At 64.4% G+C, this 113,372-nt stretch carries 107 protein-coding genes, 1 tRNA gene and 4 riboswitches (1 of these 112 running past the window's edge); of the genes, 34 read left to right on the forward strand and 74 right to left on the reverse strand.

Annotated elements, in window-relative coordinates; genetic code table 11:
- Positions 1-28 precede the first annotated feature (28 nt).
- The gene (locus ACSVHC_RS06060; protein ID WP_437772627.1) at positions 29-1,039 is read right to left on the reverse strand and encodes a LacI family DNA-binding transcriptional regulator; all 1,011 of its coding nucleotides are present in this window, start codon (positions 1,037-1,039) and stop codon (positions 29-31) included.
- Positions 1,040-1,197: 158 nt separating this feature from the next.
- Here ACSVHC_RS06060 and ACSVHC_RS06065 point away from each other — a divergent pair, with 158 nt between their 5' ends.
- The 5 genes from ACSVHC_RS06065 to ACSVHC_RS06085 all read left to right on the forward strand — a co-directional run bounded on the left by ACSVHC_RS06065 (position 1,198) and on the right by ACSVHC_RS06085 (position 6,043).
- Positions 1,198-2,376, forward strand: a complete 1,179-nt coding sequence (locus ACSVHC_RS06065) for a Gfo/Idh/MocA family protein (protein WP_437772626.1) — start codon at positions 1,198-1,200, stop codon at positions 2,374-2,376.
- Positions 2,373-3,392: a sugar phosphate isomerase/epimerase family protein gene (locus tag ACSVHC_RS06070; RefSeq protein ID WP_437772625.1), complete on the forward strand. Its 1,020-nt coding sequence runs from the start codon at positions 2,373-2,375 to the stop codon at positions 3,390-3,392. The genes ACSVHC_RS06065 and ACSVHC_RS06070 overlap by 4 nt, the downstream gene beginning before the upstream one ends.
- Positions 3,393-3,549: 157 nt before the next feature.
- Positions 3,550-3,930 (forward strand): ArsR/SmtB family transcription factor, encoded by a 381-nt coding sequence (locus tag ACSVHC_RS06075; protein ID WP_437772624.1) that lies wholly within the window; start codon positions 3,550-3,552, stop codon positions 3,928-3,930.
- Positions 3,927-5,636, forward strand: coding sequence for a SulP family inorganic anion transporter (locus tag ACSVHC_RS06080; RefSeq protein ID WP_437772623.1), 1,710 nt, complete (start codon positions 3,927-3,929; stop codon positions 5,634-5,636). The genes ACSVHC_RS06075 and ACSVHC_RS06080 overlap by 4 nt, the downstream gene beginning before the upstream one ends.
- A complete protein-coding gene (locus tag ACSVHC_RS06085) occupies positions 5,636-6,043 on the forward strand; it encodes a hypothetical protein (RefSeq protein WP_437772622.1) in 408 nt (135 codons plus the stop codon). Before ACSVHC_RS06080 ends, ACSVHC_RS06085 begins: the two co-directional genes overlap by 1 nt.
- Before the next feature lie 60 nt (positions 6,044-6,103).
- Here ACSVHC_RS06085 and ACSVHC_RS06090 read toward each other — a convergent pair whose 3' ends face one another.
- From ACSVHC_RS06090 to pcrA, 11 genes are all read right to left on the reverse strand, one after another.
- Positions 6,104-6,976 (reverse strand): sugar phosphate isomerase/epimerase family protein, encoded by an 873-nt coding sequence (locus tag ACSVHC_RS06090; RefSeq protein WP_437772621.1) that lies wholly within the window; start codon positions 6,974-6,976, stop codon positions 6,104-6,106.
- 8 nt (positions 6,977-6,984) lie between these two features.
- Complete coding sequence (locus ACSVHC_RS06095) at positions 6,985-7,998, reverse strand: Gfo/Idh/MocA family protein (RefSeq protein ID WP_437772620.1); 1,014 nt, start codon at positions 7,996-7,998, stop codon at positions 6,985-6,987.
- 32 nt (positions 7,999-8,030) lie between these two features.
- Positions 8,031-8,942 carry a sugar phosphate isomerase/epimerase family protein gene (locus ACSVHC_RS06100; RefSeq protein ID WP_437772619.1) on the reverse strand — a complete coding sequence of 304 codons (912 nt, stop codon included), beginning with the start codon at positions 8,940-8,942 and terminating at the stop codon, positions 8,031-8,033.
- A 109-nt stretch (positions 8,943-9,051) separates the two neighbouring features.
- A complete protein-coding gene (locus ACSVHC_RS06105; RefSeq protein ID WP_437772618.1) occupies positions 9,052-10,563 on the reverse strand; it encodes a CoA-acylating methylmalonate-semialdehyde dehydrogenase in 1,512 nt (503 codons plus the stop codon).
- A gap of 60 nt (positions 10,564-10,623) precedes the next feature.
- A complete protein-coding gene (gene iolD / locus ACSVHC_RS06110; protein ID WP_437773963.1) occupies positions 10,624-12,552 on the reverse strand; it encodes a 3D-(3,5/4)-trihydroxycyclohexane-1,2-dione acylhydrolase (decyclizing) in 1,929 nt (642 codons plus the stop codon).
- 20 nt (positions 12,553-12,572) lie between these two features.
- Positions 12,573-13,502: a Cgl0159 family (beta/alpha)8-fold protein gene (locus ACSVHC_RS06115; protein WP_345452331.1), complete on the reverse strand. Its 930-nt coding sequence runs from the start codon at positions 13,500-13,502 to the stop codon at positions 12,573-12,575.
- Positions 13,499-14,530 carry a 5-dehydro-2-deoxygluconokinase gene (iolC, locus tag ACSVHC_RS06120; protein ID WP_437772617.1) on the reverse strand — a complete coding sequence of 344 codons (1,032 nt, stop codon included), beginning with the start codon at positions 14,528-14,530 and terminating at the stop codon, positions 13,499-13,501. Before iolC ends, ACSVHC_RS06115 begins: the two co-directional genes overlap by 4 nt.
- Before the next feature lie 210 nt (positions 14,531-14,740).
- Positions 14,741-15,145 carry a tautomerase family protein gene (locus tag ACSVHC_RS06125; RefSeq protein WP_437772616.1) on the reverse strand — a complete coding sequence of 135 codons (405 nt, stop codon included), beginning with the start codon at positions 15,143-15,145 and terminating at the stop codon, positions 14,741-14,743.
- Between the two features lie 310 nt (positions 15,146-15,455).
- A complete protein-coding gene (gene sucD / locus ACSVHC_RS06130) occupies positions 15,456-16,358 on the reverse strand; it encodes a succinate--CoA ligase subunit alpha (protein WP_241708187.1) in 903 nt (300 codons plus the stop codon).
- Between the two features lie 12 nt (positions 16,359-16,370).
- A complete protein-coding gene (sucC, locus tag ACSVHC_RS06135) occupies positions 16,371-17,540 on the reverse strand; it encodes an ADP-forming succinate--CoA ligase subunit beta (protein ID WP_437772615.1) in 1,170 nt (389 codons plus the stop codon).
- Positions 17,541-17,824: 284 nt separating this feature from the next.
- Positions 17,825-20,386, reverse strand: coding sequence for a DNA helicase PcrA (pcrA, locus tag ACSVHC_RS06140; RefSeq protein WP_437772614.1), 2,562 nt, complete (start codon positions 20,384-20,386; stop codon positions 17,825-17,827).
- A gap of 173 nt (positions 20,387-20,559) precedes the next feature.
- Here pcrA and ACSVHC_RS06145 point away from each other — a divergent pair, with 173 nt between their 5' ends.
- Genes ACSVHC_RS06145 through ACSVHC_RS06155 form a run of 3 tightly spaced genes read left to right on the forward strand, consistent with a single transcriptional unit; the run spans position 20,560 to position 23,542 of the window.
- Positions 20,560-21,741, forward strand: a complete 1,182-nt coding sequence (locus ACSVHC_RS06145; protein ID WP_437772613.1) for a sensor histidine kinase — start codon at positions 20,560-20,562, stop codon at positions 21,739-21,741.
- Positions 21,742-21,752: 11 nt separating this feature from the next.
- A complete protein-coding gene (locus ACSVHC_RS06150; protein ID WP_437772612.1) occupies positions 21,753-22,898 on the forward strand; it encodes a hypothetical protein in 1,146 nt (381 codons plus the stop codon).
- Complete coding sequence (locus ACSVHC_RS06155; RefSeq protein ID WP_437772611.1) at positions 22,886-23,542, forward strand: hypothetical protein; 657 nt, start codon at positions 22,886-22,888, stop codon at positions 23,540-23,542. Before ACSVHC_RS06150 ends, ACSVHC_RS06155 begins: the two co-directional genes overlap by 13 nt.
- On the opposite strand, the gene wsfD is transcribed toward ACSVHC_RS06155, so the two are convergent.
- From wsfD to ACSVHC_RS06195, 8 genes are all read right to left on the reverse strand, one after another.
- Positions 23,539-25,176, reverse strand: coding sequence for a glycan biosynthesis hexose transferase WsfD (gene wsfD, locus ACSVHC_RS06160; protein WP_439180663.1), 1,638 nt, complete (start codon positions 25,174-25,176; stop codon positions 23,539-23,541). The genes ACSVHC_RS06155 and wsfD overlap by 4 nt on opposite strands.
- Positions 25,169-25,897 carry a septum formation family protein gene (locus tag ACSVHC_RS06165; RefSeq protein ID WP_439180664.1) on the reverse strand — a complete coding sequence of 243 codons (729 nt, stop codon included), beginning with the start codon at positions 25,895-25,897 and terminating at the stop codon, positions 25,169-25,171. Before ACSVHC_RS06165 ends, wsfD begins: the two co-directional genes overlap by 8 nt.
- 122 nt (positions 25,898-26,019) lie before the next feature.
- Positions 26,020-26,586, reverse strand: coding sequence for an exosortase S (gene xrtS, locus ACSVHC_RS06170; RefSeq protein WP_437772608.1), 567 nt, complete (start codon positions 26,584-26,586; stop codon positions 26,020-26,022).
- Positions 26,586-27,947, reverse strand: coding sequence for a glycosyltransferase family 2 protein (locus ACSVHC_RS06175; RefSeq protein WP_439180665.1), 1,362 nt, complete (start codon positions 27,945-27,947; stop codon positions 26,586-26,588). The genes xrtS and ACSVHC_RS06175 overlap by 1 nt, the downstream gene beginning before the upstream one ends.
- Before the next feature lie 96 nt (positions 27,948-28,043).
- Positions 28,044-28,229, reverse strand: coding sequence for a hypothetical protein (locus ACSVHC_RS06180; protein WP_437772606.1), 186 nt, complete (start codon positions 28,227-28,229; stop codon positions 28,044-28,046).
- Between the two features lie 46 nt (positions 28,230-28,275).
- Complete coding sequence (locus ACSVHC_RS06185) at positions 28,276-29,562, reverse strand: PVV-CTERM domain-containing choice-of-anchor G protein (RefSeq protein ID WP_437772605.1); 1,287 nt, start codon at positions 29,560-29,562, stop codon at positions 28,276-28,278.
- A gap of 129 nt (positions 29,563-29,691) precedes the next feature.
- Positions 29,692-30,840, reverse strand: coding sequence for a non-hydrolyzing UDP-N-acetylglucosamine 2-epimerase (wecB, locus tag ACSVHC_RS06190; protein WP_439180666.1), 1,149 nt, complete (start codon positions 30,838-30,840; stop codon positions 29,692-29,694).
- A 166-nt stretch (positions 30,841-31,006) separates the two neighbouring features.
- The gene (locus ACSVHC_RS06195) at positions 31,007-31,849 is read right to left on the reverse strand and encodes an inositol monophosphatase family protein (RefSeq protein ID WP_437772604.1); all 843 of its coding nucleotides are present in this window, start codon (positions 31,847-31,849) and stop codon (positions 31,007-31,009) included.
- 33 nt (positions 31,850-31,882) lie between these two features.
- On the opposite strand from ACSVHC_RS06195, the gene ACSVHC_RS06200 reads away from it, so the two are divergent.
- Positions 31,883-32,509 (forward strand): hypothetical protein, encoded by a 627-nt coding sequence (locus tag ACSVHC_RS06200; RefSeq protein ID WP_437772603.1) that lies wholly within the window; start codon positions 31,883-31,885, stop codon positions 32,507-32,509.
- Positions 32,510-32,547: 38 nt separating this feature from the next.
- Here the strand turns inward: ACSVHC_RS06200 and ACSVHC_RS06205 are convergent, their stop codons facing one another.
- On the reverse strand, positions 32,548-33,585 hold the full coding sequence (locus tag ACSVHC_RS06205) for a hypothetical protein (RefSeq protein ID WP_437772602.1): 1,038 nt from the start codon (positions 33,583-33,585) through the stop codon (positions 32,548-32,550).
- Between the two features lie 171 nt (positions 33,586-33,756).
- On the opposite strand from ACSVHC_RS06205, the gene ACSVHC_RS06210 reads away from it, so the two are divergent.
- Positions 33,757-34,041 (forward strand): hypothetical protein, encoded by a 285-nt coding sequence (locus ACSVHC_RS06210; protein ID WP_437772601.1) that lies wholly within the window; start codon positions 33,757-33,759, stop codon positions 34,039-34,041.
- A gap of 76 nt (positions 34,042-34,117) precedes the next feature.
- On the opposite strand, the gene ACSVHC_RS06215 is transcribed toward ACSVHC_RS06210, so the two are convergent.
- From ACSVHC_RS06215 to ACSVHC_RS06225, 3 genes are all read right to left on the reverse strand, one after another.
- The gene (locus ACSVHC_RS06215) at positions 34,118-35,638 is read right to left on the reverse strand and encodes a putative bifunctional diguanylate cyclase/phosphodiesterase (protein ID WP_437772600.1); all 1,521 of its coding nucleotides are present in this window, start codon (positions 35,636-35,638) and stop codon (positions 34,118-34,120) included.
- On the reverse strand, positions 35,628-36,074 hold the full coding sequence (locus ACSVHC_RS06220) for a DUF7793 family protein (RefSeq protein WP_437772599.1): 447 nt from the start codon (positions 36,072-36,074) through the stop codon (positions 35,628-35,630). Before ACSVHC_RS06220 ends, ACSVHC_RS06215 begins: the two co-directional genes overlap by 11 nt.
- Positions 36,075-36,351: 277 nt before the next feature.
- Positions 36,352-37,116 (reverse strand): DUF998 domain-containing protein, encoded by a 765-nt coding sequence (locus tag ACSVHC_RS06225; protein WP_437772598.1) that lies wholly within the window; start codon positions 37,114-37,116, stop codon positions 36,352-36,354.
- A gap of 158 nt (positions 37,117-37,274) precedes the next feature.
- Between ACSVHC_RS06225 and ACSVHC_RS06230 the strand changes: the two genes are divergently transcribed.
- The 5 genes from ACSVHC_RS06230 to ACSVHC_RS06250 all read left to right on the forward strand — a co-directional run bounded on the left by ACSVHC_RS06230 (position 37,275) and on the right by ACSVHC_RS06250 (position 42,652).
- Positions 37,275-37,347 (forward strand) — tRNA-Arg (locus ACSVHC_RS06230).
- A 1-nt stretch (position 37,348) separates the two neighbouring features.
- Positions 37,349-37,804, forward strand: a complete 456-nt coding sequence (locus ACSVHC_RS06235) for a DUF6314 family protein (protein WP_437772597.1) — start codon at positions 37,349-37,351, stop codon at positions 37,802-37,804.
- The gene (locus ACSVHC_RS06240) at positions 37,801-38,217 is read left to right on the forward strand and encodes an NUDIX hydrolase (RefSeq protein WP_437772596.1); all 417 of its coding nucleotides are present in this window, start codon (positions 37,801-37,803) and stop codon (positions 38,215-38,217) included. The genes ACSVHC_RS06235 and ACSVHC_RS06240 overlap by 4 nt, the downstream gene beginning before the upstream one ends.
- 149 nt (positions 38,218-38,366) lie before the next feature.
- On the forward strand, positions 38,367-41,723 hold the full coding sequence (locus ACSVHC_RS06245) for a response regulator (RefSeq protein WP_437772595.1): 3,357 nt from the start codon (positions 38,367-38,369) through the stop codon (positions 41,721-41,723).
- On the forward strand, positions 41,720-42,652 hold the full coding sequence (locus ACSVHC_RS06250; protein ID WP_437772594.1) for a GGDEF domain-containing response regulator: 933 nt from the start codon (positions 41,720-41,722) through the stop codon (positions 42,650-42,652). Before ACSVHC_RS06245 ends, ACSVHC_RS06250 begins: the two co-directional genes overlap by 4 nt.
- Before the next feature lie 15 nt (positions 42,653-42,667).
- Here ACSVHC_RS06250 and ACSVHC_RS06255 read toward each other — a convergent pair whose 3' ends face one another.
- Positions 42,668-44,581 carry an ABC transporter ATP-binding protein gene (locus tag ACSVHC_RS06255; protein ID WP_437772593.1) on the reverse strand — a complete coding sequence of 638 codons (1,914 nt, stop codon included), beginning with the start codon at positions 44,579-44,581 and terminating at the stop codon, positions 42,668-42,670.
- Positions 44,578-46,248 (reverse strand): ABC-F family ATP-binding cassette domain-containing protein, encoded by a 1,671-nt coding sequence (locus tag ACSVHC_RS06260; protein ID WP_437772592.1) that lies wholly within the window; start codon positions 46,246-46,248, stop codon positions 44,578-44,580. Before ACSVHC_RS06260 ends, ACSVHC_RS06255 begins: the two co-directional genes overlap by 4 nt.
- Before the next feature lie 224 nt (positions 46,249-46,472).
- On the opposite strand from ACSVHC_RS06260, the gene ACSVHC_RS06265 reads away from it, so the two are divergent.
- The 5 genes from ACSVHC_RS06265 to ACSVHC_RS06285 all read left to right on the forward strand — a co-directional run bounded on the left by ACSVHC_RS06265 (position 46,473) and on the right by ACSVHC_RS06285 (position 50,461).
- Positions 46,473-47,198 (forward strand): hypothetical protein, encoded by a 726-nt coding sequence (locus ACSVHC_RS06265; protein ID WP_437772591.1) that lies wholly within the window; start codon positions 46,473-46,475, stop codon positions 47,196-47,198.
- Complete coding sequence (locus ACSVHC_RS06270) at positions 47,195-47,902, forward strand: hypothetical protein (RefSeq protein ID WP_437772590.1); 708 nt, start codon at positions 47,195-47,197, stop codon at positions 47,900-47,902. The genes ACSVHC_RS06265 and ACSVHC_RS06270 overlap by 4 nt, the downstream gene beginning before the upstream one ends.
- Positions 47,903-48,147: 245 nt before the next feature.
- The gene (locus ACSVHC_RS06275; protein WP_437772589.1) at positions 48,148-48,966 is read left to right on the forward strand and encodes an amino acid ABC transporter substrate-binding protein; all 819 of its coding nucleotides are present in this window, start codon (positions 48,148-48,150) and stop codon (positions 48,964-48,966) included.
- A gap of 15 nt (positions 48,967-48,981) precedes the next feature.
- Positions 48,982-49,647, forward strand: coding sequence for an amino acid ABC transporter permease (locus ACSVHC_RS06280; protein ID WP_437772588.1), 666 nt, complete (start codon positions 48,982-48,984; stop codon positions 49,645-49,647).
- Positions 49,634-50,461 carry an amino acid ABC transporter ATP-binding protein gene (locus tag ACSVHC_RS06285; protein WP_437772587.1) on the forward strand — a complete coding sequence of 276 codons (828 nt, stop codon included), beginning with the start codon at positions 49,634-49,636 and terminating at the stop codon, positions 50,459-50,461. Before ACSVHC_RS06280 ends, ACSVHC_RS06285 begins: the two co-directional genes overlap by 14 nt.
- Before the next feature lie 88 nt (positions 50,462-50,549).
- Here the strand turns inward: ACSVHC_RS06285 and ACSVHC_RS06290 are convergent, their stop codons facing one another.
- The 10 genes from ACSVHC_RS06290 to ACSVHC_RS06335 all read right to left on the reverse strand — a co-directional run bounded on the left by ACSVHC_RS06290 (position 50,550) and on the right by ACSVHC_RS06335 (position 63,099).
- Positions 50,550-53,576, reverse strand: coding sequence for an alpha-mannosidase (locus ACSVHC_RS06290; protein ID WP_437772586.1), 3,027 nt, complete (start codon positions 53,574-53,576; stop codon positions 50,550-50,552).
- 154 nt (positions 53,577-53,730) lie between these two features.
- Entirely contained in the window at positions 53,731-54,603 is an 873-nt protein-coding gene (fdhD, locus tag ACSVHC_RS06295; protein WP_437772585.1) for a formate dehydrogenase accessory sulfurtransferase FdhD, read from the reverse strand.
- Position 54,604: 1 nt separating this feature from the next.
- Positions 54,605-56,941: an FdhF/YdeP family oxidoreductase gene (locus ACSVHC_RS06300; protein WP_437772584.1), complete on the reverse strand. Its 2,337-nt coding sequence runs from the start codon at positions 56,939-56,941 to the stop codon at positions 54,605-54,607.
- 62 nt (positions 56,942-57,003) lie between these two features.
- Complete coding sequence (locus tag ACSVHC_RS06305; protein WP_439180667.1) at positions 57,004-58,329, reverse strand: molybdopterin molybdotransferase MoeA; 1,326 nt, start codon at positions 58,327-58,329, stop codon at positions 57,004-57,006.
- Positions 58,326-58,613: a DUF6457 domain-containing protein gene (locus tag ACSVHC_RS06310; protein WP_437772582.1), complete on the reverse strand. Its 288-nt coding sequence runs from the start codon at positions 58,611-58,613 to the stop codon at positions 58,326-58,328. Before ACSVHC_RS06310 ends, ACSVHC_RS06305 begins: the two co-directional genes overlap by 4 nt.
- Positions 58,614-58,644: 31 nt before the next feature.
- Entirely contained in the window at positions 58,645-59,304 is a 660-nt protein-coding gene (gene mobA, locus ACSVHC_RS06315; RefSeq protein WP_437772581.1) for a molybdenum cofactor guanylyltransferase, read from the reverse strand.
- A 37-nt stretch (positions 59,305-59,341) separates the two neighbouring features.
- Complete coding sequence (locus ACSVHC_RS06320) at positions 59,342-59,842, reverse strand: HNH endonuclease (protein WP_028266173.1); 501 nt, start codon at positions 59,840-59,842, stop codon at positions 59,342-59,344.
- Positions 59,843-60,162: 320 nt separating this feature from the next.
- Positions 60,163-60,930, reverse strand: coding sequence for an NlpC/P60 family protein (locus ACSVHC_RS06325; protein WP_437772580.1), 768 nt, complete (start codon positions 60,928-60,930; stop codon positions 60,163-60,165).
- A gap of 5 nt (positions 60,931-60,935) precedes the next feature.
- Positions 60,936-61,103: riboswitch (cyclic di-AMP (ydaO/yuaA leader) on the reverse strand.
- A gap of 145 nt (positions 61,104-61,248) precedes the next feature.
- Complete coding sequence (locus ACSVHC_RS06330; protein ID WP_437772579.1) at positions 61,249-62,067, reverse strand: M23 family metallopeptidase; 819 nt, start codon at positions 62,065-62,067, stop codon at positions 61,249-61,251.
- A gap of 2 nt (positions 62,068-62,069) precedes the next feature.
- Positions 62,070-62,277: riboswitch (cyclic di-AMP (ydaO/yuaA leader) on the reverse strand.
- 126 nt (positions 62,278-62,403) lie between these two features.
- On the reverse strand, positions 62,404-63,099 hold the full coding sequence (locus ACSVHC_RS06335) for a metal-dependent transcriptional regulator (protein WP_345452396.1): 696 nt from the start codon (positions 63,097-63,099) through the stop codon (positions 62,404-62,406).
- A 248-nt stretch (positions 63,100-63,347) separates the two neighbouring features.
- On the opposite strand from ACSVHC_RS06335, the gene serC reads away from it, so the two are divergent.
- Positions 63,348-64,478 (forward strand): phosphoserine transaminase, encoded by a 1,131-nt coding sequence (gene serC / locus ACSVHC_RS06340; protein ID WP_437772578.1) that lies wholly within the window; start codon positions 63,348-63,350, stop codon positions 64,476-64,478.
- A gap of 22 nt (positions 64,479-64,500) precedes the next feature.
- Here the strand turns inward: serC and ACSVHC_RS06345 are convergent, their stop codons facing one another.
- Genes ACSVHC_RS06345 through ACSVHC_RS06355 form a run of 3 tightly spaced genes read right to left on the reverse strand, consistent with a single transcriptional unit; the run spans position 64,501 to position 66,774 of the window.
- A complete protein-coding gene (locus tag ACSVHC_RS06345; protein ID WP_437772577.1) occupies positions 64,501-65,847 on the reverse strand; it encodes an MFS transporter in 1,347 nt (448 codons plus the stop codon).
- A 44-nt stretch (positions 65,848-65,891) separates the two neighbouring features.
- A complete protein-coding gene (locus ACSVHC_RS06350; protein WP_437772576.1) occupies positions 65,892-66,383 on the reverse strand; it encodes a DUF3027 domain-containing protein in 492 nt (163 codons plus the stop codon).
- Positions 66,384-66,390: 7 nt separating this feature from the next.
- The gene (locus ACSVHC_RS06355) at positions 66,391-66,774 is read right to left on the reverse strand and encodes a cold-shock protein (RefSeq protein WP_059388199.1); all 384 of its coding nucleotides are present in this window, start codon (positions 66,772-66,774) and stop codon (positions 66,391-66,393) included.
- Between the two features lie 244 nt (positions 66,775-67,018).
- On the opposite strand from ACSVHC_RS06355, the gene ACSVHC_RS06360 reads away from it, so the two are divergent.
- The 3 genes from ACSVHC_RS06360 to ACSVHC_RS06370 are packed head-to-tail and all read left to right on the forward strand — an operon-like array spanning position 67,019 to position 71,400.
- Positions 67,019-67,234: a hypothetical protein gene (locus ACSVHC_RS06360; RefSeq protein WP_437772575.1), complete on the forward strand. Its 216-nt coding sequence runs from the start codon at positions 67,019-67,021 to the stop codon at positions 67,232-67,234.
- Positions 67,235-67,283: 49 nt separating this feature from the next.
- A complete protein-coding gene (locus ACSVHC_RS06365) occupies positions 67,284-69,746 on the forward strand; it encodes a helicase-associated domain-containing protein (RefSeq protein ID WP_439180668.1) in 2,463 nt (820 codons plus the stop codon).
- Positions 69,747-69,756: 10 nt separating this feature from the next.
- Positions 69,757-71,400, forward strand: coding sequence for a DNA repair helicase XPB (locus tag ACSVHC_RS06370; protein WP_437772573.1), 1,644 nt, complete (start codon positions 69,757-69,759; stop codon positions 71,398-71,400).
- A gap of 34 nt (positions 71,401-71,434) precedes the next feature.
- On the opposite strand, the gene ACSVHC_RS06375 is transcribed toward ACSVHC_RS06370, so the two are convergent.
- Positions 71,435-71,662, reverse strand: a complete 228-nt coding sequence (locus ACSVHC_RS06375) for a hypothetical protein (protein WP_437772572.1) — start codon at positions 71,660-71,662, stop codon at positions 71,435-71,437.
- 91 nt (positions 71,663-71,753) lie between these two features.
- Positions 71,754-72,662, reverse strand: coding sequence for a LysR family transcriptional regulator ArgP (locus ACSVHC_RS06380; protein WP_437772571.1), 909 nt, complete (start codon positions 72,660-72,662; stop codon positions 71,754-71,756).
- 69 nt (positions 72,663-72,731) lie between these two features.
- Between ACSVHC_RS06380 and ACSVHC_RS06385 the strand changes: the two genes are divergently transcribed.
- From ACSVHC_RS06385 to ACSVHC_RS06400, 4 genes are all read left to right on the forward strand, one after another.
- Positions 72,732-73,367 (forward strand): LysE/ArgO family amino acid transporter, encoded by a 636-nt coding sequence (locus ACSVHC_RS06385; protein WP_437772570.1) that lies wholly within the window; start codon positions 72,732-72,734, stop codon positions 73,365-73,367.
- Between the two features lie 84 nt (positions 73,368-73,451).
- Positions 73,452-74,162, forward strand: a complete 711-nt coding sequence (locus ACSVHC_RS06390) for a response regulator transcription factor (protein WP_059388206.1) — start codon at positions 73,452-73,454, stop codon at positions 74,160-74,162.
- A gap of 2 nt (positions 74,163-74,164) precedes the next feature.
- Positions 74,165-75,646, forward strand: a complete 1,482-nt coding sequence (locus tag ACSVHC_RS06395) for a sensor histidine kinase (RefSeq protein ID WP_437772569.1) — start codon at positions 74,165-74,167, stop codon at positions 75,644-75,646.
- 149 nt (positions 75,647-75,795) lie between these two features.
- On the forward strand, positions 75,796-76,086 hold the full coding sequence (locus tag ACSVHC_RS06400; protein ID WP_059388207.1) for a WXG100 family type VII secretion target: 291 nt from the start codon (positions 75,796-75,798) through the stop codon (positions 76,084-76,086).
- 68 nt (positions 76,087-76,154) lie between these two features.
- On the opposite strand, the gene ACSVHC_RS06405 is transcribed toward ACSVHC_RS06400, so the two are convergent.
- The 6 genes from ACSVHC_RS06405 to ACSVHC_RS06430 form a co-directional block, all read right to left on the reverse strand.
- Positions 76,155-77,231, reverse strand: coding sequence for an RNase H family protein (locus tag ACSVHC_RS06405; protein ID WP_437772568.1), 1,077 nt, complete (start codon positions 77,229-77,231; stop codon positions 76,155-76,157).
- A gap of 200 nt (positions 77,232-77,431) precedes the next feature.
- The gene (gene groL / locus ACSVHC_RS06410) at positions 77,432-79,060 is read right to left on the reverse strand and encodes a chaperonin GroEL (protein ID WP_269998773.1); all 1,629 of its coding nucleotides are present in this window, start codon (positions 79,058-79,060) and stop codon (positions 77,432-77,434) included.
- A 296-nt stretch (positions 79,061-79,356) separates the two neighbouring features.
- On the reverse strand, positions 79,357-80,592 hold the full coding sequence (locus ACSVHC_RS06415) for an ABC transporter substrate-binding protein (RefSeq protein ID WP_437772567.1): 1,236 nt from the start codon (positions 80,590-80,592) through the stop codon (positions 79,357-79,359).
- A gap of 116 nt (positions 80,593-80,708) precedes the next feature.
- Entirely contained in the window at positions 80,709-80,912 is a 204-nt protein-coding gene (locus ACSVHC_RS06420) for a cold-shock protein (RefSeq protein ID WP_059388209.1), read from the reverse strand.
- A gap of 139 nt (positions 80,913-81,051) precedes the next feature.
- Entirely contained in the window at positions 81,052-81,663 is a 612-nt protein-coding gene (locus ACSVHC_RS06425; RefSeq protein ID WP_437772566.1) for a LytR C-terminal domain-containing protein, read from the reverse strand.
- A 49-nt stretch (positions 81,664-81,712) separates the two neighbouring features.
- Entirely contained in the window at positions 81,713-82,048 is a 336-nt protein-coding gene (locus ACSVHC_RS06430; protein WP_028266152.1) for a DUF3263 domain-containing protein, read from the reverse strand.
- A 134-nt stretch (positions 82,049-82,182) separates the two neighbouring features.
- Between ACSVHC_RS06430 and ACSVHC_RS06435 the strand changes: the two genes are divergently transcribed.
- Together ACSVHC_RS06435 and ACSVHC_RS06440 are read left to right on the forward strand one after the other, a co-directional pair.
- Positions 82,183-82,950 carry a uracil-DNA glycosylase gene (locus ACSVHC_RS06435; RefSeq protein ID WP_437772565.1) on the forward strand — a complete coding sequence of 256 codons (768 nt, stop codon included), beginning with the start codon at positions 82,183-82,185 and terminating at the stop codon, positions 82,948-82,950.
- 15 nt (positions 82,951-82,965) lie between these two features.
- Complete coding sequence (locus ACSVHC_RS06440; RefSeq protein ID WP_437772564.1) at positions 82,966-83,805, forward strand: siderophore-interacting protein; 840 nt, start codon at positions 82,966-82,968, stop codon at positions 83,803-83,805.
- A gap of 38 nt (positions 83,806-83,843) precedes the next feature.
- Here ACSVHC_RS06440 and ACSVHC_RS06445 read toward each other — a convergent pair whose 3' ends face one another.
- Together ACSVHC_RS06445 and ACSVHC_RS06450 are read right to left on the reverse strand one after the other, a co-directional pair.
- Positions 83,844-85,322, reverse strand: coding sequence for a threonine/serine exporter family protein (locus ACSVHC_RS06445; protein ID WP_437772563.1), 1,479 nt, complete (start codon positions 85,320-85,322; stop codon positions 83,844-83,846).
- 78 nt (positions 85,323-85,400) lie between these two features.
- Positions 85,401-86,474, reverse strand: coding sequence for a lipid II:glycine glycyltransferase FemX (locus ACSVHC_RS06450; RefSeq protein ID WP_437772562.1), 1,074 nt, complete (start codon positions 86,472-86,474; stop codon positions 85,401-85,403).
- 231 nt (positions 86,475-86,705) lie between these two features.
- On the opposite strand from ACSVHC_RS06450, the gene ACSVHC_RS06455 reads away from it, so the two are divergent.
- Positions 86,706-86,870 carry a hypothetical protein gene (locus tag ACSVHC_RS06455; protein WP_437772561.1) on the forward strand — a complete coding sequence of 55 codons (165 nt, stop codon included), beginning with the start codon at positions 86,706-86,708 and terminating at the stop codon, positions 86,868-86,870.
- On the opposite strand, the gene ACSVHC_RS06460 is transcribed toward ACSVHC_RS06455, so the two are convergent.
- The 6 genes from ACSVHC_RS06460 to ACSVHC_RS06485 all read right to left on the reverse strand — a co-directional run bounded on the left by ACSVHC_RS06460 (position 86,851) and on the right by ACSVHC_RS06485 (position 95,826).
- Positions 86,851-88,281 carry an L-serine ammonia-lyase gene (locus ACSVHC_RS06460; protein WP_437772560.1) on the reverse strand — a complete coding sequence of 477 codons (1,431 nt, stop codon included), beginning with the start codon at positions 88,279-88,281 and terminating at the stop codon, positions 86,851-86,853. The two genes, ACSVHC_RS06455 and ACSVHC_RS06460, sit on opposite strands and share 20 nt — an antisense overlap.
- 207 nt (positions 88,282-88,488) lie before the next feature.
- Positions 88,489-89,826, reverse strand: coding sequence for a serine hydroxymethyltransferase (glyA, locus tag ACSVHC_RS06465; protein WP_437771857.1), 1,338 nt, complete (start codon positions 89,824-89,826; stop codon positions 88,489-88,491).
- Positions 89,823-90,206: a glycine cleavage system protein GcvH gene (gene gcvH, locus ACSVHC_RS06470; protein ID WP_437771858.1), complete on the reverse strand. Its 384-nt coding sequence runs from the start codon at positions 90,204-90,206 to the stop codon at positions 89,823-89,825. Before gcvH ends, glyA begins: the two co-directional genes overlap by 4 nt.
- Before the next feature lie 535 nt (positions 90,207-90,741).
- Positions 90,742-91,875: a glycine cleavage system aminomethyltransferase GcvT gene (gcvT, locus tag ACSVHC_RS06475; protein ID WP_439180669.1), complete on the reverse strand. Its 1,134-nt coding sequence runs from the start codon at positions 91,873-91,875 to the stop codon at positions 90,742-90,744.
- A gap of 13 nt (positions 91,876-91,888) precedes the next feature.
- Positions 91,889-94,771 (reverse strand): aminomethyl-transferring glycine dehydrogenase, encoded by a 2,883-nt coding sequence (gcvP, locus tag ACSVHC_RS06480; protein WP_439180670.1) that lies wholly within the window; start codon positions 94,769-94,771, stop codon positions 91,889-91,891.
- A 52-nt stretch (positions 94,772-94,823) separates the two neighbouring features.
- Positions 94,824-94,931, reverse strand: a riboswitch (glycine riboswitch).
- Between the two features lies 1 nt (position 94,932).
- Positions 94,933-95,030: riboswitch (glycine riboswitch) on the reverse strand.
- A 247-nt stretch (positions 95,031-95,277) separates the two neighbouring features.
- The gene (locus tag ACSVHC_RS06485; RefSeq protein ID WP_404497112.1) at positions 95,278-95,826 is read right to left on the reverse strand and encodes a TetR/AcrR family transcriptional regulator; all 549 of its coding nucleotides are present in this window, start codon (positions 95,824-95,826) and stop codon (positions 95,278-95,280) included.
- 82 nt (positions 95,827-95,908) lie between these two features.
- Here ACSVHC_RS06485 and ACSVHC_RS06490 point away from each other — a divergent pair, with 82 nt between their 5' ends.
- On the forward strand, positions 95,909-97,450 hold the full coding sequence (locus ACSVHC_RS06490; protein ID WP_439180671.1) for an MFS transporter: 1,542 nt from the start codon (positions 95,909-95,911) through the stop codon (positions 97,448-97,450).
- A gap of 7 nt (positions 97,451-97,457) precedes the next feature.
- Here the strand turns inward: ACSVHC_RS06490 and ACSVHC_RS06495 are convergent, their stop codons facing one another.
- Positions 97,458-98,291 carry a sigma-70 family RNA polymerase sigma factor gene (locus ACSVHC_RS06495; RefSeq protein WP_439180672.1) on the reverse strand — a complete coding sequence of 278 codons (834 nt, stop codon included), beginning with the start codon at positions 98,289-98,291 and terminating at the stop codon, positions 97,458-97,460.
- Between the two features lie 174 nt (positions 98,292-98,465).
- Between ACSVHC_RS06495 and ACSVHC_RS06500 the strand changes: the two genes are divergently transcribed.
- Positions 98,466-99,065: a hypothetical protein gene (locus tag ACSVHC_RS06500; RefSeq protein ID WP_437772556.1), complete on the forward strand. Its 600-nt coding sequence runs from the start codon at positions 98,466-98,468 to the stop codon at positions 99,063-99,065.
- Positions 99,066-99,074: 9 nt separating this feature from the next.
- Here ACSVHC_RS06500 and ACSVHC_RS06505 read toward each other — a convergent pair whose 3' ends face one another.
- The 10 genes from ACSVHC_RS06505 to ACSVHC_RS06550 are packed head-to-tail and all read right to left on the reverse strand — an operon-like array spanning position 99,075 to position 107,561.
- Positions 99,075-99,323 (reverse strand): carbon storage regulator, encoded by a 249-nt coding sequence (locus tag ACSVHC_RS06505; protein WP_437772555.1) that lies wholly within the window; start codon positions 99,321-99,323, stop codon positions 99,075-99,077.
- 4 nt (positions 99,324-99,327) lie between these two features.
- A complete protein-coding gene (locus ACSVHC_RS06510; protein WP_437772554.1) occupies positions 99,328-100,353 on the reverse strand; it encodes a hypothetical protein in 1,026 nt (341 codons plus the stop codon).
- Positions 100,331-102,376, reverse strand: coding sequence for a flagellar biosynthesis protein FlhA (locus ACSVHC_RS06515; RefSeq protein ID WP_437772553.1), 2,046 nt, complete (start codon positions 102,374-102,376; stop codon positions 100,331-100,333). The genes ACSVHC_RS06510 and ACSVHC_RS06515 overlap by 23 nt, the downstream gene beginning before the upstream one ends.
- A gap of 58 nt (positions 102,377-102,434) precedes the next feature.
- Positions 102,435-103,538 (reverse strand): EscU/YscU/HrcU family type III secretion system export apparatus switch protein, encoded by a 1,104-nt coding sequence (locus ACSVHC_RS06520; protein ID WP_439180673.1) that lies wholly within the window; start codon positions 103,536-103,538, stop codon positions 102,435-102,437.
- The gene (locus ACSVHC_RS06525) at positions 103,538-104,296 is read right to left on the reverse strand and encodes a flagellar biosynthetic protein FliR (protein ID WP_437772551.1); all 759 of its coding nucleotides are present in this window, start codon (positions 104,294-104,296) and stop codon (positions 103,538-103,540) included. The genes ACSVHC_RS06520 and ACSVHC_RS06525 overlap by 1 nt, the downstream gene beginning before the upstream one ends.
- A 1-nt stretch (position 104,297) precedes the next feature.
- The gene (fliQ, locus tag ACSVHC_RS06530) at positions 104,298-104,573 is read right to left on the reverse strand and encodes a flagellar biosynthesis protein FliQ (RefSeq protein ID WP_268024885.1); all 276 of its coding nucleotides are present in this window, start codon (positions 104,571-104,573) and stop codon (positions 104,298-104,300) included.
- A complete protein-coding gene (fliP, locus tag ACSVHC_RS06535; protein WP_437773961.1) occupies positions 104,573-105,424 on the reverse strand; it encodes a flagellar type III secretion system pore protein FliP in 852 nt (283 codons plus the stop codon). Before fliP ends, fliQ begins: the two co-directional genes overlap by 1 nt.
- On the reverse strand, positions 105,424-105,921 hold the full coding sequence (gene fliO, locus ACSVHC_RS06540) for a flagellar biosynthetic protein FliO (protein WP_437772550.1): 498 nt from the start codon (positions 105,919-105,921) through the stop codon (positions 105,424-105,426). Before fliO ends, fliP begins: the two co-directional genes overlap by 1 nt.
- Positions 105,922-106,668 (reverse strand): flagellar motor switch protein FliN, encoded by a 747-nt coding sequence (fliN, locus tag ACSVHC_RS06545; RefSeq protein ID WP_437772549.1) that lies wholly within the window; start codon positions 106,666-106,668, stop codon positions 105,922-105,924.
- The gene (locus tag ACSVHC_RS06550; protein WP_437772548.1) at positions 106,665-107,561 is read right to left on the reverse strand and encodes a flagellar motor switch protein FliM; all 897 of its coding nucleotides are present in this window, start codon (positions 107,559-107,561) and stop codon (positions 106,665-106,667) included. Before ACSVHC_RS06550 ends, fliN begins: the two co-directional genes overlap by 4 nt.
- 90 nt (positions 107,562-107,651) lie before the next feature.
- On the opposite strand from ACSVHC_RS06550, the gene ACSVHC_RS06555 reads away from it, so the two are divergent.
- Complete coding sequence (locus tag ACSVHC_RS06555) at positions 107,652-108,002, forward strand: hypothetical protein (RefSeq protein WP_439180674.1); 351 nt, start codon at positions 107,652-107,654, stop codon at positions 108,000-108,002.
- 37 nt (positions 108,003-108,039) lie between these two features.
- On the opposite strand, the gene ACSVHC_RS06560 is transcribed toward ACSVHC_RS06555, so the two are convergent.
- From ACSVHC_RS06560 to ACSVHC_RS06595, 8 genes are all read right to left on the reverse strand, one after another.
- The gene (locus ACSVHC_RS06560) at positions 108,040-108,753 is read right to left on the reverse strand and encodes a GAF and ANTAR domain-containing protein (protein WP_437772546.1); all 714 of its coding nucleotides are present in this window, start codon (positions 108,751-108,753) and stop codon (positions 108,040-108,042) included.
- Positions 108,754-108,762: 9 nt separating this feature from the next.
- On the reverse strand, positions 108,763-109,389 hold the full coding sequence (locus ACSVHC_RS06565) for a GAF and ANTAR domain-containing protein (protein WP_437772545.1): 627 nt from the start codon (positions 109,387-109,389) through the stop codon (positions 108,763-108,765).
- A 247-nt stretch (positions 109,390-109,636) separates the two neighbouring features.
- Positions 109,637-110,047, reverse strand: coding sequence for a VOC family protein (locus ACSVHC_RS06570; RefSeq protein ID WP_437772544.1), 411 nt, complete (start codon positions 110,045-110,047; stop codon positions 109,637-109,639).
- A 65-nt stretch (positions 110,048-110,112) separates the two neighbouring features.
- Complete coding sequence (gene modA, locus ACSVHC_RS06575) at positions 110,113-110,925, reverse strand: molybdate ABC transporter substrate-binding protein (RefSeq protein WP_437772543.1); 813 nt, start codon at positions 110,923-110,925, stop codon at positions 110,113-110,115.
- A complete protein-coding gene (locus ACSVHC_RS06580; protein WP_437772542.1) occupies positions 110,922-111,332 on the reverse strand; it encodes a TOBE domain-containing protein in 411 nt (136 codons plus the stop codon). Before ACSVHC_RS06580 ends, modA begins: the two co-directional genes overlap by 4 nt.
- A 169-nt stretch (positions 111,333-111,501) precedes the next feature.
- Positions 111,502-111,942: a helix-turn-helix transcriptional regulator gene (locus ACSVHC_RS06585; RefSeq protein ID WP_437772541.1), complete on the reverse strand. Its 441-nt coding sequence runs from the start codon at positions 111,940-111,942 to the stop codon at positions 111,502-111,504.
- 81 nt (positions 111,943-112,023) lie between these two features.
- On the reverse strand, positions 112,024-112,821 hold the full coding sequence (locus ACSVHC_RS06590) for an OmpA/MotB family protein (protein ID WP_345452476.1): 798 nt from the start codon (positions 112,819-112,821) through the stop codon (positions 112,024-112,026).
- Positions 112,818-113,372, reverse strand: the 3' portion of a protein-coding gene (locus tag ACSVHC_RS06595; RefSeq protein ID WP_437772540.1) for a motility protein A. It continues 273 nt past the right edge of the window; the window shows 555 of its 828 coding nt (coding positions 274-828); its start codon lies beyond the right edge, outside the window — the gene reads right to left on this strand; the stop codon is at positions 112,818-112,820. Before ACSVHC_RS06595 ends, ACSVHC_RS06590 begins: the two co-directional genes overlap by 4 nt.

Consider the following 113,372-nt stretch of genomic DNA (forward strand, 5'->3'; position numbering starts at 1 on the left):
CTCCCGGGGAACACCGTTCAGATCGGGGCTACGGGACGGGCCGAGACGTGGTGCTTCGCACCACCAGGACGGGATCGATCAAGGTCTGCTGGGGCTTGAGGGCCGGATCCTGAATCCTGGCGAGCAGCCTGTGCGCAACATCAACCCCGACAAGGTCGCTTCGGTTGTCGACGGAAGTGATGTCCAAGTACCTCGACTTTGCCAGCGGGGAATTGTCGTAGCCGATCACAGAAATGTCGTTGGGCACGCGAAGGCCCCTGGCCTTGAGGACGGCAAAGGCGCCCACGGCCATGGTGTCGTTGGCCGCGAAGATCGCCGTCGCGTCCGGGTAGTGTTCAAGCAGCCAGGAAGCCGCGGCGTAGCCATCTTCCTCCGAAGTGCCTTTGGACTCGGCAATCAGGAGTTCGACGCCGGCGGCCTGGATCTGCCGCCGGAAACCGGCACGCCGATGGGCTGACGCGCCGTCGGACCCTGAGAGATGGCCGATGCGGGTATGACCCAGCCCCAGCAAATGGCTGGCGGCCATGCCGCCGCCGCCGTCGTCGTCGTTGGTGATGAGGTCGGCGCCGCCCGGCACTCCCTTGCGCCACCCGGCCACCACCGTGGGCACCCACGTCCGGTCCAGCATGGACTCACTCGGCTCTGCCGCGATCACCAGCCCGTCGACATGCATGGCAAGCAGCCCGTCGGCGGCTTCCTTGATGCGGTTTTCGCCGGGCCTGGAGTCGGCCAACATGACGTGGTAGCCGAGGTCCGAAAGAACCGACTCCATGCCCCTGAGGAGATCGACGAACCAAAGGTTCCTGTAGTCGTCAATCAGCAGGCCGATACTCTTGGTCCGATTGCTCGCTAGCGTGGTCGCGGCCCTGCTGGGACGGTAGCCGAGCTCAGACATTGCCGACTGGACAGCTTGGCGGCGCTTGTCGCTGACCCTTTCCGGCGACTGGAGGACCAAGGACACCAACGACGGCGAGACGCCGGCATGTTTGGCAACGTCATAGATGGTTGGGCGGCGGGTTTTAGGACTTGTCGCACTCACGATTCGGGGAACCTTCCTACTCTGCTGTCAAGGGTATTCGTGGAACATTGACAGGACATACTCACATGATTAGGCTTTGTGTCCAGTGCTAAATTGTAGCGCTCCAAAATGCCGCAAGGGGTGTTCGGCACCCAGGCTTAATTTCGAAGGAGAAATCAATGGCTGAGAGCCTAGGGGTCGCCGTCATCGGCGCAGGTATGGCCGGCAAGGCACACGCGGCGGCCTACCGCACGGCGTCCGCCCTTTACAGCCCCGTGCTTCCGCCGGTGCGCCTCGTGTCCATCGGCGATGTGAACGCAGAGTTCGGGTCACTCGCCGCCCGACGTTTTGGCTACGAACGCAATGACACCTCATGGCAGGCCATCGCGGAAGCCGACGACATCGACGTCGTGAGCGTCGTCATCGCGAATTCCCTCCACCGCGAGGTGGTCGAGGGACTCCTGGCCGCAGGCAAGCACGTCCTCTGCGAGAAGCCGCTGAGCGACTCGATCGAGGACGCCCGGGCTATGGCCGAGGCCGCCCGCAACGCCTCGAGCATCGCGCGGATCGGCTTCACGTTCCGCCGCACGCCCGGCATTGCCTACATCCGCGATTTGATCCGGACCGGTGTCCTCGGCAAGGTGCTGCACTTCAGCGGCCGCTACTGGACCGACTACGGCTTCAGCCCGTCGGCTCCCATGAGCTGGCGCTACAAGGGCGGCCCCGGTTCCGGCGCACTGGCCGACGTCGGAAGCCACTTGGCCTACGTCTCCGAGTTCCTGTGCGGCGACATCAAGTCCATCAGCGGCGGGCGCCTGAGCACCGTCATCGACAAGCGCCCCGTGCCCCTTGGCGCCGTGATGGGCCACGATCACGCCGCCGTCAGCGACACCTTCGAGGCCGTGGAGAACGACGACTATGCCGCCTTCAACGCAGAGTTCGGGAACGGCGCCGGCAGCTTCGAAGTCTCCCGCGTTGCCGCCGGCCACGCCAACAGCCTCAACTTCGAAGTGTTCTGCGAGAACGGCGCGGCCAAGTTCGACCAGCGCCGCCCCTCCGAAATCCAGCTCTTTCTCAACGATGGTTCCGGCAACGAGAACGGGTACCGCCAGGTCATCCTCGGCCCGGGCCACCCCTACATCGCCGGCGGCCTCGCCATGGACGCCCCCGAGGTTGGCTTCGGCCAAAACGACGCTTTCGGATACCAGGCCCGCGCATTCCTCGAGGAGGTTGCAGGTTTGCCTGAATCCGAGTCCCTCCCCCGCTGCGCCACGTTCGACGAAGGCGTGCGCAACATGGAACTGCTCGGCGCTGTCACGGAATCGGCACTCAACAACGGAAAGACCATCACGCTATGAAACTCGGCGTCTACAACGCGATCCTGCACGACAGGCCGCTTCCCGAAGCCCTCAAAGTCATCGCTGATTTGGGCCTCACGGGAATCGAGATCAACACCGGCGGGTTCCTGCCCGCGGTCCACGTCCCCACTTTCGCCGACATTCTTGTCTCGGATGCCGCCCGCGACGACTACCTCGCGATCTTCGAGGGGACCGGCGTCGCGATCGCAGGACTGAACTGCAACGGCAACCCCTTGCACCCGAAGCGCGAGATCGGAGAGAAGCATGCCGAGGACATCCGCCGCTCCATTCGGCTCGCGGAGCGCCTCGGCCAGAACCGGGTAGTGACTATGTCCGGCCTGCCCGGCGGTGAGCCCGGCGCGACCGTGACGAACTGGATCGTCAACGCCTGGAACTCGGCGGCTTTGGATGTGCTGGATTACCAATGGGACGTCGCGGCGAAGTTCTGGCGCGAGACCGACCGCCTGGCTGCAGACCACGGCGTCAAGGTGGCCCTCGAACTGCACCCGCAGAACATCGTGTTCAACACCGCCGATGTCCGCAAGCTCATCGAGCTCACGGGAGCTACCCATGTGGGCGTTGAACTGGATGCTTCGCACCTGTTCTGGCAGCAGATGGATCCGGTAGCCGTGGTCCGCGAACTCGGCCCGCTGGTTTTCCAGGCAGCCGCGAAGGACGTCCGCGTCAATACCGGGAACGCCGCACTCTACGGCGTCCTCGACAACAGCTTCCGTCGCCTCTCGCCGGACGAAAACCGCACGAACCTCGGCGGTGACGAATGGGCCAACGAGTGGCCCAAGAACTCCGCGTGGGACTTCGTTGCCCTCGGCCGCGGGCATGACACCCCCTACTGGACCGAGTTCCTGCGTGCCCTGCATGAAGTGGACCCGAACGTGCTCGTCAACATCGAGCACGAAGACACCTCGCTCGGAAGGATCGAAGGACTCGAGGTCGCAGCCAAGGTCCTGCGGGACGCCGACGCAGCGCTCACAGCGTCGCTGAACGTGACGGCATAGCGGGTTCCTCGAACTGCACAAGAGGGCTTCATCCGATTTCGGATGAAGCCCTCTTGTGTTGGCACGCAGGGCTCTCCGTTCCCGCCCTTGCTACACTGGATGATGAATCCATCAAATAGTCAAGCAAAGGCTTGTACTGGCGGGCAAGGAGGCAGTCATGGAAGAGTTCGCGGATTTCCGGGCACCGCTGTACGAGGTGAAGGCCAATCTGTTCAAGGGGCTGGCCCACCCGGTCAGGATCCGGGTTCTGGAGCTCCTGTCGGCGGCGCCCGAAGTGTCAGTGACAGAGCTTCTGGCCGCAACAGGCCTGGAGGCTTCGCACCTGTCCCAGCATCTGTCGGTGCTGCGCCGATATCAGCTCGTCAAGGGAGAACGACGGGCGCTGCAGATGTTCTACACCTTGGCGTACCCACAGGTCGCGGAACTCCTCTCCGTTGCGAGACTGCTGCTCAACGACATGCTGCACACCACCCGGGCGCAGCTTGAGTCCTCAGAAGCGACTGCACCCGCGTCAGCCGCAGCGGCCAGCACCCGATGAAGATCCTGGTCGCCGCCCGGGCCTTCCTGCCCGCGCGCCAGGATTACGCGCTGTTGCCGCGTACCTGGAAAGGAGACCTGGTTGCCGGGGTCACCGTCGGCATCGTCGCGCTGCCGCTGGCCCTCGCGTTCGGTGTCAGCTCTGGCGCGGGTGCGGCCAGCGGACTGATCACCGCCGTAATCGCAGGCGTGATCGCGGCCGTTTTCGGTGGTTCCAATATCCAGGTCTCCGGACCTACCGGCGCAATGGTCGTGGTCCTGGGCCCGGTCATCGCCGCCCATGGGCTCGGTGCACTGGCCGCTGTCTCGGTCCTTGCCGGGGTGATAGTGGTTGCCGCCGGGCTACTCAAACTCGGGCGGGTCGTGACTCTCCTGCCTTGGCCTGTGATCGAGGGCTTCACCGTCGGAATCGCGGTAATCATTTTCCTGCAGCAGGTCCCTGCCGCGTTCGGCGGCAAGCCCGGGCCTAGCAGCAACGCCGTCATCTCGGCGATCCAGGCCATCGGCACTGTGTCCCCAGCCTCGGTTCTTGCCCCGGTTGCCGTGGTAGCTCTGGTCGCGGTGATCATGGTTGCCTCACCGCGGATCCATCCCCGGATCCCGGGCTCGCTCATCGCGATCATCATCGCCACTGTGGCCGCGCAGTTCCTCGATCTGCCCGTGACCCGGATCGGTGCCCTGCCCGATTCCCTGCCGGCCCCGACGATGCCTTCGCTGGACCTGGCGACGATCACCGCGCTGGCCGGGTCCGCGGCCACAATCGCGGCCCTGGCCGCGATCGAGTCGCTGCTCTCGGCACGGGTCGGAGCGTCGATCTCCGATACCGGCCCCTACGACGCGGACCGTGAGCTCCTGGGCCAGGGCCTGGCGTCCGTCGCGTCCGGATTCTTCGGCGGCATGCCGGCCACGGGTGCCATCGCCCGCACCGCCGTGAACATTCGCTCGGGCGGCCGGACACGCCTCGCCGCCATCACCCATGCGTTGGTCCTGCTGGCCGTGGTGTACTTGGCCACCGGCCCGGTTTCCCGCATCCCCCTTGCCGCGTTGGCTGGGGTGCTGATGGTCACCGCGACACGCATGGTCTCCCTCAAAACGTTGCGCAGCGTGATCGGATCAACCCGCGCCGACACGGTCGTGTTCTTCGTCACCGCACTGATCACCGTGTCCTTCGACCTGATCGAGGCCGTGGAAATCGGGATCGCTGTCGCCGCCTTCTTCGCCCTGCGTGCCTTGGTCCGGTCCAGCGGAGTGCACCGGGAAGAAATCCCCGGCCCGGTCCACGAAGGGGACGAGCACATCGCCGTGTTCCGGCTCGACGGGGCGTTGTTCTTCGCCGCCGCCGAACGCGTCCTGGAGCGGGTCAGCGCCATCCGGAACGTCGACGTCGTGATCATCCGCATGTCACAACTGCAGATCCTGGACGCAACCGGGGCCAGAACAATCACCGACATGGTCCAGGCTCTAGAACGCCGCGGAATCACGGTGCTGATCAAAGGGATCCAGGAGCGCCACCTTCGGCTCGTCACCCAGGTGGGGGTCCTGGACTCCCTCCGCCACCACAAACACCTCTTCACCGAACTAGCCCCAGCCGTCGAACACGCCCGAAGCCACGTCGCCCGCGCCGCCAGCGCACGCAACCCCGGCAAGAACCCGCAACCGGTCCAGCCGCAGGCGACCCTACAGGCGCCAACCCTGAAAGAAGACTAATGCCTTCACTGAACGAAGCAAGCGCCCACATCCGGGCCGCCCACCTGCTCGTGCGGTCCACCGAGGAATGGGACTCACTCTCCGAAGATTTGCTTCGGAGCTACGATCTCAATGACATCGACAAGATCGAAATGCTCCGCGAATCCTACGTTGCGGCTTGGAGATCGGTCGTCCGCAATCTCCTCCCCGACACGCTGAACGCCATCGACATTACGGTCACACCGGCCGTTCATCCTTGGGGCATCGCCACCCTGAATGCCGCCGGGCGCACCTGCGAACCGCTGCTGTGTTCCCCGGAAGAACTCCCCGCATTTCCCAAGACCGCGGTTCATGGCAGGCCGCGACTGCTTAGTTTCGAGGAAGTCATGGCCGGATACAACACCTGCCTGGCATCCCTGCTTCGGTAGCCAGGACAACAAAGGGAGGGAGGCAGCGAGAAACCCGCCGCCTCCCTTTGTTGTCTGCCCTTACTGGACCTTCGCGATGTACTTGCCCATGGTTTCCAGCTGGTAGCGGGACACCTCGTTGGCGTTGTCGTCCTCGGCGAAGACGCTGGACACCATGACAGTGTTGTCCTTGTCCAGGAAGCCGATTTCCTTGAGCCCGCCGAAGAACTCGTCCCAGTTGACGTCGCCGTCGCCGATCTTGAGGTGCTGGTGCACGCGCACGGCGTTGCCCGGCGGGTTGGTGATGTAGCGCAGCCCGTGGGAGGCGTGGTGGTCCATGGTGTCGGACACGTGGACCAGGCGCAGCTTGTCCCCAGCGGCCCGCATGATGTCGAGCGGCTTGTTGCCCATGTGGAACGTGTGGGAGGCAACGTAGACCATACCGATGTTGGGCGAGTTCACGCCTCGGATGACGCGCAGGGCGGCGAGTCCGTCCTCCACGAAGTCGTCCGGGTGCGGGTCGATGAGGACGTCCAGGCCTTCGCGCTCGATAATCGGAAGCAACTCCTCCATCGAGCGGTAGAACGCCCTTTCGGACTCCTCTGCCTTTTCCGGGCGGCCGCTGAATTCGGTGTTCATGGTCTGCACGCCGAGATCGACCGTGATCTGGATGGCACGCTTCCAATAACGGACAGCGGCCTCGCGGGCGTCTTCGTCCGGCCCGGACCAGCGCAGCACGGGAAGCACCGAGGCGATCTCGACGTCGGCATCCTTGCAGGCCTTCTTCAGCTTGCCCACCAGTTCGTCGTCAGCCTTGGGGTGGTTGAAGAACGGGATGAAGTCAGCGTGCGGGGTCAGCTGGAGGTATTTATAGCCGAGATCGGCGGCCAGTCGGGGAAACTCCAGCAGGCTGTGGCTGTGGTGGAACGGTGTGGGGTCGAGCGCAATCTTCATGGTCACTCCTACTTGTACAGCTCAGGCTTGGTGTTGAGCTGTACCGCGACCTTTTCGCCCGACTTCTGGGCTTCGACTCCCGCTTCGCAGCAAGCAGCGGTGGCGTAGCCATCCCAGGCGGTGGGGCCGCCGATTTCGCCGCGGCGGGCGGCGTCAACCCAAGCCTGGACCTCGACGTCATACGCGGCACCGAAGCGCTCCTCGAAACCAGGGGTGACCTTGCCGCCCCAGCGGCCGGCGCTGCGGACGTAAGGACCGCCGTCGCCACCGATGCTCACGATGCCGTCCTCGAAGGACGCCTGGGTGGCGACTTCGTAGCCGAACTTGGCGTTCACGTAGATTTCGACGTCGGCCAGGACACCGGACTCGGTCTCGATCAGGACGTGCTGGGGATCGTGCTGGCCGTTCGGGGCGTTGCGCGTCGCCTTGCCGAGGCGGACCTGCACGGAGGTGATTTCCTCGCCGGTGAAGAAACGGATGGCATCGAATTCGTGGACCACGGAGTCGTTGATGAGCATCGCGTTGGTGAAGCCCTGGGGCGTGTCCGGGTTGCGGTGCTGGTGGTGCAGCATGAGCAGCTCGCCGAGTTCACGGTCGCGGATCACGGAACCCAGGGCGGCGTATTCGGCGTCGAAGCGGCGCATGAAGCCCACCTGGATGCGCTTGTGGCCGAGCGCCGTTTCGGCCTGGACAACTTTCCAAGCGCTCTCGGCATCCGGAGTCAGCGGCTTTTCGCAGAGGATGGGGAAGTCCTTCTCCAGTGCCTTGTACAAGATTTCCTCGTGCAGGAAACCGGGGGTGGCGATCAGCACGGCGTTGACGTCGCCGTTGTTGAGGGCCTCTTCGGCGCTAGCGAGGGCGACGGCGCCGTCGATCCCTGCGATGGCGGCCTGCGCGCGGGCGAGGTCGACGTCGACGACGGCGGCCACTTCGGCGCCGTGGATGCGCGTGCTGAGCCGCTTGATGTGGTCGGCGCCCATGCGGCCTGCGCCGATGACGGCCACGCGGAGAATGTCAGTCATTGTTTCTGTCCTTAGGTGTCTGGGCTGCTGTGCTACTGCACGGCAGTGCGGGAGCCGCACGAAAGCAGGTAGTTGCGGGTGCGCTTGGCGATGGGCATGGGGACGTCGAAGGCCACGGGGTACATGTCCTGTTCCACAATGCCAAAGATCGGCCGGTTGAGTCCTTCAACGGCCTCGATGACTGCACGAAGATCCGGCAGGCCGTTCGGCGGTTCGGTCATGACGCCGGCCAGGTTGGCTGCCGCCCAGGTCATGTTTTCCTCGTTGACCTTCCTGAGGACATCCGGGTTGATCTGCTTCAGGTGCAGGTAGCCGATGCGGTCGGGGTAGTTCTTGATCAGTTCCAGGCTGGAGGCTCCGCAGTATTCCGCGTGTCCGGTGTCCAGGCACAGGTTCAGGTACTGGGGATCGGTGGACGCCAGGAGCGTTTCGATGTCCGCCTGCGCCCCGACATGTGAATCGGCGTGGGAGTGGAACTGCTGCTTGAGGCCGTAGTCTTCCAGCAGGGTTTTGCCCAGACGGTTGTGGCCGGTGAACAGGTCGCTCCACGCTTTCTCGGTGAGCTCCCCGCTTTCCACTGCTTCCCCGGTGACGTCGTCGCGCCACATGGCCGGGATGACCACGATGTGCTCGCCGCCCATGGCGGCCGTGAGCTCGGCTACCTTACGGGCAGGTTCCCAGGCGGTCTCCCACTGGTCCAGGCCGCGGTGGAAGGCAGTGAAGACCGTTCCTGCCGTGACCTTGAGGTCGCGCTGCTTGAGTTCCTCCGCGAGGCGCGTGGGTTCGTTCGGCAGATAGCCGTAAGGGCCCAGTTCGATCCACTTGTAGCCGGACTCGGCCACTTCGTCCAGAAAGCGTTCCCACGGGGTCTGCTTGGGGTCATCCGCGAACCAGACACCCCAAGAGTCCGGGGCCGTGCCGATGATGAGTTTGTTCTCTGTCATTGCTCAATCCTTGTTCAATCGGCGCCCTGCCGGCCCAACTAACTCGCATTTATTGTCGTTATGAGGGCTCATAACGACAACTACTGCGAGTCAGTTGGGTGGGAGGGGACTAGTTGGAGGGGAAGTTGTAGGAGGCGCCGGAGGCGTGGGTGGGTTCGGGCCAGCGGGAGGTGACGACCTTGCCGCGGGTGTAGAAGGAGACGCCTTCGGGTCCGTAGATGTGCTTGTCGCCGAAGAGCGAGGCTTTCCAGCCGCCGAAGGAGTGGTAGGCCACGGGCACCGGCAAGGGGACATTGATGCCGACCATGCCCACGGTGACGGAGCGCTGGAACTTGCGGGCGTTCGCGCCGGAGGAGGTGAAGATCGCGGTGCCGTTGCCGTAGGGGTTGGAGTTGATGAGCTTGATGCCTTCGTCCAGGTCCTCGACGCGGACGACGACGAGGACGGGTCCGAAGATTTCCTCGGTGTAGGCGGTCATTTCAGTCTTGACGTGGTCGATCACGGTGGGGCCGACCCAGAAGCCTTCTTCGTGGCCGGGGACCACCAGGTCGCGGCCGTCCACGACCATCGCCGCTCCCGCGGCTTCGGCTTCGGTGACGATCCGCACGATGCGTTCTTTGGAGGCCGGGGTGATGACCGGGCCCATTTCGGCGTCGGGCTCGGTGCCGTTCTTGACCTTCACGGCAAGGGCGCGTTCCTCGACTTTCTTGACCAGCAGCTCGGCGGCGTCCCCGACGGCGACCGCGACGGAGATGGCCATGCACCGCTCGCCCGCGGAACCGAACGCGGCGGCGGCCAGGTGGTCGGCGGCGTTGTCGAGGTCGGCGTCGGGCATGATGATCGCATGGTTCTTCGCCCCGCCCAGGGCCTGGACCCGCTTGCCGTGCTTGGTGGCGGTTTCGTGGACGTACTTCGCGATCGGGGTGGAGCCGACAAAGGAGATGCCGTCGACGTCCGGGTGGGTCAGGAGCCCGTCGACGGTTTCCTTGTCGCCGTGCAGGACCTGGAACACGCCGTCGGGAAGGCCGGCCTGCTTCCAGAGCTTCGCGAGCAGCATCGAGGCGGAGGGGTCGCGTTCGGAGGGCTTGAGGATGAAGGCGTTGCCCGTGGCGATCGCCATGGGTGCCATCCAGAGCGGAACCATGACGGGGAAGTTGAACGGGGTGATGCCGGCGACGACGCCGAGGGGCTCCCGGAAGGAGAACACGTCGATGCCGGTGGAGACCTGGTCCGAGTAGTCGCCCTTGAGCAGTTGCGGGATGCCGCAGGCGAACTCGATCACTTCCAGGCCGCGGCCGATCTCGCCCTTGGCATCGGAAATGACCTTGCCGTGCTCGGCGGTGATCAGGGCCGCGAGTTCGTCCACGTGGGAGGCGACCAGTTCGCGGAACTTGAACAGGACAGCGGTGCGCTTGGCGAGGGAGAAATCGCCCCACTTTTCGCTCGCGGCCTTCGCGGCGGCAACGGTGGCGTCAAGATCGGCACGGTTCGCGAGGCGCAACGTTGCGGAGACGGCGCCGGTGGCCGGGTTGTAGACCGGCTGGCTGCGATCGCCGGCGCCGGCGGTTTCAACACCGTTGATGAAATGCTTGATGGTGGTCATGGTGGTCGTCGTCGACATGTGCGGACTTCCTTGTCTGTTGCTTGAAGAGGTCTGTGGCTTGAAGCGAGCTTGAGGGGGCTAGCCGAGCAGCTTGCGCTGGCGGTTCTTGTGGTCGGTGTACGTCTGGTAGGCCTGCTGGGTGGATTCGAGTTCGGAGACCTGCGAGACGGGAACGTCCCACCAGGATTCGGAGCTCGGCGCGTCAAGCAAGGGATCGGATTCGACGTGGATGACGATCGGTCCGGTTTCTTCCGGTGCTGCTTTCGCGTCGCGGATGGCTTGTTCCAGTTCGGCGATGACTTTCTCGCCGGGTTCGATCCGGATCACCTTCGCGCCGAGGGACTCGGCGTTGAGGGCCAGGTCGATGGGCAGGTTCTCGCCGGCATCGAAAGAGTGCTGTTCCTTGTCCAGGACCCGGTACTGCGTGCCGAAGCGCTGCGAGCCCAGGGATTCGGAGAGCGAACCGATCGAGGCGTAGCCGTGGTTCTGGATGAGGACCACGATCAGTTTGATGCGTTCGGCGACGGCGGTGACAAGTTCTGTGTGCATCATCAGGTAGGAGCCGTCCCCCACCATGACCACGACGTCGCGATCCTTGCCGCCCGCCGCGGCCTCGGCCAGAGCGGCACGCTTGACACCCAGGCCGCCGGGGATTTCGTAACCCATGCAGGAGTAGGCATATTCCACGTGGTAGCCGAAGGGGTCCCGGACGCGCCACATCTTGTGCAGGTCACCGGGCAGGGAACCGGCGGCGCAGATGACAACGTCCTGCTCGTCCATGGCCCGGTTGGTGGCGCCGATGATCTCGTTCTGGGCCGGGAGCGGCGTGTGGCGGGTGTCGAAGGCTTCGTCCACGATGCCGTTCCAGCGCTTCTTCTCGGCCGCGATCTTCTGCTCGAGGTCCGCGCCGACACGATAGCCGCCGAGCGCCTGGTTCAGCTTGACCAGGGCCTTGCGGGCATCGGCGACGATCGGCAGCACGGTGCCGTGCTTGTACGCGTCGATCGCGGCCACGTTGATGTTGACGAACTTCACGTCGGGGTTCTGGAACGCAGTGCGCGACGCCGTCGTGAAGTCTTCGTAACGGGTACCGATGCCGATGATCAAGTCAGCCTCGGCCGCGATGGCGTTCGCCGCCGTCGTGCCCGTGGAGCCGATGGCTCCAAGCGAGAACTTGTGGTCCCACGGAAGGACGCCGACGCCCGCCTGGGTGTTACCTACCGGGATGCCGGTGAGCTCGGCGAACGTGGCGAGTTCCTCGTTGGCGAAGGCGTAGAGGACGCCGCCGCCGGCGATGATCAAGGGCCGTTTCGCGGCGCGGATGGCCTCGGCGGCGCGGCGGATGTCGTCGTCGTCGGCTTCGGGGCGGCGGATCCGCCATTCACGCTCGGCGAGGAACTCTTCCGGGACATCCAAGGCTTCGGCCTGGACGTCCTGCGGCAGCGAAATGGTCACGGCACCGGTCTCGGCCGGGTCTGTCAGGACGCGCAGGCCGTGGTGGAACGCGGAGAACAGCTGCTCGGGCCGGGACACCCGGTCGAAGAACTTGGACAGCGGACGGAAGGCGTCGTTGACCGTGATGTCGTAGGCGTAGGGCAGCTCGAGTTGCTGCAGCACCGGATCCGCGGCCCGGGTGGCGAAGGTATCGCTCGGCAACAAGAGCACCGGCAGCCGGTTGGTGGTGGCCAGCGCCGCGCCGGTCAGCAGGTTCGAGGAACCCGGGCCAATCGAGGTGCTGATCGCGAAGGTCTGGCGACGGCGGGTGTGCCGAGCGTAGCCGACAGCCTGGTGCGCCTGGGCCTGCTCGTTGCGGCCCTGGTAGTACGGCATGATACTCGGGTCGAGTTGCTGGTACTGCTTGAGGGCCTGGCCGACGCCGGCGACGTTGCCGTGTCCGAAGATCCCGAAGGTGCCCGGGATCAGGCGCTCCCGGTACTCGCTCCCGCCGACTGTGTCCACGGTGTACTGCTTGGACAGGAACTCGACAACCGCCTGGGCGACCGTCATTCTGCGCGTTGACATTACTCTTACTCCGATACTTTCGCAGGTGTCTTCAGCAGCGCTGGCGTTTTCAAGAGCGAGGCGGCGGTGGCCACGGCCCCGGCCACGTCCCCGTCGGCCGGATACAAAAGGGTCCGTCCCACAGTCAATCCCTGGACTCCCGGCAGGGCAAGCGCTGCCTGCCAGCTGGCGAAGACCTCGTCCTGGCCCGCGTCCGGATCCCCGCCCAACAGGACCGTGGGCAGTGTGGTGGCGGCCATGACGCGTTCCATCTCGGCCACGACCGGGAGTTTCATCCAGGTGTAGGCGCTTGTGGAACCCAGGCCCTGCGCAATCGCCACCGACTTGATGACCGCGTCCGGGGAAAGGTCGTTGCGGACCTTGCCGTTCGCCTCGCGGACGGACAGGAACGGTTCCACCATGGCGATGAGCTTGCGCGCTGCGAGGGAGTCCACCGCCTTGGCCGTCGCTTCCAGGATCGACGCCGTGTCCGGGTCACCGAGGCAGATCCGGGTCAGCATCTTCCCGCCGTCGGCGCCGAGGGCGTCCAGGGCGGCTGCGGTGTGGCCCGTGAAACGGTCGTCGATTTCGTTGACCAGCCCCGCGAGGCCGCCGCGGTTCATCGAGCCGAAGACAAGCTTGCCCTCAAGCGCCCCGAGCAGGAGCAGGTCATCCATGATGTCCGGCGAGGCCAGGACACCGTCGACGGCGGGATTCGCCAAAGCGATCTGCAGCCGGTCCAAAAGTTCCCGGCGGTCGGCCATGGCCACCGGGTCGGCGCCGACGCTCAGCGCGCCGCGGGCCGGGTGGTCGGCCGCGACGATGAAGTTCTGGGAGCCGTACTTCAGGCCCGGGTGGCGGCGACGTGCGGCAGCGGCGCGGGCAACGGCGTCGGGATCTTCAAGCCGGATGGCACTGAGGTGCTCGTAACGGCGGGGGTCGTCATTGAAGCTCAACGTGTTGCTCCTTCGGAAACTGCTGGATGGGAAGCTGCGTCGGTGCCTGCTGTGCCGTCCGGGGTCAGGCGGCCACGTTCGGCGAGCAAGGAGGTGACTTCTTCCGGCGTCGGCATTGCGTCGGCGCACGAGAGGCGGGAGGCGACGAGCGCGCCTGCCGCGTTCGCATAGTCCAGGATCCGGGCCAAAGGCCAGCCGGACAACAGTCCGTGGCAGAAAGCACCGCCGAAGGAGTCGCCCGCGCCCAGGCCGTTGACGGTCTCCACGGGAACGGGAGCGGAGACAACGCGTTCGGTGCGGGTCTTGGCCATGACGCCTTCGGGGCCGAGCTTGACCACGGCGATCTCGACGCCGGCGGCCAGGAGGCGGTCGGCCTGCTCGTCCGGGGTTCCTTCACCCACGGCGACGGCGCATTCCTTGTCATTGCCGATGGCGACCGTGACGTGCGGCAGGATCTTGGCGACCTCGGCCCGGGCCTCGTCTTCGGAAGCCCAGAACATAGGCCGATAATCCAGGTCCAGGATGGTGTACTGGCCCTCGTTCAGGCCTGTGCGCGGCCTGGCTTCATGTGCTGCGAGGTGGGCCGAGCGGCTGGGCTCCTGGCAAAGGCCGGTCACGGTGGACCAGAAGATGCCGGCGTCCTTGATGGCTTCGAGGTCGAGTTCCTCGGCCTTGATCTGGAGGTCCGGTGCCGTCGGGAAACGGCCGTAGAAGTACAGCGGGAAGTCGTGCGGAGGCTGGATCGCGCAGAACGTGGCCGGGGTCTGAAGGCCGGGTACCGGGGTGACGAACGCGTCGTCGACCTTGAACTTGCGCAGCTCGCGGTGCAGGTAGATGCCGAACGGGTCATCGCCGGTGCGCGTAATCACGCCGGAGCGGCGGCCGTGGCGGGCGGCGGCGACGGCCACGTTGGACGGCGAGCCGCCAAGGTACTTGCCGAAGGACTGCACATCCTCCAGTCCCACACCGATGTCGTTCGGGTAGATATCAACGCTGATGCGCCCGATGGTGAGCAGTTCGTGGGTCACGGTGATCGCGGACCTTTCTGTAGTGAACTCTTCTTGCGGGACGGTGAGAGCTCCGGTGCTTTTGCCGGCCCGCAGTGAGCGGGGCCACAACCACTACTTTGCACCAGAATTCATGTCCTGTCAAAGGTTTGTACTGACATATTTACAACGAAACGTAATGGCATAAATTACGCGGCGACTTGGGCTTGAATCCGCCCCAAAACGCCTCAGTTACCGCGCAGGAACAGCAAGCTCGCCAGTGACATACTGGGCGCGGCCAAAGCCGAAGGACCAGTCATCGGCACTGTTTTCGACGTACCCAAGGAAGACATCCTCGCCGGCGACGCCAATCTCGCCGAGCCCGGCGGCGATGGCGGCGAACAGGGACTGCTTGGCTTCGCGACTCCGCCCGCCCTGGGTGAATATCTGGATCATGACCACGCCGGACGTTCGTTCGAAACCGAGGCCGGCATCCTGCGCAACAATCTGGCCTGCGGGATGCTCGGTGATGATGTGGAAGTAGTCGCGCTCCGGGATGCCATACTCGGCGAGGATAGCGTCGTGGATCCGCCTGCTCAGGTCGTCGAGCTGCTCTGGTGTGCGGCCTTCGTTGACATCAATGCGGACGAGGGGCATCTGCTCTCCTTTAATAGTTTGTCCTGACATGCTAACAAACTATCGAAGCGCCCCACAAGCTCTTCCCACCGTGACGCCCCCTGCAACGCCCGCTCACATATCCGGCCTTAACCGCCGACGCCCGCTCACATCATGTGAGCGAGCGTCGGTCGAAAAGCCTTCAGATGTGAGCGAGCGTCGGCCCAAAAGCCTTCAGATGTGAGCGAGCGTCGGTGACGGGCCGCCCGGGCATTCAACAGTTAAACAACGACGGCGCCCGTCACCTTCACGTGGAAGGTGACGGGCGCCGTCGTGGGCCCTGCTTTGGGTGCTAGAGGGTTGCGAAGACCTCGCGGAGCAGCTTGGCGGTCTCGGACGGCGTCTTGCCGACCTTCACGCCTGCAGCTTCGAGAGCTTCCTTCTTGGCCTGAGCCGTACCCGCGGAGCCGGAGACGATGGCGCCAGCGTGGCCCATGGTCTTGCCCTCGGGGGCGGTGAAGCCTGCAACGTAGCCGACAACCGGCTTGGTGACGTTGGCCTTGATGAAGTCGGCTGCGCGCTCTTCTGCGTCGCCACCGATTTCGCCGATCATGACGATTGCCTTGGTCTCCGGGTCCGCCTCGAACGCAGCCAGGGCGTCGATGTGGGTGGTGCCGATGACGGGGTCGCCACCGATGCCGATGGCCGTGGAGAAGCCAAGGTCGCGAAGTTCGTACATCATCTGGTAGGTCAAGGTACCAGACTTGGAGACCAAGCCGATGGGGCCCTTGCCCGTGATGTTCGCCGGGGTGATACCAACGAGGGCTTCGCCCGGGGTGATGATGCCGGGGCAGTTCGGCCCGATGATGCGGGTGATCTGCTTGCCGTCAGCGTCCACCGTGGCCTGGGCGAGTGCCCAGAACTCGGCGGAATCCTGAACCGGCACGCCTTCGGTGATGACAACGACCAGGCCGATGCCTGCTTCGATGGCTTCAACCACGGCGGCTTTGGTGAATGCCGGCGGAACGAAGACGATCGAGACGTCGGCGCCGGTCTCGGCTATGGCTTCCTTGACGGTGCCGAAGACGGTGATTTCCTTGTCGCCGTGCAGCACCGTGGTGCCAGCCTTGCGGGCGTTGACGCCACCGACGATGTTGGTGCCGGCCTTGAGCATCAGGGCGGTGTGCTTGGTGCCTTCGCCGCCGGTGATGCCCTGGACGATGACCTTGGAGTCCTTGTTCAGATAAATAGACATTGTGAGGTCCCTTTACTTCGCTGCGTTGGCGAGCTCGGCGGCCTTGTCGGCGCCCTCGTCCATGGTGGCTGCCAGGGTAACCAGCGGGTGGTTGGCCTCGGCCAGGATGCGGCGGCCCTCTTCGACGTTGTTGCCGTCGAGGCGGACAACCAGCGGCTTGTTGGCATGGACACCAAGCTCGGCCAGTGCACCGACGATGCCCTTTGCCACAGCGTCACACGCAGTGATGCCACCGAAGACGTTCACGAAAACGCTCTTGACCTGCTCGTCACCGAGGATGACGTCCAAGCCAGCGGCCATGACCTCAGCGGAGGCTCCACCGCCGATGTCCAGGAAGTTGGCCGGCTTGACGTTGCCGTGGTTTTCGCCTGCGTAAGCAACGACGTCGAGGGTGGACATCACAAGACCGGCGCCGTTGCCGATGATGCCAACCGAGCCGTCAAGCTTCACGTAGTTGAGGTCCTGCGCCTTGGCCTTGGCCTCGAGCGGGTCAGCTGCGTCCTTGTCCTCAAGGTGTGCGTGCTTGGGGTGGCGGAAGCCGGCGTTCTCGTCCAGCGAGACCTTGCCGTCAAGGGCAACGATGTCGCCGGCGCCGGTCTTGACCAACGGGTTGACCTCAACAAGGGTTGCGTCTTCCTTCTTGAAGACGTCCCAGAGCTTCAGGATGACGGAAGCAACCTTGCCGCGCAGTTCCTCGGAGAAACCAGCAGCGGCAACGATTTCGTCGGCCTTGGCCTGGTCGATTCCGACGGCGGGATCGATGGCGACCTTGGCGAGTGCCTCGGGGCGCTCAACGGCAAGCTGCTCGATTTCCATGCCGCCTTCAACCGAGCACATGGCCAGGTAGTTGCGGTTGGCCCGGTCCAGCAGGACGGAGAAGTAGTATTCCTCAGCAATGTCGGCGCCCTGGGCGATCATGACCTTGTTGACGGTGTGGCCCTTGATGTCCATGCCAAGGATGTTGGTGGCGTGCTCAAGCGCTTCGTCAGCGGACTTTGCGACCTTGACACCGCCGGCCTTGCCACGGCCACCGACCTTTACCTGCGCCTTGACGACGGTCACGCCGCCGATGTTCTCGGCAGCAGCCTTTGCTTCTTCAGGAGTGTGCGCCACGATGCCGGCGAGCACGGGTACACCGTGCGCTTCGAACATATCGCGCGCCTGATATTCAAACAGGTCCACGGTTTAGTGTCCTTCTACGTCGAAGTAGTTTCTGTACAGCCGGAAACCACGGTGACCGCGAAAACCGGCTGCGGATAGGTGCGCATCGAACGGCCATCTAGCAGCCGGTCACATTGCGCAAGTTCCTCTCGAACTTTAGCCCCCCGGGGAGGCCAGCCGGTTCTACAGTACCTGTTAAGTGAGTAAGCACACACTTCTATCGACCGTAGAAAAACCGCTATATGACGCGGTTTTCCGGCGCGTCCAGCCACCATAATGCCAGGACGGCAGGACGACGGGAGCCGCTAGGAATCCAGTTTGGTCAGCGGCGCGTAACGCAGCAGCAGCCGTTTCTCGCCGACGTCGAACTTCACCTTTGCCACGGTCTTGTCACCGGCGCCTTCGATGCCGATCACGGTGCCGTTGCCGAAGCTCGTGTGGTTCACTTTGTCCCCCACGACGACGGCGACCACTTCCTTTTGCGGCTGGACACGGTTGCGTACGACGGCGGCCGGCACGTCGGCGTTGAAGCCCGCCGTGCCGCTGGCGGCAGCGCCGCGCGACGTTCCGGCGCCCCAGAAGGAGCCGCCGTAACGCCCGGAGCCGATGGGCGCGTTACCCCAGCCGCTTACTTGGCGGGAGGTCCCTTCGCGCTTCCACTCCACGAGACCGGTGGGGATCTCCTCCAGGAATTGGCTGGCGGGGTTGTATTGGCTCTGGCCCCACATGCTGCGGACCTCCGAACGGGTCACGTAAAGGCGCTTCCGTGCACGGGTGAGGCCCACATAGGCCAGGCGACGCTCCTCCGCCAGTTCCTTCGGATCCGTTGCGGACCGCTGGTGCGGGAACAGCCCGTGTTCCATGCCGGTGAGGAAGACGACGGGGAATTCCAGGCCCTTGGCCGTGTGGAGGGTCATGAGCGTGACCACTCCCATCCGCTTGGCCTCGGCCACGGCCGCGGCCGCATCCTCGGAAGATCCCTCCGGAGCGTCCGGGATCTGGTCGGCGTCGGCTACGAGGGAGACTTGCTCGAGGAATTCGCCCAGCGAGCCTTCTGGGTTGTCGCGCTCGTATTCCCGGACCACCGCCACCAATTCGGCGAGGTTTTCCACGCGGGATTCGTCTTGCGGATCGGTGCTGGCGCGGAGCCCGGCCAGGTAACCGGTCTGTTCCAGGACAGCTTCCAAAGCTGCCGCGGCCCCGGAACCCGAGGCCACTTCGGCCAGGTCATCCAGAAGTTTCACGAAGCCCAGGACCGCGTTCACGGAGCGGGTGGCCATGCCGGGAGCCTGGTCCGCCTTGCGTGCCGCGGTCATGAACGACGTGCGTTCGCGTTCGGCGAGCGCCGCCACGGCACCTTCGGCACGATCGCCGATTCCACGCTTGGGTTCGTTGAGGACGCGACGCAAATTGACGTCGTCGTCGGGGTTCACCAGGACGCGAAGGTACGCGAGGGCGTCCTTGATTTCCTTGCGTTCGTAGAACCGGGTACCGCCCACCACTTTGTACGGCAGGCCAACCCGGACGAGGACGTCTTCAATGGAGCGTGACTGGGCGTTGGTGCGGTAGAAAATGGCGACGTCGCCAGGACGCAAGCCCTCCTCGTCCTGGAGCCGGTCGATCTCCTTGGCGATGAACTGGGCTTCGTCGTGCTCGTTCTCCCCCACATAGCCGATGATCTTCTCGCCGTCGCCTTCGGCCGTCCAGAGTTTCTTGTCCGGGCGGTTGGGGTTGCGCGAAATAACGGAGTTCGCCGCGCTCAGGATGTTCTGGGTGGAGCGGTAGTTCTGCTCCAACTTGATGGTGCGGGCTTCCGGGTAGTCCTTCTCGAATTCGACGATGTTGCGGATGTCCGCACCGCGGAAGGCGTAGATGGATTGGTCGGAGTCGCCGACGACGGTCAGCTCGCTCGCCTGCGGACCCTCGCCGACGATTTCGCGGACCAATGCGTACTGGGCGTGGTTGGTGTCCTGGTATTCGTCCACGAGTACATGGCGGAACCGACGTCTGTACGACTCCGCGAGGGCAGGGAAGGCCCGGAACATGTAAACGGTCTGCGCGATGAGGTCGTCGAAGTCCATGGCATTGGCCTGGCGCAAGCGCTGCGTGTAGCCCTTGAAGACCTCGGCCACGGCCTGTTCGAAGGGTTCGTTGTAATTGGCACTGGAGGCGAACGCGTCGTCGTCGATGAGCTCGTTCTTGAGGGCCGAGATCTTGTGCTGAATGGCCTTGGGGGCGAACTTCTTGGGGTCAAGGTCCAGGTTCTTCGCTACGAGGGTGATGAGCCGCAGGGAGTCCGCGGAGTCGTAGATGGAGAAGTTGGAGTTCAGTCCCACGTTGGCGGCTTCGCGGCGCAGGATGCGCACACAGGAGGAGTGGAACGTGGAGATCCACATCGACTTGGCGCGGGCACCCACCAGCGCTTCGATGCGCTCCCGCATTTCCGCGGCCGCCTTGTTGGTGAAGGTAATGGCGAGGATCTCGCCGTGGTGCGCCCGCCTGGTGGCTATCAGGTACGCAATGCGGTTCGACAGCACGCGGGTCTTGCCTGACCCTGCACCGGCGACGATCAGCAAAGGGCTGCCGGCATGTTTGACGGCTTCCTCCTGCTGGGGGTTCAACCCTTCGAGCAATGCCTCCGCAGACGGCAAGCCCGCGTGGCCCCCGTCGTGCCCACCGCCGGGCGCGCCACCCCAAGACACACCGCCACCGGACGCAGAGTCCCTAGGCGCAGAGCCGCCCGGCGCACTTCCACTCTGTGCAGGGCCGCTTCCGGCGCGTGAAAGCATGGCCGGAGCGGCCTTGGTGGCAGCTCGGCTTGCAGCTTTGAAGGGGCCATCCGCGTACGGGTCAAACAACATATCCATGGTGTTTACCAGTCTAGGCGGTGGCTCTGACCCCGGAGGACCCGCATGATCTTCCTCGATGTCCGTCAAATACCGGCTCAGTCGGGAAATACCGAGGCTCCGAAGTGCTCTCCCAATTATGCTTCTTAGGAGCTACAAGTTCGCTGGCTCTGGGACACATCCAAAGGAACGGCATGCGGGGAAAACGAGGGGTTTGGACTACGCGCCGCCCCGGTGTGGTGTCGAAATACGGAACCCTTCTGGGGTCGGGCATCACCATTGCCTCAAGCCTGTTCCTGGCTGCCGCCAAGCCGCTCCAACCGTGGGAATTCGTCGGCGCGTACCTTGTCCTTGCGGCGGTCCTCGCCTGTTTCGCACTGATGCTCCACTCGGATGCATGGCCCCACCGCCTGGCGGTTCTGTTCGGGCTCATCCTGCTCGCGGAATTGTTGGGCTCCGAACAACGCGACGAGTTCAATCCCGCTTTCCTCCCCTACACACTGGTCCTCTCGGCAAGTTCCGTCCTCGTCCTCTCGATGCGCAAAACCTGGCGCTCAAGGCTGTTCACATTCACGGCGTTCCTTCTCGTCCTGGGGTACACGGTGATCTCCGCTTCGGCGGTGGGCGTCCATCCGGCGAGCGCTTTCATACTCGCGGCGACCTGGATCATCACCTTGGCGATGCGGCTTGGCGGACCACGGGCTTTGGCCCTGTATTGGGGAGATTTCGCCGTGCGCCAGGAATCCGTGGCAGCCCACATCGTGGCACAGAACCGGCGTAGCTACGTGGCCTGGAACACGAGGCATTTGCACGACACCACCTTGCGCACCCTCACCGTGATCGGCCGCCAAGGCGCCGGTCTCTCCTCGAAGCAACTAGGAGAAATGCTCGACGCCGTCACCTCCTCGGGGGCGGTGGCCCGGCCGGGACCACCGCCGCCAGGAGCGACCGACGTCGGCCTTGGCGCTTCGACGCCGTCCGAGACCCCGGAACCCGGCGAGCTCGCGGTTCGGTTGCGGCGAATCGCCGAGATACGGGCACGGGACGGCTTCAGCGTCGAGATCCACGGGACGACCGGAGCGCTGGCTGCTCCTGTCCAGGCTGCCTTGCTGGCGGCAGTGGATGAATGCATCCTGAACGCCGACAGGCACGCCGGCGCAGGACATGTGGATGTCCTGTTATCCCGGATCTCGGGCCAAGTTTCAGTGGTCGTCAGCGATTCCGGTTGTGGATTTGACCCTTCGACGCTCCCGACCGACAGGCTGGGCGTGAAGGAATCCGTCCTCGCCCGGATGCGTGACGCCGGGGGACGTGCGCGGGTCTTTTCCACGCCTGGACAAGGAACCACGATCCTGCTCGAAGCCGTGGCCGCATGACCATGCCGGCTATGTCGCGGACGAGCGTGGAGGGACCCCTCTTCGTGTCGCGTGGAATTCTGGCGACAGCCTGCTTCGTGCTGTGGATCCTCAATTTCTATCTCGCTTTTGAAGCCGGCAACAATGCGGGCGCTGCCCCCTGGCACGTCCTGGCTACAGGCCTCGACTTGTTGGAGGTCGTCGTTGCCCTCCAGGCCTCCGACGCCGCTACTCCACGGGGCCGGCTGGCCAATCTGCGGGCCACGTGGCTGGTCCTGGCCGTTGCTTCGGCTTGCTGCGCCGCATTGGCTATCGAGCAGGAAACGGGGCTCGCCCTGATCGGAGCGAATGCACTGCTCTCCGCAGTCGCAGTCCTCCTGGTGTCCCACCTTTGGAACCTTCGTGGATTCGTCACCCTCACGCTCGCCATTGCGGCAGTCAACACCGCCCTCTACGCCGTCACCCCGGGAGCCGACCCCCGGACGACGTCGAACGTCCTGTTCCTTTCGCTCCTTCCCGGTGCGGTTGGAACTTTGAGCGTGCTACTGCGCAGGGACGCCCTCCAGCGGAAGGGCGCGAGCGGACTGAGCGGGCGGCTCGACGCCCTGACGCAGGCAATCCACGCCAAAACGTCCGTACGGGAACTCGAACTGGCGGTCACCAAGACCCAGATCGATAAATTGTTTGCCAAGGTGGCGCATGCCCCCTCGCTGCCTCTGGACCCAGCGACGGCCCGCGAAGCGAGGGAGCTTGCGGGTCATTTGCGCCAGTTGCTACTGGAGGAATGGTCCGACAATTGGCTTGCTGAGGCCCTGGAGCTCGAGGGCCTTGGCCACAATGTCATTGTTGCCCAGCCCACTGACTTGGTGGAAGAGTTGCCGGAGAGCTCACGCCCGGCCATCCTGGCTGCCACCATGCTGATGGCAATGGGCGCAACGCTGCGTGGCGCACACCGGGGCGACGCCACTCCGCGGCCAAGGGCTGCCCACCGGATCCACTTCTTTGCCGAGAAGTCCGGCCAGGACGGTACACGCCTGACATGGCGCATTGGCGGAGTCCGCAAGAACCATCTCTCACCTCTTTTGTGGACCGAGCTGGATTCGCTGGGCCGGGGCAAAGCGCACAATGACCGGGAAGGCTGCAGCATCGTGGTTGAGACAGCCGGGTGGCGACGTTGACCCGCGTTCTGCTCATCGACAACCACCGGCTTTTGGTCGACTCCTTGTCGCAGTGGCTTCTCGTGTACGCTCCGGAAATCCGCGTCCTGGCCGGGGCCTCTTCCTGGCCTCTGGAAGGCCGCGTGCCCCAAGGTGACGGGGCCGCCAAGGCGGATGTCGCCGTCGTCGGTGAACTGCAAAGGCGAGAAGCCCCTCATCTTGCCGGTATTGTCTCCTCGCTCAGGGCGTCGGGGATGCAGGTGGTCCTGCTGGCGGACCAGCAGCCTGCAATGGCCATCAGCTCAGCCCTCGACGCCGGCGCACTGGCCATTGTGCCCAAGTCCGCCGACCCGGGCCACACCGCGGCCGCGATCCGCGCGGCGGCATCCGGCCGGCGATACCTTCATCCGGATATCAAGGGCATGCTTGAGTCAACAGCCAGTACGAGAGTCGAGTTGTCCGTCAGGGAACGGCGGCTTGTGGAGCTGTACCTTGGACCCACGCCTCGAAGCATCAGGGAGGTGGCGGATCTTTTGGCGATCAGCGAGCAGACGGTCAAGTCCCACCTGCACCGGGTCCGGCAGCGCTATGCAGCCGCAGGCTTCACCGTGGGAAACATCATCAGCCTCCAGGAACAGCTTCGAAAAGACGGCTGGTTGAGCTAGACGACGGCCGGCTGCGAGCCTGGCTTCGTCGATTTCGACCCAAGAATGCTCACCAGGGCCACCAAGAGCGGAACGCACAATGCCGACATGAACCCGGCAACAATCATCCGGCCGTGGATCTCCGCCTGCCCCTCCAAAATCAGGACGACCCAGAACTGCGACCAGCAGCCGAGGACCATCACCACGGCAAGGCGTCCTATTGCCGACTCCCGTCGAGCGGCAACGGCGAAGCCCAAGAGCATGGTCAACAGGTGGAGGCCAAGTAACGCAACCGGCGCTGCTTTCATCGCCGTGTACAGGCCCAGGACAACGGGCACCCGGCGTTCTTTGACGCCGGGACCTTGGCCCGAAGCCGCCATGTAGGATCCCCCATCACTGAGCTCGGGCGTGAGCAGGGCGCTGATTCCCCGCTCCCCGAGGCCGATCAGCCGTTCCGGGTGGGTGGCAAAGAACGCGACGATCTTGCCACGATTGATCTGTTCCCCGAACTGCGGGTAATTCGGGTTGTACACCGCTGAATTGACGGAGTCCATCGTGCTGCCCGCGGCCGTCATGAAACTCCGGTCCAGCCCCAGCCACTTCAAATCCGCGACGGGATCCGGGCTGTTGGGCAGGATCGACGCGAAGACGGTGTTGTAGAGATTCAGTTCGGTAGCACGCTTGGGTTCGACTGAGACGAACGCTACGGTAACCCCCGCAATGGCAACCACGGCCGCCGAGGGCATCACGAATGCCTGCCACCGACGATGCGCGGGAGTTGCCGGCCGTCGAGTGCGCGCGGCAGGCAACCACAGGAGCGCCAAGGCAACCACGGGCAACCACGAGACCATTTGCGGCATGGCCGAGACCGTGAATGCGGCTGCGAGGACCACCATGAGCACCGATGCCCACCGCGGCCTTCCGCCGTTCCAGTAGCGCAGCAGCGCCACCGCCAAGGCAAGCGTGCCCAGGAACGCAGCGGGTTCGCTGTAGGGCGACACGAAGAAATCCGCGAAGACTCCGTCCACCGTCACCAGCGTGACGAGCGCAGCGACCAGCAACCGGAACGGCATCCGCCCCGGCAACGCCGCCACGAGTCCGGCGATGAGGGCGCCGAAGGCAACACAGCACACAATCCCCACCGCGCGCGTATCGAGGCCGGATCCCCAAGCAAACACCGGCGTGAGCCACTTACCGAGCCACAAAAGCAGCAATTGCGAGGAATAGACGGGCTCTCCGGATCCAGTGAAGCCGCAAGCCTCACCGTAGTACTGATGCGGCACCCAGCTCGGTTGGATGAAATTCGTGAAGTCGGCATAGCCCCAGGGTCTGAGGTTCCGGACGCCCAGAGAGCAAAGCAGTTGTTGACCGGTCCCTTGGTCGGCCATGCCAACGGTTTGGGGCATGAACAAGCGGAGGATCATGACGAGCGAGGCAAGCGTGCCGGACAACCCGGCAACAGCGCGCAAGCGGAGCGACCCCGGCGCGCCTTGCCTCACCTCACGCAGCCCCACCTCACCCGGGCCGAACGTCCTGGCCAGGTAACCGGCCCCGGAGCGCAGCGGGCCGGCGGCCCCGCTCCTCCGGCGGAGCGGTTCCGGGCCGAACCTCGTGGACGGCTCGGATTTCTCGGCATCCGGCCTTGCGTCAACCATGCTTCGGCCCTCCCGCCGGCGCGAGCGTGCCGGTAATGGTGCCTGGACTGGACTGCAAATTGGACTGCAGGGGCGCGACCGCGCACCGCACTGTGTACGCGCCGTTCACCGTCCGGATGATCGGACGCAGCAGGATTCCGGCCGGGAGCGCGTCAACGCCGAGGAACTGCAAGGCATAAGGCAGGCACCGCGCGTTTCGCGCGGCAGGGGTGGCCACACTGCCGTCCAGATTGAACCAGGCACTGATGTCCTCTGCGGTGTGGGGTTCGATACATGGAATATCGACGCCGTCGTCGCTCAATTGGCCTTCCGCGAGTTCCTGTCGATAGCAGAGCCGCAGGGCGGCCGACTCGGGGCCCGCCAGCATGCCCTTGAAATCCGCGGTGGTGGTCCGGGGAGTGCCGTCGTTCGCGGCCAGGAGCACGTCGCAACGCACGGCCCGGGCGCCACGTTCCCAGTCGTCACGGCTCGGGGCGTACGCGGCGATGGCTAGGCCTGTTGTGCCATCACGTTCACGGGCTCCAAGATACGTCCGCAGTGAGGCAACGTCGCACAAGCGCTGGGTGAGTACCTTGAGTTCCTGCCGTCCCGGCCTTGTTTCCTGACCCTGACAAGGGAGCCGGAACCTGCGTGACCTTGTAGGTCTGGGCGGTGTGCGCCTCCGTACAGGAGACCGGTGGGCTTGGTTCGCTGACGGCGTCGAATTGTTCCGGCGACACAATCAGGTGGCACTCGCCCACTGCCGGGTTGCCGGTGGGCGCCCCGGGAAGTGTCTGGTTGCATCCATTCAGGAGCCCTGCAATCAGCAATGCTGCAGCCCCCGGCGTCGCCCGTTTCGCCAAGCTACGCGGCACGCCGCCCCCGTCTGGTCTTGCCTGCGCGGACCAGGACAATGATGGCCGCGACAAAACCGGCGATCACCACGAAAGAACCGAGGAAATGGTGCATGATACTGAACCCCTGCTCTCCCCAGGCCTGCTGTGCGCCCGCGATCATGAAGAACCTCAAGCCGTTGCTGACAATGACAATCAGCAATGCCAAGGCGGCGGCGCGGGCCAATCGTGGCACCGCGATACGGCCCATGAGGAACAAACCACCGGTCAAGGCCAGGACGGGGGCGATCAGTACCGTGCTGGAGCACAATCCGGTCACCATCAGGCCGAAGGGTTGCCCACCGCCGATGTTGTGGAAGATGATGTCGCGGACGCTGTACGACGAGCCTCCCAGGACCCGATCGAACACCCAGGCCATGCTCAAGGCCTCGAGACTGCGGATGCTCTCCTGCTGCAGCATGGCCAAGGCTGCCGCCGCCAGGCATACCAGGCCGGGGAGAATACCGCCCTGGCTCGAGCGGAGCGTTGCGACCCGTTGGCCTTGTGGGCCTCTGGAGTATTGGACACTCGTGGACACTAGGCTTCCTTCGCTAACAGCTGGGCGTCGTCCTCATTGTTGCGCCGGGTTTTCGCCCAGCCCTGGCGTCCCGTGACCAAGCGGTAAGTTGCCCTCAACACGGAAACGTAGTTCTGGTACATGTAGAGCCAGTAGCCAACTCCCCACAGGACTCCCGCCCACCAGCTCTTGTCCGGGACTGCCTGCTTGCGATAGACGGGACCCCACAAGGCGAAAGGGGCGATGCCCGTGACAATGATGAGCGGGATGATGAACCAGGACGCCGCCAGCCACGCTTGGAAGCCACCCATCGTGAGGGAGCCCTGGGCCACCATCGTGATGAACAGCGCGGGCCACAAGACCAGGCCCAGGATCTGGATGAACGGCTGGACCAGGAAATAGCTGCATTCGATAGCCCCGATGTTGCTGAAGTGCGGAGACTCGAAAATTCTCCCCAGGTAGCTGCTGCACTGCATTCCGCCGTGGCACCAGCGGGTTCTCTGGGTCAGCAGTCGGCGAAGCCCCGGAAGTGCCTCCTGCGACACATGGGCGTCATGCATGTAGAGGGTCTTGTAGCCGCTCAGCATCACGTGGATCGCGAGCTCGTAATCCTCCAGGAGGGCTCCATGCCAAGGCTCCCCGGAGGTCCTGGCGATAGCGTCGAGGGCGGAAAGCCGGGTGAACTGCCCGTTGCCGCCCAAACCAACGGTCAAGGTGTGGCGTCGGAGCGACTGCATGGCGGCAATGGTGGTGCGGAACTCCATGTCCTGCATAAGGATGAGGTACCGGGCGAAGCCTTGCTTCACGCGTCCGAATCCTACGGCCGTCTTCAACGCCCGGTCATCCACGTTGGACATCCACACAGCGGTCTGGGCGGCTCCCACCTCGGGATCGCCGAAGGCAAGCGGTCCGGCGGCCTGGCGGAACGCATTTTCGGACATGAGCCCATCGGCGTCGAGCACCATGACGATCACCGTTTCGCGGTCGGCCCCGGAAACCAGCCAGTCATCCAGGGCCCGGTACGCCGCGTTCAGGGCGTCGCCCTTGCCCGAACGGGCGTCCGGGAGAAAGCGGCGCACTAGGTGAACCAAGGGGTCGGCCACCGATGCGCTCTGCACAATGTGGGCCGTGGCGTCTTCACTGGCATCGTCCACAACCCAAACGTGGGCCTCGGGGAATTGTCTCCGCAGCTTCGCCAGGGTATTTCCAATCACCGTTTCCTCGTCGCGGCACGGGATGAACACGTGCCAAGTGAAGCCTCCCGGTGTTCCCTCCGGATCGGGAGTCCGGCGCAGGAACGGAACCAGGATCACACTGATGTAGGCAAGGAACACCACCAACAGAACGAATGCCAAGGCTTGCGCGGACTCGAGTACTGACATGTCTCCCCGATAGTGTTTTGAGGCTTTTTACGGCCGTTTCAAGAGAAGGTGAAGCGGGGCGCCCCCTGTGGTGGGGCCGCCCCGCGGATGATGCAGCTAGGAATCCTTGCGGTCGGCAGCCCGCTTCGCGGTCTTGAGCCTGCTGTTGCGTAGGACCACGAACCCGGCGACCAACAACGCAATACCCAGGAGGATGACCCAGCCAAGGGCCGGTGCCCCGGTGACGGCGAGGGTTGCGCCGCCCGCCACGGCTCCCCCTGTCGTCAAACTATTTCCGTACATGCTGCACATTCCTTCCGTGGTTCTTGACTGGTGCGGGCAGACGCAATCAGACGGCCGGAACCGGGGTCCGACGGCGTGCACGGAACAACAACCAGCAAACAAGCGCTAGCAAAGCCACTACGCCGCTGATGGCCAAGGTGTCGTTGTTGAGCACCGGGATTGCTGCTGCAAGCAGGTTCGGACCCACGGAGGCGTTGGCGAGGTCGACGGTGGCAATACTGCCGCCGGCTATGCCTACCTGGAGCGCACGCTCGGTGAAGGTGCCTCCGTTGCTTTCCTGTACGTTGACCTTCGCCGAGACCAATGCGGTCAAAGCGTTGGACAACGGGGTCACGATGGTAGAGGACACTCCGGAGACGACGCCGTTCAGGGCGGCGGTCAGAACGGCCAGTGCGGGGCCGGCAGTTATCTGCGCAATCGGCCCGAGCGCGTTGACTGCGGCGGTCGCGCTGGCGAGCGTGGAGTTGACCACGCTGGTGATCTTGGCGGCAACAGCCTGCGGCAGGAACGAAACGAGGTCCGTGCCAGGGGGCAGGGCGTTGAGGCTCGGCACACCGGCAACGGCCAGGAGGTCTGCCTCGGTGATGGAGATCGTGCCGCCCGCAAGAGGATTCGCCACAGTGACGCCCAAGGGACCCAGGACAAGGTTGGCGGTGTTGATTGCAGTGCCAACCGTGCCGGCAACTCCGCCAATGACCGTTCCGCCAAGATCAGCAGATACGCCGGCAATCGAGTAGGCGCCGGCGGGAGCCGCCCCTTGGTCCTGCTTGGCGGCGGCGGCCAGCGTGGTGATCTTCAGGTCCAGGTTCACGAGATCGGCGCCACCAAGGATGTTGGCTGTACCCGCTTTGATTTCAGCCGCCGGGATACTGGGGCTTCCCGACGTCGGCAGGCCGCCGGGCAGGGTGATAAGGCCCGGTGCGCCCGAGACAGTACCTGAGAACGCCGCGGAGGATCCGTCATTGACGGCCTTTCCATACTGGCTGACCGCGCCCAGCTGGATGATGCCGTTGTTGCCCAGCAGCGGAATGTTTCCCGCACCGACGTTCACGATGCCGAAGGCGGCGGAAAGATCGAGCGGAGTGCTGTTTTCAATGACGGCCGGGCCGGATGGCGGGGTGCCGATCTGCCGGGCAGTTGCCGCGCCGTTGGATGCCACGCCGGCGAAGTTCGGTATCGCAAGGACGCTGCCGTCAATGATTTGTCCGCTGCCCGAAGAAATAACGTCAGTCGGCCCGGCTGTTGCAGCTGGTGCCGCTACCAGGCCGAAACCCAGCGCTACGATAGCGCTGACGCCCACCGCGGCGGACCATGTCCTGTGTCTCGTATTCAAGTTTTGCCCCCTCGTGAGAGTTGCAATCACGCCGGGCGCGTTGCAACGGAAACCTTGGAGGACGCACGTCCCCCGTGGAGAAAGTAAACAAGGCCCGAGGCGAGCGCTTCCCGAAGGTACCCGAATGGGTTAAGCGACGAAGTCTGGGCGTCGCTGCCCCGTCCCCAACATGGAGTCGATAGCCGCCACCGCACGCTCGGCCGCGCCGCCGTCGCCGTAGGGGTTCACTGCAGTAGCCATATCCGAATACAGCGCGTCGTCGCTCATCAAGGCGTTGACGGCGTCCACGATGGTTTGCGCATGCGTCCCGATGAGCCGTGCCGTACCTGCCGCCACGGCCTCGGGGCGTTCGGTGTTGTCACGCATGACCAGAACGGGTTTCCCGAGGGCCGGCGCCTCTTCCTGGACCCCGCCCGAGTCAGTGAGGACCACGTGGCACAGGCTCAGGAGCTTGGTGAATTGCACGTAGTCGAGGGGTTCCGTAATGGTGATGTTCTTGACACCTGCTACTTCGGGCAGGACGGCCTCCCGCACAGCTGGATTCCGATGCATCGGAAGGACGATTTCCACCTCGGGGCACTGGGCCGCGATCCGCGCGAGCGCCTTGCCCACGCCCACCATGGCCTGGCCAAGGTTTTCTCGTCGGTGGAGAGTGACCAACAGGATTTTGCGGCCTGAATCCGTGATGGCCCGGAGTACGGGTTCCGCAAACTCAACGTCCCTTTTGACAGTCCTCAACAGCGCGTCGATGACCGTATTTCCGGTGACCGCGATGTTCTCCGCCGAAACGCCCTCGGACAGCAGATTGTCCCTGCCTGTGGAGGTGGGCGCCAGATGCAGCGTGGCGATTTGCCCAAGCAAACGGCGGTTCGCTTCCTCCGGAAAAGGTGAATTCAGGTTGCCGCTGCGCAGTCCGGCCTCAAGGTGGACCACCGGAATTCCCTGGTAGAACGCTGCCAGCCCCGCGGCCATGGCGGTGGTGGTGTCTCCCTGGACAACCACCGCGTCCGGCCTGACATCGTGGAGGACTTCCGTGACACCCCGCAAGGACTTTTCCGTGATCCCCGCAAGGGTTTGGCGGGGCTCAATGATGTTCAGGTCATGCTCGGGCTGGACGCCGAAGAGCGCATTGACCTGGTCCAGCATTTCCCGGTGCTGCCCGGTTACTGCTACTGGCGCCTTGTAACGGCCGGTTGCGCGCAAGGCATGGACCAGCGGCGCCATTTTGATGGCCTCCGGACGGGTGCCGTAAACGAGCAGGACGGTGCGGTTGTCCAATTATTCCCCCTGGGCTTGAGCTGCCGTCCGGAGATTAGCAACTGCCCAGCGCCCAGTCCGGGGTACTCCCCAATAGGGTCAATCCCCCAGGGACATGTCCCCTCCTTGCTTGAATCAGTGGACATAACAGAACTATGTCCATTCCTCCAACCAAGAAAGGGCACACTCAGGCGAATTGCGGCACCGAGGTGAGCGCCGCACGCAACTCGCGGACGGCCGTCGGGCCTCCCGCGAGGAACCAGTCCAGGCCGTTGACGCGCACGACGTCGGTGTCCCCGCCTGCCGCGCGGACGATCGCCTTGCCGGGGAGCCAGTCCCACTCGGGGCAGCTGTGCTGGAACCAGCAGCCCAGTTCACCGTCGGCCACCCGCCCGAGATCGCAGGAGCCGGAACCGAACATGCGCAATGACGCTGCGGACACTGCTGCAGCGTGCCAGGGCATGGCAGCGCGTGGATCGGCCAGCCAGGTCGGGTGGATGTACGTCGCGGCACCGAGTTGACTGAGGGCAGCCCCCGACGGCCCCGGGATCCGTTCGTCGTTGAGGGTGGCGGGGTGGCCTTCGCCGCCGGTCCAAAGCTTGTCCAACTCCGGTTGATAGATAGCCCCGAGGATCACGTCCGCATCCGAGGCGACCCCATGTGTGGCCGGACGGTCGTGCTTCAAGGCGATCGCCGAGCACCAATAGGTGGAGCCGTGCAGGAAATTGTAGGTACCGTCCACGGGATCGATGACCCAGGTGCGGCCGCTGCTTCCTGCCACCGAGCTTCCTTCTTCACCCAGGATGCCGTCGTCCGGGCGGCAACGGCGCAGTTGCTCGAGGACGTAGGCTTCAGCCGCATGGTCCGCGGCGGTCACCACGTCAGAGACCGAAGTCTTCCGTTCCCCTTGCAACCCGCCCATCCGCATCAGCAGGGCAAGCTGCCCGGCTTCCCGGACCAGGGCCGCAGCGAGTTCGTAGTCGTCGAGCGATGGATCAAGTTCTGTGGCGGAGTGCCTGCCAGTGGTCATGGGTCCAGCTTATGTGGCGGGATAATGAATGACATGGCCAAGACCCCAGCCCAACGCATCAAAAAGCACGGCGCCAATGCCGCTGTCCCCCAGCACCACTTGCGGTCGGTGATCAATCCCACCACCCAGCGGTCCCCGGAGAAGGCGCAGAACAACGGCCGCCTCATTGTGATTGCCGGGGTTGTGGCCAGCCTTTTCCTGTTCTGGTACGTGCATCTGCTGACCCTGAACCAGATGACCCAGTTGTCCGGCGGTATGTCCATGCCGGATTCCCTCATCGGCGGGTTCTCTACCGACTACGTCCATCAATTGCATGGCGCCATGACGGACGACGCCCGCGGACAGCTCAGCTACATCCACAAAACCGCCGGAACCCTGTTTCCGCTGATCTTCGGCTTCACCTGGCTTCTGCTCATCGGCACCAATGTGGCCGGAAAGGCACTGCGCTGGGCTCTGTGGGCTGCCCCCCTGCTATTCGCGGTGGTCCGCTTGTGGAGCAACGTGGCAGTTGACGCTGCGCTCGGATCTGCAACGCCCGACGCCGGCCAGGTGGCTTTGGCTTCCACGCTCACCGTTGTGGGCTGGGTACTGTTCCTGCTGAGCCTCTTGGCTGGCGGCGCGGCTGTGTTCCTCGGCCGGCGTTCCAAGAAGAGCGCCTGACTGGGCCAACGCCCTTAAGGCGCGACTCCTGATCAGAATCAGTCTTCCGAATCGGGCCCCGGAGCGAGCATCTCACGCGCTTGGAGGGCACGCTGGTGCGCACCGGCTTTGTCGAAGCGATCGGCCGCTTCGACCAAGCTTTCTTTCGCCGCCTGCTTGGTCCCGGTATCGGCCTGGGCGCGCGCCATCAAAAGGAATATCTCGCCGGCGATCTGCGAAGGCAACTGGTCGGCGCTGCCACTGATTTCGTCCAGCAGCTCAAGTGCCGCCTTGGCGTCTCCTGCCAGGTAGTTCCAATGAGCGCGGTTGAGGCGAAGCAGGAGAATTTCCTCTTCGCTGCCTCCGACGACGTCCGTGGCAAGTTCGGCACGCTCAATGCACCGCAGCGTGGCGGCATCTGCCACTTCCGCTGCCAGCCTCATCGCCGCCGACGCCTTGTTGAACTTGGCCCAGACATCAAGGTTCCGGGAAGGGGAAAAGGTTTCCGCGGCGAGCTCGTGGTACTGGAGGCCCTCAGCTACCTTGTCGCAGAGGAACGCAACATTGCCGATGACCCAGTACGCCTTGCCGGCCAACTGGTCATCCATCTCATCGGAGATTCTTTCCGAGAGGGACAGGCATTCCTCCCATGCCTCTTCAAGTTTTCCTGACTCGCCAAACGCCGCGATCAGGGCCTGCCGCGCGTGGACGTCGATTTCCATGTCCGCGTCATCATCGACCAGGCCGACGGCCGACGCCGCGGCCGCCGTCGCCAGCTCCAAAAGTCCTTCGCTCCGCAAGGAGTTCGCCATCAAAATGAGTGCCCGGGCCTTGTGCTGGGGCGAGGCTACAGCCAACGATGCCTCGGAAAGGGATCTCGCCAGGGCCGTGCACTCAGCGAAGTCACCGGCGTCGAGAAGGTTCTCGGCTTGAAGGAAAGTCATGTTCCACCACCCCGTGGAATCACCCTCGCCGCGGGCAATGTGGGCTGCCGAACGCGCGCCATCGGCAGCCTTGGTGAACTCGTGGCTGGCTCTGTGTCCCCTCGCCTCAAGCTCCACGGCAGCGTATGACGGCGCAACCTTCTTTTCTCGCATAGCTCCATTATGTCCCTGAGACACTTCGTCGAAACGCGGCCCGGCGATTAGCACGATTTTGAGAGATGTGGACAAGGCATTGATGACACGGCGTGTCGTTACTCTTATAATGAGCGTGCTTCACTTCGTTCACTCCAGTCGCATCAGTCACAAAACATCAGGAGCTTTCGCATGAAAAGAACTCTCGCCGCGCTCCTCGCGGCAGCAGCAATCTTGCTCGCAGGAATTACCGGCTCGGCAGCAGTGTCCGCCAGCAGCCAGAGCCCCTCGCAGGATTCGTCCATAGCCATTGGCTGGTGGCCGAACTTCGCACAGGATTCAGCCCAGGCCATCGGCTGGTGGCCCAACTCCACCACCCAGGGTTCACCTGAGGCCATCGGCTGGTGGCCCAACTCCACCACCCAGGGCTCGCCTCAGGCCATCGGCTGGTGGCCCAACTCCACCCCGTCCAACTAGCTACAATGTAAAGGCACCGGACCTAAGGTCCGGTGCCTTTCCGTTACCTGTCTTCCATTACCGGGAAGAGGCATGCTCACGTGCCTCGCAACAGTTCGGCAAATTTATCCGCTGCCATGGGCCGGCCAAAGTAATACCCCTGGCCACTGGCGCAGCCCAGTCGGGCAAGCTCAGCCGCTTGCTCTGCCGTTTCGATGCCCTCGGCAACAGCCTGCATTCCGCACGCATGAATGAGCTGGAGAACGGCCGCCACAAAGTCCCGTTCCTTGTCGTCCTTGCCCAGGCCCTGGATGAGGGAGCGGTCGATCTTGACCACGTTGACGGGAAGGCTGCGCAGGTAGCTGATGGACGAATAGCCGGTGCCGAAGTCGTCGATTTCCAAGCGGATGCCTAGACGTCGGAGCCCGGTCAGAGAGTATCTGTCGATGTCGCTGCCGTTCACCGCCATCGATTCCGTCAGCTCGATGACCAGCTTGGATGCCTCCACTCCGGTTTCGGCGAGCACTTCCTGCACATGCTCGATCAAGTCCAGGCTTTGCAGTTCGGTTGTCGAGATATTGACCCTCATGCTGAAGTCTTCGTCCACGCCCGGGCCGTCCTGCCACGCGCGCAATTGCTGCATTGCCCGCCGAAGAACCCAATACCCGAGATCGATGATGATGCCGGTTTCCTCTGCCAGGGGGATGAACGCATCCGGCATCAACAATCCCCTCTCGGGGTGGTTCCACCGCACCAAAGCTTCGGCGCCCTCGATCCGGCCCGAGGCCAACTCGACAACAGGCTGGAAATGGAGAATCAGCTGATCTGTCCGGATGGCTTCACGAAGTTCCGAGATCATGAGTCCTTGGAGCCGGCGCGCGTACAACAAAGCCGGTTCGAAAACCCTGACGCTGCTCCCCTGCTCTGCCTTTGCCGCATACATGGCGGTATCGGCTTCCATCACGAGGTCGTCCACGGACTGTCCTGGCTCGGCGACCCGGAGCCCGATGCTGGTTCCACAGATGATCCGGACTTCACCGATGTCGATGCTCTCCCCCACGGCACGAAGGATCCGCTTGGCAACCCCGCGTGCATGCGCCGCATTGGATTTGGGGAGCATGACGGCAAATTCGTCCCCGCCGAGCCTGGCCACCATGTCCGTGTCGCGGACCGCGGCGACCAGGCGCCTGGCAGTGACCTTCAAGACGGTGTCCCCTGCGCCGTGCCCCAAGGTGTCGTTGATCCCCTTGAATGAGTTCAAGTCCAAAACGAGCAAAGCAGGCGGGAGTTCGCCCCGCTCCGATTCGACAAGTTCATGGCTCAGCGCCCTTTCGAGTGCCGTGCGGTTGGCCAACTGGGTCAGCGGATCAGTGAGCGCCATCCTTTCGAGTTCGATTTGGGCCTCGCGCAGCATGGCGGTTCGGCTTTCGACCCGTTCCTCGAGTTCCTGGTAGATGGCTTGAAGATCGTCCGCCATGAGGTTGATCCCGGTAATGACAGCAGCCACTTCGTCCCGTGGGCCGGAGACCGGGATCCTGGTGCTGAGGTCGCCGTCCGCAATCCGGACTACCCCTTCGACAAGGGCAAGGAGTCGCGGGTCCTGGGGCTCATGATCCACGGTGGTGCTCTCTCAACCAGTCGCGGGCTTCCGCCTCGGAGGTGAAGAACCGCGCCGGAACTGAGTCCGACCTCGAACGCAGGAGGTAATGTGCGATCACCCGATCTACGGGACTCTCGCCCAGCAGGGCACATGCCGAAACAACCGCGGAATTCGTGTAGGTCAGGCGCGCGTCGTTCGTGACGGACAGTACGCCGGTCACGGTCAGCAGCAGGGGCAGCCGCCGTCCATCCGCAAAACCACGGACGGCCGCGGCGGCAGCCTGGGCTTCCGGTGAACGGACCACAGTGTTGGGCGGCAGAATGACCTCAACAATGCCGTCTTCCGACAAATCGACGGTGATCTGTTCCGGAACATCGAAAACTGGTTCCGAGGAAGTATTCAAGGCACCATCGGGGAGCGTGGAATCCCGGGCGGGCAGTGTCTGGGCGCTCATCGCTGCGTCGCCTGCCGGCGTCGGACGATCGGAGCGCAAGAGTCCCGAAGGTCGCAACCCGAGAGCCCGGAAGCTGCCCTTACGGGGAATATTTCGCCTGCGTGTCCCGGACGACGCAGAACAAGCTGATGAGTCATGGGTCCTATGTTCTGCTGAGTCGGTCAATCTAATCTGCGCCAAGACTGCGTGGAACCCTCAGCCCGGCGCCATTCCGGTGAGTGCACTCATGATAATGCAAAGACTACCCACCCGCTGACATGAGGCTACCCGCGAAAACTCAGCGTTTTGCAAGCCGCGCCGCCGTCCGCCGTACTTGCCGGACCCTTTGCGCCACCACTAGCCCCGCAGCGGAAAATCCGATCGTCACCGGATAGGCCATCAGGCGTTCCAGGGTTCCAGGCTCGGGGACATCCATCCGTGTCAGGCCGCCGACCACGAGGGCGGCCAGAGTCAACGTTCCGCACGCCACGATGAACCAGCTCACAGGGGTATGCGGCAGCCAAAGCAGTCCGAGGAGCAACAGGGCGGATGCTCCACCGATGAAGAACATGAGGGCACCCACAAGATGGAAGGGAGACCCAAGGTCTTCCGGCACGAAACCAACAACCACAGTCCCCAGCCCGGAGATACCCGTCAGGACCCGGACCGCGACGGCGGTGGGCCTCGCTTTGCGGTAGGCGGCACCCTGCAGGATGCGCACGCCGGGACGGGCCGCGATGCACAGGAGCGCCGAACTCAGCAGCAGCGCCCCGAAAAGCATGCCCAGGCCCTGCACCACAAACGAGGCATTCATGAGCAGATGCAGGGGCGAGCAGACATCGCGGTGCTCGTAGATCCCGCACTTGAGCGCGCCAAGGTCGCTGATGAAACCGGTCCGGCGATCGTAGGGTTCGGGTCCCCGCCAGGCTTCGATCACCGCCGATTCGGCAACGAAATACTGCACCACGCTCAACTGGGCCCAGCCGCCGATGTTCGAGCGGATGGTGCCCAGCTCCGGGAGGTGGTCGCCGTGGGCGGCCGCCGCCGTCATCTGCTCCCTCATGGGGGCCAGCCTAGCGCCGGCGCAACCATGCGCCGCTCCTCCCTTGTTGGGGGGCAGACTGTGTCGCCGGCCTCGGTGTTCGAGGGCCGCCCCGGCAGCTTGTATGCTTGTATGCGTGCCCGGCCAGCGGCTCCCCGGAGCTTCCAGCACGCGCACAGGCCCTCGTAGCTCAGTGGATAGAGCACGGCTCTCCTAAAGCCGGTGTCGTTGGTTCGATTCCAATCGAGGGCACTTGAACGACCATCTGCGCGAATCGTCTCCGACGCAAGACCTGCGGGCCTACCTGCTGGGCAGCTGGACCGTGGAACGGTCCCTGTGGGACCGGGCGAGCGGCACCCGCGGTACGTTTGCCGGCGTCGTGCGCTATTCAGGAACGCCCGACGGCGGCCTCCTCCTTCGCGAAGACGGCACCATGACCTGGCCCACCCACGCAGGCCCGGCCTTCCGCGAATACCTCCTGCGGCCTTCCGACTCCCCCGATGCTATGGACGTCTACTTCCCGGACGGGAAGCCGTTCCACCGCATGAGCTTCCGCGACCACGCCAACGAGGACAGCCACTGGTGCGATCCCGATGACTACAACGTCAACTACCGCTGGGACGGGCCGGATGCCTTCAGCTTCGCCTGGGACGTCCACGGACCGGCCAAGGATCTGCTGCTCGAATCACGGCTAAGGAGAGAGCAATGACCCGCAACAGTCCATCCAAGGACCTGATAGTCGTCAGCGCTGTCTGCGTATACGACGACGCCGGACGGCTGCTGACGGTGCGAAAGCGCGGCACGGACAAGTTCATGCACCCTGGTGGCAAGCCCGAACCGGGTGAAACCGCGGCGGAGACGGCATCCCGTGAGCTGGCCGAAGAGGTCGGAATCGACGTCGACCCGGCCGACCTGAAGCCCTTGGGGAGCTGGCTCGCAGTCGCCGCGAACGAGGCCGCGACGGACATCGAGGCCACCGTCTTCACCGCACCGGGCACGTGGAACGCCCATCCTTCCGCCGAGATCGCGGAGATCCGCTGGTTGGATCTCACTGCTGAACTTCCGGACGATTTGGCTCCACTCCTGACGGACCACGTCCTGCCCCTGCTCGCGAAAAAGTAGGTCTGCCCGCATTGGGGCAACAGGGCTTGACGGCGATTCTCTTTTTTGAATTTCGCCGCGAAGATCCAGTAGAGCTTTGGGACATCTGGTGGCAAAGTTTGGTTTAACCTAATACAGGTCAGCATTGTCAGATCCAGCTGGGGGATCGCATGCAATTTCTTCATGAGCGCCGCGACGCTCCGGCCATCGGCATGAGCGGCCACAGCCTTCGAAGGCCTGTCCTGGCCTGGACTGTGATCGTCACCGCGGTGGCCGTGGTCATCCTGGCGATGATCCTCGACGCCAACCAAGGGACGTCTGCGGCGCAGTCCGTCGGGGATCTCGCGATCCTCGCCGCCGCGCTGCTTGGCACGCTCAGTTGTGCCAGGGCAGCACGGTGCAAAGACGAAAGCTCCCGCGCGTGGTGGGTCATGGCGCTGGCCACGCTGGTGTGGACAACCGGCCAATCAATCTGGACCTTCTATGGGCTCACGCTGGATCATAACTACCCTTACCCGTCCATAGCCGACGCCGCTTTCGTCGGCTATTCGATCCCGGCCGCGATCGCTCTCTATTTGTTCCCGCGTCCCCGGGTTTCGAGGGTTGCTTTCCTGCGCGGGCTCTTGGATGCGGCAGTGATCGCCTCCGCCGTCCTTTTCATGAGCTGGGCCACCGTACTCGGATCCATGTACAAGGCCGAAGGGCAGGACATCCTCGTCCATCTCACCGGCCTTGCTTATCCGGTTGCCGATATCGTGATGGTCTCCATTGTCCTCATGCTCACCATGCGAAGGGCACCCGGGGAGCGCCTCAGGTGGATCTGCTTGGGAGGTGGGCTCCTCATCCTGGCGATCACGGACAGTACCTACGTGGACCTGACCTCGGACGGCGTGACGGGGCTCACCGGAACTCCCCTCGCCGCCGGCTGGATCGCGGCGTTCCTGCTGATCGCCCTCGCCCCGCTCGTCCCCTACGCCCCGCGTCCCCGGACGGAGCGGCGCCTCTACACCCTCGCCTTGGAACTCCTCCCTTATGTTCCCGTCTTCGGTGCCGTCATGGTGGCGCCCATACGTGTCGGGCGTCCCGGCGACCCCTTCCTCCAGGCCGTGGGACTCACCGTGTTGGCATTGGCCGTCACGCGCCAGATCCTCATGATCCTGGAGAACATCAACCTGACGCGGGATCTCGAATCCAAGGTTGCCCAGCGCACGGCGGAGCTCGAAGGCCTTGGCGCGATCGTCAACTCCTCGGCGGATGCCATCGTGGGAAAGACCCTTGACGGTGTCATCACCAGCTGGAATCCCGGAGCCGAACGGATCTACGGGTACAATGCCGCGGAGGCAATCGGCAGGCACGTCTCATTCATCATTCCCGATGAACTTCAGGACGAGGAGAAGGAGCTCATGGCGGCCATCAGGGCAGGTGGCGAAACCCACAGCTACGAAACAGCGCGGGTCCGCATCGATGGTTCCATCGTTCCGGTATCGCTGACAATGTCCCCGATCCGGGGCACCGGCGGCATCCATGGAGTCGCCACGATCGCCCAGGACATCACCGAACGCAGGATCGCCCAGGCCGAGTTGGTGACAGCCCGGGAAGCCGCCGAGGAGGCCAGCCGCTTGAAGTCCGAGTTCCTCGCGACAATGAGCCATGAGATCCGCACACCGATGAACGGCGTGATCGGGCTGACCGGATTGTTGCTGGACACCCCCTTGGAGGAAACCCAGCGCCAATATGCCGAGGGCGTCAAGGGCGCGGGCGAAGCCCTGCTGACCTTGATCAATGACATTCTTGACTTCTCGAAACTCGAAGCCGGCAAGGTCGACCTTGACCCTGCGCCCTTCAATCCACGCAGCCTGGTGGAAGAACTCGCAGTCCTCCTTGCCGAAGCCGCACAGGCCAAAGGCCTCGAGCTGATCGCGTACTGCCGGCCGGAGGTTCCGGCGATGCTGATGGGCGACGCCGGCCGCATCAGGCAGATTCTCCTCAACCTGGCGTCGAACGCCGTGAAGTTCACTCCTTCCGGAGAGGTGGTCATCAGTGTGAAGGTCGTGGATCAGGAATCCGCGAACGTACGGGTACGCTTTGAGGTCCGGGACACCGGGATCGGGATCGAGGCGGCAGATCACCACAGGCTTTTCGAGTCGTTCTCGCAGGCCGATGCCTCCACCACCCGGCGGTATGGCGGAACCGGCCTTGGACTGGCGATCTCGCGGAGGCTGACCGAGGTGATGGGGGGCGAGATCGGGGTGGACAGCTCCTTGGGCAACGGCAGCACCTTCTGGGCGACCCTTCCCCTGGCAGTGAGCGGACCCGCCGCAACTCCGCCGTCGATCTCGCCCGACCAGCTCACGGGGCTCCGGGTCCTGGTAGTGGATGACAACTCGACCAACAGGCTGGTGCTCCAGGCACAATTGGCGGGCTGGCGGATGAATCCGGAGGCTGTCGGTGACGCCCAACAGGGCTTGGATCGTTGCCGCGAGGAGGCCGCCGCCGGACGTTCCTTCGACATTGCGGTGCTGGACATGTGCATGCCGGACATGAACGGCTTGGAGCTGGCACACCAGCTGAGCACCGACGCCGCGCTCGAGTCCACGCGGATCATCATGCTGACCTCCACCATGAATGTGGACAAAGCCGAACTCGTGGCAGCCGGGGTCCAGGAATGGTTGACGAAGCCCGTGCGGAGCTCCGAGCTCTACGACCGCCTCATGCGTCTCGTGGCGGCGCGCCCGCTGGCGGTTCCCGCCGTCGCTCCGGCAATCCCGGTGACCATCAGCCAGCCTTCGCGCGGCCGGATTTTGGTCGTCGAGGACAACGAGGTCAACCAGCTCGTAGCCCGCAGCATGGTGGCGAAGCTCGGGTACGAGGCCGACGTCGTAGCCGACGGCAGCGAAGCAGTTGCCGCTACTGCGGCCACCGAGTATGCCGCGGTCCTGATGGACTGCCATATGCCCGTCATGGACGGGTTCGAGGCCACCAAGACGATCCGGGCACGGAACGATGGCCGCAAGCGGCTCCCCGTCATTGCCATGACCGCAGGCGCCCTGGATGAGGACCGTGAGCGCTGCCTCGCGGCCGGCATGGACGACTATTTGACCAAACCGGTGGACGTGGACAAATTGGACCGGGTTCTCTCGCGATGGATACCGGAAACATCCAAGGAAGATTCCGGACCCGCCCTCGACCCCGCGAGGCTGGAGACGTTGCGTGACCTCGGCCCGGCAGACGGACTGGGATTGCTGCCTGCCGCGGCCCAAGCCTTCAGGCAAGACATTCAACCGAGCCTGCAAGCACTCCGCCAGGCTTTGGAGAACGGAAGCGGAGACGCTTTTAGACAGGTGGCCCACAAATTGAAAGGCGCCGCAGCCAACATCGGAGCCGCGCGCGCCGCCCGGATGTGCGAGGAATTGGAACGCAGCTCATCAAGCGGCAAGACTGTCGATCCCGTGTTCCTGGCCGCCCTCGAAGCCGAACTTGCCCTCGTTGACAAAGCCTTGGACTTCGCCCTGTCGGTGGCCTCGTGAAGGTCCTGGTGGCGGACGACGATTTCGGTTCTCGCCTCGTGGCGAAAGCGGCTGTGGAGCAGTCCGGCCATGAATGCATCGTGGCCGCGGACGGCAGCTCCGCCTGGGAGCTGTACAGGAAACACCGTCCGCAAGTCGTCGTGACTGACCTGATGATGCCCGGGCTCAACGGACTGGAGCTGTGCCGCGCCATCCGCAGCGCCGAAGAAGACTCCTACACCTATCTTGTCCTTGTCACCTCAAAGGATTCACGGGAAGACGTAGTCGCCGGCATGCAGGCCGGAGCTGATGATTACGTGGCCAAGCCGCTTGATCCGTTCGCTCTGCATACCCGGCTGTTGGTGGCACAAAGGGTGACTTCGCTGCATACGGATCTTGCCCGCTACCGTGCCGCGCTCGCCGAGCAAGCGCGCACCGATCCCCTGACGAAGCTCCACAACCGGCTGAAGCTCTCGGAGGACTTGGAACAGCTGCACCACGCAAGCGCCCGGTACGGCACCGACTACAGCCTGGCGATCTGCGACGTGGACAATTTCAAGAGATACAACGATCTATACGGCCACCAGGCCGGTGACCTGGCCTTGCAGTCGGTTGCGGCCTCCCTTGCCGGCCAAGGGCGGGAAAGCGACGGAATCTACCGGTTCGGCGGGGAAGAGTTCCTCTTCCTGCTGCCCGGCCAGACGGTATCCGGCGCAGAGGCAAGGCTCGCACGCGCGCTGGAGGCCGTGCGGGACCTGGGCATCGCGCATTCAGGGAACCCCTCGGGCACCCTGACTTTGAGCGCCGGTCTCTCTGCCTTTGTGCCCGACCACCGGGTCAGCAGCGAACGGCTCCTCAAGGAAGCCGACATGGCGTTGTACACCGCCAAGTCCGCCGGCCGCAACCGCGTGGAAGTTGCGCCGGAAGTTCGCCAAGACACCCGGAGCTGAAACCGGGCACCGCGCCTACAGCTCCGGAACAGCTTCTTGTGCCACAGCCGTCGCCTCCGCGAACTGCGTGTTGTACAGCTCGGCGTAGCGACCGTCCGCGGCGAGCAGCTCTGTGTGCGTGCCGCGCTCGACGATCGATCCGTCCTCCACCACAAGGATGACATCGGCCGCCCGGATGGTGGAGAGGCGGTGGGCGATCACGACGGCGGTGCGCCCCTCGAGTGCCTCGCCCAAGGCTGCCTGGACTGCGGCTTCGTTCGTGGAATCCAGCGCCGCCGTGGCTTCGTCGAGGATGACGACCCTCGGTTGTGCGATAAGGAGGCGTGCGATGGTGAGCCGCTGGCGTTCCCCGCCGGAAAGGCGGTAGCCGCGCTCACCCACCACGGTCTCCAGGCCATCCGGCAAGGAGCGGACCATCGCTTCGAGCCGGGCGCGCCGGAGCACGTCCCACATTTCCTCGTCCGTCGCTCCTGGACGGGCCAGCCGCAAGTTGGAGGCGATGCTTTCATGGAAGAGGTGGCCGTCCTGCGTGACCATGCCCAGGGTCGCCCGGAGGGAATCGAACGTTGCGTCCCGGATATCCAGGCCTGTACCTCGCCCATGGCCACCCAATCGCACGGCGCCGGAGTCGACGTCGTACAGGCGGGACAGCAGCTGGGCCACGGTTGACTTGCCCGCGCCCGAGGACCCCACGAGCGCCACGGTTTGACCGGGCTCCACGCGGAAGCTGATCCCGTGCAGGACCTCTTCACCGCCGCGGGTATCAAGCGTCGCCACTTCCTCCAGCGACGCAAGGGACACCTTCTCCGCGGACGGATAGCCGAAGCGGACGTCGTCGAACTCCACCGCAACGGGTCCCGAAGGCACCGCGACGGCGTCGGGCTTCTCCTGGATGAGCGGCTTAAGGTCCAGGATCTCGAAGACCCGCTCGAAGCTGACCAGCGCGCTCATGACCTCAACGTGGGCACTCGACAACGCGGTGAGCGGCGCATAGAGGCGGGTGAGCAGCAGCGCCAGCACGACGACGTCGCCCGCTGCCAGCTGCCCGCTCAGCGCAAGCCAACCGCCCAGTCCGTAAACGAGCGAGAGGGCCAGTGCCGAAACCAGTGTCAATGCGGTGATGAACGTGAACTGCAACATGGCGGTGCGGACACCGATGTCCCGCACGCGGCCGGCGCGCAGGGCGAACTCGGCGGACTCTTCATCCGGGCGGCCGAACAGTTTGACGAGCGTGGCGCCGGGCGCGGAGAAACGCTCTGTCATTTGGGTTCCCATGGCCGCGTTGTGGGACGCGGCTTCACGCCGGAGGTCGGCCAGCTTGGAGCCCATGCGGCGTGCGGGGATGAGGAAGATCGGCAGAAGCACCATCGCAAGGACGGTGACGAGCCAGGACGTGTTGAGCATGACCACGAGGGTCAGGATCAAGGACACGACGTTGCTGACCACTCCGGAGAGCGTGCCCGCGAAAGCCGACTGGGCTCCGATGACGTCGTTGTTGAGCCGGCTGACGAGGGCTCCGGTGCGGGTCCGGGTGAAGAAGGCGATGGGCATGCGCTGCACATGGTCGAACACCCGCGTCCGCAGGTCAACGATCACGCCTTCGCCGATCACGGAAGACAGCCACCGGGTCAGCAGTCCCACCCCGGCGTCGGCGACGGCCACGGCAGCGATGAGCGCGGCCAGCCCGATCACGACGTCCACGCCTGCACGGGCGATGAGCGCGTTCACCACCTTGCCGGCCAGCACCGGGGTGGCCACCGCAAGGAATGCGCCGGCGATGGAGGCCAGTACGAAGGCAATCAGCTTGTTCCGGTACGGTTTCGCGAAAGCGAGCACGCGCTTGATGGTTTCCCGCGAAAACGGCTGGGAGCCGCTCTTGGCGCGGGTGATGTTGTAGAGCGAGCGCCAGGCGACGCCATCCATGCTCATGGCTTGTGATTCCCCATTCCGGAAGTGTGGTGCAGTTCGGTCACGGTGCCGTTGTCAAGGTGCCAGCGGGAATCGAGCCGGACGTTTTCGAGCAAGCGGCGGTCGTGCGTGACCAGCAGGAGCGCGCCTTCGTAGCCGTCGAGCGCATCCTCAAGCTGCTCGATCGCCGGCAGGTCGAGGTGGTTGGTGGGTTCGTCGAGGACCAGCAGGTTGACGCCGCGGGCCTGCAGCAGCGCGAGCGCCGCGCGGGTACGTTCGCCCGGGGACAAGGAATCCACGGTCCGGGAGGTGTGGTCCGCTTTGAGGCCGAACTTGGCCAGCAGGGTCCGGACATCCGCGGAGTTCCATTCGATCAGGACGGATTCGACGGCGTCTGCCAGGGTGAGGTGCCCCGCCAGCAGTCCGCGGGCTTGGTCGATCTCGCCGATCGCCACGGACGCACCCATGGAGGCGTCTCCGGCGTCGGGCTGTTGAATCCCGAGCAACAGCCGCAGGAGGGTGGACTTTCCTGCGCCGTTGGGTCCGGTGATGCCAATGCGTTCGCCGGCGTTGAGCTGGAGATTGACGGGTCCCAGCGTGAAGTCGCCCTGATGGGCCACGACGTCGCGCAAGGTTGCGACGACGGAGCTGGAGCGTGGAGCTTGGCCGATGCTGAACTGCAGCTGCCATTCCTTGCGCGGCTCTTCCACCTCGTCAAGCCGGGCGATGCGGGACTCCATCTGACGGACCTTCTGGGCCTGCTTTTCCGAGGACTCAACGCTCGCAGCCCTGCGGATTTTGTCGTTGTCCGGGCTCTTCTTCATGGCGTTGCGGACGCCCTGTGAGCTCCATTCGCGCTGCGTCCGGGCGCGGGACACGAGATCGGCCTTGGTGTTGGCGAATTCCTCGTAGCGTTCGCGGGCGTGCCGCTTTGCCACCGCCCGCTCTTCGAGGAAGGAATCGTAACCGCCGTCGTAGACCGCCACGCTGTTCTGGGCCAGGTCCAGTTCCAGCACCTTGGTGATGCAGCGTGCCAGGAACTCCCGGTCATGCGAGACCAATACGGCGCCGCCGCGAAGGCCCTGGACGAATGATTCAAGCCGGGCAAGTCCGTCGAGGTCCAGGTCATTGGTGGGTTCGTCGAGGAGCACGACATCGAAGCGGCTCAGCAGGAGCGCCGCCAAGGCAACGCGCGCGGCCTGCCCACCGGACAGGCCCGTCATGAGCGCATCCGGACCGGATTCCAGGCCAAGTTCGGCCAATACCGCGGGGATCCGGTCCTCCAGGTCCGCGGCACCCGATGCCATCCAGCGGTCAAAAGCCAAGGAATACGCGTCGTCGGCATCCGGGGTCCCGGCCGCGAGCCCCTCGGCGCCGGCTTCCATCTCGGCCGTGGCCTGGGCGCAACCCGTGCGGCGCGCAATGTAGGCGGCCACGGTTTCGCCGGGGGTGCGTTCGTGTTCCTGGGGCAGCCAACCGACAAAGGCGTCGCTGGGGGCGAGGCTGACCGAGCCCTCCTGGGGGCGGTCAGCTCCTGCGAGGATGCGCAGCAGGGTGGATTTCCCGGCGCCGTTGGCGCCGACGACACCCACGACGTCTCCTGGCGCGACAGTGAGGGAGAGCTTCGAGAACAAGGTGCGGTGACCGTGGCCGCCGGAGAGCTCTTTGGCGACAAGCGTTGCAGTCATTGGTCTATCCTCTCACTGCTCCGCCCTTGAGCGGAAAGTGCCACCGTGCTGAAAGACCGGGGCATGGAAGAACCCGCTGGTCCGTACTTGGGGGGTGTGCGGACCAGCGGGTTCGAGAATCAAGCATAATTCAATGTGCGCGCATCGTAAAATCGACCTCGCAGTCCTCGCAGGAACCGTCTTCCAGAAACCTCCTGCGGGAACCGTCTATCAGAAAGTGGTTCATGTCCCTCCCCTCCAAGGCGTTCCAACGCTGGCTGCACGGGATCGCCCCGAACACCAGCACGGCCGATGTCTGCCGCTCTTCGGGAGTGAAGCGCACCACGCTGGCCCAGCAATTGGTCCGCGGCAAGGTTGCCGAGAGTTCGCTCGTGAGCATCAGCCGGGCCTTCGACATGAATCCCTTCGACGCATTGGCACAATTCGAGGCGTACGCGGCGCTTCGCGGGACCCCGGTTCCCCCCACTGATGCGGAACTCGTCAGCCAGGTCTCCACCATGGACCTGCTTCGTGCGGTCGTCGAGCGCTCGGAGCCCCGGGACGGCGTCCCGTCCTTGGTCCTTGCGGAGACCCCGCACCCGAGTTCAGTCAGGAACTGGGTGGACGCGATCGACGACGGCGAGCTGCGCCACCGGGTGAGCGGCGCCACCGGGATCGCCCCGCAGAACTTCTCCGCGCACCTGACAGCCAACCGGCTACCCCCGGAACTGGCCTTGGCAACGTCCCGGGCGGCCGGCGTCGGACCCGCCGGAGGCCTCGTGGCCAGCGGCCTCGTCACCGAGGCGGAGGCGGGATGGCCCCCCGGGGCGCGGAGGGACGCACTGGACCGGATGACCGAAGGCGAACTGGCGCTGTTGGCCGGAGAGCGGCTGCAGGCCCTGGGCAAGGCCCTGCGCCGCCATGAGCATGAGCTCGACCGCACGAACACAATCTGGGAGAACCTGGGATGACCACCGTGTTGGCGTGGGCCACCCTCTCCATTTGCCTCGTCTTGACGACCATTCGCATCCCCAGCGCCCTTCGGTCAGAGAACCGGATGATGTTCGTCCTGTTCGCACTGATTTCCCTCGACATCCTCCTGAGCATCGAGGGTCCTTATTTGTTGATCGACGCGTGGCTGGGCAGCTTCAACCTCTGTAACCTGCTGCTTCGGTTCATGCTGTACGGAACGTTCCTGCTCATGGGCATCAAGGTGGCGAGGGCCTTTGCTTCCCCCGGCGGCGAACGAGCCATCCGTGGCCCCGTTGGCTTGGCCGTTTTGGGAGCAACCGCGGTCCTCACGGCCTTCTTCTTCTTCTCGGTGGACACCTCGGGCTCCACCGTGGGCCTGGTCGGACTGGATTGGGGTCCGTCCCTCGAGGTCTACGCGGCTTTGGGCAGGTTCTACCCGGGCTACGTTGCCGTATGCCTCATCCCGGGGATCTGGCGATCCATTCGAGGTTCGGGTCCCGTTTTGCTCCGGGTCGCCTCCTCGACATTGCTCCTGGGCCTTGGGTTGCTGATCGTTTCGCAGGTCTTTCCGCTCATCCCGCTATCCAATACGTGGTTGCGGCCCCTCATCAACTACTCTGCCGCTCTGGCGACCGCGCTTGGCTTGGGAGGCATCTGGCTGTCCAAAATCGTTGCAAGCCGGACTCGCCGCACGGTAACGTAAAAACATACCGCGTAACCTCTTTCATAAATCCATTATATCGTGCCATAATTATGAATGTGTGAAGGCGAAGCAGCCTGACCTTTGAATCAATGAACGGGTTTCCAAGGTTCGTGGCGCGTGCGGAAGCACTTTTGGGGGGATGAGTGGTGGCGGGCTGTTGGGGACCGCCCCCACTCAGCCTTTTAAGCGTCCTCCCGTGTACGCCCGCAGCACCCGGGTACGGTCCCGTGACTAAGATGGCTTTCATGAAGAGCCTGCTTACCCGCCGCACAGCACTGTCCGCAACCCTTGCCGCCGTCGCGCTGGCACTGACCGCTTGCGGCGGCGGCTCCTCGCCGTCGTCGACGTCGGGTGGAGACACCTCACTGTCGGCCATCAAGTCCAAGGGTGAGATCGTCATCGCCACGGAAGGCACGTACCGGCCGTTCAGCTTCCATGAGAACGGGGCCGGTCCCCTCACGGGCTTCGACGTCGAAATCGCCCAGGCCGTGGCCGCCAAGCTCGGGGTTAAGGCGACCTTCCAGGAAACCCAGTTCGATGGCATCTTCGCGGGCCTGGATTCCAAGCGCTTCGACACTATTGCCAACCAGATTTCCATCAACCCCGAGCGCACGGCCAAGTATGACTTCTCGGCGCCTTACACGATCTCCAATGGCGTCGTCGTGACTAAGTCCGACAACAACTCCATCAACAGCTTCGCCGATCTCAAAGGCAAGACCACCGCCCAGTCGCTGACCAGCAACTTCTACAAGATGGCAGTTGACGCAGGCGCCAACGTACAGTCCGTCGAAGGTTGGGCGCAGGCCGCCACACTGGTGCGCCAAGGCCGCGTCGACGCAACCGTCAACGACAAGCTGACCTACCTCGACTACGCCAAGAGCACCCCGGACTCCGGCTTGAAGATCGCCGCAGAAACCACCGACAAGACGCAGAGCGCCATGGTCTTCCGCAAGGGATCCACCGAACTCAAGAGCGCAGTGGACAAAGCGCTCACGGACCTTCGAGCCGACGGCACCCTCGCCAAGATCTCCCAGAAGTACTTCGGCGCAGACGTCACCAAGTAGCCGGCGGCCAAACAGATGACCTTCAACTGGGACCTCGTCTGGAGTTCCTTCGGGCCAATCATCGGCGGCGCCGTCACAGGAACCATCCCCTTGACCCTGGCTTCGTTCGCGTTTGGCCTGGCGTTGGCGCTGCTCGTCGCCCTCATGCGTCTGAGCCCCAACAGGCTGCTCTCCGGCGTCGCGCGCTTCTACGTCTCCGTGATCCGCGGGACTCCCCTCCTGGTGCAGTTGTTCGTGATCTTCTATGGCCTCCCGAGCCTCGGCGTGAAGCTGGAGCCGTGGCCGAGCGCCATCATCGCGTTTTCCCTCAACGTGGGCGGCTACGCTGCCGAGGTCATCCGCGCCGCGATCCTGTCGGTGCCCAAGGGCCAATGGGAGGCCGGGCACACCATCGGCATGTCGCGGCCGCAAACGCTCGTGCGGATCATCCTCCCGCAAGCGGCCAGGGTTTCCGTGCCTCCACTGTCCAACACCTTCATTTCGCTTGTGAAGGACACCTCGCTGGCTTCACTCATCCTGGTCACCGAGCTTTTCCGCAACGCCCAGCAGATCGCCGCGTTCAGCCAGGAATTCATGATCCTGTACCTCGAATCCGCACTGGTCTACTGGGTCATTTGCCTCGTCCTCTCCACGGGCCAATCCGCCCTGGAGCGCAGATTGGACCGTTATGTCGCCCACTGAGCCAAGCAACGCCCCCCAAGGGAACTCCGCGCTGGTGTTGTCCGCGCGGGACCTCGCCAAGGCCTTCGGCAGCAACCAGGTGCTGCGCGGCATCGACATCGATGTCCGCCGCGGACAAGTGGTCGCCTTGATCGGGCCTTCTGGTTCGGGAAAGACGACTGTCCTGCGCTCACTCAACGGCCTCGAAGTGCCCGACGCCGGCACGGTCACCTTCGGGGACGCCGACGCCGGTACGGTCCGGGGGTCCGGCGCAGGACTGACCCTCGATTTCGCCGGCACAGTGGGTAAACGGGAGATCGCCGCCCTCCGGGATCGCAGTGCCATGGTGTTCCAGCACTACAACCTGTTCCCGCACATGACGGTGCTCAAGAACATCATCGAAGGACCACTCCAAGTCCAGAAGCGGCCCCGGGCTGAAGTCGTGGCAGAGGCCGAGCGGCTCCTGGCCCGGGTAGGCCTCGCAGACAAACGCGATGCGTACCCCTTTGAGCTGTCAGGCGGCCAGCAACAACGCGTGGGAATCGTGCGTGCCTTGGCGCTCAAACCCCAACTGCTGCTCTTCGACGAGCCCACCTCTGCCCTGGACCCGGAACTCGTGGGTGAAGTGCTCGGCGTCATCAAGGAACTTGCCGACGAAGGGTGGACCATGGTGATCGTGACGCACGAGCTCGCCTTCGCCCGCCAGGTTGCCGACGAAGTCATCTTCATGGACGGCGGCGTGGTGGTCGAGCGTGGACCCGCCGCGGAGGTCTTGCGGGAGCCGCGCGAGGAACGGACCAAGCAATTCGTCAAACGCCTCCAGCACGACGTCTGACCCCCAACTGACTCGCATTTGTTGTCGTTTTGGGCTTCCAAAACGACAACAAATGCGAGCTAGTTGGGTGGGTGGGCACGCAGGAAACTCAGCGGCTGAATCGCAAGGTCACCAACTGGAACGGGCGCAGGGTCAATTCGGCGGCACCCGCTCCGGGCGTCACACCGGGAGCCTCAACGGGGCGCTCCAAGAGGTCCACTGATTGCACCATCCGGGAATCGAAGTTCGCCGTGATGAGGCCCGTGGAGCGTTCTCCCAGCGATTCATAAAGCCTCACAATGACATCTCCGGAGCCGTCCTCGGCAAGCTTGACGGCTTCGATGACCAGCGCCTGGTTGAACACGGTGAAAAGCGGCTCCACGGGGTTCGCCCCTGCCCGCAACCTCGGTTTCAGGTTGGTCCGGTAGCCCTCCTCCACGGCCCCGCCGATGCTGGCGCCGGGCCGGATGCTCAGATCCAGGACGTGCACACCAAGGTCGGCCTGGGGGTCCGGGAACTTGGGCGCCCGCAGCAGTGACACACGGACGTTGGTGGTGGTTCCGCCATCGTCGCGGATGCTGCGGGTGACGTCATGCCCGTAGCTTGACGCGTTGGAGATGGCGACGCCGTAACCCGGCTCTGCCACGTGGATCCACCGGTGTGCACAAAATTCGAACTTGGCAGCTTCCCAGGACGTGTTGGTGTGCGTCGCCCGGAATACGTGCCCGAACTGGGTCTCGGAGGCGGAACGGTCAGCACGGACATCCAGCGGGAAACCGATCTTCAGCAGTTTCTCGTGTTCCTGCCAGTCCACCGTGGTGGAAATGCCGAGGGATTCCGCGCCCGCTTCGAGGGAGATGCGCTGCGTGATGGTGGAGGAGCCCACAGTCCGCTCCACCACGACGACGGCGTCCCAGCCCGCGCTTTCCAGCGTCACCGATCGCGCCTCGACTACCGAGACGACGTTCCGGCGGTAAAACTCGTCGATGTCCCAGGCATCCCATTCGTTAGGCGTGTCCCGGTGGAGCTCAAGGTGGTTGCCGAACATCCCGGGCGCAATGGCTTCGCGGCCCGTTGCGTAATCCGAGAGGGAGGTCAGCAATCCGTTGGCGTCGAGCACCGCGCGGATGATGCCGTTGTCCAAAACATAGCCGCCGGCGCGTTCCGCGACGTTGACCGGACTATCCGGGTGGACCGCTTCCGCAGCGGCGAGAGCCGGAACACCGGTGCGCTCATGCGGGGCCGCATTGAGCAGGAACATGGTGTCCCCCTCGCCCAGGAGGGCCGACGCGGCACTTGCAATGATGCCTTCCAGCTCCCGGGCGATCGCGGCATAGTTCCGCTCCGCGTCCTGGTGGACCCACGCGATGGAACTGCCCGGCAGGATGTCGTGGAACTGCTGCAGCAGTACAAGTCGCCACAATCGCTTGAGGTCCGCCGAGGGATAGGTGAACGAACCTGCAGTCCGTACTGCCGCCGTCGAGCACCAAAGCTCGGCCTCGCGCAGCAGGTGTTCCGAGCGGCGGTTCCCCTGTTTGGTGTTGGCCTGGGTCGTGTATGTTCCTCTGTGCAGCTCGAGGTACATCTCGCCCACCCAGACCGGGAGATTGCGGTACTCGGTCTCGGCCTGCGTGAAGAACTCCATTGCGGTTCCCATGCGCACCTTCGGCGAGCCTTCCAGGTCCGCCGTCCGGTGCGCTGCGGCAACCATTTCGCGCGTGGGTCCGCCACCGCCATCGCCGTAACCGAAGGGAACCAGCGATATGGTGCCCCGGCCGTGCTCCCGGTAGTTGCGCTGGGCATGGGCGAGTTCGCGGCCGTGAAGCTCGGAGTTGTAGGTGTCCACGGGCGGGAAGTGGGTGAAAAGCCGCGTGCCGTCGATGCCCTCCCAATTGAAGGTATGGTGCGGCATCTTATTGACCTGGTTCCAGGAGATCTTCTGGGTCAGGAACCACCGGGAACCAGCGGACTTGACGATCTGCGGGAGGGCCCCGGAATATCCGAAGGAGTCGGGTAGCCAGGCCTCCTGGCAGTCGATGCCGAACTCCTGCAGGAAGAAGCTCTTGCCCTCCACGAATTGCCGGGCCATTGCCTCGCCGCCGGGCATGTTGGTGTCCGATTCCACCCACATGCCGCCGACCGGCACGAACTGCCCTGACTTGACCTTCTCCCGAATCCGGATGAACAGCTCGGGATAGAACTCCTTCATCCACGCCAATTGCTGCGCCGAGGAGCAGGAGAAGACGAAATCGGGGTTCTCGTCCATGAGGGCGACAACGTTGGAGAACGTACGGGCGCATTTGCGGATGGTTTCACGGACGGGCCATAGCCAGGCCGAGTCGATGTGTGCGTGGCCGGTAGCCAGTAGTTCATGGGCCGAGGCGTAAGCTGGCCGGCTCAAGACCTCGGCAAGCGCTTCCCTGCCGGCGACTGCTGTCCCGGCGACATCGTCCGGGTCCATGATGTCCAGCATGCGCTCAAAGGCGCGAAGGATCTCATGCCGCCGCGGCAGTTCGAAAGGTAGCTCGTGCATCAACCCGCTGAGAGTCCAGATGTCTTGGTGGAGCTCCCACACCACCTCGTTGAGTTCGGCGATGGCTATGCGTCCAAGCCGGTAGCGAGGCTCGTCTCCGGAGGTGGACTTGTCCCCGAGCGGGGTTGCCGCGAAGCTCCACCCCTGGCTGAGATCCGGATTGGCCGCGGCTTCCACGTAGAAGTCCACCGAGAGTCCGCCACCCAGAAGCTTCAACGGGACATGTTGGTTGCGCGGAGAGATGGCCTTGATGATGGTGCCGTCCGGCCGCCAGGCGATGCCTTCGCACTGGAAACCGGGGGCGTCGATGCTGAAACCGAGATCGACGACGATCTCCACCGTGGTGCCATCAGCGACTCCCCAGCCCTCCGGGACCTCGCCACGAAGCCTAAGCCATTTGGTGCTCCAGGCCTTGCCCCACACGGCGCCGTGTTCCTGGGGTTCAAAAACCTGGCGAAGTGCTTCGGAGACCGGAACCGGCTCTCCCGGGGCATCCCAGCTGCTCAGTTCAAGAGGCAGTGCGCGGCCATAGATGGCGGGAGCTATCCGCTCCCGGACAAAACGTTCGAGCCGCTTCTCGGTGATCCGGCGGTCGTCGTGCAATTGAAGTCCCCTTTAGCGCTGGGCTGGGTAGATTGCTTCCTTACCGTTATGGCCAGCCTCGTAAGCAAGGTCACTGTCCGGAGGAAACGGATTCCATTCGATGGATAAAATCTACGTTGTTCCTGGACAATAGCCAAGTGATTGACGGCTATCCCTACAAGTCCCTAGTCGCCACCCGCTCACTGCCCGCGTAGACGTTGAGGCTGGTCCCCCGGCTGAAGCCCACCAGGGTCAAACCGGTCTCCTGCGCGAGCTCCACGGCAAGGCTGGACGGTGCGCTGACGGCGGCCAGAACCGGGATTCCTGCGAGCGCCGCCTTCTGGACGAGCTCGAAGGATGCCCTCCCGGAGACCTGCAGGACAGTGCCGCGCAGGGGCAACATTCCTTCGCGCAGCGCCCAGCCCACCACCTTGTCCACGGCGTTGTGCCTGCCCACGTCTTCCCGCAGGCACAACAGCTCGGCAGCGCCGCCTGCGCCGTCGTCGTGGATCCGGAAGAGTCCGGCGGCATGCACTCCCCCGGTCTTGTCGAAGACCGCTTGTGCTTCGCGGAGACGGTCAGGCAGGGCGGCCAGAACCTCGACCGGGACGCTCAGGGCGTCATCCGCTGGGTTGAAGTGGGAGGATTTGCGCACTGCCTCGATGGAGTCGGTGCCGCAGATTCCGCACGAGCTGGAGGTGTAGACGTTGCGGCCGGTCTCGGGAAGGACGACGTCGGGACGCAACTGCGCCTCCACGACGTTGAAGGTCTGAACGCCGTTCTCGTCCTCGCCGGCGCAGAAGCGCAGCGAAATGAGCTGGGCCGGGTCCCAGATGACACCTTCGGAGACCAGGAAGCCCGCCACGAGGTCGAAATCGTCGCCAGGAGTCCGCATGGTCACCGAGAAGGACATGTGCCCCAGGCGCACCTCGAGCGGCTCCTCGACGGCCAGGAAGTCCTCGCGGTAGCGGACCGGGTGCTCCAGCGCCTGGGCGGAGCCATCCAGGACGAATTTGTGCACCTTGCGGCGCTCGGTCACCCGTCCCATCTCAGATACCCACCGTTCCGGCAGCTTCCTCGTGTTCGGCAGCTTCATAGTGCTTGACGAACCGCACCGTCATGGCCTTGTAGCCGGGGGTGTTGGATTCGCGGGCAACGAGTTCCCGGTGGACCAGGGCGTTGGCCTCCGGGAAGTACGCGGCTGCGCAACCCTTGGCCGTGGGGTAGGCAACCAGCCGGAACTTGTCCGCCCGGCGTTCCGTTCCGCCGAAAGTGGAGATGACGTCCACCATGTCCCTGTCCTCGAAGCCGAGTTCGCTGAGATCGTCCCCGTGGACCAGGATGACCCGGCGGCCTTCGGAAATGCCCCGGTAGCGGTCGTCCAAGCCGTAGAACGTGGTGTTGTACTGGTCGTGGCTGCGGACCGTCTGGAGGATCAGGTGGCCTGCCGGGGCTTCTAGATACTCCAGCGGGCTCACGGTGAATCGTGCCTTGCCGATGTCCGTGGCGAACGTGCGGGTGTCGCGTGGTGGATTGGGCAGGACGAAGCCGTTCTTGGTCCGCACCCTTGCGTTGAAGTCCTCGAAACCGGGGATCACCCTGGAGATGTGGTCCCGGATGACGTCGTAGTCCTCGGCCATGGCACGCCAATCCACAGGGTGGTTGTCCCCGAGGACCGCCTGTGCCATGCGTGCGACGATGACAGGTTCGCTGAGCAAATGCTCCGAGATCGGACTCAAGCGGCCCTGGGTGGTGTGGATGACGGACATGGAGTCTTCCACGGAGAGGATCTGCCGTCCGCCCGGGTGTTTGTCGTCCGTGTCGGTTCGGCCCAGGGTGGGCAGGATCAGGGAGGTCTTGCCGTGCACCACGTGGGCGCGGTTGGGCTTGGTGGAGATGTGCACCGTCAGCCCGGCCCGCTTGAGCCCTTCCTCCAGCGCGACGGTGTCCGAGCCTGCCGCGGCGAAGTTGCCGCCCATGGAAACGAACACGTCCACTTCGCCCTTTTCCAAGGCGTGTTGGGTTTCCACGGAGTCGTACCCGTGCGCCCGGGGGGTCGTGAATCCAAACTCTTTGTCCAAGGCTGCGAGGAAGCCCTCGGAAGGCTTCTCCCAGATGCCCATGGTGCGGTCGCCCTGCACGTTGGAGTGGCCGCGGACGGGACAGGCACCGGCGCCACGCTTGCCGAAGTTTCCCTGCAAGAGCAGCAGGTTGATGATTTCACGCAAGGTATCCACGGAGTGGGGCTGCTGGGTCAGCCCCAGCGCCCAGCAAATGATGGTGCCCTTCGAGGCGGCCAGCATGCCGGCCACCTTGGTGATTTCAATGCGGCTCAAGCCCGTGGCGCGTTCCGTCTCGACCCAATCCAGCGCCGCCCGGGCCTCGGCGTAGGCCTCGAAGCCGTCGGTCTGCGCCTCGATGAAGGCGCGATCAACCACTGTTCCTGGCTGCCGCTTCTCCTCCTCCAGCAGGAGGTGGCCCAGCGCCTGGAACAGGGCAAGGTCGCCGCCCACCTTGATCTGCAGGAATTCATCGGCGATGTCCGTGCCACCACCCACCACGCCGTTGAGCGACTGGGGATCCTTGAAGTTCAAGAGCCCGGCTTCCGGCAGAGGATTGACGGCGACAACCTTGCCCCCGTTGTTCTTGCAATCACGCAAGGCGGACAGCATGCGCGGATGGTTCGTGCCCGGGTTCTGGCCTACGACAAGCACCAGTTGCGCTTCGTGGATGTCTTCCAGCGAGACTGTGCCCTTGCCGATCCCGATGGTCGGGTTGAGGGCGCTCCCGGAGGACTCGTGGCACATGTTCGAGCAGTCGGGCAGGTTGTTGGTGCCCAGGCTGCGGGCAAACAGCTGGTACATGAACGCGGTCTCGTTGGCCGTGCGCCCCGAGGTATAGAAAACGCAGCGGTCCGGCGTCGTGGCATTCACGTGCTCGCCGATCAAGGCGAAAGCATCCGTCCAGCTGATCGGCGAATAGTGTGTGTCGCCAGGGCGGATGACGACCGGCTCGGCAATGCGGCCTTGGCTGCCGAGCCAGTATTCGGTCTTGTCCTCGAGTTCGGCCAGGGAGTGCCGTGCCCAGAACTCCGCGTCGACCACACGGGTGGTGCTCTCCTCGGCGATTGCCTTGGCCCCGTTTTCACAGAACTCGGCTGGACTGCGTTTGCCGGTGATGGACTCCGGCCAGGCGCAGCCGGGACAGTCGAAACCGTCCCGTTGGTTGACGCGGAGCATTGACTTGACGGTCCGGCTGACGCCCGCTTGGGCCCAACCGCGTTCCAATGCCACGGTGACTGCCTTGACGCCCGCAGCGGAGCGCTTGGGTGGGTGGATCTGGAGGTCATCTTCGTTGATGTCCTGCTCGGGTGCATGCCTGTTCATGCCCCCATCATTGCAAGGCCTGACTCTCTAATCCACCCGCGTCCATTCGGCACCGGAAACTCTCAGCCCGTCAGGGCGCTCCAGTCGACCGGCCCGGACGAAACCTTACGGGCCGGCTTGGCAGGAGTCTTCTTGGCCTTGTCTTCCGAGGACTTCGGCAGGGGAAGCGGCGGCCCCCACGGCAACGGAAAAGCGGGCACCGCCTCGCCCAGTTGCACGCCGTGCGGCGGCACCACCATGACTCCGTCCGCACCGGCGAGGCCGCGCATCATCCCGGGCCCCGCATGCTGGGCCGGCGCGGCCAGGCCGTACACGAACCTGAAGGGAAGCAAGCGCGTGCGTCCGGGATCGGCGTCGAGCATTGCCCCGCAAGGAACCTCGCCGACCTCCGGCAGCGCCCTGTGCCCCAGCCCCGCGAGAAGCGGTGCACCGATCGTGAAGAGGACCATCATGGCCGCGAGCGGATTGCCGGGGAGACCCAGCACGAAGCGCCCATCGGGCAGTTCGGCCAGCACGCCAGGATGTCCCGGACGCATCGCAATTCCGTCAATCAGCAAGCGTCCGCCGAGATCCGCAATGGCCCGCCGGAAGTGGTCGGTCCCCGAGCGGCCGGTTCCACCAGTGGTGATGACGACGTCGGCGGGTGGCGCGTCCGGCGACGGCTCGCCCTCTTCAAGGCCCGAGAGCCATTCTTCATAGGAGTCGCCCACCTTGATTTGCTCGCCGCGGATCCCGCCAAGGAGCTCGACGACGGCGCCAAGCTGGGGACCGAAGGTATCCCGCACCCGCCCGGGGACCGGGACACCCGCGGTCACCACTTCGGAGCCGGTCAGGAGCATTTTCACGAGGGGCTTGCCCAGCACGTCGAGTTCATCGCGCCCGGCCAAGGCAGCCAGGGCGAGATGGGCCGGGTTCAGGACGACGCCCGATTTGATCAGCAGCTCGCCCGCCGCAGCTTCTTCTCCCGCGTTGCGGATGTGTTGACCGTTGCGCGGTTCGCCCGGCTTCGCGTTCCCGCCGAGCGCGAGCAGCGGCAAGCCATCTTCGTCCGTGGTCAGGACCCCGTTCTCGCTCCGCAGCACTGCCTTGGCCCCCGGCGGGATCAGGCCACCGGTGGCGATAGGACTCGCTTGGTGCGGTGCCAGCCGATGGCCGGGTTCGGCGAGGATCCATGGGCCGCTGCCGTTGACCGCCCAGCCATCCATCGCAGAGGACGCATAGTGCGGCAGGTCCTGCAGGGCGTGGACATCCGCGGCCAAGGTCCTGCCGATGGCGTCCTTCAGCGCAATGGGCGCGGCGGGAATGGGCGTGGCACTATCGAAGGCAAGTTGCCGCGCCTCGGCCCACAAATGGTCGGCATGCGGGACATGCCCGGGGGCATCCGTCATCCGGCGTCGGTTCCCGGATTCGTATAGTCCTTCGCGAGCGTGCGTGCCAGGCCCATGGCGGCATCCATCGATGCAGCTTCAGTCGCTCGTCCCGAACCCGCAGCAAGTCCAGCCGCGAAGCCCGCAATGAAGGTGGTCAAGGGAGCCGCAGGCCGGACCACTGAATGGGCTGCAACGCCTGCCAGGGACAGGATCTCGTTGATGTCGATCTCGACGTCTTCCAGCTCATATGCTTGCAGCAGGCTCCTGCACCATTCCTCGAGCGTTTCTTCCTGGCTCTTCACGATCCGCCTCCACTGTCCGGTACAGCTGTTGTCACGGCACGTCGCCGTCCACTCCAAGCGCCGCGGCATCGTCCCAGGTATCCACGTCATCGGTGGACCCTGCGGGGACAGGCACGGCCAGCAGATCAAGCCTAGCAAGCAGTCGGAAGACCGCGGCGTTGGCCAGGCCACCTTGTTCTGCCGCTGCGAGCACTTCCCGTTGCAAAGCAGATACCCGGTAGATGCCGAGCAGCGGCTGCCTCCGGCCGTCGGCGGATACGGACATGACCCCTTCCGCTTCCTCGTGGCCTGCAAGTTCCCGAAGCAGGACCGGAACCGCGGCGGCCGCCAGGGGCATATCGCAGGCCAGGACCAGGACCCAGGGCGCGTGTTCCGGGGACGGGCTCACGCCGTTTTGCCCTTCGGCGTCTTGCCCTTCGCCGTCTTGCGCTACTCCGTCTTGCCCTAGGGCGAGGAGTCCGGCGGCGATCGCGGCTGCCGGTCCGGCGTAGGGCGGGTCCTCCCGTGCGGTCAGTGTGCCGTCCGGCAAAGTGCCGGGATCCGGCCCGACGACGACGACCCTCCCGGCGCCGCGGGAAGCCGCGACGGCACGCTGAAGGAGGGTGGCGCCGTCGTACCTCAACTGGGCTTTGGGCACGCCGCCGAGGCGGGAGGACTTGCCACCCGCCAATATCACCGCATCAAAGTCCACCCGCCCAGATTACCCGGGAAGCAGGCTCAATTCCGGTTCAGGCCGCCGATTCGGGCAGGAGGAAGGGATCCCATGCGGGCGCAGGTTTCTCAAGCTCCTTGATTTGCCAGATAGTCCCGGTGGGCGCCGCCGGAGTGAACCTCAGTTTCCAGCCCATCTCGGCCGGAGTGTGGTCACTCTTGGCGTTGTTGCAGCGCAAGCACGCTGCCACCAGGTTTTCCCAGGAATCCGCGCCGCCCCTGGATTTGGGGTGGACGTGGTCAATGGTGTGCGCTGCTTTCCCGCAATACGCGCAACGGTGACCGTCGCGGCGCAAGACGCCGCGGCGTGTAACCGCCGTGATGGTGTTGTACCTCGGCCGGATGTAGCGATTGAGCAGAATCACGGAGGGACGTCCGAGAATCTCCTGTGGCCCGACGACAGGCTCGTCGCCTTCGGCCACTACGCTCGCTTTTCCGGTGAGCACAAGGACCAGCGCCCGGCGGAAGGTTACTACCGCCAGCGGTTCATATCCAGCATTCAGAACGAGTGTGCGCATGCACGTACCTCTTCACGGCCGCACCCGTCAGGGGCGCGAGGGCCGGCTGCCCTCTGCATGTACGGGCTGTGGATCGACAACCTAAGAGTAAACACCCGGAGGCCAGATCAACGAATCCTTGCGGGAGTTCCAGCGCGGTGTCGGTCAAAGTTCATGTGCCGGACACATGGCCGGAACCTTTCACGCACCTGGGGGCTACTCCTCGAATCGTCCCTTTGAGACTGCCTGGAGCAGTGATTTAGCGCATGCTGGTTAAAACAGAACATCCCCGCCGGCGGACCAGCGGGGATGTTCCAGTGAAGCTATGTAGCCGGAGCTATCTAGCCACCAACGCGGATGAAGACCGGGCCGGAGCCAACGTTGACGCTGTAAAGGGCGGTGGTGCCACCGTTCCAGCCGCCGTGGACTGCCATGCCGTTGCCGACGTAAACGGCGATGTGGGCCATGCCCATGCCACCGTTCTGGTAGTAGACCAAGTCGCCCGGCTGCGCTTCAGCAGCGCTGACCGTGCGGCCAAGGGAGAGGTAGTCTGCCGGCCAGCCGTGGAAGTTGATCCCAACGGCGGCCAGGGAGTTCGAAGCCAGGGCGGTGCAGTCCTGGGCAACGCCAAGCTGTGCGTAAGCTGCGGCAGCAATCGCTGCGCCCTTGCCGCTGGCAACTTTCGTGGCGGGTGAAACAGCAGCGGTGACAGAGAGCGTCGAGGAGCCGGTAGCGGCACCCGTTGCAGCCTGCGTGGCAACCGGAGCAGCTTCCTGCGTGGCAACCGGAGCTGCGACAACCGGAGCAGCTTCGGTGGAGACCGCCGGGCGCTCGTACTTGATGGCGACGGACGAGTCAGCCGAAATGCTGGCTTGGGCGATGGACTGGACTTCCAGGGCGGAGGTCGAAGTGGACTCGCGGGGGACGTTGGTTTCTGCAGCGTTGGCTGCGATACCGCTAGTAAGCACCAGACCGGAAGCAGCTGCGATAACCGCTGCCTGACGGCCTACGCCACCGGCGTTGCTGCCGACAGTCTTAGCGATAACGGCAAGCGAGTTGGTCTTGGTGACCGCGGCACGGTGGCGCGCAACAGTAGAGCGTGAAGACACGTTAAGAGGCCTCTCCCTATGCCCGCGAGGTAAGCTGTCGGATTCGGATGGGAGTCATCCGGCCACACTTCTCCCTCTCGGAAGTTGTGCGACTTAACCCCAAGGCCATCGGTGAAGATGACCAAAAGTTGGGTCCCCCGCCTCTGCCAGACGATGTTTTGCGAACGGAACCTCGAGCAGTGGCAGAGCTAGGCAATCCACTCGAGTGCATCAACTCTCTAAAAGTTGATGCGTCTTAGACGGTACATGAGTTTTGATTGAATGTCACATTCAGGTCACGGAGCGTGACAAGCATGCGAGAGGCTTCCATCGGATTGGCTACAGCCAGCCCAGGGGGTCAACGACGTCGCCGTTGACCATGACTTCAAAGTGGAGGTGGCAGCCCGTGGAGGCGCCGGTGGTGCCGCTCAATGCGATGACATCGCCGCGGCTGACCGTCTGGCCCACCTGGACGTTGAAGGACGACAAATGGTTGTACGTGGTTTCCAGGCCGTTGCCGTGGTCCACCACAATGCGGTTTCCGCCGCCATACGGATGCCAGCCGGCGAAAGTGACCTTGCCGGCCGCGGCAGCATGGACCTGGGTGCCGCACTGGGCCACGAAGTCCTGGCCTCTATGGAACTCTCCCAAGCCGCCCGTGATGGGATTCACGCGGTAGCCGAAAGGCGAGGCCGTTGTCAGGGCGTCGAGAGGCGCCCCCAGGGTGCCCTTGGATGACGACGTCTTGATAGTGCCGACGGACTGCGCGCTCAGGAGCTGCTTGAGCTTGCTGTCCGGATCGGCAGTGGTGGAAACCGCAGCACGGCTGAAGTCGATCGTGGCGCTTGCCGCGGCCGGAATCTCAGGCTGGGTGCCCACTGCCAAGGCGGTTTGGTTTGACTCGGGCGTGGCCGTCATAGCGCCGGCGCCCGGCAAGGCGACCGTCAGGATGAGGCCTGTAGCGGCAAGGGCCACTCCGGCCTTCTGTCCTGCTCCGCTTGCGGCGGCGAACTCGGCCATCTGCCGCAAGGGACCCTTGCGGCGACGAAGTTCGCGATGGGGATCGCGGGGCCTGTCGTGCTCGACGGCGCTTGCGCTCCGCAGCACAGCAGTAGGACCGGACGCGCGCCTGCGGCCCCTGGTGTTCTGCGTGGTCAAGGTTTTCCTCTCTGGCAAGCCTGCGAAGTTAGCTGTCGGATTCGGGCCAGAGAGATCGTGGACCCGGTCCGTGCGAAGGGCACGAAACGCAAGGTACCCGGAGGGGCCTTGCGCTGTTTGCACTTCCGCTACGGACTTCACCCCAAGGCCGTCTTTCGACAGCCAATGGTGGTTCCTCCGTTTCTGCCAGTGAATGGACTAATCCACCTGATCCGCTGGCAGAACTCGGCTTCGGATCAGGTAACGCTTTGGTATCGGCGCCAGTATTTAACTATAGGGGATCAAGCCCCCGCGGTAATAATTTCGTTATATTTGCCAACCGCATCGGCGGGCCAGCTAGGCGACCGTGACAAAAACGTGCGAGGCAACCTCGGGCGGCAGCTCCAATGCGCCGTCGATATTGGGCACGCGAACGGAGATGTACTCCCCCACACGTTCCAGGGAAACCCTGGCGCCGGGGCGGATTCCGCCCTCGTCCAGCTGCACCAGAAGTTCAGGCTCCACCTGGATCGGTTCAGCCAGTCGACTGACGGTGACCCTGTTTTCAGGTGAGTATTCGTTCATCGCGTCAAGTAGATTGACCACGCCATCGGTAAAGGCGTGGGACGCGACTCCGCCCAGCGCTTCGAGTCCGGGAATGGGGTTGCCGTAAGGCGATTCCGTGGGGTGGTCAAGCAGTTCATAGAGCCGCCGTTCCACGCGCTCACTCATGACATGCTCCCAGCGGCATGCTTCATCGTGGACGTAGGCCCAGTCCAGTCCAATCACATCTGCCAGGAGCCGTTCGGCGAGCCGGTGCTTGCGCATGACCTCGGTGGCGCGTTTCCGGCCCGTTTCAGTCAGCTCAAGGTGCCTGTCGTTGGACACAATCACCAGACCGTCGCGCTCCATCCGTCCGATCGTCTGGGAAACGGTTGGGCCGGAGTGCCGCAAGCGCTCGGCGATGCGTGCGCGAAGAGCCACGATGTTCTCTTCTTCAAGCTCCAAAATGGTCCGAAGATACATCTCAGTGGTATCGATCAGATCCGTCATCCAGCTCAGCTCCTCGAGCGCAGTATCTAGCGTATTTTCGCCAGCTCCAAGCTTAGCTTATTTGGAATTACTCCGGATAATTCCGGCGCTTGACCCGAGCCAGCCGACCAAGTGCTTTCCACGTGGCGGACTATGACAGCTTCGGTTCTGCCCCCGCCTGCGGCTTCAGGCAGAATTGGGGAGTCGAAGGGGCAGCTTGCCACCTGCCACGACCCATCTAGGCCGCTACTTCACCATTGGAGCATCCCGTGAGCGACAACAGCATCACTATCCCCGCCGATTTGCTGCCCAAGGACGGCCGCTTCGGCGCCGGGCCCTCCAAGGTCCGCCCGGAGCAGATCGAGGCCCTTTCCGCCGCCTCGACGACGATCCTCGGCACCTCCCACCGCCAGGCGCCCGTCAAGAACCTGGTGGGCTCCGTCCGGGAGGGACTCAGCCAGTTCTTCCGTGCGCCCGAGGGCTACGAGGTGATCCTCGGCGTCGGAGGCTCCACCGCGTTCTGGGACGTCGCCAGCTTCGGCCTGGTCGAGAAGAAGGCCCAGCACCTCTCTTTCGGTGAGTTCGGTTCCAAGTTCGCTTCGGCAACCAACAAGGCACCTTTCCTTGAAGCTTCGTCCATCATCAAGTCTGAGCCTGGCACCCGGCCGGTTTCACAGGCCGAAGCAGGCGTGGACGTATACGCATGGCCGCAGAACGAGACTTCGACGGGCGTGGCCGCTCCGGTCAAGCGGGTTCAGGGCAGTGACGACGGCGCCTTGGTCCTGGTGGATGCGACGTCCGCAGCCGGCGGCCTGGATGTTGATGTTGCCGAAGCTGACGTCTATTACTTCGCCCCGCAGAAGAACTTTGCGTCCGACGGCGGCCTGTGGCTGGGACTCTTCTCCCCCGCCGCCCTGGAGCGCGCGGCCCGCATCAAGGCAAGCGGCCGCTGGATCCCCGATTTCCTCGACCTGCAGACGGCTATCGACAACTCGAAGCTCAACCAGACCTACAACACCCCGTCCCTGTCCACTTTGGTGACGTTGGATGCCCAGGTCCAGTGGCTCAACAAGAATGGCGGCCTGGACTTCGCTTCCGGACGCACCGCGGACTCCGCAGGCCGGATCTATGACTGGGCAGAGGCTTCCGAGTACGCCACCCCGTTCGTCGCGAAGGCAGAGGACCGCTCCAATGTCATTGCCACGATCGATTTCGACGACTCGATCGATGCCGCGGCCATCGCCAAGGTGCTGCGCGCCAACGGGGTCGTGGACACGGAGCCGTACCGCAAGCTGGGCCGCAACCAGCTCCGCATCGCTACCTTCGTTGCCATCGAGCCGGACGACGTCTCTGCGTTGCTCGCCAGCATCGACTTCGTGGTGGGCGAACTGAAGAAGTAACGGACCTGCCGCGTTCCCGCAGTCAGGACTGGTCGGCGTCGTCCGGGAGAGGATCCCGGGCGGCGCTGGCCTCTTTAACGGCGCTAGCCTCATTAACAGCGCCACTGGCGCCTTGGGACTCGATGCGGAAGAACCGCATGCCGCGGGCGCTGCTATCGAAACGGAGCCGCAGCTGGCGGGCGCGGATGATCCACACGATGCCGACGACGGCGGTGCTGGCGCCCGCGCCGGCGGCCACGCCCACAGCCCATCGGGGTCCGGCCACGTTGGACACCCAGCCGACGAACGGTGCTCCGATGGGCGTTCCACCCATGAAGATGGCCATGTAGAGTGCCATGACCCTGCCGCGCATGACAGGTTCCGTGGTGGACTGCACGTAGCCGTTGGCGCTCGTGATCATGGTCAGGGCAAACAGTCCGCAGGGAATCAGCGCCAAGGCGAACATGGTGTAGTTCGGCGCCAGGGCAGCCAGTCCGCTCGCAAGGCCGAACCCGCCAGCCGCCGCGAAGATGAGCCGCATCCGTGGCCGCCCTCGCCGGGCGGAAAGCAATGCTCCTGCGACGGACCCGATCGCCATGACCGAGTTGAGCAGCCCGAATGCCCCCGCGTCCATGCCGAACTCCGTGCCGACCATGGCCGCGATGAAGAGGACGAAGTTCAGGCCGAACGTGCCCATGATGAAAATTGCGACCAGGACAACCACAATGTCCGCGCGGTTGCGGACATAGCGAAGCCCCTCACGGATGCGGCCCTTGCCAGCGGCGGCCCGGGGTTGGACGCGTAAGGAGGCGAGGGGGATGGCCCGGATCGCGCCAAGCATTGCGAGGAAGGTCAGGGTATTGATCATGAATACCCAGCCCGGCCCCACCGCGACCGTCAACACGCCGGCCACGGCGGGACCGATCATGCGGGCGACGTTGAAGGATGCGCTGTTCAACGCAACGGCGTTGGAAAGATAGTCATCCTTGACCAGCTCCGACACGAACGTCTGGCGAACCGGGGCGTCAAGTGCCGAGACGACGCCAAGCAGGAGCGCGAACACGTAGACATGCCACAACTGCGCTGCACCGCTCAGCACCAGGAGTCCCAGGCCAGTGCTCAGGACCGCCATGGCCGTTTGGGTCATGACCAGGAGCCTGCGCCGGCTGTAGCGGTCGGCAAGCAGTCCGGCCCATGGGGCCAGGAAAAGCTGCGGACCCAGTTGGAGGGCCAAGGTCACGCCCATCGCGCCGGCATCGTGGTTGCTCAGATGGGCGAAAACCAGCCAATCCTGGGCCGTCCGTTGCATCCACGTGCCGATATTGGAAATAAGGGCACCGATGAACCAAATGCGGTAGTTAAGGACACCGAGCGATTTGAAGGTGGACATCAGTTTCCACCTTCAGGGAATTCACTCGCCGGGTCCGCCAAGGGCTAGTCAGCCTCGATGTCGTCGGCGTCGTCGTTCTCTTGGTCGTCACCGGAGGCGGCGACGTCCTCATCGGAGGGGCCACCGTCGTCGTCCGCGTCAACGGGAACGTCAGCTTCCTCCGCCAACTCTTCGGCCGCGGTCGCCTCGTCCTCCGGACGGACGCGCTTTGCCCAAGGCACCCATTCCGGGGCGAGGATGGAGTCCTCCGAAGGCAGCAGGCCAAGCTCGCTGACCGTGACCACTTTGGAGCGCGAGTTGCGGGTCACGACGGCGTACCACTGCCACCCGCCGTAGCCGGCCAGCCGCGATTCGAACAAGTGCGTGACCACGCGTTCGCCCTCGGAACGCGCGGCAATGTGCGGTCCGATTTCGGCCGGCTTGGCGATGGTCTCCACCGCGTTGCGGGCGACGTCGACGGCGGCCGCCAGGAAAGCGTCCGGCTTGCCGACGCGCCACACAGGAAGGCCGGTGCGGGGTTTCGCCGTTGATGTCATGGCAGGTTTAGGCTTCCAGCTCGTCGGCAACCTTGCGCAGGGCTGCGGCGATGGCCTTGCCCTTGGCGCCTTCAGGGTACTTACCGGCGGACAACGTGCCGGAGAGGTTGTCCAGGACAGATACGAGGTCCTGGACTACCGGAGCGAGCTCGCGGGCATTCATGCGCTTGGCTTTGGCGATGGAAGGCAACTTATCCAGCACGCGGAGTCCCAGCGCCTGGGCGCCCCGGCGACCGTCGGCGACGCCGAACTCAACCCGGGTGCCCGCCTTGAGATCCGCTACCCCTTCGGGCAGCGCGGATTTGGGCAGAAATACTTCCTGGCCGTCCTCTGCTGCGAGGAATCCGAAGCCTTTTTCCTTGTCATACCACTTGACCTTGCCGGTGGGCACGTAATCAACCTTCTTCGTTCTTACTTGCGAGACACGGCCGGCGCGCCACCGCATCCGCAGGATACTGCGGGAATAGGGGTAACTGCCTTGACCGTGTTGGTCTGTTGCTTCAAGGTTATCCTGCCCGGCAGCGGATTCGCGCTTTGAGACCCCCACAGGCAGGTCCTGCCGCCTTTTGTACGCAACGGAACTGCGCCCTGGCCTGGAACCGGGGATGCGGCCCGGGACTGTTAGCGTTGCTTCCATGATTCCCCACGACTTCCGCCGCCCGCTCACCATCGTTGCCGCAGTCGTCGCAGTCCTTTCCCTGGCGGCCGTCGCTGCCGTGATGGCGGTCGCTTTCGCCGGTGGAGTGGCACCGGCCTGGGTCACGTCCACCGCCCTCTACGGGCTGCCGCTCGCCTTCATTTTGATGGCCGCGTTGGTAGTTGACTCTGTGCGGGCACGGCGTCGTCAATGAGCAGCCGGAAAGCCCGACGGCGGACCCGGCTGGCTGTAACGTTGAATTGATGTCCCTTATTCGCGCGCTCAGCAAGGAACTGGAAGCGCGCAGCGATGATTCGCTGCGGGCCCTGTTTGCCGCGCGGCCGGACCTCATCTCCCCCGTGGTCCCGGACTTCGCTGCACTCGCGGCGCGGGCAAGTGCCCGGGTCAGCGTGCAGCGCGCCCTGGAACGGCTCAACAAACCGGAGATGCAAGTACTCGAGACGCTCCACCTGTGCACCAACACCGACACCGGCCACAGCGTCTCGGCGGCGGGGCTGAAGAAGTGCATCAACGGCGCCACCCTTGCCGCGCTCGAGCCGATCCTGAACAAACTCCAGGAACTGGCCCTCATCCACCGGGCCGATCCCCCGGCCACGGTGCACAATCCAGGCCGGCAGCGTTTCTACTTGCCGGTGGGCAGCCTCAAGGACGTCATCGGCATCTACCCGGCGGGTTTGGGCCGTAGCTACACCGAGTTGGTGCGGCTGCAACCGGCCTTCGCCCAGCGCGTGGTGCATCTCGTTGCCGAACTCCACCAAAGCGGCGCCAACATCCTGGCCGCCACGACGCCCATGGACGCGGCGCTGGCGCTGCAACGTTGGACATCGACGCCGGAGAACCTTCAGCACATCCTGTCCGAGGGACCTGTGCGGACGCGTCCCCTTTTGAACAAGTTCGGCAACTGGGCCATGGGCGCCGTTCCCCAGGCCCAGCGCAAGGCTTCCGTGCTCCATGAAGGCCGCGACGTCGGTCCCGTGGACTGGCTCTTGGCCCGCGGATTACTTGTCCCCTTGGACGCCGGCCACGTTGAGCTCCCGCACAGCGTCGGACTGTCCCTGCGCGGTGGCGCGATCGTAGACCACTTCACGTTGAAGCCTCCCGTACCGGAGCTGGGCCAGACGAGTGCTGCCCTGCGCCGGAATGCCGCCATGGGTGCCATCGCCGAAGTACTCCGTTTGGTGGGCGAACTCCTGTACGCGGTCCGCGAGCAGCCGGTGGTTACCCTGCGCAGCGGAGGGGTCGGCGTGCGTGAACTCAAACGCCTGGCCGATAGCCTTCGCATGGGGTTGTCCGAGACCGCCCTGATCCTCGAGCTCAGTGCCTTGTCAGGATTGTTGCGGCTCGATGTGGACAGTTCCACCTGGGTGCAACCGCCATCGGTGGAATGGCTCACGCTCCCCCGCCAGGAACAGTGGCTCTGGCTGGTCAACGCCTGGCTCGCGAGCGAGCGCGCTCCTTCCCTCGTGGGACAAACCCTCCCCGGGCCTGCCACCACGGCACCCCGATCCGGTTCTCCGGCAAGTTCCATCAACGCCCTGTCCGCCGAGGCCCAACGCCCTGACGCCCCGCTGGTCCGCAAACGGATCCTGGAGATCCTCGAAGAGCTCACCCTCGAAGTAGAAGCAGCGGACGGCAAGGCTCCTGTGCTCAACGCCGAAGCCGTCATGGAACGCGCGGAATGGGCCCAGCCCCGGATGTCTCGACGGTTCAGCTCCCTTGTCCGCGGAATCCTGCACGAAGCCGAACTCCTCGGGCTCATGGGCTCTGGCGCCCTGACCCAGCTTGGTTCGGCGATCGCCACCGAACAGCCCGAGCTGGCCCTCAGTATCCTCGGCGAACACCTGCCCGCGGCCGTCAATCATGTCCTGCTCCAAGCCGACCTGACCGCCGTCGCCCCGGGATACCTGGCACCTGAACTGAGCGAAAAACTGCTCTTGATCGCCGACGCCGAAGGCCAGGGCCCGGCCACGATCTTCCGCTTCTCCGGAGATTCGATCCGCCGCGCGTTGGACGCCGGCCAGGACGCGGAAACCATCCTCGCGTTCCTGCGCACCCACTCCGCCACCGATGTTCCCCAACCGCTCCGCTACTTGATCAAGGACATCGCCTCCAGGCACGGCCGGCTGCGTGTCGCCAGCAGCCCCAGTTTCATCCAAAGCGACGACGAGGCCGCCATCGCCGAGCTCGTTCGGGAGCCGGGAGCCGCGAGCCTGGGACTTGTCCGGATCGCCCCCACAGTACTGACCTCCGCCGCGAGCCCCCGGGAGACCGCGAGGGTGCTGCGCGAGCTGGGACTCTCGCCTGCCGTGCAGGAGGCGGAGACCGCCGTCGTGCGCTACAAGAGGACGACGGCCGTGGCCGGGGGCGTTCGCCCCGTATACACTGCGCCCCGCATTGCACCGCCGGACGACGACGTCGACGCCCAGCTCGCGGTGCTCAGGCACCATCGCGCGGTCCATGGCGAATCGACCGGCGAGGCGGCAACGCAACTGGGACTCGAGACCCTGCAGAGGGCCATCCGGCTGAAGCAAGCGGTCACCATGAACGTGGTGGACGGCTTGGGGAATTCCAATACCGAAACCGTCGTTCCGGTATCAGTGTCGGGAGGACGCGTCAGGGTGTTCGACGCCGCCAGGGATACCGAAAGAGTCTTGTCCATCCACCGCATCATCGATGTGGAGCCCGCGGGCGATCCGCACAAGTGAGGAAGCAATAGTGAGCGACGGTCCGCTGATCGTACAGAGCGACAAAACCATCCTGCTGGAAGTCGACCACGAGCTCGCTACCGAGGCACGGCATGCGATTGCGGCATTCGCCGAGCTGGAGCGTGCCCCCGAACACGTCCACAGCTACCGGCTCACCCCTCTTGGCCTCTGGAATGCGCGCGCCGCAGGACTGGACGCCGAAAAAGTCCTCGACACGCTCCTGCGCTACTCCCGTTTCCCGGTGCCGCACTCCTTGCTGATCGACATCGAAGAGACGATGTCCCGCTACGGCCGCTTGCGCCTCGAAAAGGACCCGCAGCACGGCTTGGTCATGCGTACCACCGACTACCCCGTACTCGAGGAAGTCATCCGGGCCAAGAAAATCGCACCTTTGCTGGGGCCGAGGATCGACGGCGAAACCGTGGTGGTGCACTCCTCCCAGCGGGGACAGCTCAAGCAATTGCTGCTCAAGCTCGGATGGCCGGCCGAGGACCTCGCAGGCTACGTGGACGGCACTCCGCACCTGATCGCTTTGAACGAGGACGGTTGGCACCTGCGGCCATACCAGAAGCTTGCCACGGAGAACTTCTGGGCAGGCGGCAGCGGCGTCGTCGTGCTGCCTTGCGGTGCGGGCAAGACCTTGGTGGGGGCCGCAGCCATGGCTACAAGCTGCACCACCACGCTGATCCTGGTCACCAACACTGTCGCGGCCCGGCAATGGAAGGACGAGCTCCTCAAGCGGACGTCGCTGACGGAGGAGGAGATCGGCGAGTATTCGGGCGCGGTCAAGGAAGTCCGGCCGGTCACGATCGCCACCTACCAGGTCCTGACCACGAAACGCGGAGGCCTTTACCCGCACTTGGAACTCGTGGACGGGCACGACTGGGGACTCATCATCTACGACGAGGTCCATCTCCTGCCGGCTCCGATCTTCCGGATGACGGCGGACCTGCAGGCGCGGCGTCGTCTGGGACTCACTGCGACACTTGTGCGTGAGGATGGTCGTGAGGGTGAGGTCTTCAGTTTGATCGGCCCCAAGCGCTACGACGCACCGTGGAAAGATATCGAAGCGCAGGGCTACATTGCGCCGGCGGACTGCGTGGAGGTCCGGGTGGACCTGCCCCGGGACGAGCGCGTGGCCTACGCGATGGCTGAGGATGCGGACAAGTACCGGCTCTGCGCGACGTCGGAGACCAAGACCACCTTGGTGGAGCAGCTCGTCGCCTTGCACCAGGGCGAGCCGCTGCTGGTGATCGGCCAATACATCGACCAGTTGGATGAGATCGGCGAGCGTTTGGACGCTCCCGTGATCAAGGGCGATACAACAGTCAAGGTGCGGCAGAAGCTGTTCGATGCCTTCCGCGCCGGTGACATCAAGACCCTGGTGGTGTCCAAAGTGGCCAACTTCTCGATCGACCTGCCCGAGGCATCGGTGGCAATCCAGGTATCGGGATCTTTCGGTTCCCGCCAGGAAGAGGCTCAACGCTTGGGGCGCTTGCTTCGCCCCAAGCAGGACGGCCGTGCGGCACGCTTCTATTCCTTGGTGGCCAGGGACACCCTCGACCAGGACTTCGCCGCCAAACGGCAACGGTTCCTCGCCGAACAGGGCTACGCCTACCGGATCATGGACGCCAAGGACGTACCCGCCGCGTAGGGCTGGTCAACTTAAGGGCTAGTCAACTTAAGGGCTAGGCAACCAGCTGTTGCGTGCGCTCCTGGTGCCCCGCTGCTTGCAGCACGACGGCGTCGACCACAGCCCAGGAGTCCTCGTCTTTGAGCTGCGCATCGGCAAAGCGTTCAGCGGCGGAGCGGTCGTTGAACGCCTCGAGCTCGATGCGTCCAGAGTGCGTGTCCAGGTAGCTGACATGGAATTCGACGTTTTGAATGTCAACGCGTGAATCTTGTTTGTTTTCCATGGCTCAAGTGTGAAACGGGGCTCCGACAATTTAGGACTGTGCCCGCGGCGTGTTGGCTTTTGGCCAGCTTGTCAGGCCCTGCACAGCATCGTCAGGCCCTGCGCAGCACTTCCGCGGCGGTGCTCCGGACCGCCTCAGTCACGGCGTCCAGGATCCGCGACGGTGTCCGCCACCGTTGCCAGTACAAGGGCACGTCCAAGGGCTGCCCGGGCGCGAGTTCCACCAAGTCTCCATCGGCTATCTCCCGGCCGCATTGAGGTTCAGGCAGCAATCCCCACCCAAGCCCCAAGCGAATGGCCTCGGCAAACTCCTGGCTGGACGGAACATAGTGGCGCGGTCCTGCCGGCTCCATCCCACGCCCAGCCCCGCCAAGGAGTTCCAGGAAACGATGTTGGTACTCGTCCTTGCGGTCGAAGTCCACGGCCGGAGCTGCACCCAGCGCGGCGACATCGACCCCGTCGGGAAGCCACCGCGCCCTGAATTCGGGCGTAGTGACGGCACGGTATCGCATGCTTCCCAGCGGTTCCACGCGGCAGCCCTGTACCGGCTCGGGAGTCGCTGTCACGGCGGCCATCACCGTTCCGGCGCGCAGCATGGACGTGGAATACTGCTCGTCGTCCCGGTGAAGATCGAAGACGGCGTTCAGCTCCGCCGGGACCTTTGTGAGGGCCTTCAGGAACCAGACGGACAAGGAATCCGCGTTGACCACGATCGGAACCGAGACCATCGGCGATTCGCCGGGCAGGCCCAGTTCGAGCTCGGCGTCGGCCTCCAACTGGGCGAGCTGCCGCGCCAGCCTGAGCACCACATGTCCCGACTCGGTGGCCTGGACCGGATTGCTGCGCTGCAGCAAGACCCTGCCGGATGCTTGTTCAAGCGCCTTGAGGCGCTGGGAGACGGCCGACGGCGTGATGTTCAGTGATCGGGCAGCGGCGTCGAGCGTACCTTCCGCGAGCACGGCGGCGAAGGTGTGCAGCTGTTCGGAAGAGAATCTGGCCATAAGATGATCTTACGATGCCTAAGAATATTTAGCTGGACTAATGTTCAGGGCGAAACTTAGCCTCGAAGAATGAACTCCCACGACGTCTTCCACGCTGCCGGCTTGGGCCTCGGCACAGGCCTGGCCCTCATTGTTGCCATTGGCGCCCAAAATGCTTTCGTCCTCCGGCAAGGAATCCGCGGCGAACATGTCGGGGCAATCGTTGCAGTGTGCGCGATCTCGGACGCGGTGCTCATCGCGGCCGGGGTACTCGGCACAGGCGCCCTTCTCAGCGCGGCGCCTGCCGCCGTCGTCGTTCTCCGCTATGTCGGCGCGGCATTCCTGGTGACGTACGGCGTGATGGCGGCACGGCGGATCCTCAAGCCGCAAGCGCTCGTGTCCGCTGAGCCCGGGCCTTCGGGTGCCGGTCGAAGCGGACTGGCTGCCGCGCTGGCAACTGTCATGGCACTGACCTGGCTCAACCCCCATGTCTACCTGGACACCGTCTTGCTCCTGGGATCCGTGGCGAACGCGCAAGGGCCCGGGCTGCAGTGGTGGTTCGGCGCCGGAGCCATGCTGGGCAGTATTCTCTGGTTCTGTTCACTCGGGTTCGGGGCGAAACTGCTGCGCGGATTTTTCGCGCGGCCGGCGTCCTGGCGGATCCTCGACGGAGGGATTGCCGTCACCATGGTGGGACTCGGCGTCGGGCTCGCTCTCGGTAGTTAGCCCGGGCCCGCAACCACGACACCCCGATAATTCTCACAACAAGTATCCAGTCAACTCCCAGAAACTGGGAGCATCATGAATGGTATGAAAAAGAACGGCCCCGAAGCCAAGCTCCTCGTCGTCGACGACGAACCCAACATCCGTGAGCTGCTCTCCACCTCGCTGCGTTTTGCTGGCTTCGAGGTCGTTGCGGCGTCGAACGGCCGCGAAGCGCTCGCTGCCGCCGATCTTCACGCCCCGGACCTCGCTGTCCTGGACGTCATGCTCCCCGATATGGACGGGTTCACTGTCACCCGCCGGCTCCGTGCCGCCGGAAAGCACTTCCCTGTCCTGTTCCTGACGGCCAAGGACGACACGGAAGACAAGGTCACCGGCCTGACGGTGGGCGGCGACGACTACGTCACCAAGCCCTTCAGCCTGGATGAAGTGGTGGCCCGGATCCGCGCCGTGCTTCGCCGCACGCAGCCGATGGAAGACGACGACGCCGTCATCCGCGTTGATGACCTTGAGCTCGACGACGACGCGCACGAGGTCCGCCGCGGCGGCACCATCATCGAGCTCTCGCCCACCGAGTTCAAGCTGCTGCGCTACCTCATGCTGAACCCCAACCGGGTGCTTTCCAAGGCGCAGATCCTGGACCATGTCTGGGAATACGACTTCAACGGCGACGCCTCGATCGTGGAATCCTACATCTCCTATCTCAGGCGCAAAGTGGACATTGACCCGGATGCCACTGCCTTGATCCAGACCAAGCGCGGCGTCGGTTACGTACTGCGGACGGCCGAGAAGCGCTGACCTTGTTCAACCGTTGGAAGTCGGCCTCCCTCAGGTCGCAGCTGGTCGCCATCATCATGGGGCTGCTGCTCCTTGCCTTGGCCGCCACGGGCGCCGGGACGCTGACGCTCGTCAAGAGCTACCTCCAAGGGCAAGTGGATGACAAGCTCAAGGCTGCCGTCCAGATCGCCCAGCAACAGCAATCTTTCGCCAATCTGTCTGAGGCGGGCCCTGCAGTGCCCACGGACTATTCGTTGACGCTCTACGTCCAGGGCCAGCCGCCGTATCCGTTCGGCGGCAGCAAGACGGATCGGCCGAGCATCGCCACCATCAGCCCGGGTGAAGCCAAGAACCGCAATTACGCACCCTTCCAGGTGAACGGCACCGCCGGCGGCGATTGGCGTGTGGTGGCGGTCAACGTCGTGGACAACCGGACCGGGCAAAACGCAGTAGTGATCGTCGGGCTGCCCCTGTCCCCCGTGGACAAAGTCATGGAACACGCCACGCTCGTAGTAGTCGGCGTCGGACTGTTGACCCTGGTGCTCGCATTCTTCATCGCCACCTGGACTGTTGCACGCTCCTTCCGTCCCCTCTCACGCGTTGAAAAGACTGCAGCTGCTATCGCCGCCGGTGATCTCTCACGCCGCGTGGAGGTCGAAAACCCGGTCACCGAAGTCGGTCGCTTGGGTGCTTCCCTCAACGCGATGCTCGCCCACATCGAGTCGTCCTTCGCGGCCCGGGCGGCTTCCGAGGCGAGAATGCGGCGATTCGCCGCCGATGCCTCCCACGAACTGCGGACCCCCTTGGTCACTATTCGCGGTTTCTCCGAGCTCTACCGCCACGGCGCCCTTGCCACGCCGGAAGATGTGGGCACCGCCATGGGAAGGATCGAGAGCGAAGCCAAGCGCATGGGATCCATGGTGGAAGACCTGCTCCTGCTTGCCCGCCTGGACGAACAACGGCCATTGCAGCTCAAGCCGGTGGACCTGCACCTGCTGGCGAACGACGCCGTCGTGGACTCATTCGCGACGTCCGGCGAGCGGAAGATTTCGCTCACAGGGCTCGACGGCGGAGCGGCAGCGCCTGCCCCGGTCCAGGGTGACGAGGCCAAGCTTCGTCAGGTGCTCGGAAACCTGGTGGGCAATGCCCTGCGATACACCCCCGAAGGAACGCCGATCGAGGTCGCCGTGGGGGTGCGGGACACTCCCGGCGGTCCGTTTTCCGTTCTCGAGGTGCGGGACCACGGCAGCGGCATTCCGGCCGAGGAACTGCCCCGGATCTTCGAGCGCTTCTACAGGGCGGACACTTCACGCACGCGGGAGACAGGCGGCAGCGGGCTCGGTCTCGCGATTGTCGCTGCAATTGTGGGTTCCCACGGCGGTACCGTCAGGGTCGAAGAGACCGACGGCGGCGGGGCCACCCTGGTTGTCAGCCTCCCCTTCCAGGACGACATGTCCGAGGTACCGGAAGATGCGGGTATCGCCGACGCGGAGATCTCCGACTAGCAGTTTTCTATGCTGGGCGGCTTGATTTGGCGAGTTGTCCACATAGGAAGATTCGGCTCTGCTTGCGCCATGTGACGGCTTCTAGGCTCATTGTGTGGACCACAAGCCAGCCGCACCCGCGGACCCCTTTAGTTGAAAGGCAACGCCCTATGAGCGTCATATCCGTCGATACCGAACTGCTCCAGCTCAAGTCCGCCAACGTCAAAGCCACCGTGGATCGCATCAGCGCCGACGTCCAGGCGATGAAACGTGGCCTGGACGAGCTCCAAGCCACCTGGAAGGGGTCAGCGGCCAACAATTTCCAGGCACTCGTCTCCGAGTGGACGTTGACCCAGAACAAGGTGGAGGCCTCACTCGCATCCATCAACCTGGCACTGTCCTCCGCCGCTGCAAGCTACCTCCAGACCGAGCAAGGCAACACCCAGCGGTTCAGCTACTAGGAACGGCCAGGAGATCCCGGCGGGCGGCAAATCTGCCTTCCCACCGGGGTCCGTCTGCTTCTGCCCCGTTACTTCTCCGGCGTCGACTGGTGGAAGCGCAACCGCCAGCGGCCGTCGTCGAGCAACCAGATCGAGCTCCGCAATGCCGAGCCGGCTCGCCCATAACTTCTGTAATTGAGCAGCATGGCGTTGCCGGAGATGCGCTCTGCGGAAATTACCTCAACCTCCGCGGTTTCGCCTGGATCGCCCTCCAACGCCATCATGAGCTCGTCGCGGGACCACACACGTCCGGAGCTGCCAATCTCGGTGAAGTCCGGGTGGAGCAGGATCCCCGTACGCCCAAGGTCTCCCCTGACGTCGGGCCTCAGGAGCTCCTTCTCAAGGAGAATCACGGTTTCTTCGTCTGAGCGCCCGCCCGCCTGGCCAAGGACCGTTTCTTCGTCGTCTCCGGCGAACAAAGTGGACTCGATGAACGGCTCCTGTTCCGTGAACGCCGCCGGCGCGTTAGGCAAGGATGACCCGCCCAAAAGGTCCTGACCGCCGAACAACGTGAGGTCTTCATCCGGGTTATCGGCGTCGTCGTGGCCGTCGAAAAGCGAGGGCGCCTCCACAGGCACTGTGCGGGCTGACGGCGTGCGCGCTGCTGGCGTGCGGGCAAAGGACCGCGCAGCCTCATCAGCCCCCGGATAACCAGGTCCGCCGGGAGCAGCTGTTCCTTGCTGGAACGCCGTGGCTACAGCGCGGGCGCGATCGTCGGCGGCCTCGTTGAGGTCGTGGCCGGCGTGGCCCTTGACCCACTCGAACGTGTACTTGCGGCCGACAATGGCCTGGTCGATGTCCTTGAGGAGATCGACGTTCAAGACGGGCTTTCCGTCGGCTTTGCGCCAGCCCTTGCGCTTCCATCCCGGCATCCACTTGGTGATGCAGTTGATGACGTACTGGCTGTCGCAGAGAATCTTCAGCTCTTCATCGGGCACGTGTGCCGTGGACCGGAAGAGGTCAAGCACCGCCATGAGCTCGCCCTGGTTGTTGGTTCCGTGCGGCCAACCGCCGGCCCTCCAGCAAGAGTCGTTCACGTACCAGGCCCAGCCGGCAGGCCCGGGATTGCCGAGGGCAGAACCATCGGCGGCAGCAATAATCGTCATGGTTTCCATCCTGCCAGACCGCCCCGACACTCCCGGACCGCGAGGCAGTGAGCGAGCGTCGGGCCAAAACCCCACACAAGTGAGCGAGCATCGGGCCAAAACCCCACACAAGTGAGCGGGCGTCGTTAAACGGCGACGACGGCCCCCACCTGAAGCGGGGACCGTCGTCGTGCGTGAGGCTGGTGAGCCGGCGCGGGGGCTTAGAAGCCGCCCATGCCGCCCATGTCGTCGCCGCCACCCATAGACGGAGCGTTCTTCTCCGGCTTGTCGGCAACAACGGCCTCGGTGGTCAGGAACAGACCAGCGATGGACGCAGCGTTCTGGAGAGCCGAGCGGGTGACCTTTACGGGGTCGTTGACGCCGGCGGCCAGCAGGTCCTCGTAAACGCCGGTTGCAGCGTTCAGGCCGTGGCCCGACGGCAGGCCGCGGACCTTGTCGATGACAACGCCCGGCTCGAGGCCAGCGTTGTAAGCGATCTGCTTGAGCGGAGCGTCGATGGCAACGCGGACGATGTTGGCGCCCGTTGCTTCGTCGCCTTCGAGCTGCAGGTTGGCGAATGCCTTGGCACCGGCCTGGATGAGGGCAACGCCACCACCGGCGACGATGCCTTCTTCAACGGCAGCCTTCGCGTTGCGGACTGCGTCCTCAATGCGGTGCTTGCGCTCCTTGAGCTCTACCTCGGTTGCGGCACCGGCCTTGATGACTGCAACGCCGCCGGCCAGCTTGGCCAGGCGCTCCTGCAGCTTCTCGCGGTCGTAGTCGGAATCGGAGTTCTCGATCTCGGCACGGATCTGTGCAACACGACCGGCGATGGCGTCGGCGTCGCCGGCACCTTCGACGATGGTGGTCTCGTCCTTGGTGACAACAACCTTGCGGGCGTTGCCGAGCAGTTCGAGGGTTGCGTTCTCGAGGCTGAGGCCGACCTCCGAGGAGATGACCTGGCCACCGGTGAGGATAGCGATGTCGGCGAGCTGTGCCTTGCGGCGGTCACCGAAGCCCGGAGCCTTGACGGCAACGGACTTGAAGGTGCCACGGATCTTGTTGACGATCAGGGTGGCCAGGGCCTCGCCCTCGATGTCCTCAGCGATGATCAGCAGCGGCTTGTTCGACTGCATGACCTTCTCCAGGACCGCAACGAGTTCCTTCACGTTGGAGATCTTGGAGTTGACGATCAGGATGTACGGGTCTTCAAGGATGGTTTCCTGGCGCTCTGCGTCGGTGACGAAGTAAGCGGAGATGTAGCCCTTGTCGAAGCGCATGCCTTCGGTGAGTTCCAGCTCAAGACCGAAGGTGTTGGACTCCTCGACCGTGATGACGCCTTCCTTGCCGACCTTGTCCAGGGCTTCAGCAATGAGGTTACCGATTTCGGTGTCGCCGGCAGAGATGGAAGCCGTGGCCGCGATCTCTTCCTTGGTCTCGATTTCCTTTGCGGAAGCAAGCAGCTCGCGGATAACGGCTTCAACAGCCTTTTCGATGCCGCGCTTGAGGGACAGCGGGTCGGCGCCGGCAGCTACGTTGCGCAGGCCTTCCTTGACCAGTGCCTGGGCCAGGACGGTGGCGGTGGTGGTGCCGTCGCCAGCGACGTCATCCGTCTTCTTGGCAACTTCCTTGACCAGCTCGGCGCCGATCTTCTCGAACGGGTCGTCCAGCTCGATCTCCTTGGCGATGGAAACACCATCGTTGGTGATCGTGGGGGCGCCCCACTTCTTTTCGAGGACGACGTTGCGTCCACGCGGGCCGAGGGTGACCTTGACGGCGTCGGCGAGGATGTTCAGACCCCGCTCGAGACCGCGGCGTGCCTCTTCATCAAATGCAATGATCTTGGCCATAACGGCGGTAGTCCTTTCGGGACAGTCGTTAAGAAGGTGCCTTCACTGCGGTGCCCGCGACGGACGATCCTTCACATTCGGCCTCTGTATGCCGCGTGCTCCGGACCTCACCCCAGCAAGGTTTTCTTTGTTCTCTCAGGCACCGCCACTGTTTCCATACGGCCGGAGCCGGGAAGAATTAGCAGTCAGTGCTTGAGAGTGCTAATCAATAATTAGCACTCACCCGAGGAGAGTGCAAGCAGCAAGAGCTGGAAACTACTCGCCACGCCAAGGGAATTCGCTACGGGCACAAGCCGTCACGGAGTCCGTGAGGCCGTCTCCTTGCCGCTCACCCGCGCAGTGTTGTCTGCCCCGTAGGTGAAGACCATGTAATTCGACGAGGTGACGTCGCCGTTGGCGTCGAACCCGATGGTGCCGGACTCGCCGTCGTAATCCGGGAGCTTGCCCTCCTTCAGCAGCTCGACGCAGTCCTTGTATGACGTACAAGACGTGCGTTCTTTCGTTGCCGCATCGCCCGACGTCGGACGCGTCCCGCCGGACACTGTGGTGAGCCAGGCCGCGATCGAGCCGCCGGCGTCGTCGCCCGCCGCTGCGGCCGCAAGCGCCGCGAGGGTAACGGCGTCGTACGTCTCGGCGGCGTACGTCGTGTCCTTGAGTTTGGGGTCGATGCCAGTCAGATCGGCTTGGAACGCCGCGCTCGGGAAGACACCTGGAAGAATCCCCCGCGCGCCGTTGAGGCCACCGGCACCGAGTGCGGTTCCGTATTGGCGGATGGCACCGTCGCTCAAAATCAGGCTCTTGCCGCTCAGCCCCGCGTTCAGGAGCTCGGCCAGGGCGCCTTGGGCACCGTCACGGGCAACCACGACGACGGCGTCCGGTGTGCCGGACTTGATGCCCGCCGCGGCGGGAGCTGCTTTGCCGGCCGCGAATTCCGCGTTGGACACGGCGTCCATTCCGAGGCTGCGGGCAGCGTCCATGACCGCTCCGGAGACACGTGTTCCGTAGTCCCCGGCTTCATGCAGGACGGAAATCCTCTTGGCGCCGGCGTCGTGGGCAAGCTTCGCCAGGACGCTGCCCTGTGCGGCATCGGCGGCCGTAGTGCGGAAGTAGAAGCCGCCGTTCTTGTAGCTGCTGAGTCCTGACGCCGTGTTGGCCGGTGAGATAAGTGGAATCCGGGCAGGAGACAGAACATCGATGGCGGCGGGCGCATGGCTGGAATCCGTCGGCCCCACAACGACGTCGGCGTGGGCTGATAGCAACGCCTTGGCTTGCGCCGCGGTATCGGCAGTGAAAGCCGCCGCGCTGGCTGCCTGGCTAGCGCTGCTGCTTTCGCTGGCCGCCGATGCCGGAAGCAACTCGACGGGATGGCCCTTGTATCCGCCTGCATCATTGATTTGCTTGACGGCCAACTTGGCTGCTGCCAACTCGGACTCGTTGAGGAATGCGGAACTGCCGGTATTGTCCAGAATCACGCCGATGCGCAGGATGCCGTCGCCACTCGGGGTAACCGAACTGAGCCTGGCGTTAGCCACGGGGGCGGAACATCCGGCCAATCCGAGGGCCAAGGCTGCAAAACCTGCGAGAAGAGGAATTGCCCGGGACCGGCGCCCTCCAAGGGGCCAGGACAGCCCTGTTGCCGCAACACCCACTAGATAAGCCGCACGCTTTCTGCCTGCGGGCCCTTCTGGCCCTCGCCCAGTTCGAAGTCGACCCGTTGTCCTTCTTCGAGCGCACGGAATCCATCCATCTGGATGGCGGACCAATGCACAAAGATGTCGTCACCGGACTCATCGACAGTGATGAATCCGTAGCCCTTTTCGGCATTGAACCATTTGACGGTTCCCAAAGCCATGATCCCCACACTTTCAACTAGCAGTGGCCGGCTTCCGGGATCTCCGGGCCAGCTCACAACTACTGTAACCACAGTCACGTTGCCGTAGCGCAACCTCGGGTGCGGGTGGCCGCAATGTTATTGAGGCGTAACCGAGTTGCTACTTGTAACCGGGGCCGAGGATGACAACCACGGGCTGCTGGAATTCGGCACTGTCCACAAGGTTGGAAATGCCCAGCAATTTACCGAGGGCTTCGGCATTGCCCTTCTGGGCTGCACCCTTGTAGAAGACCGACGACGTCTGCTGGGGCATGCCGCCCCAGTTTGCGACGGTGGACAACGGCCAGCCTCCGCCTTGAACGAGGCCTGCCACGCGGGCCGCCAGGCCACCAGTGGTGGTGCCGTTGTAGACCGCGACTGCCGCCGTCTTGTCCAAGGGCGCCGTGCTCGGGGTCGGCGTCGGGGTGCTGGAAGGCGTGTCGCTCGGGCTTGGCTGGCTGGACGCCTGCGCGGCGCCGCTTGCGGATGGTGACGCCGCGGCGCTTTGCTTGGGGGCATCGGTGGTGACGACGGCTTGCGGCGTCGTCGATGAGGTGAATCCAAGCTTCGGAAGGATGAGGAACGCAACGAGGCCTACGGCCAGCGCGATGCCGCCTAGCAGCAGCACCGGCCACAGGGCGGGCCGGGAAACGGACGCGACGAGTCTGTGGACACCTTGGCGCGATGAGCTCTGCGGGACACGGTCGAATTCATCCCGGGCAAATTTGGTCATGGTGAAGCCTTGTCCTTGCTGCTTGCTTGCTGGGGGATCAGCGGGTGCTCTAAGCGTCAGAACCGAGACGACGCGCTGTGCGGGCCCTCTGACGTGACATACGTAGTCTACGCAATCTCTTGACCAGCATAGGATCGTGCGCCAGCGCTTCCTCGGTGTCGATGAGGGCATTGAGGAGCTGGTAGTAGTGGGTCGCGGAGAGATCGAAGAGTTCCCTGACGGCCTGTTCCTTGGCCCCGGCGTACTTCCACCATTGCCTCTCCAGGGCGAGCATCTGCTGTTCACGCTCGCCGAGCGGCGAATCGCTGCGGAGTCCGGTGGACAGGTCTTCGAGTACCAATCCAGTTGCTTCGGACGCCATGGGTTCCCGTGCGGGTTCTGCCACGACACACTCCTTCGACGCATTGACTTAAAAAATGTCCCCCGCCCATGGTAACGGGCGAATAACATGGGTGTCATTTGCCCCGCCGCCTTGCGGAGCCGCTTTCCCCGGAGCCTCAGGACAGGGACAATGACTGGGTGGCAGGCGAAGAAGCATTATTCGAGCTTGAATCCGAGGATCACTCGGCCGAGTTCGAGGCACTCCCGGGAATGGCTTTGGCGGACCTCATGGCGCCGGACTGGGCCGACGCGCTCTCTGGCGTCGAGGACGAGTTGCGCTCGGTGCTGACCTTCGTGGCGGCCGAGGCCACACGCGGAACCCACGTGCTTCCTGCCGCGTCCAACCTCCTTCGCGCCTTCCGGCAGCCGCTTGCCGACGTCAAGGTGCTCATCCTGGGCCAGGACCCCTACCCGACGCCGGGACACGCCGTCGGGCTCTCTTTCGCGGTTTCCGGGCCAACCCGGCCCATCCCCCGCAGCCTCTCGAACATCTACCGGGAGATGGAGTCCGATCTCGGACTCCCGCCACGGGTTCACGGCGATCTTTCGGCTTGGACGGGCCAAGGAGTACTCCTCCTGAACAGGGTGCTCAGCGTCGCGGCCGGTGCGGCCGGCTCGCACCGGGGCAAAGGCTGGGAGGCCATCACGACGGCGGCGGTCGCCGCCGTCGCCGGCCGCCGCACGGTAGCGGGCAAGCAGAGTCCGCTCGTCGCGATCTTGTGGGGCAAGGACGCCGGAGCAGTACAGCCTCTGCTTGAAGGCGCCCCTGTGATCTCCTCCGCGCACCCCAGTCCGCTCTCCGCCTCGCGCGGTTTCTTCGGTTCGCGCCCGTTCAGCCGGGCCAATGCCCTGCTCCGTGCGCAAGGCGCAGATCCCGTCATCTGGGAGCTTCCACCGCTGCCCTAGCTTAGGCTTGCCTACATGACATCTTTGCCCGCGACGTCGTCTGCATCCCGCAATACCCGCCCCCAAGTGAACCTGACGGTGTTGCGCACCGAACAGCTTTCGCCCCATATGGTGCGCATCATTGCAGGTGGACCGGGGTTTGCCGGTTATGCGAACAACGACTTCGTGGACCGGTATGTAAAGATCGTGTTCCCGCAGCCCGGCGTCGACTATGAGCTGCCGCTGGATCTTTGGGCCATCCGGGAGACAATGCCCCGCGAACAGTGGCCCTACACCCGCACCTACACCGTCCGTTGGGTGGACCAAGCTGCGCAGGAGCTGGCAATCGACTTTGTGGTCCATGGCGACGAGGGCCTTGCAGGCCCGTGGGCCCTGGCCGCCCAGCCCGGCGACACGCTTGTTTTCACGGGTCCCGGCGGCGCCTACAACCCGGCGCCCGACGCCGACTGGTACCTTTTCGCGGGCGACGACGCCGCGCTCCCGGCGATTGCCGCCGCGATCGAATCTCTGCCGGCCGACGCCAAAGGCCTTGCCTTCCTCGAAGTCGATAGCGATGCCGACATCCTTGCCATTGCGGCTCCCGACGGCGTGGAGTTGCGTTGGCTTCTTCGCTCCGGAGTCCCGGCCGGATCAAGCTCGATCCTGCTCGATGCCTTGGGCGACGCAGAGTGGCTGCCCGGCCGCGTGGACGTGTTCGCGCATGGTGAGCGAGGCTATATGAAGGGGTTGCGGGAGATCTTCTTCAAGCAGCGTGGGCTGGAGCGTTCCCAAGTATCCCTTTCCGGATACTGGGCCCAGGGGCGCGTAGAGGACGACTTCCAAGCGGAGAAGAAACTCCCGATCGGGCAGATCTAGGGACTGTTTCGGCTGGGTCGCCCTCCGGACGCGGCGGGCTACCGCCGGCGGACGCGTCGTCGCTCGTTGCTGGCAAGCCCTTTGGTCAGCGGCCGGGCAAGGTTGTCGCCCAGCACAATTCCTGCGGCCACGCCCAGCACGATCGCTCCCGCGTTGAGCATCCCGCCCGAACCCAGCAGGACGTCTGCTTCCTGCACCGTCAATACATACATGGAACGGAATATCTTCAAACCCGGGAGCAGGATGAGGGCTGCCGGGACTGCCACCACCAGCTGCGGGGCACCGAGCCTGAGTGCCACCATGCGGGCGAGCAGACCAATGACCACGGCGGAAATCGCCGGCGAGAGCCGGTCTCCGAAGCCGAGGTTGGAAGCCCCCCACAAGACGAAGTAACCCACCAAGCCCACTGCCGCCGTCGGGAGCAGAAGTTTGAGCAGGGTCTGTTCGGTGATGCCGATGGCAATTACGCCGATGGCAATCAGGACCGCCTGTCCCCACAACGGATACGCTTCGGGGAATGTTTGCGTGACATCGATCGCGACGCTGCCGATGAGGTCACCCACAACCACCGCGACGGCGATGCCCGCAACGATCGCCCCGAAGGTCAGGATGGTGGACAGGAAACGTCCGGCCGCAGTCACGGGGAATCCGTTGATGGCGTCTTGCACCGAAGAGACGAGCCGACCCGTTGGCAGGAGCAAAAGAATGCCGCCCGCCACGACGATGGACGGCGGGATATCCGCCCCGGCCCAGTGGAGCATCAGCGCGATGAACGTGACCAGGAAGGAGCAAGCGGCTGTCACGAAGAAGTCAGGCGTGCGCCACTTGCCCAATTGCCGGGCCACGAGGTTGACAAGCATGTTGGAGACGAAAGCCAGAGCGGACGCTCCAACTCCCCCGCCCAGGACTCCGACGAAAACGGCGGAGAAGACGCCGAACGCCATGGTGACCATCCACCGCGGGAAGGGCTTGCTGCTGCGGATGATGTCATCCAGCCGGCTCACCGCTTCTGACCTGCCCACCCCGCCGGCCACGATATCCGTGACGAGCTGGTGCACCTGGGCCAGTCCTGCGTAGTTGTTGGTCCAGGAGCGAACCACCCGGAGCAGTGTGATGGGAGTCTGGTCCTTGGGCGCGTAGTTGAGCGCGACGGACTGGTTGGTGATGTCCACTTCGATGTTCTTCAACCCGAGTGCCGCCGTGACCGCGATGATGCTGGTCTCGACTTCCAGGGCACCGGCTCCGTAACGAAACATGGATTCTGCCATGTGCAGCGCGAAGTCGATGGTCTTGCGGGCCGAAGCATCAACACCGCCCACGTGGATGATGGGGTTGGCGTAGGGACTGCCCGCCAGGCGATCGACGATGCTCATGGGGGCGGTGGGAGGATTCTCGCCCTGCACGAGCCTGCGAAGCATGCGTTTAGCATTGACATTCTGGCGCACCTGGGATGGCTTGAGCGGCTGCGTCTTGGGCAAGCCGTCCGTGTTGGGCCTGTTGTCGGGGCGGTCAGTCACGCGGGTGTTCCTCCAAAGGGCGGGGTTCCTCCAAATACGGGGTTTTGCACCTGCAGCAGACGGGTCGGCGCTGCGATTCTAGTAGAACTGCTGGCCCGTGCGGCGCGTGTAGACCTGCCGCGCAATTCGTTCCCCGGCTGCGGTCCAGAGCTTGTACTTCAGCGGGCTGATGACTTGGTCGTAGCAGCCGACGAAGTCGGTGACGGTCTTGCTGAAGCTTGTCTTGAACAGGCCAAGTCCATGGAAGGGGTGCGAGGTGTCTTTGAGCCGGTCAGCGGGCGGGGTGCCACAGAAATCGTACTCCGTGCAACCCAGTTCCTTGACCTGGTTGATGGCGGTCCACTGGACCAAATGGGAATCGCCGTACTGCGCGCGCTTCTGCAGCGATCCGCCGTCCTTGTAGGTGCCCTTCCGGCCATAGTTGATGACGAAGGCTCCAACCGAGGGGACACCGTTTTCGAAGACAAACAAGAGCCTGCCCTGGCCACGTTCGATGAAGTTGGTCCAGAACTGGCGATAGTACCCGAATTCGCGGACCCGCACTTGGGACTTCGCCTCGACCGTGTTGGTCATCAGCGCATACATGGCGCGGAAGTTCTCTTCCGTGGGTTCCATGGTCCGCACTTCAACCCCTTCGCGGATGGCCCGGCGAACCGCGTTCCGGCCGCGGGAATGCAGGTTGCGCAGAAGCTGGTTCTCCTCGGGAGAGATGTCCAGCAGGGCTGTGGAGTCGTTCGGCTGCAGGTTGGGGGTCTTGACCGCCCCGCTGGCCTCGATCGCGTCCCGGGCTTCGCCGCTGAGGACGATGTCCGGCTCGATTTTCACCGCGAAAACCCCGAGCTTGTCCCGCTTCACGAATTCCCGGTTGGCCTTGATGATCCCGGGAATGTCCTCGACGCCGGCCACGTCTGGCCCCTTGATGAGGTACCAGAGCTTGCCGAGCAGTGGAAACGACTTCTCCAAGACCAGGTTGTAGCTGCTGTATTCCCCGGTCTCGTAGACGAGGTGCAGAGGCTTCCACCCGAAGTGTTGCTTCACGTCTGCGAAGGCCTCGGATTGGAGGAGGTTGCCGCCGTTGGGATTGGCCGTGACGTGTTTGTCCCAGTGTTCGATTTCCTCGGCGGTGGCAAAGCGTGCCGTAAATTCTCGCAAGGGGGCCGTGTCCAATCAGTTGCTTACTTGAGGCAGCAGGCGCCGGTGTGCGGCGCAGGCGTTCAGCCCCAAGTCTATCGGCCCTGACGGAGAGCTACCGCCTGATCGTTCTCTGACGACTTCAAACCAGCGCCCTTCGGTTTCTCACAGGCACGGCAAAGGTTCCCCAAAGTCCACAGCTATCCCGGAGGCGGAAAGTGGTTGTAACGAAAGCCGAACCAGGAGGACCCGATGATCGTCTACCGCCCCATTCCGCCGCTCTCCACCGGCCGTAGCAACGGCTTTTGGTCGGTATTCGCTGCCATGGCATCCGCGGCATTGCTCGGCCCTGCCTGGCCGTCCGGTACCCGCCGCCTGGAACTTCAGGACGCGGGCGTCAGCACTCCACGACGTTGACAGCGAGGCCGCCCATGGCAGTTTCCTTGTATTTGGAGGACATGTCCTTGCCGGTTTCCCGCATGGTCACGATGACCTCGTCCAGGGAGACGCGGTGGGTGCCGTCGCCCCAGAGCGCCATCTTCGCAGCGTTGATGGCCTTCGCCGCAGCGATCGCGTTGCGTTCGATGCACGGGATCTGCACGAGCCCGCCGATCGGGTCGCAAGTCAGGCCCAGGTTGTGTTCCATCGCGATCTCCGCCGCGTTCTCCACCTGTCCCGGCGAGCCGCCCATGACTTCGGCCAGACCGGCAGCGGCCATCGAAGAAGCTGAACCCACTTCGCCCTGGCAGCCCACTTCAGCGCCGGAGATCGAGGCCTGCTCCTTGTAGAGCACCCCGACGGCGCCCGCGGCGAGCAGGAACTTCACCACGACGTCGTCGCGGTCCTGTTGCGTGGCCTTGTCCATGCCGGGGGCGAAGTGCAGGGCGTAGTACAGCACAGCGGGGATGATCCCGGCGGCGCCGTTCGTGGGCGCGGTGACCACGCGGCCGCCCGAGGCGTTTTCCTCGTTCACGGCCAGGGCGATGAGGTTTACCCATTCCTGCCAGTACTTCGGATCCCGGTAGTCAGGGTCCTGGTCTTTGGTTTCCTTCAGGAGCCGCTCGTGCCAGTCGGGAGCCCGACGGCGGACCTTCAGTCCGCCGGGCAGCACGCCTTCGCGCTTGAGGGACGTTTCGACACAGGCCTCCATGACGGAGTAGATGTGCAGCAGGCCTTCGCGGATTTCCTCTTCGGTCCGGGAGGCGCGCTCGTTGATGAACATGATGTCCGAAATGCCAAGCCCCTTGGAAGAACAGCGGCCCATGAGTTCGGCGGCGGTGCGGAAGGGCAGCGGGAGTTCCTTCTTGGACTCCTCCAGTTCCTTCTGGGCTGCGTCCTCTTCGCCTTCGCGGACGATGAAGCCGCCGCCCACAGAGAAGAAGGTGGCCTCGTGCAGCACCTCGCCATCGGCGTCGGACACGGAGAACTTCATCCCGTTCGTGTGCCGGGGCAGGACCGTGAGGGGGTGCAGGATCATGTCCGCTTCCCCGTACGGCAGCGCCACCCCCGACTCGGGATCGACGGCGCCGCAAAGGTTCAGTGTGCCGGTTTCGGCGATCGAGGCGAGCCGCTCCTCCACTTCCTCGGGGAGGATCTCCTCGGGGTGGTAGCCCTCCAGGCCCAGCAGCACCGCCGTCATCGTGCCGTGCCCGCGGCCCGTAGCAGCCAAGGAACCGTACAGATCAACGCGCAGGGACGCCACCCGTTTCAGGGCACCGGACTCCTTCAGCTCACCTGCAAAGACCGCAGCAGCCCGCATCGGCCCCACGGTATGCGAACTCGAAGGACCAATCCCAATAGAGAAAAGATCGAAGACGCCAACAGCCATGTCGGTTCCTAACTAGATATATGCACGGGGACGGTGGGTGAGGTGAGCGGCGCGGCCCCTTTGGGACCGACATCCGGCAGCGGGCGTCTAAGGGAGCGTCACGTCCGCTCAGCGGGCGTCTTCGCGCCCGAGCCCGCAGAGGATGCCGGCCCCGACGGACCGTTGGTTCCGACACGCTGGCCGGACCCAACGGCCCAAAAGAGAGCCTCAGCTGAGGTTCGCGACGCCGGGGTAGAGCGGGTGCGCGGCGGCGAGTGCCTCCACGCGGTGACGCAGGCCGGAGAGGTCCGCGCCGGCGTCGGCGATCAGTGCCTCGGCGATGATGTCCGCAACCTCGCGGAACGCCGCTTCACCGAAACCGCGGGTGGCCAGTGCCGGGGTGCCGATCCGCAGGCCGGAGGTGACCATCGGCGGGCGCGGGTCGAAGGGAACCGCGTTGCGGTTCACGGTGATCTCGATCGCTGCGAGGCGGTCTTCGGCCTGCTGGCCGTCGAGTTCGCAGTGGCGCAGGTCCACGAGCACCAGGTGCACGTCGGTGCCGCCGGAAATCACGGAGATCCCCTTGGCCGTGACGTCGTCCTGGACGAGGCGTTCGGCCAGGATCCGGGCACCGGCCAGCACACGCTCCTGGCGTTCCTTGAACTCTTCCGAGCCGGCGATCTTGAAGGCCACGGCCTTGCCGGCGATCACGTGCTCCAACGGGCCGCCCTGCTGGCCCGGGAAGACCGCGGAGTTGATCTTCTTGGCGATGTCGGCATCGTTGGAAAGGATGATCCCCCCGCGCGGACCCGCGAGGGTCTTGTGCGTCGTCGAGGTCGTCACGTGCGCGTGCGGGACCGGGGACGGGTGCAGCCCCGCGGCCACGAGGCCGGCGAAGTGCGCCATGTCCACCATGAGGTACGCGCCCACCAGGTCCGCGATCCGCCGGAACTCCGCGAAGTCCAGCTGCCGCGCATAGGCGGACCAGCCCGCCACGATCAGTGCCGGCTTGTGCTCCAGCGCCAGGCGCTCCACCTCGGCCATGTCGATCCGGTGGTCCTCTTCACGGACCTGGTACGGGATGACGTTGTACAGGCGGCCGGAGAAGTTGATCCGCATGCCGTGGGTCAGGTGACCGCCGTGGGCCAGGTTCAAGCCCATGATGGTGTCGCCCGGCTTGATCAGGGCGTGCATCACCGAGGCGTTCGCCTGCGCGCCGGAGTGCGGCTGCACGTTCGCGTACCCGGCACCGAAGAGGGCCTTCACCCGGTCGATCGCGAGCTGCTCGATGACGTCCACGTGCTCGCAGCCACCGTAGTAGCGCTTTCCCGGGTAGCCCTCGGCATACTTGTTCGTCAGCACCGAGCCCTGCGCCTGCATCACGGCCACCGCGGTGTGGTTCTCGGAGGCGATCATTTCCAGGCCCGACCGCTGGCGGTTCAGCTCATCGTCGATCTTCGCCGCGATCTCCGGATCCAGCACGGACAACACCGCGTCCAGGGACGGCGAAACGACCTGCTCGAACACAATGTTCTCGGTGCCCGCGGCCCCGGTCGCGGCGCTCACAGCTCGCCACCGTTCTTGGAAGCGTATTCCTCGGCGGAAAGCAGCGGACCGTCGGACTCGGCGGACACCTTGAAGAGCCAGCCCGCACCATACGGATCGTTGTTGATCAGCGCAGGATCGTCGACGACGGCGGAGTTCACTTCCGTGACCTCCCCCGTCACCGGGGAGTACAGGTCAGAGACGGACTTGGTGGACTCCACCTCGCCGCAGGTCTCCCCCGCAGTCACAGCGGAACCGACCTCGGGCAAGTCAACATACACGATGTCGCCGAGGGCATCGGTGGCCACGGCCGAGATACCGACAGACACAAGATTGCCGGCTTCGCGGGCAACCCACTCGTGCTCGTCGGAGTACTGGAGTTCAGGTGCAACTTTTGCCATGTTTTTTCCTTTGCGTTGGTCTAAGAAAACAGTTGTGGTCAGGTTACGCGGCGGGGGCCGCCATCCTCTGCGTGCTGCTCCTTCGTCGCTTTGACGCACGCTGCCGGATGCCGCTCCCCCACCGCTAGAGGCTTGTTCAGTTTTCGGGGCTCACCGTTCCGGAAAAGAACGCTGGCCCTTCGGGATTCAGTTATGGGCCCGTGGTTCCCGTGGGCCTCACCCTCGGCAGGTAGCTCATCCTCCATAAGCTAAACCGGAGGTGAGCTGAGCCGCAGGTGAGATGCAGGGCCCCATCGGGTGCCGGCATCCGGCAGCATGCGTCTAAGGGAGCGACACGTCCGCTCAGCGGGCGTCTTCGCGACCGAGCATGCAGAGGATGTCGGACCCGACGGGCTAAACGCAACCACGGTCACGCAACCCACCGGGAGCGTCACGTCCGCCCAGCGGGCGTCTTCGCGACCGAGCACGCGGAGGATTCTTCCGTCCCGCGGCTCCCAGCCACCCACCGAAGCCGACGGGCTTAAGGCGACACGGCCTACTTAACCCGCTTATAGAACGGCAGTGCGACAACCTCGAACGGTTCAGCCTTGCCGCGCAGGTCTACGTCCAGGGCCGTGCCTGGCTCGGCGTGTTCGACGTCGACATAGGCCAACGCCACGGGGTAGCCGAGGGTGGGGCTGGGCTGGCCGGAGGTGACTTCGCCGACCACTACGCCGTCCTTGAGGACCGGGTAGTGGCTGCGGCCGGCGCGGCGGCCCAGGCCCTTGAGGCCAACCAGCTTGCGGCCGCTGGTGGATCCGGCGCCCTCAGCCTTCAGGGCTTCGAGGGCGGCGCGGCCTACGAAGTCGCTTTCCTTGGCGAGCGAGACGACCGGGCCCAGGCCCGCCGAGAAGGGGTTGCCTTCGCGGGAGAGCTCGTTGCCGTAGAGCGGCATGCCGGCTTCGAGACGCAGGGAGTCACGCGAGGCCAGGCCGGCGGGGATCAGCTCGCCGTCTTGGGCAACTGCCGCGATTGCTTGCCACCGGGCGGCGGCGGCATCGTTGTCCACGAAGATTTCGAAGCCGTCCTCACCGGTGTAACCGGTGCGGGCGAGGAGCAGTTCCGTGATGCTCCCGGCAAAGGTGAAGGGCACCTCGACGGCGGCGTAGTACTTCAGCTCGGTGACCAGGGCGTGCTGTTCCGCCGGGACCAAACGCAGGAGGATTTCTTCCGCCTTGGGACCCTGGACGGCGATCAGCGAGGTCGCTGCGGAGGCGTCCTCGACGACGACGTCGAAGTTGGCAGCCCGCTGCGCCAGTGCCTCGGCAACAACCTTGGCGTTGCCGGCGTTTGGAACCACCAGGAACTTGGAATCGCCACGGCGGTAGGTGATGAGGTCGTCGATGATGCCGCCGTCTTCCTGGCAGATCAGCGAGTACTTGGCCTTGCCGATCGACATGGCGGAGATCTTGCCCACCAAGGCGTAGTCCAGGAAAGCGGCCGCGTCCGGGCCGCTGACCCAGACTTCGCCCATGTGGGAAAGGTCGAACAGGCCTGCGGACTGGCGGACGGCGTGGTGCTCGGCCAGTTCGGAGGAGTACTTCAGGGGCATCTGCCAGCCACCGAAATCGGTGAAGGAAGCGCCGAGCTTCTTGTGCTCTTCGTAGAGCGCAGTGTAGTTCTCAGTCATCGTGAGGAGTCCTTTAGTTCTCGAAGGCTTCGATCGGAGGGCAGGAGCAGACCAGGTTGCGGTCGCCTGCGGCGCCGTCGATGCGGCCGACGGGCGGGAAGTACTTGTCCTGCTTGAGGTGGACAGGGAAGACGGCCTGCTCGCGGGAGTACTCACGGTTCCAGTCCGAGGAGACGACGGCGGCCGCGGTGTGCGGTGCGTGGCGCAGCGGGCTGTTCTCCACCGTGAAGTCGCCGTTCGCGACCTGGTCGATTTCCTTGCGGATGGTGATCATGGCTTCGATGAATCGGTCGATCTCCCCGAGGTCCTCGGATTCGGTGGGCTCCACCATGAGGGTGCCCGCCACCGGGAACGCCAGGGTGGGAGCGTGGAAACCGTAGTCGATGAGGCGCTTGGCCACGTCCTCAGCAGTAACGCCGGTGCGAGCCGTCAGTTCGCGCAGGTCCAGGATGCACTCGTGGGCCACGAGCCCGCCTTCACCGGTGTAGAGAACGGGGAAGTACTCGTTGAGGCGCGAGGCGATGTAGTTCGCGGCAAGCAGCGCGGACTTGGTGGCCTCGGTCAGGCCTTCGCCGCCCATGAGCTTCACGTAGGCCCAGGAAATCGGCAGGACGCCGGCGGAGCCGTAACGCGAGGCGGAGATGGCCACGCCAGTCCCTGGCAAAGAAGCGCCGTCTTCGTGTGCTGCCTTGTTGGCGTCGCCGGGCATGAAGGGTGCAAGGTGCGCCTTGGCCGCGACCGGGCCAACGCCGGGTCCGCCGCCGCCGTGCGGGATGCAGAAGGTCTTGTGCAGGTTCAGGTGGGACACGTCGCCGCCGAACTTGCCCGGCTGGGCCAGGCCCACGAGCGCGTTGAGGTTGGCGCCGTCCACGTACACCTGGCCGCCGGCCGCGTGCACCGAGTCGCAGATTTCGCGGACGTCGGCGTCGTACACGCCGTGCGTGGACGGATAAGTGATCATGATGCAAGACAAAGCACGGCCGGTGGCGTCGATCTTGGCCTGCAGGTCCGCGTGGTCGATCGTGCCGTCGGCCGCGGTGGCCACCACGACCACTTTCATGCCGGCCAGCACTGCCGAGGCGGCGTTGGTGCCGTGGGCGGACGCCGGGATGAGGCAGACGTTGCGCTGGGCCTCGCCGCGGGAGTGGTGGTAGCCGCGGATGGCCAGCAGGCCCGCGAGTTCGCCCTGGGAACCGGCATTGGGCTGGATGGAGACCTGGTCGTAACCGGTGATCTCCGTCAGGTCAGCTTCCAGATCCTCGATCAGTTCGCGCCAGCCCTCGGTCTGGGAATCCGGGGCGAAGGGGTGGATCGAGGCGAATTCCGGCCAGGAGATGGCTTCCATCTCGGCGGTGGCGTTCAGCTTCATGGTGCACGAACCCAGCGGGATCATGGTGCGGTCCAGCGCCAGGTCGCGGTCCGACAGCTTGCGGATATAGCGCAGCAGCTGGGTTTCAGAACGGTGCGTGTTGAACACCGGGTGCTGCAGGTAGTCCGAAGTTCGCTCGACAGCGGCCTCCAGCGCGAAGCCCTCGCCGTCACCGGACACCGTCGCGCCGAAGGCGGCGACGACACCAAAAGCATCAAGGACGCCGCCGACGATTTCCTTTGTTGTGGTCTCATCGACGGAGACGCCGACAGTGTCCGCGTCGATGCCGCGCAGGTTGATGCCCTTGGCCTCGGCGGCAGAAACGATCCCCGCAGCCTTGCCCGGGACGCGGACGGTGACGGTGTCGAAGAAGCTGCGGTGCAGGACCTCAAGGCCCGCGGCCTTCAAGGACGCTGCCAGGGTGCGGGCGTGGTTGTGGGCCGTCTCGGCGATCGCCTTCAGGCCATCGGGGCCGTGGTACACGGCGTACATCGAGGACACGATGGCCAACAGGGCCTGCGCGGTGCAGATGTTGGACGTCGCCTTCTCGCGGCGGATGTGCTGCTCGCGGGTCTGCAGGGCGAGGCGGTAGGCGGGAGTGCCGGCGTCGTCCTTGGAAACGCCCACCAAGCGGCCCGGCATCGAGCGCTCGAGGCCCTTCTGGACAGCCATGTACGCGGCGTGCGGGCCGCCAAAGAACAGCGGAACGCCAAAGCGCTGGGTGGAGCCGACGGCGATGTCGGCACCCTGCTCACCCGGAGGCGTGATCAGGGTGAGGGCGAGGAGGTCCGCGGCGACGGTGACGAGGGCGCCGCGTTCCTTGGCGGCGGCAATCACGGCGGAGTGGTCGAACACCCGGCCGGAAACGCCCGGCTGCTGCAGCACGATGCCGTTGATGTCGCCGTCGGGCAGGCCCTGGGACAGGTCCGCGATCTCCACCTCAAAGCCGAGCGCCTCGGCGCGGCCCTTCACGATGGCGATGGTCTGCGGGAGACAGTCGGCGTCGAGGACGGTCTTGCCGTCATGGGCCGTCTTGTTCTTGTTGGCGCGGCGCATCATGAGGACTGCTTCGGCAACCGCGGTGGCTTCATCCAGCAGTGAGGCGTTGGCGATAGGCAGGCCCACGAGGTCCTGGACCATGGTCTGGAAGTTCAGCAGGGCTTCGAGGCGGCCCTGGGAAATTTCCGGCTGGTACGGCGTGTAGGCCGTGTACCAGGCCGGGGATTCGAGGATGTTGCGGCGGATCACCGGCGGAGTGACGGTGTCGTAGTAGCCCTGGCCGATCATCTGCACGGCCGTCTTGTTCTTGGCCGCCAGCTTGCGAAGTTCAGCCAGGACTTCCACCTCGCTGAGGGCGTTCTGGAGCGTCAGCGCGACGTCCTGGCGGATGTCATTGGGAACCGCGGTGTCTACGAGCGAATCGACACTGTCGTAGCCAACAGACTTGAGCATGATGTCAATGTCGGCTTGGCGGCGGGTGCCGATATGCCGGTCAACGAACGTAGTGGAGGTTGAACTAACCGTCACGAAGGAACTCCATAAATAAGGCGGCGCAGGGTGCGCCACAGCTAATCGGGTTCCTCCCCGCTCTGTATTGGACCTGAGAGTTTCCGCGAAACCGTGCTTGTGGCACTGTTCCGCTTGCACCGTCGGTGAGCGCGCGTCAGCGCGCTGCTTTCCAGAGTTGCCTTGCCGCGGCGGTGCGTGGGCCTGAGAGATTCCTGGGGAGGATTTGCTCCTACGGCGCCTGCATCACATGCCTGCAGGACTCTCCCGCCGCAGATCAAAGGCGTATTCAGTTATGTGAATGAGATCGTGGTTGCCGGTGACGGCTGCCACAACTCCCAATTGTCCTACGGACTGCCCGCGTCCGCAAATGTGGTCACCGCCCCCGCCCGACTTCCCCAACTAACTCGCACTAGATGTCGTTTTGGAGCCTCTAAACGACAACAACTGCGGGGGCCCACGCCGCCAGGGTTCCCTGGCCGAGCTTGCGAGGCGAGGGTGGCGGTGGGGACAGTTGGGCCGCACCCTCAGTCACGGAGGCGTTCGACGGCGGCCAGCAGCGCACCGACGTCGGCGCTCCTCGCGCTGGCCTTGACTTCCGTATCACCGGCGCCGCCTTCAAGCATTGCGTTGAAGTAAAGTCCATCGCCCATGTACCGGACCGCTTTGGCCATCTCGGGCCCCACTTCCTCGGCGAGCACATCGAGCCATTGTTGCTGGATCCCGGCGAAACGCCTGCGGGTTTCTTCATGGGCTACTTCCGCGAGCCGCGTGGCGGCCACGAACACCCGGTCCAACGGAGTATCCGCCCACAGGGAAGACTTGATGAAGAACGCGGCCGCACCTTCGGGGGCTGCCTTCATTGCCTCGATATCCAGAGCAGCCAGCCCGTCCATGCGTTCGAGCAAGGAGCTGATCATGGCTTCCTTGTTGGGGAAATGGTAGAGCAGGCCGCCCTTGGAGACGCCTGCGCGCTTGGCGACGGCGTCCAGGGTCGCAGCCCGCTCCCCCACCTCGATCAGGAGGGCTTCAAAGGCATCCAGGACAGCGTCCCGGGCAATAGGTTTTCGCGGCATGGTGTCCATCATCCCTTAGTTCGATGCGGCAGTTCGATGAGTCAGATTGAAACTATACCGTCCAGACGGTACAGTTATCTCCATGTTCACGCCGTCCACAACCCAGCACCCCCGCACCCCTTCGATCCAATCCGCCCCGTGGCGCGATTGGGCTGCCCTGGCACTCCTGATGTTCCCCGTGCTGCTGGTGGCTGTGGACAATACGGCGCTGACATTCGCCCTGCCGCAAATCGCCCGGTCCTTGGAAGTAGGGGGCGTGCAGCTGCTGTGGGTCGTCGACGCCTACCCGCTGGTGCTTGCAGCCCTATTGGTGTCCATGGGAAACCTGGGAGACCGGATCGGCCGTCGCCGCTTGCTGTTGATCGGCAGCACGGGCTTCGCCGCCGTTTCCGCGGCCACCGCCTTCGCGCCGTCGGCTAAATGGCTCATCGCCGGACGCGCCAGTATGGGCATCTTCGGAGCCATGCTCATGCCGTCCACGCTGTCCTTGATCCGCAACATCTTCCCGGACCCGAACCGCCGCCGGCTCGCCGTGGCAGTGTGGGCCGCAGGATTCTCCGGCGGCGCAGCCCTCGGGCCGATCTTCGGCGGTTGGCTCGTGGAGCACTTCTGGTGGGGTGCCGTGTTCCTGGTTGCGGTGCCATTGTTGCTGCCCCTGCTCGCCTTTGGCCCCTCCCTCATTCCCGAGTCCAAGGATCGCAACCCGGGCAAGCCGGACGTTCCCAGCGTTGTGCTGTCCATCCTGACCATGGCCCCCGTGGTTTATGGCATCAAAGAGGCCGCCGTACACGGTTTTGGCCCTGGACCCGCGGCCTTCATGGCGTTCGGCCTGGCCATGGGAATCGTCTTCGTCCGGAGGCAGGGCTCTTTGGCATCGCCCATGTTGGACGTACGGCTTTTCCGGAACAAGGTCTTCAGCACGGCCATCACGGCCAACGTCTTGTCCCTGTTCTCAATGACCGGCTTCATTTACTTCTTCGCGCAGCATTTGCAGCTCGTGGAAGGCCAATCCCCCATGCAGGCGGGGATCTCGATGGTTCCGGCGCTGCTGGCCACCATCGTGGCGGGCCTGGTGGTGGTTCCGCTGGTCAAGCGGATCCGCCCGGGCCTGGTGGTGGCATCGGGCTTGGCGCTGAGCGCAGTTGGATACCTCGTGGCCGCCCTGGGCAACCACAGCCAGGGTCCGGGGTACCTTTTGACGGCACTCCTACTGCTGGCCATCGGGGTTGGCTCGGCGGAGACCATCTCCAACGACCTGATCCTCGGCGCGGTTCCTGCCGACAAGGCGGGCGCTGCATCGGCGATCTCCGAAACGGGCTACGAGCTCGGTTCATTGCTGGGCACAGCCGTCCTTGGCTCCATCCTGACGGCGTCCTACCAACACCACTTGCTGCTTCCAGGCGAATTGTCCGGCCACGCGGCCGAACGCTCGCGGGAGACGCTCGCCGGAGCCGTGGACACCGCGGCAACGCTGCCCCAGCCTATGGGCGATGCCCTGACATCCGCCGCGCGTGCGGCGTTTGAATCCGGCGTCCACATCACGGCGGCGATCGGGCTGGTACTGATGGCGGGAGCGGCAGTCCTTGCCGCCGTCGTGCTCCGCCGCGTGCCGACCGCAAAGTAGGCGGAGTCTAGACCGCTCGGTTCAAGGCAGCATCTGCCGAGCTGAAACTACGGGTAATTCCGCCCAAAGTGGCGGTGGCGAGGGTCGACAGGTAGTCGTGCCGACGTCGGGCCGTAATGCGCGATTGGGGCTCAAAGGATTGTTCCGGATCGTCCGCGTAATGTGCGGAAAGTCCATCGCGCATGAGCCGGATGCCCTCGGCACGCTGTTGGGAGACCGCGGCGTGCGTGGAACCGAGTTCCTCAGCGAGTTCCTTGACTGTCCGCCCACCGAAGTAGATCTCCTCGACGACGTACCGCATCTTTTCCGGCAGGGCGTCGACGGCGGCGCGAAGGTACTTGAGGCGCTCATCGGCCAGGACCGAGTGCTCCGGGGAGATGGTGTCCGCGGCAACAGTGTCCACTGCGACGTCATCCAGCGGCGACAGGGTCCTTGCGGCATCGGCAAGGGCGGCTTCCACCACGCTACGTTCGACACCCAGGGCTGATGCGGTTTCGGCCACCGAAGGCGTGCGGCCAAGGACGCCGGACAGCGTCTCCTGGACCGACATGGTTTCCTTGATGCGCTTGCGCGCAGAGCGCGTGGCCCAGTCGCTGGCCCGCATCTCGTCCGCAAAGGCTCCGACGATCCGGCGGCGCGCAAAGGCGCCGAAGGGGACTCCGAGGTTCGGATCGAAGGAATCGGCAGACGTTATCAACGCCACGGACCCTACCGACGCGAAATCGTCGCGCGACAAATGAGAAGCTCTCGCGCAGAGCTCCGACACCAAATAGCCAACGAGCGGCAAGTGCTGCAGCACCAACTCGTTGCGTTCTTCGCGATTCAAAATTAGTCCCCCCATGAGACCTGTTTATTGAGTTGCCAAGCCTGATTCCAAGGCTTCATGGGCGAGCTGCTGAGACGATGCAACGTGCCGAAGATTACACGGAACAGACATGTATTCAGTGAACATACCATCTGAAAAATAACAATGCGTGTACGCTCATGAAAAAGATACAAAAGAGGCCTCGGATTCATGTTCGCAGGCCAAACCGGGGAGTGGGGAACCGTGGGGGCGGATGAGCTATCGGCGATGCTGTGGCGCGAGCGGAGACAGCTGGAACTGCTGTTGTACCGGCTCGAAACACAGTTGCTGCACGTTCGGGCAGGCAACTGGCATTGGTTGAAATTCACTGCCGCTGACGTGGAAAAGGTCCTGGAAAACCTTCGGTTCGACACCCTTGCCCGGAACATCGAGTCGTCGGCCCTGGCCATCGAATGGCGCTTGTCGGCCAATGCCACGCTGCCGATGATCGCTTCAGTGGCCCCGCCCGGAATCTGGCCGGAACTGCTTCATGATCACCACCGTGAGCTGGTCTCGGTGCTCAATCAAGTCGAAACAACCGCGGCCGCGAACGTCGAGGCTCTCCAGATGGGGCTGCAAGGGGCCGGGACCCCTCCGCTTGGCTCCGTTCAGCCCGGCGACGCAGCCCCGGCGGCGCCGGGAGCGGTCGCGTGTGCTGGCACCGTGGATGACGTGATGCTGCTTGCGGAAAATGCAAATATCGAACGGGCCTTGGCCGTGACGAGGGATTGCTCGCTGCCGCTCCTCAAGGAGTTCCTGGGCTTGGAGTAGGGACGGCGCCTAGTCCTTGCTCGGCTTGCGAACCGGCGGACGCAGCCCGGCAACGAGTTCCTCGGCTTCGGGGCCGGCCTGGGCAGCAGCGAGGTTGGCAGCGGCGATCGCCTCAACAACTTCGCGACGCTGGATGGACACCCCTCGAGGGGCCTCGATCCCGATCCGCACGCCGTCGCCGCGGCCTTCCATGACGGTGATGACAATGTCCTCACCAATCATGATCTGTTCGCCCGGCTTGCGTGTCAGTACCAGCATGCTCTCAATGTACCTTTCCGAGCACGGCAACGCGGGCGGGCTTGCCGTCCACCCACCCGATGGGGAGGCCGAGTCCGTTGACCGTCTCGGGACTTGCGGTCTCCGATGCGCCGAAAACAGCAAGGGCGTCAAGCGTGACTCGCTCGGCGGCCAGCGCGGCGGAGAGCGCCCGGACCCAGGCCGCCGTGTCTTCCGCTTTCCGCCCTGCGTCGGCAACCAGCCACAACTGGTCTGCGGCGAGCGCTGCGACGGCCGCCGCATGCGTCGCGGCTTCGCCTTGCCTGCCGAGTCCGTAAGCGACCAGCACGGTTTGGCCGGTGAGCACAGCTTGGGCGCGTGCCGCCGTCGCGCCCTGGCGCCCCACCACGTGGAGGTGCCCGAAGGCAGTTAGCGCTCCGGCCGTCCGGACGTCGGAGCCGCCCTCGGCGATGGACATTTCCAACGCCGGTCCCAGGGCGTCGTCGCCGAGGCCAAGCAGGACGATCAGGTTGCCGCTGCCGGCAAGTGGAACCGGTACCTGCACAGAAACGGCGTGCCCGACGGCGGGGGCCGGCAACGCGGTCAGCATCCCTTGCGTCGCTGGTCCGGAGACCGGCGCCTGGAACTCCTTCCCCAGCTGCTCCAACATCCCCGCGAAATCCGGGGAGGCGGTTGAAACAGCTGCCTCGGGCCGGTGCAGGTCCATCTCGGCCGCGTCGGCTTGCTCCAGGAGCGCGGCGATCGCGGGCCCCTGCAACGCGTGAGCCTCCCCGGCAAGCCGTGCCTCCCCAGCAACCTGGGCGTCCCAACTGACTCGCAGTTGTTGTCGTTCTGAGCCCTCAAAACGACAACTATTGCTAGCTAGTTGGGTGGAACCCTCTGCCGGAACCTCCACGGTTGCCTCGTAGCGATTGGCTGCGAAGAGGCCGGCGATCCCCGGATTGGTGACTTTCTCGGCAGAGACGATCCGCGCCCCGGGACCGTGCTGTTGCTCGGCTTTCGCCCGGATGTCGTCCAGGGAGGTGCCCTTAAGCTTGTATTGCTTCGGCATGGCGGACCACCCCCACGGTTTCGATCTGGATGTTTGCGGACGTCACTTCGCGGTAGGACAACACGGGAACACCGCCGTCGGGAGCCGCCACGAGCCGCCGGACCGCGGGCCGCAACGCCGGGGCGCACACCAGAACGGCTTGCCGTCCGGCGTTTGCGGCGGCCTCCACCGAAGACTGCACAGAGGCCAGGACGGCGTCCAGGCGCGCTTGGCTCATGACGATCTGGGTACCCCCTTCGGCCGGGCGCATGTCTTCGAGCATGGACTGTTCCAGGAGTGGATCGATCATGATCACATTGAGCACCGTGCCGTCCAGGAACTTGGCTGCGAGCGCGGGCCCCAGCGATTGGCGGGCGGTTTCCACCAAAGCCTCGGGCTCGGTGGAAACCTTGGCACGCAGGGCGAGTGCCTCGAAAATGCGGGGAAGATCGTTGATGGGGACCTGTTCTTCGAGGAGTCCCCGCAGCACCCGCTGCACTTCGGCCAAGGACATGAGCCCGGGAATGAGTTCCTCGACGGCGGCGGGGCTCTGCTTGCGCACGCCCTCCGTCAGCACCCTGACGTCCTCGCGGGTGAGGAGCCTTGCGGCGTTGGCGGACACGATCGACGACAAGTGGGTCACCAGGACGGAAACCCGGTCGATCACAGTTGCCCCCGTCATTTCGGCGCTGTGGCGCATCTCGCTGGGAATCCATTTTCCGGCCAGCCCGAAGACCGGCTCCACCGTGGAGGCGCCCGGCAGTGCGTCAAGGTAATCGCCGAGGGCGAGCAACTTGCCCGACGGCGCCGTGCCGCGTCCGGCTTCCACCCCCGCAATGCGGATGGCATAGGTGGCCGGCGGCAGCTCGACGTTGTCACGCGTGCGGACGGGCGGAATCACGATCCCCAACTCCATGGCGATCTTGTGGCGCAAAGAGCGGACACGGGCCAGGAGGTCGTCCGAGGCGCCGGAGACCATGTCGACAAGGTCCGGAGCCAACAAGATCTCGAGGGGGTGGACGCGCATGTCCTGCATGAGCCTCTCGTTCGGGTCTTCATCGGAGCTCAGTGCGGCTGCTTCCTGGGCGTCGTCAGCCTCACTCTGTTTCTTCTGCTGCGCCGCGAGGCGCCTCGAGCCGAACAGCAGGGCAGCACCCACCAGCAGGAAGGGCACGATGGGCATGCCGGGGATGAGCGCCATAGCCACTGCGGCCAGTCCCGCGATCAGCAAGGCGTTGGGCGACTGCATGAGTTGCGAGGAGGCCGTGCGGCCCATGTCTTCTTCGGCGTTGGACCGGGTGACGATCATGCCCGTCGAGACGGCCATGAGGAGGGCCGGGATCTGGGTGACGAGCCCGTCGCCCATGGTCAGCAGGCCGTAGGAGTTCAGCGCATCGCCCACGTTCATGCCGCGCTGCAGCACGCCGATGGCAATGCCGCCAACGAAGTTGATGATGATAATGATGATGCCCGCGATTGCATCGCCCTTGACGAACTTCGAGGCACCGTCCATGGCGCCGTAGAAGTCGGCCTCGGCGGACACCTCTGCGCGGCGCTTGCGGGCCTGGGCGTCCGTGATGAGGCCGGCGTTGAGGTCGGCGTCGATGGCCATCTGTTTGCCGGGCATGGCGTCCAGCGTGAACCTTGCCCCCACCTCGGCCACGCGTTCGGCGCCCTTGGTCACCACGACGAACTGGATGACCACGAGGATCAGGAACACCACGGCGCCGATGATCATGGAGCCGCCCACCGTGACCTTGCCGAAAGCGTCGATCACTTGTCCGGCGAATCCTTGTCCCAGCACCAGCCGGGTGGACGCGACGTTGAGCCCCAGCCGGAACAGCGTAGCCACGAGCAACAAGGACGGGAAGACGGAGAAGTCGAGGGGCTTCTTGACGAACATGCTGGTGAGCAGGATCAGCAGGGCGAGCAGGATGTTGCAGACGATCAGGAAGTCGAGCAGCGGCGCCGGCACGGGAACCACCAGCAGCAGTACGATGCCAACGATTCCCACCGGCACGGTGAGCCTGGCGAATCTGTTCATTGCTGGGTCCTGTCCGGAGTGGGGTGGTTGCTGGGTGCGGTTCGGGGGCTGCGGTGGCTCATGCGGGCGCTCCGGCCATGGTCCCCGCCACGCCCGGCAAGCGGTGCATTCCGCGTGCCGCTCCCCTTGACTTGAGCGACATGACGAACGCCAGGACTCCAGCCACGGCCCGGTAGAGCTCCACAGGGATTTCCTGGCCAAGTTCGCAGGCCGAGTGCAGTGCCCTCGCGAGCGGGATGTCCTGGACCATCGGGACCGATTTCGCCTCCGCCTCTTCCCTGATACGGGCAGCGATCACCCCCGCTCCCTTGGCCACGACGCGTGGTGCCGCTTTGCCGGCGTCGTACTTCAGCGCCACAGCGACGTGCGTCGGGTTGACGATCACGACGTCGGCGTCCGCGATCGCGCCGATCATGCGGTTCCGGCTCATGCTCAACTGGCGCGAGCGCCGCTGGGACTTGATGAGGGGATCGCCGTCGCTGTTCTTGTTTTCGTCCTTGATTTCCTTCTTGGACATGCGCGTCTTCTTGCGGTTGCGGCGCATGACCACGAAGATGTCCGCGGCGGCAAGGACCAGGCCCGCCAGCACGGCGAACTGGATCAACGAAGCTATGCCTCCGGCCGCTGCCGAAAGGATGCCGGATACCGGCAGTCCCCCGGCGGTGAGCAGCACAGGGATGAGCCCCTGCACAACGGCGTAGAGGACAAGCCCGACGACGGCGGTCTTCAGGAGCGCTTTCAGGCCGCCCCACAGCGCCTGGGCGCCGAAGATCCGCTTGAGGCCGCTGACAAGGTTGAAGTGTTCGAACTCAGCGCGGAACCGTTTGAAGTGGATGCCGCCCTGCAGCGCGGATCCGGCCAGCACCACCACCATGACCACCACGAACAAGGGCCCCAGCACCTGGGCGAGGGAACCGAACCCGGCTTCGAGCGCCGCGACGGCCTTGGCAGGATCGGGGTTCTCGATGACTCCGCGGACAGTGAACAGTTGGTCCGCCGCGGCGTTGGAGGCACGCTCGATAGTGGACGGGATCATGGCTGCCGAGGATCCGACGGCGAGCCAGGCTGTGAGGTCCTGCGAGCGGGAAAGCTGCCCTTTGGACCGGACTTCCCGCATCCGCTTGTCAGTGGCTTGCTCGGTTTTTTCCTGCGAATCCGACATCAGCCCACCCCCATCAGTGTGTTCGCCGCCTGCTCGGCGAGCATGGCAACGAGGCGCGGCAATGCCAGGAACAGGAACCCTGCGAGCCCCAAGGTGATCAAGACCTTGAGCGGGAAGCCCAGGGCGAAGGCATTCAGTGCGGGCGCCACCCGGGTGAGGAGCCCCAGCCCGATATCGGCTAGTACCAGCACCACCAGGAGCGGCCCGGCGATTTGCACTGCGGAAAGGAACATCCCCGTGACCGCGGAAATCATCGCGTGTACAGGCTGTGCCAAATCCAGTCCCCCGGCCAGCGGCAACGCCGTGAAACTCCCGGTCAGGCCGCCGATCACCAACTGGTAGCCGTCCGAGGCGAAAAGCAGTGCCAGGGCGGCCATCTGCATCAACCGGGTGAATTGGGCGCCGTTGATCATCATCTGGGGATCGAAGCCCTGGGCCATCTGGAAACCGCTGAAGAGGTCTATCAGGCTGCCGGCCGATTGGATGGCCGCGAAGACGAGCAGGACGAGGAAGCCAAGGACCAGCCCGGTCACGAGCTCAAGGACCACGGCCGTGATGAAGCCGGCGGTGTCCTTGGAGGTGTAGCCATCGGAGAGACGTTGGGAAACGGCCAGCCCCAAACCGATGCCGAGCATCCCTTTGATCCGCAGCGGAATTGCTTGGTGCGAGAAGGGCGGCGCCACCACCAGGAACGCCGTCATCCGGACGGAGGCCAACAACAGGACCTCAAGCCAGGACTGGTTGAAGGGCAGCTCCACTTCACGCTCCGCCGATCAGCCCGGGTATCCGGGCAAAGAGCTCGTTGGTGAAGGAGACGGCCTCGGTGATCATCCAGTGCCCGCACACCACCAAGGCCACGGCCACGGCTACTGCCTTCGGCACGAAGGACAGGGTGGCTTCCTGAAGCTGGGTGATGGACTGCAGGAGGGAAATGGCGAGGCCCACCACGAGCGCGGTTACCAAGGCGGGCGCGGCCAGCTTGGCCGCGAGGATCAGGGCCTGGAGGCAAATGTCCAGGACTGCGTTGGTATTCATCAGCCGCTCGAATAGCTCTGGATCAGGGCGGTAATCACCAATCCCCAGCCGTCCACGAGGATGAACAGCAGGATTTTGAAGGGCAGCGAGATCATCACGGGCGGAAGCATCATCATGCCCATGGACATCAGCGCGGCCGAGACCACCAGGTCGATCACCAGGAACGGGATGAAAATGACGAAACCGATGATGAACGCCGCCCGGAGCTCGGAGATCATGAAGGCCGGGATAAGGGTCTGCAATGGGACCGATTGCGGATTGGCAGGGTTGTCGAGTTTGGCCGCGCGGGTCATGAGGGCAATGTCTTCTTGCCGGGTGTGGGCCACCATGAAGTGCTGGAGTGGCGCGGATCCGGCCGAAACGGCTCCGTTGAAGTCCAGCGTTCCGTTCAGGTAGGGCTGGATCCCGACGTTGTTGATCTCGGAAATCACAGGCCACATCACGAAGATGGACAGGAAGAGCGCCAGCCCGGCCAGCACCTGGTTGGGCGGGATGGACGGGAGGGACAAGGCGTTGCGGGTCATGGCCAGCACCACGAAGATCTTGGTGAACGAGGTCATCATGAGCAGCAGGGCAGGAGCGACAGAGAGCAGCGTGATCCCGACCAGGGTCACTACCGCGGTGGACGGCTTTCCGTCCAGCCCATTGATGTTGATGCTGACGTTGCCGTTGGACGGTTGGGCCGGTGCGGTGGGAACTACGGGCGGAGTGGGTGGCGTCGGACTGACCGGCGCCGCATGTCCGGTGGACATGCCCAGCCACAGGAACAGTGCCGTCAGCAACAGTACGCAAAGCACTGCAAGCAATGTCCTGCCGGTGCGGCGGGCATCGGCAGGCCCAAGGGTCAGAATCAATTCCGGCGTCCCCTGATGGCCTCGGCGGCCTGCCGCCAGGTGGAACCGGCAAGGATGGAACCGTGCATTGGCTGTGGTTTGTCCAGTTCGCTGCGGCGGTGGATCTCGCTGCGGCGTGTGAGTCTACTGCCTTGGAGTGAAGCGGTTTGGGGCCCGTTATCCTCAAGTGACGCGCCACCGGCGTCGCGGAAGATGTCGGCGAAACTCTCGGGTACCGGAGAGCTCTCCGGTACCTCCACGGGGACGTCGCCGCTGTGCAGGACGCTGATGGCGTGCTCGGTGACACCCAAAAGGAAGCGCTTGTCGCCGGCGTCGACCACCACCACCGAGGCCTTTTGGCCGACAGTCTGCCGGCTGACCACCGTCAGGGTGGTGTTGGCCCGGCGTCGGCCCTTGGCCTTTCCTTTGAGAAGGCGGCGCTGCAGGACCCAAATGAGCCCCAGCACCGCACCCAGGGCCACGAGCACGCGCAGCCCGAGGATGAGCGAATCCATCTAGTAGATTCCCTCGGCGACGTCCAGGATGCGGGTGATGCGTACTGCGTAGTCCTGGTCCACGACGACGACTTCACCATGGGCGATCAGGCGCCCGTTAAGGAGGACATCCGCGGGCGCGCCGGCCGAGCGGTCCAGCTCGATCACTTTGCCCGGCTCCAAGGCAAGGGCGTCACGCACGGACATGCGCGTGCGGCCGATTTCCACCGTGAGGGCCATTTCGACGTTGCTGATCAGTCCGAGGCGGGCCGAAACCGCACCGGACTGGGCGTTCCGTGCGGCGGCAGTGTCCTGCACGGTCCCGTGTTCGCGGACCCGGACGGCGAACCAGCCGAACGCCTGCTCGCCGCCGGACGAGGGAGACTGGCGCAGTTCAAAAACAGCCGTTTCGGAGTCGGACAGCAGCCCTGCAGAGTCTTCCTCGCGCAACTCCCCCAGCACGCCGGCGTCGAACGCCTCGGATGCGTGTTCCATCGCCGGACGCAGTACGTCAACGACGGACACGACTCCGCCGGACACGACGCCGTTCAACCCGCCGCCGGCAGCGGCCAGGAAGGAACGGTCCGTGAGGATGAGTGCGAAGTCCGCGGTCACGGCGCCCACGAAAGTGGCGGTGACCGCGAGGGGGGCATATGGCGCAGCGGCCTGCGGCGGGACAATGCCGGAGACCTGCAGCGTGGCAGGAGTGGGCAGCTGCATCGCCAAACGCTCGGCCGCGGACTCGTGCAGGGTCAGGGTGATGCTCATCGCTGGTTCTCCTCGATTGTGACGATGACGGCGGCTGCACGGGAGCCGTTGCGGGCCGGTGCTGCGGTGGCTAGGCGGGTGCCGTTGATGGCGACGTCGAACGGCCGGTTCTCCAGGTGCGGCAGCGCAATGACGTCCCCGACGGCGAGCCCCAGGATCTGCGCAGGCGTCACCGGAGTGGGGCTCAACTGGATGGCTACGTCTACCGGCACCTGGGTGACCTGGGCGCGGACCAGCGCCTCGGCGTCGCCGCTGTGGACAGTGGGATTGACGTCGCCTAGCCCGGAAAGCAGGACGTCGGCGGGAATCGCGAGGCTGGCTGCGGCAAGGCTTTCGCCCACCTTCACGGTGAATGAGGCCACGATCATGAGCTCCGCCGGAGCCGCGGCTTGGGCGAACTGGGAGTTGTATTGGATGACGTCCATGCGCACCGGGGTGGTCAGCAGCGCGCCAAGCGAATAGCTCAGGTCCTCCAGTCCGTCTTCTACCATGCGGCTGATGAGCGCCTGCTCGATCTGGGTGAACTTCCGATCCGGGACCGCCGATTCGCTGGCCCCACCCAACATGCGGGTGACCCAGGACAATGCCGCCGTAGCAGGAAACTGCATGACGAGCCGCGACTCGCTGCCCTCGATGCGGCACAGCACCATCGAGGTGACCGAAGGCAGGGACGCGGCGTATTCGTCGTAGCTCTGCATGATGAGCTGTTCCAGGGTCGCGGTGGACTTCACGCGGACCTTGGCCGTGAGCTGTGTTCCCCATTGGCGGGCGAACGTCTCGAAGGCGACTTCCAGGACGCGGCTGTGTTGGCGCGGCAAGGTGGTGGGCCTGCGGAAGTCATAGACGTCCACGGTGCGCTGCCGTACCGCCGATTGATCTTCCTGTTCACTCACGGTTGCCACTATCGGCAAGGAAAGTGCGGGCGTAAGGGACTAATTATCGGAGCCTATCCGCGTGATGGGATGTCGGATACGGTAGGTGTGTTGCCCTGGACCCTGGCAGCGCCCTTTGTCGGCGCACGCTTCAGGAGGACATCACAAATCATGCCAGGCGACCCCAGCACCCGCACTTCTCGCGCAAGGCGTCCATCTGCCGCAGCAGACACCGAAACTTGGCGGGATTATCCGTTGGCGGAGATCGATGAGCTCATCGCGGAGCTGAAAATAAAAGTGGCGCGCTTTACGTTTTTCCGTTCGATGCAATTCGTCGATGAGACGTCGGAACTTGGAAACGGAGCTGCCTTCGAATCGATGATTGACGCCCTCGAGGATATTTCGGCCGCGGCTCTGGGCATCGAATTAGCGTCCCACCAGGAATTTCTCCGGATTCGGTAGCTTGGTGGACGGCGGCTCGGCGGACGGCCATCGTCTCTTATAGAGTCAGGGTCCGGTTGATGACGCGCGAGGCCGTGTCATGCAGATTCTGGTTGTTGGCGCGTGCAAATGAGCGTAAGCGTGCGAATGCCTCTTCCATGTCCACTCCGGCAGTGTAGGCAATGACCCCCTTGGCCTGTTCGATGAGGACCCGGCTGTTCAGGGCGCGCTGCAGCTGTTCGTTGACCACTGCCGATTCACGGATGGTGCGTTCCTGGAGGATGCCGATGGTCGCAACGTCTGCCAGCGCTTGGCCGATGGCAACGTCTTCCGGCGTCAGGGCGCCGGAATGTTCGCCGAAAAGGCCCATGGCTCCGATGGTTCTGCCTTGAACGCGCATCGGTACCGCGTGGACAGAACGGAATCCCTGTGACAGGGCGGCCTCCCGGAATTCCGGCCATTGGCCACTCAACGAGCGTATGTCCTCCACGACTACCAGAGTTCCTGTCCGGTAGCACTCGACGCACGGACCGGAGCCCGCTTGCAGCTGAAGTATTTCAACGAGCTGGCTTTGCTCGCTGGTGGAGGCCAGGACCTGCAGCTCTCCGTGAGGATCAGCAAGCAGCAACCCGGCCGCGGCGGCATCGAGCAGATCCACGGAGGCTTCGACAAGCGCATGGAGCAAGTCCAGCACGTCGTAGTCAGCAACCAACGTGTTCGTGATCTTTACGAAGGCCGCGCTGACGCGCTCGGCACGGCTTATCGTCACCATGTCGCCATATTACTGCAGACCACCACTGCCGTGGGCGTCATTTTCTGGAGCAAAACTCAAGCGTCCCTGCAGCACTGCCTCGGCTGTTTCGCGCAACGTCAGCGTATGCGCGAACGCGTGGGCACGCATCAATAAAAGTGCGTCCGCAGCGGAACTTCCTGACTGTGCCAGGACCATTCCCGTGGCCTGGTGGATTTCCCTTCGGGACATCAGCGCTGTTTCCACGGCGGGGTCCGTGTCGGACGAGTTCACCATCAGAACCCGTCGCAACAATTGCCACGCCGTCTGGCCGGCGAGGACCGACGCTGTCGCGTAATCGGGGTAGCTCAGGCTCCCGGGTTTCGTGTGGTGGAGTTCCACAACCCCGAGATCCAAAGCGCCCAGGGTCAACGGGAACACAAACAGCGCCGCAGCTTCTGTCTCCAGGACTGCTTTGCTGAATACCGGCCACGAGTACGGGTGGGAATGTCGCACATCGGGAACCAGAACCGGAAGCTTGGTGTGCAAGGCTTCCCATCTTGGACCTTCGCCCAAATCAAACTGCAGCTCATCAAGCCTGACCGCCAGCGGATCGCTCGCGCACACGAGGGTCTCCGACGCGGCCCCGCCGAACATGGACACGGCCACCCCGCTCACGGGTAGCTGAGTCAGAAACGGTTTACACAGGTCAGCGTCATCAACAGTTCCCCCTCCAACGCCGGAGTCAACCATGGAACATGCCTTGGCGGGGCGCGGAGAACTCCAGTGCGGCGTGTGCAGCATCCATGGTGAGCCTCAGATCCCCGAATCTTCCTTCGCGGCAGAATCCGGTTGCACGCGGAACCGGAACAGCTGCTCTTCACCGCTAAGAATAGACCCAACATGCCCGTGGATGCAGGTCAAGCTAGGCGGCCGGAGCCTGCGAAATCCTCACCATGTTGCCTGAGGGATCGCGGAACGCGCAGTCGCGGGGACCCCACGGCTGGTCGATCGGCTCCTGCATGACCTCCGCTCCGGAAGCCCTGACCTTCTCGAAGAGGGTGTCGACGTCGTCGGAGCGGAAGACGATCGGCCCCAGGACGCCCTTGGTGAGCAGTTCCTGGAGGGAGTCGCCGTCGGCCTTGGACCGGCCCGCGTGCGGTTCGGAAAGCACGATTTCAACACCCGGCTGGTCCGCGCTGCCGAGCGTCACCCAACGGAATCCGCCCTGCGCGACGTCGTTGAGCACCTTTAGGCCGAGGGCGTCCCGATAGAAGGTGAGTGCTTCGTCCGGATCGTTGACAGTGATGTGTGAGTACTGCAGTGAAATAGTCATGGCAACGACGTTAGTCCTGGGCGTTGACGAGCGCTTCTTGAATCCTGCTCGTTTCTTTCCAGGGGCTACGGCGTTCCGAAGCCGGCGTCGCCGAGAACCTTCTTGCCTTCGCTTCCCGTTACCAGCGCGATGAAAGCCGCGGCCAGATCCTTGTTCTTGCTGGTGCCGACTGTACCGATCGGGTATGTGTTGACGGCCTTGTCCGACTCGGGGAAAGTGATTCCCTTGACCTTGTCCCCGGCGCCCTTGACGTCGGTGACGTAGACGAGTCCGGCGTCGGCCTCCCCCGAGGCGACCTTGCCCAGGACGTCAGTGACGGAAGACTCTTCGCTGACGGGCTTCAGGGTTGTGCCGGTGGCTTTTTCGATGGTTTGGGCGGCGGAGCCGCAAGGTACTTGGCTGGCGCAGACCACCACTTTGACCCCTGGCTTGGCCAGGTCCGCGAGGGAACTGATCGACGCCGGGTTGGACGGCGGGACAGCGATGGTCAGGACGTTGGTGGCGAAGTCCTTTGCCGTTCCGTCGAGCAGCTTGGCGTCGGAGAGCTTGGCCATGTTCTTCGTGTCAGCCGAGGCGAAGACGTCCGCCGGAGCGCCCTGGGTGATCTGTGTGACGAGGTCTGAAGACCCGGCGAAGCTCAGGGCGACTTTGGTGCCCGGGTTCGAAGCCTCGAATTCGCTGGCCAGCTTGGTGAACGTTGCCTTCAGCGAGGCTGCCGCGTAAACCGTCACCGTGCCTGAGAGCTTTGGCGTTTCGTTGGCGCTGGCGGATCCGCTGCCCGCGGTGCTGGCGGTACTGCCAGAACCGCAGCCTGCAAGGCTGGCCGCGAGGGCGCCGGCAACGAGCAGCGCGGCGAAAGGCTTGCGGGTGATCCTCATATGATGCTCTTTCCTTGGGGTGTTTCGATGATGACGGTGGTCGCCTTGACCACGGCAGTGGCGACCGAGCCGAGTTCGAGCCCGAGCTCCCGGACCGCCTCGCTGCTCATGAGGGAGACGACACGGAACGGACCGCATTGCAGTTCCACTTGTGCCATGACCTTGTCGGCCGTGATGCCGGTGACCAGGCCGACGAAGCGGTTGCGTGCCGAACGGCCCACCCGGGTAGGATCCTCGGGCAGTTGGGCCTGGTCCCGCGCGACGTGGGCAAGTTCCAGCCCATCCACGGCCAGCCGCCCGGAATCATCCTTGACGGGGGTCAGCATGCCGTTCTCGGTCCAGCGCCGGACGGTGTCGTCACTGACGCCCAGGAACCGGGCTGCTTCAGATACTCGAATATTTGGCATGGCTTCAGAATAATCCTCAAATGCGGTTATTAAGGCATGTATCTTCCGCAAATCAAATGCGACCGTATTTCCAGTGGTCCCCGCTAATAGACGTCCCGGACACGCCAGAGGTCCCGCCCCATCGGGGCGGGACCTCTGGCGTACGTTGGCCGGCTACGGCTTCAGCTAGTCAGTCGCCGGTGACCGCAAGCGCTTCCCTGCGCTTGCTCGCTTCGTTCTGGCTGGGCCGCGTGCGGATCTTCGCCACGCACGCAGGCATGGCAGCCACGGCCAGGTGTTCGCGGGCGCGGTAAGTGCTCGGCGGCACCCCCACGAGTTCAGTAAAACGCGAGCTGAATGAGCCAAGCGACGTACAACCGACCTCCATGCATGCGTCGGTCACGCTCATTCCGCCGCGCAGGAGTGCCATCGCGCGCTCGATCCGGCGGGTCATGAGGTAGTTGTAAGGGGTCTCTCCGTAAGCGGCCCGGAACTGCCGGGAGAAGTGCGCCGGTGACATGAACGCATGGCTGGCCATGGTCGGCACGTCAAGAGGCTTGGCGTACTCGCGGTCGATCAAGTCGCGGGCCTTGCGCAAGTACGTGAGCCTGGCGATGTCTTCCGGGGTCATGCCACGAGCGTACCTCGGCCCGCAGGTCATTTCCACGGATCCCGACGCCGCCCCGTCACCTGCCGCGACAAGCCCGCCGCCCTATTGGCCGCCCGCCCTCGCCTTGAGTGCCTCGGGGATCAGCGCACGCACCACTTCGGGTTTATCCGAGAGGACGACGACGTCGACCCTGCGGTTGAGTTCCATCAGCGCCTCGGTCGAATCGTCGTTGACCTGCCTGGCAGATCCGAATGCGACGGCGCCGATGTGCCCGGCCGAAATGCCCCCATGGTCGACGAGGTACCTCAGGACGTTGACGGAGCGCGCAGAAGAAAGCTCCCATGTGGAGGGGTACGAGGTCACACCGTTGGCGGCGTGGCCTTCCACCATGACTTCAAGGGCCGCCTTGGCCATGGGAGGTGCGATCATGCCAAGGACCTGGCTGGCGCGGGGCGTGAGTTCCGGCCGGTCGGGTTCGAAGAAGGTCTGCGATCCTACGAGTTTCACCGTGAGCCCGCGTTCGCTGATCTGGAACTGCACATTGGCGCCCAGCCCCGCGGCGTCGAGCTTGGACTTCATCTCGTCGCGCAAGGCGGTGAGCCGGTCCGCTTCCTTGAGCGCCAGGTCCAGGTTGGAGAATCCCTGGGCGTCGGCGCTTGTGTATTCCGGCGGAACGACTGTCCCGGTGGCGGTGTCCACTTTCTGGCTGGCCACCGTGCCGAAACCCGTGGCCAGCGAATTGCGGAGCTTGTCGAATTTGGCCTGGTCCACTGTGGACATTGCGAAGAGCACGATGAACATACACATGAGCACCGTGACCATGTCCATGTAGGAAGCCATCCAGCGTTCGTCGACGTGTTCTTCCGCCGGAGGAGAACCGCGGCGGCGCCGGGACCTCATGCGGCCTTGGACGAAGCGAATTTGCCGGGGCGGGCTTCGCCGTCGTCGCTCTTCTTTGCGGTTTTCGCCTTGCCGAGCCTGTCTGCGGGAACCATGGCACGGAGCCGTTCGGCGAGGAGGAGGGGCTGGGTCCCGTTTTGCACCGCCAGGATCCCCTCCATCAGGAGGGTCATCCGCTCGATTTCGAGCTCGGAGAGTCGCTTGAGCCGCGAGGCGAACGGCAGCCAAATGAAGTTCGCAGACAACAAACCCCAGAGGGTAGCCACGAAAGCGGAGGCGATCATTGGTCCCAGATGATCGGGTGAGGAGAGGTTTTCAAGGACGTGGGTCAGGGACACCACAGTGCCGATAATGCCGATGGTCGGTGCGTAGCCGCCCAGGCTGGCGAAGAATTTGGCAGAGACGTGGTCGCTGCGCATCTTGGAGTCGATCTCGTCTTCCATGAGGATGCGCAGCTCTTCGGCATCCGTGCCGTCGGCGATATTCTGGAGGGCGCGGGCCAGAAAGGGATCTTTCTCGTCCACAGCCGCCTCTTCAAGCGAGAGAAGACC

Origin of the sequence: Arthrobacter sp. KNU-44 (genome assembly GCF_051843155.1) — a bacterium.
GTDB lineage: Bacteria > Actinomycetota > Actinomycetes > Actinomycetales > Micrococcaceae > Arthrobacter.

Excerpts from the sequence above, each read along its gene's own strand:
- ACSVHC_RS06095 (WP_437772620.1), bottom strand. The coding sequence starts at position 7,998 with ATGACTGACATTCTCCGCGTGGCCGTCATCGGCGCAGGCCGCATGGGC.
- ACSVHC_RS06440 (WP_437772564.1), top strand. The coding sequence starts at position 82,966 with ATGACATCTTTGCCCGCGACGTCGTCTGCATCCCGCAATACCCGCCCC.
- ACSVHC_RS06335 (WP_345452396.1), bottom strand. The coding sequence starts at position 63,099 with ATGACGGATCTGATCGATACCACTGAGATGTATCTTCGGACCATTTTG.
- ACSVHC_RS06350 (WP_437772576.1), bottom strand. The coding sequence starts at position 66,383 with ATGACATCAACGGCGAAACCCCGCACCGGCCTTCCTGTGTGGCGCGTC.
- ACSVHC_RS06080 (WP_437772623.1), top strand. The coding sequence starts at position 3,927 with ATGAAGATCCTGGTCGCCGCCCGGGCCTTCCTGCCCGCGCGCCAGGAT.
- ACSVHC_RS06520 (WP_439180673.1), bottom strand. The coding sequence starts at position 103,538 with ATGTCGGATTCGCAGGAAAAAACCGAGCAAGCCACTGACAAGCGGATG.
- ACSVHC_RS06245 (WP_437772595.1), top strand. The coding sequence starts at position 38,367 with ATGCAATTTCTTCATGAGCGCCGCGACGCTCCGGCCATCGGCATGAGC.
- ACSVHC_RS06265 (WP_437772591.1), top strand. The coding sequence starts at position 46,473 with ATGTCCCTCCCCTCCAAGGCGTTCCAACGCTGGCTGCACGGGATCGCC.
- ACSVHC_RS06145 (WP_437772613.1), top strand. The coding sequence starts at position 20,560 with ATGCGGGGAAAACGAGGGGTTTGGACTACGCGCCGCCCCGGTGTGGTG.
- ACSVHC_RS06300 (WP_437772584.1), bottom strand. The coding sequence starts at position 56,941 with ATGAACAGGCATGCACCCGAGCAGGACATCAACGAAGATGACCTCCAG.
- ACSVHC_RS06210 (WP_437772601.1), top strand. The coding sequence starts at position 33,757 with ATGAAAAGAACTCTCGCCGCGCTCCTCGCGGCAGCAGCAATCTTGCTC.
- ACSVHC_RS06220 (WP_437772599.1), bottom strand. The coding sequence starts at position 36,074 with ATGAGCGCCCAGACACTGCCCGCCCGGGATTCCACGCTCCCCGATGGT.
- ACSVHC_RS06510 (WP_437772554.1), bottom strand. The coding sequence starts at position 100,353 with ATGCCGAAGCAATACAAGCTTAAGGGCACCTCCCTGGACGACATCCGG.
- ACSVHC_RS06505 (WP_437772555.1), bottom strand. The coding sequence starts at position 99,323 with ATGCTGGTACTGACACGCAAGCCGGGCGAACAGATCATGATTGGTGAG.
- ACSVHC_RS06420 (WP_059388209.1), bottom strand. The coding sequence starts at position 80,912 with ATGGCTTTGGGAACCGTCAAATGGTTCAATGCCGAAAAGGGCTACGGA.
- ACSVHC_RS06425 (WP_437772566.1), bottom strand. The coding sequence starts at position 81,663 with ATGACCAAATTTGCCCGGGATGAATTCGACCGTGTCCCGCAGAGCTCA.
- ACSVHC_RS06085 (WP_437772622.1), top strand. The coding sequence starts at position 5,636 with ATGCCTTCACTGAACGAAGCAAGCGCCCACATCCGGGCCGCCCACCTG.
- ACSVHC_RS06175 (WP_439180665.1), bottom strand. The coding sequence starts at position 27,947 with ATGTCAGTACTCGAGTCCGCGCAAGCCTTGGCATTCGTTCTGTTGGTG.
- ACSVHC_RS06305 (WP_439180667.1), bottom strand. The coding sequence starts at position 58,329 with ATGACGGATGCCCCCGGGCATGTCCCGCATGCCGACCATTTGTGGGCC.
- ACSVHC_RS06560 (WP_437772546.1), bottom strand. The coding sequence starts at position 108,753 with ATGGTGACGATAAGCCGTGCCGAGCGCGTCAGCGCGGCCTTCGTAAAG.
- ACSVHC_RS06240 (WP_437772596.1), top strand. The coding sequence starts at position 37,801 with ATGACCCGCAACAGTCCATCCAAGGACCTGATAGTCGTCAGCGCTGTC.
- ACSVHC_RS06360 (WP_437772575.1), top strand. The coding sequence starts at position 67,019 with ATGATTCCCCACGACTTCCGCCGCCCGCTCACCATCGTTGCCGCAGTC.
- pcrA (WP_437772614.1), bottom strand. The coding sequence starts at position 20,386 with ATGGATATGTTGTTTGACCCGTACGCGGATGGCCCCTTCAAAGCTGCA.
- modA (WP_437772543.1), bottom strand. The coding sequence starts at position 110,925 with ATGAGGATCACCCGCAAGCCTTTCGCCGCGCTGCTCGTTGCCGGCGCC.
- fdhD (WP_437772585.1), bottom strand. The coding sequence starts at position 54,603 with ATGGGACGGGTGACCGAGCGCCGCAAGGTGCACAAATTCGTCCTGGAT.
- ACSVHC_RS06485 (WP_404497112.1), bottom strand. The coding sequence starts at position 95,826 with ATGCCGCGAAAACCTATTGCCCGGGACGCTGTCCTGGATGCCTTTGAA.
- ACSVHC_RS06260 (WP_437772592.1), bottom strand. The coding sequence starts at position 46,248 with ATGACTGCAACGCTTGTCGCCAAAGAGCTCTCCGGCGGCCACGGTCAC.
- ACSVHC_RS06460 (WP_437772560.1), bottom strand. The coding sequence starts at position 88,281 with ATGGCTGTTGGCGTCTTCGATCTTTTCTCTATTGGGATTGGTCCTTCG.
- sucD (WP_241708187.1), bottom strand. The coding sequence starts at position 16,358 with ATGTCTATTTATCTGAACAAGGACTCCAAGGTCATCGTCCAGGGCATC.
- ACSVHC_RS06345 (WP_437772577.1), bottom strand. The coding sequence starts at position 65,847 with ATGTCCACCTTCAAATCGCTCGGTGTCCTTAACTACCGCATTTGGTTC.
- ACSVHC_RS06090 (WP_437772621.1), bottom strand. The coding sequence starts at position 6,976 with ATGAAGATTGCGCTCGACCCCACACCGTTCCACCACAGCCACAGCCTG.
- gcvT (WP_439180669.1), bottom strand. The coding sequence starts at position 91,875 with ATGACTGAGAACTACACTGCGCTCTACGAAGAGCACAAGAAGCTCGGC.
- ACSVHC_RS06580 (WP_437772542.1), bottom strand. The coding sequence starts at position 111,332 with ATGCCAAATATTCGAGTATCTGAAGCAGCCCGGTTCCTGGGCGTCAGT.
- ACSVHC_RS06280 (WP_437772588.1), top strand. The coding sequence starts at position 48,982 with ATGACCTTCAACTGGGACCTCGTCTGGAGTTCCTTCGGGCCAATCATC.
- ACSVHC_RS06275 (WP_437772589.1), top strand. The coding sequence starts at position 48,148 with ATGAAGAGCCTGCTTACCCGCCGCACAGCACTGTCCGCAACCCTTGCC.
- ACSVHC_RS06125 (WP_437772616.1), bottom strand. The coding sequence starts at position 15,145 with ATGCCCCTCGTCCGCATTGATGTCAACGAAGGCCGCACACCAGAGCAG.
- fliQ (WP_268024885.1), bottom strand. The coding sequence starts at position 104,573 with ATGAATACCAACGCAGTCCTGGACATTTGCCTCCAGGCCCTGATCCTC.
- ACSVHC_RS06375 (WP_437772572.1), bottom strand. The coding sequence starts at position 71,662 with ATGGAAAACAAACAAGATTCACGCGTTGACATTCAAAACGTCGAATTC.
- ACSVHC_RS06070 (WP_437772625.1), top strand. The coding sequence starts at position 2,373 with ATGAAACTCGGCGTCTACAACGCGATCCTGCACGACAGGCCGCTTCCC.
- ACSVHC_RS06570 (WP_437772544.1), bottom strand. The coding sequence starts at position 110,047 with ATGACTATTTCACTGCAGTACTCACACATCACTGTCAACGATCCGGAC.
- ACSVHC_RS06385 (WP_437772570.1), top strand. The coding sequence starts at position 72,732 with ATGAACTCCCACGACGTCTTCCACGCTGCCGGCTTGGGCCTCGGCACA.
- ACSVHC_RS06320 (WP_028266173.1), bottom strand. The coding sequence starts at position 59,842 with ATGCGCACACTCGTTCTGAATGCTGGATATGAACCGCTGGCGGTAGTA.
- groL (WP_269998773.1), bottom strand. The coding sequence starts at position 79,060 with ATGGCCAAGATCATTGCATTTGATGAAGAGGCACGCCGCGGTCTCGAG.
- ACSVHC_RS06365 (WP_439180668.1), top strand. The coding sequence starts at position 67,284 with ATGTCCCTTATTCGCGCGCTCAGCAAGGAACTGGAAGCGCGCAGCGAT.
- ACSVHC_RS06255 (WP_437772593.1), bottom strand. The coding sequence starts at position 44,581 with ATGAGCATGGATGGCGTCGCCTGGCGCTCGCTCTACAACATCACCCGC.
- ACSVHC_RS06205 (WP_437772602.1), bottom strand. The coding sequence starts at position 33,585 with ATGCGAGAAAAGAAGGTTGCGCCGTCATACGCTGCCGTGGAGCTTGAG.
- ACSVHC_RS06100 (WP_437772619.1), bottom strand. The coding sequence starts at position 8,942 with ATGACAGAGAACAAACTCATCATCGGCACGGCCCCGGACTCTTGGGGT.
- ACSVHC_RS06490 (WP_439180671.1), top strand. The coding sequence starts at position 95,909 with ATGTTCACGCCGTCCACAACCCAGCACCCCCGCACCCCTTCGATCCAA.
- ACSVHC_RS06225 (WP_437772598.1), bottom strand. The coding sequence starts at position 37,116 with ATGAGGGAGCAGATGACGGCGGCGGCCGCCCACGGCGACCACCTCCCG.
- ACSVHC_RS06455 (WP_437772561.1), top strand. The coding sequence starts at position 86,706 with ATGATCGTCTACCGCCCCATTCCGCCGCTCTCCACCGGCCGTAGCAAC.
- ACSVHC_RS06105 (WP_437772618.1), bottom strand. The coding sequence starts at position 10,563 with ATGTCGACGACGACCACCATGACCACCATCAAGCATTTCATCAACGGT.
- fliO (WP_437772550.1), bottom strand. The coding sequence starts at position 105,921 with ATGGATTCGCTCATCCTCGGGCTGCGCGTGCTCGTGGCCCTGGGTGCG.
- ACSVHC_RS06515 (WP_437772553.1), bottom strand. The coding sequence starts at position 102,376 with ATGAACAGATTCGCCAGGCTCACCGTGCCGGTGGGAATCGTTGGCATC.
- ACSVHC_RS06390 (WP_059388206.1), top strand. The coding sequence starts at position 73,452 with ATGAAAAAGAACGGCCCCGAAGCCAAGCTCCTCGTCGTCGACGACGAA.
- ACSVHC_RS06180 (WP_437772606.1), bottom strand. The coding sequence starts at position 28,229 with ATGTACGGAAATAGTTTGACGACAGGGGGAGCCGTGGCGGGCGGCGCA.
- ACSVHC_RS06065 (WP_437772626.1), top strand. The coding sequence starts at position 1,198 with ATGGCTGAGAGCCTAGGGGTCGCCGTCATCGGCGCAGGTATGGCCGGC.
- ACSVHC_RS06495 (WP_439180672.1), bottom strand. The coding sequence starts at position 98,291 with ATGGGGGGACTAATTTTGAATCGCGAAGAACGCAACGAGTTGGTGCTG.
- ACSVHC_RS06150 (WP_437772612.1), top strand. The coding sequence starts at position 21,753 with ATGTCGCGGACGAGCGTGGAGGGACCCCTCTTCGTGTCGCGTGGAATT.
- ACSVHC_RS06200 (WP_437772603.1), top strand. The coding sequence starts at position 31,883 with ATGGCCAAGACCCCAGCCCAACGCATCAAAAAGCACGGCGCCAATGCC.
- ACSVHC_RS06590 (WP_345452476.1), bottom strand. The coding sequence starts at position 112,821 with ATGAGGTCCCGGCGCCGCCGCGGTTCTCCTCCGGCGGAAGAACACGTC.
- iolD (WP_437773963.1), bottom strand. The coding sequence starts at position 12,552 with ATGACGGTCGCCCAGGCGGTTGTCGAGTTCCTGTCCAAGCAGTACACC.
- ACSVHC_RS06380 (WP_437772571.1), bottom strand. The coding sequence starts at position 72,662 with ATGGCCAGATTCTCTTCCGAACAGCTGCACACCTTCGCCGCCGTGCTC.
- ACSVHC_RS06195 (WP_437772604.1), bottom strand. The coding sequence starts at position 31,849 with ATGACCACTGGCAGGCACTCCGCCACAGAACTTGATCCATCGCTCGAC.
- ACSVHC_RS06285 (WP_437772587.1), top strand. The coding sequence starts at position 49,634 with ATGTCGCCCACTGAGCCAAGCAACGCCCCCCAAGGGAACTCCGCGCTG.
- ACSVHC_RS06585 (WP_437772541.1), bottom strand. The coding sequence starts at position 111,942 with ATGACCCCGGAAGACATCGCCAGGCTCACGTACTTGCGCAAGGCCCGC.
- ACSVHC_RS06500 (WP_437772556.1), top strand. The coding sequence starts at position 98,466 with ATGTTCGCAGGCCAAACCGGGGAGTGGGGAACCGTGGGGGCGGATGAG.
- ACSVHC_RS06075 (WP_437772624.1), top strand. The coding sequence starts at position 3,550 with ATGGAAGAGTTCGCGGATTTCCGGGCACCGCTGTACGAGGTGAAGGCC.
- ACSVHC_RS06400 (WP_059388207.1), top strand. The coding sequence starts at position 75,796 with ATGAGCGTCATATCCGTCGATACCGAACTGCTCCAGCTCAAGTCCGCC.
- ACSVHC_RS06405 (WP_437772568.1), bottom strand. The coding sequence starts at position 77,231 with ATGACGATTATTGCTGCCGCCGATGGTTCTGCCCTCGGCAATCCCGGG.
- fliN (WP_437772549.1), bottom strand. The coding sequence starts at position 106,668 with ATGAGCATCACCCTGACCCTGCACGAGTCCGCGGCCGAGCGTTTGGCG.
- wsfD (WP_439180663.1), bottom strand. The coding sequence starts at position 25,176 with ATGGTTGACGCAAGGCCGGATGCCGAGAAATCCGAGCCGTCCACGAGG.
- ACSVHC_RS06270 (WP_437772590.1), top strand. The coding sequence starts at position 47,195 with ATGACCACCGTGTTGGCGTGGGCCACCCTCTCCATTTGCCTCGTCTTG.
- gcvH (WP_437771858.1), bottom strand. The coding sequence starts at position 90,206 with ATGGCAAAAGTTGCACCTGAACTCCAGTACTCCGACGAGCACGAGTGG.